Genomic DNA, 111,639 nt, shown 5'->3' with positions numbered 1-111,639 from the left:
GACGGTGCCGATCTGCGTCGCCTACGAGGTCGACGGCGAGCGGGTCGAGCAGATGCCGACCACACAAACCGAATTCCATCACGCGAAGCCCATTTTCGAGCAAATGCCCGGTTGGTGGGAAGACATCTCCGGCGCGCGCACCTTCGAGGAACTGCCCGCCAACGCGCAGGCGTACGTGTTGCGTTTGGAGGAGCTCTCCGGCGCCCGTATTTCCTGCATCGGCGTGGGTCCGGGGCGTGATCAGACCATCGTCCGGCACGACGTACTCGGCTAGAACCTGTTCGTATTCCGCGTGTGCCAGCGAAAATTCGGCAATATCACCGAAAATTCGGCACATCTATCGTGCTCGCTCGGCTTCGATCATGATCGGTGAAGAACTACAGTTAGAGCATGGCTCGGAACTGGCCGATGATCGAGCGCGAGAGCGAATTCGAGGCGATCCGTGCGGCGCTGACCGGTCCGGAGCACGTCGGCGTGGTGCTGACCGGCGACGCGGGGGTCGGTAAGACCACCCTGGCGCGGCATGCCACCTCCGCGATCGGCGGCAACGTCCGCTGGGTGGCGGGCACCGAGTCGGCGCGCAGTATTCCCCTGGGGGTTTTCGCGCACATGGTCGGCGTCTATACGGCGCACGATCCGGTCACCTTCATGTCGGCGGCGCGCGAGGCGTTGCTCGCCGACGGGGACACGGTGATCGGCGTGGACGACGCGCATCTGCTCGACCAGCTCTCCGCCACGCTGCTGCTGCAGCTGGCGATCGATAAAGCCGCGCACATCGTGGTGACCGTGCGCAGCGGAGTCCCGGTGCCGGACGCGGTCACCTCACTGTGGAAAGACGGCCACCTGACCCGGATCGACCTGCGTCCGTTCACCCAGCGCCAGAGTGTGGAGCTGGTGGAGTCCATGCTCGGTGGGCAGCTAGAGGGGTTCACCGCCAATCTGATGTGGGAGTCCTCCGCCGGGAACGCGCTTTTCCTGCGGCATCTGGTCGAGGGCGCATTGGAGGCGGGCACGCTGCGCCAGGTCAACGGCGTGTGGCAGCTGCGCGGGCGCGCGGCGGTGACCTCGGAGCTGGCCGCGCTCCTGGAGGATCGGGTCGAGCAGCTGCCCGAGCCGGTGCTGCGGGTGCTGGAACTGCTGACCTTCTGTGAGCCCATCGATCTCGATGTCCTGGCCGAATTGGCGGGCGAGGACGCGGTGGAAGCCGCCGAAACGCGCGGTGTGATCCGGGTCGTGGAGAATTCCCGGGATCTGATCGTGCGATACAACCACCCGTTGTTCGGTGAGGTGATCCGGCGCAGGCTGGGCATCGCCTCGGCGCGGCGGCTGCGCGGCAGGTTGTATTCGTCGCTGAAGGAGCGTCGGATAAATTCGGCCGCCGACCGCATCCGGCTGGCCGAATTGGCGCTCGACAGCGACAAATCCGCGGATCTGGAATTGTTCGAGGCGGCCGCGGCCGACGCGATCGGATTGGCGAATCTGCCGCTGGGCGAGCGTTTCGCCCGCGCCGCGGTGGAGCGGCGCGGCGGCGTGGAGGCCGCCGACCTGCTGGCGCGCGCGCTGCTGTGGCAGGGGCATCGGATCGAGGCCGAGCGCACCCTGGCCAGCTTCGATCCCGACCAGCTCGACGAGGTGCAGCTGGCGCGCTGGGGCAGCACCCGGGTGGCGAACCTGTTGTGGGCCATGGGTGACGCCGATCGCGCCGACGAGGTCTTGAAGCTGGTGCGCGGGAAGGTGCGGCATCCGAAGATCGCGGCCATCTTCACCGGTCTGGCCTCCGCGAGCCTGGTCAACGAGAACCGGGTCGATGACGCGATCGCCGAGGCGGAAGCGGTGATGTCCGCTGACGGCGCACCGCCGTGGGCGGTGTGGTGGGCGGCGTTCGGCGGCAGCCTGGCGTCGGCGTTGCTGGGCAAGAGCGCGGCGGCCAGGCAGTACGCGGCGCGCGGGCACGAGGTGGAAAGTCACATCGACGGGCTCAACCGCTTCATGTCCACGCACGCCGAGGTGCTCGCCCTGACCTTCGCCGGCGAGCTGGAGGCCGCCCGGCGCTGCGCCGGGGCATTCGTCGGCTACTCCTCGCCGGGCCAGTATCTGGCCTGGGGCATGTCGAAGATCTTGCAGGGCACGGTCGACGTGGCGCAGGGCCGGTTCCTGGACGGCATCGAGAATCTGGAACAGGCGCTGGCCGCACTGGCCGCGGAGGGCGCGGCCGCCTGGATGTTCCCCGCGAGAATCCGCTTGGCGGAAGCGTATTCGGCACTCGGCCGCGCCGCGGAGGCCGCCGAGTCGATCGCGCACGCCACCGCGCGGGGTGGCAGGCACAGCGCGGTGTACGAACCGCAGCTGGAAGTGGCCCGCGCCTGGCTGGCCGCCGCCGAAGGAACCGTGACCCCCGCCATCCGGATCGCGGTCGGCGCCGCCGACGCGGCCGCACGCTCACATCAGCACGCGATCGAGGCCATGGCACTGCACACCGCGGCCCGCTTCGGCGACCACTCCGTCTCGGGGCGACTGGCGGAGCTGGCCGACCGGGTGGAAGGGCGGCTGGTGCAGGCGCAAGCGCGGCACGCGGTGGCGCTCGTCGCCCACGACGGACCCGGGCTGGACGCGGCCGCAGCCGAATTCGAGCGCCTCGGGGTGCTGCTGTCGGCCGCCGACGCCGCGGCGCAGGCCGCGTCGGCACACGAGCGGAGCGGGGATCGGCGCCGCTTGCTGGAGTCCGCCGCCACGGCCAACCGGCTCGCCGCCGCCTGCGGCGGAGCGAGCACCCCGGCGCTGCGGCAGGCCGCGCAACCGCTGCCGTTGACCGCGCGGGAACGCGAGATCGCGAACCTCGTCGCCGCCGGCCTGTCCAACCGGCAGATCGCCGACCGGCTCACGGTCTCGGTGCGCACCGTGGAGGGACACCTCTACCGGGCCTGCATCAAGATGGACGTCACCGATCGCGAGTCGCTCGGAGCGCTGATGCGCGGCGAGACCGGGGGATGACCGTGCGTTCGGCCGCGGTGATCTGCGCGCTGGCAGCCGGAATGGTCCTGGCCGCCGGATGCTCGGACGGGCAGCCGCGACCGGTCACCAGTTCGGCGCGTCCCTCGGCGACCGTCTCGCCGAAGACGGAGACGCCCCAGGAGCGCAACGCCCGGATCCGGCAGAAGCTCATCGAACTCGGCTGCTCGACGAACGCCTGCATCCAGACCTACTTCGGCTGTCAGGACGGTTACATCACCGGGGACGCGTGTGAATTCTTCCGCGCGCACCCCTTGAGCTGAGCCGCGCACTACCGGCGGACTGCTCGGCGCTGGTACGGAATCAACCGGCGAAAGGGGGCGAGCAGCCCGGTATGCGGGTTGAGGCTGAGCCGGGGAACCCCCGAACACGGCGTCGGGACGTACTGCGGCGGTGGCGCGGGCTCGTTCCGGAGTAGCGCGTCGCCCTTGCCGTCGGCGATCACCAAGTGGCGACGCCATCGGACCGTTGGCGTATCCACACTCCAGGACCTGACCTGCACGGTCGGTGATGCTCAGAACAAGGTGGGCTCGCCGAATCCAGGGGTGCGCTCGATGGCCAGCAGGCGCTGCTTGGTGTCGATGCCCCCGGGGGCGGAGAAGCCGTGCAAGGCGTGGTCGGCGGCGAGTACGCGATGGCACGGGATGATCAGCGGGATCGGGTTGCGGCCCAGAGCCTGTCCGACCGCCTGGGCGGCGCCGGGTGCGCCCACTCGGTGGGCGACCGCGCCGTAGCTGAGGGTGTGGCCGGGATCGATGGCACGCGTGACGGTGTAGACGGCGCGGTGGAACTCCGGGATCCCGCTGGTGTCCACGGCGATCCAGCGCAGGTCGTCGAGTTCCCCCGCGAGATGGGCACGGATGCCCGCGATGGCCTCGGCGATGGCGTCGGTGGGTGGCTCCTCGGGGAGTTTCTCGCCCGCGCGAGCGCGCGTGATGCGCGCTCGGGTGGCCGCCGGGCTCGCCTCCGGGAGCTGGAATCGGATCACCCCTGCGCCGCTCCACGCGATTGCGCAGCAGCCGATCGCGGTGTCGAACAGCGTCGCCGCGACCGGGCCGGACAGTGCGGGAGAGCCGGAGACCACGGGATCCGTCACCGGACCGGTGGCCTCGATCGCCGGGCGATCGGCAGCGAGGCTCGTGGCGTCACTCATGAGCCAAGTCTGCACCGGTGGACCGACAAATTCGCAACGGCCAGTCCAGTTTCGCGAAACTGGACTTCGATGGGCGGAGGTGTGAGCCGGTGGCGCAAGGCTTCGCCGTGGTGGACCACCAGAGGTCACCTGGCCGGATTCGGGCGGCCGCCACACTGGCCTGGTTCGGGAGCCGTGGCTTTCCGGAACGGTTTTCCGTGCGTGTACGCGAGTGACTCCGACCTGGCTCCCTGGGTCTTCGCGCTGCCGTGCGAATCCGGGTCCGGCACGTCGCCACGGCTGTGGATCGCGACCAGATCCGAGTATCGCCGCTGGTGATCGTAGTACGACGGCGTCTGGTCGGACATCGGTGTGCCCGGGTGGAAGCGTTCGAGACGGAAGGCGCGCTCGTCGCGTCCGGGCGCGAAGCGGTGGATCAGGTAGCCGAACACGGCGACCAGGAGCAAGGTGGCGAGGGCGGTCATGTCTGCCAGCGTGCGCGTCACTGGCCTTGCCAAGAAATATCCAATCGGTCGATACTGGACCGCATGGCGACAAGAGTGATCGGCGCGGGCAGTCTGGCCCGCGATCTGGGCCATTGGCGGCACGCGCACGACGGTGATCCGGATTCGGCGGGGCGGCGCTCCGCCCGCCCGGCATACCTGGCGCTCGCCGAGGGCATCCGGCTGCTGATTCACGACGGTCGCGCACCGCTGGGCGTCGCCTTGCCCAGCGAGCGTGATCTCGCCGCCACCCTCGGAGTCAGCCGCACCACCATCACCTCCACCTACGCGCTGCTGCGCGAGCACGGCTACCTGATCAGCCGCCAGGGATCGCGCAGCACGGTGGCCCTGCCCCGCGACGTGCAGCACGACGGCGTCAAACCGGCCAGGAGCATCCTGGCGATGATGGGCTCGCCGGAGCTGCCCACCATCGACATGACCTATGCCGCCATGGCCGCCCCACTGGAGATGCAGGACGCGTATTCGGCGGCCCTGGAGGGAATTCCGGCCTACCTCGGCACGCACGGCATGGACCCGGTCGGCGTGCTGGCGCTGCGCGAGGCGATCGCCCGCCGCTACACCGCGCGCGGGCTGCCGACCGAGCCCGATCAGATCCTCGTCACCCTCGGCGCCCAGCACGGCCTGCGGCTGCTGCTGAACGTGCTCACGGCGCCCGCCGCTCGCGTGCTCATCGACCACCCGACCTATCCGAACGCCATCGAGGCGATTCGCGACGTCGGCGCCCGGCCGGTGCCGGTGCCGCTGCGCCCGGAGGACCCGGCGGGCGGCTGGGATCTGGACGGAATCCGCAGCGCCGCCCGGCAGACCGCGGCGAGCTTGGCCTACCTGGTGCCGGACTACAACAACCCGACCGGCCTGCTGCTCGACGCCGACGGCCGAGCCGAACTGGCCGCCATCGCGCGGGACACCAGGATGACCGTCGTGATCGACGAATCCATGGCGGATCTCGGGCTCGACGCGGACCGCACACCGCCGCCGGTCGCGGCCTTCGCCAAGGGCTCCGAGATCGTCACCATCGGCTCGGCCTCGAAATCGTTCTGGGGCGGTCTGCGCGTCGGCTGGATTCGGACCAATCAGGCGCTGATCACCAAGCTGCTCGGCATCCGCTCCACCGTCGACCTGGGCACCCCGGTGATGGACCAGCTGGCCACCGTGCACCTGCTCGAGCACGCCGAGACGATCCTCGACCGCCGCCGGGACCAGTTGCGTTCGCAGCGCGCCGCTCTGCTGGACACGCTCGCCGAAGAACTGCCGGACTGGCGCGTCACCGTCGGCGCGGGCGGCATGTCGGTGTGGGCGCAGCTGCCGACCTCGGTTTCCACGGCGCTGGCCGCCACGGCGCCCAACCACGGCGTATTGCTCGCGGCCGGGCCTCGATTCGGCGTGCAGGGCGCGTTCGAGCGGTTCCTCCGGCTGCCGTTCACCCACCGGGAGCCCGAATTGCGTTTGGCGGTCAAGGCCATCGCGTCCGCCTATGCGGCGCTTACCCCCCGCGCCGCGGATCCGTTGACGCCGTTGACCTGCTACTGAGGCGATCTCGCCGCCGCGCGGGGGCGTTGTGACGTTGGGGAGAGCCTCCGCCGGCGGCACTCCCCTCCGAGCGCCGCCGGGCACGAATGGCCGGTCACCCCTCGGGACTGGCCCACCTCGTGTTCGGGCGGCGGACGAAAGCTCGCACGGCGCCGAGGCCTCCACCTAGAGCGGCGGTCAAGGAGCGGACCGGACGATGTCCGGGTGCATCCGCGATTCTCGAAAGCCGCCTGCTCGCGGACAGTATGGCAGGCCCGGTGCGACACTGTCGAACCGGTTGGTCTGTTGCAACTTTCAATTATCGAGCGCGGCAAGGTATCGATCGAGTGGCGGGGTGCCGCGGCGGGTGCGCCACCCCGCAGGCGCTCAGTCGGCCCAGACCGACTCGATCGGGGTCGCGGTGGTGGGCGGCGGGGTCGGAATCCCGTTCGGAGTCCGGGAGAATCGCGGTGCGGGGGCGTGCTGGGTGATGTCCTCCAGCTTCAGCAACGAACCGCGAGCCGCGATGTGCTCGTTGCGCGTGGCCTCGTCGAACGTGAGCACCGGGGAGACGCACGCGTCGGTGCCGACGAAGATCTCGGCCCATTCGTCCCGCGTCTTGGTCCGGAAACGTTCGGCGAAAAGCTTTTTCAGGGTTTCCTGCCCGGCGGGGTCGAGCTGGAAGGGCAGGCCCTCGGGGTCGATCTCCAGTCCGGCGAGCAATTGCGCGTAGAACTGCGGTTCGATCGCGCCGACCGCCATGTACTTGCCGTCGGAGGTTTCGTAGGTGTCGTAGAACGCCATGCCGGTGTCGAGCAGGTTCACGCCGCGCTCGTCGGACCACGCGCCCGCGCCGCGCATGCCCCAGATCATGTGCGAAAGGGCAAGCGCGCCATCGACCATGGCCGCGTCGATCACCTGGCCTTTGCCGGACTGCTGCCGTTCGACCAGCGCGGCGAGGATGCCGAACACCAGGAACATCGAGCCGCCACCGAAATCGCCCACCATGTTCAGCGGCGGAACCGGGCGTTCGCCCTTGCGGCCGATGGCGTGCAGCACGCCGGTGATGGAGATGTAGTTGATGTCGTGGCCGGCGCGGTCGGCCAGCGGCCCTTCCTGGCCCCAGCCGGTCATCCGTCCGTAGACCAGTCGCGGGTTGCGGGCGAGCGCGTCGTCCGGACCGAGACCCATGCGCTCGGTGACACCGGGGCGGAAGCCTTCGATCAGCACGTCGGCCTTCTCGATCAGGCCCAGCACCTTCTCGATGTCGGCGGGGTCCTTGAGGTTGGCCTCGACGATGGTCCGGCCGCGCAGTTGGGGGCGGTCGAAACCACCCGGCAACTGGCCCGCGCGCTGCACCCGCACCACGTCGGCGCCCAGATCGGCGAGCAGCAGCGCGGCGTGCGGGCCAGGGCCGATGCCGGCCAACTCGATGACCTTGATGCCCGCGAGCGGGCCCTGCTCGGCGGTGGATGGAGTACTCACGCCCTACCTCGGTTCGTCGTTGATCCAGCGCACCGGTGGCCGGTGCGTCCTCCCGGACGGGACCGGGAGGGGTGTATTGACAGTATGACAATAACGCCGCGCCGTTACGGCTCGCCCGGGCCGGTGCCCGCCTCTAGGCTGCACGTGTGGAAGCGCTGTCTGATCAGGGGTGGTACAACCTTCTCGCCGGTCTCGCGATCCTGGTCGGCCTGGTCGGGATCGTGGTGCCGATCCTGCCCGGTGTCATCCTGATCTTCGCGGCCATCGCCGTCTGGGCTTTCCTGACCGGAGGCGCCACGGCCTGGACGGTTTTCGCGATCAGCGCGCTGCTACTGGTGATTTCCGGCGTCGTCAAATACACCTGGCCCGGCCGCAGGATGAAGGACGCGGGGGTGTCGAATCGGTCGCTCTTCCTCGGCGCGGTGCTCGGCGTCGTCGGCTTCTTCGTGATCCCGGTGATCGGCCTGTTCCTGGGGTTCGTTCTCGGCGTCTACCTTTCGGAATTCCAGCGGCTGCGCGCCAACCGGCAGGCGTGGCAGGCGACGGTGCACGCGTTGAAGGGCGTCGGCCTGTCCATGCTGATCGAACTCTTCGGCGCGTTGCTGGCCACCGGCGTCTGGCTCGCCGGTGTCTTCGCGGTCTGAGCGCTACCGATCGATGGCGGGAAACGGAATCGTGTCGCCCGCCTGGCTTTCCGGCAATTCGTCGCGGCGCAGCCGCAGCGTCGGCGGTTCCGGGCGGTACAGCGGCAGCGTGGGGGCCGGATCGTCGCGGACGACGCGCTCGCGGGCGGGCAGCCGGTAGAACGCGCGCGCGTTGTCCTCCAGGACCGCGTGCATGTCGGTGCCCACCACGTCACAGAGCAAATCGACATCCGAGTCCCGGAACGGGCGTCCGGCGCGGGTACCGGGCAGATCGGTGCCGAACATGAGGGCTTCGGGGTTCACCGCGTGGATGCGGCGCAGCGTGTCGGCGACGTTCATCGCGACCCGGCCGAAACCGGTCGCCTTGACCTTGGCTCCGCGGTCGACGAGGTCGAGCAGGAACGGCAACCCTTCCTCCGACATGCCCAGATGGTCGACCGACAGCGCGGGCAGCTTGGAGATGACCGGTTGCAGCGAGGCCAGCATCGTGCCGTCGATGTAGACCTCGACGTGCCAGCCTGCCAGGTCGTACGCGCGCAGCGCCTGCAACGTCATCCCGGTGATGTCGGTGGCCGCCCGCTTGAGGTTGAACCGCAGCGCGCGGACGCCGATGCGGTCGAGTTCGAGGATCTCCTCGTCGGTGGCGTCCAGGTCGAGGCGGGTGACGCCGACCCAGCCCTCACCGAGCTCGGCGAGCGCGGCCTTCAGGTAGCTCTGGTCCGTTCCCTGGAACGACCCGCTGACCACCGCGCCGCCGGCGACGTCGTACCGCGACATGCGCTTGCGGTAATCGGCGATGGTGAACGGGTCGGGCAGGTAGCCCTCGTTCTCGGCCAGCGGAAACCGCGGGTCGAAGATGTGCAGGTGGGCATCGAACACTTGTACAGAATGCCTCAGGGTCGAATTTTCCGCTGCCACAGCGGGGGTGTGGCGATGGCAGCGGAGTGTGGCGCTGCGGTGTGATCAGACCTTGTGCGGTTCGCTCGCGCGCAGCATGTCCTCGCGCTCGACGACCTTGACGCGCTCGCGGCCCTCGGGTTCGCCGAGGGAACGCTCGTGCGCGTCGAGGCGGTACCAGCCGGCCCAGGTGGTGAACGGAATGCCCTTGCTCTCCAGGAACTCGGTGACGGCCTCGGGCTCGGGCCGCTCGGCCGGGGTGAAGTTCGGAGCGTCGTCCAGCAGGCAGGCGATGGTCTCGTTGGCGTCGCCCTTGGTGTGGCCGATCAGGCCGACCGGGCCGCGCTTGATCCAGCCGGTGACGTACGTGGCGGGCAGGTAGCGCGCGGGGCCGTCGGCGTTCTCGTCGGCGAGCACGCGGCCCGCTTCGTTCGGCACGGTGCCCGCCTGGTCGTCGAACGGCAGGTTGGTCAGGTTCTGCGACAGGTAACCGACGGCGCGGTACACCGCCTGCACGTCCCAGTCCTTGAACACGCCGGTGCCCTTGACGTTGCCGGTGCCGTCGAGCTGGGTGCGCTCGGTGCGCAGGCCGACGACCTTGCCGTTCTCGCCCAGCACCTCGGCGGGAGACTCGAAGAAGTGCAGGAACAGCTTGTGCGGCCGGTCGCCGACGTCGCGGATGGCCCACTGCTCGAGGGTGTTGGCGACCATGTCGACCTGCTTGGAATGGCGCCGCGCGGCCTCGGAGCCCTCGTCGTAGTCGATGTCCTCGGGATCGACGATCACCTCGATGGTGGGCGAGTGGTCGAGTTCGCGCAGTTCCAGCGGGGTGAACTTGGCCTGCGCGGGGCCCCGACGGCCGAAGACGTGGACCTCGACCGCCTTGTTGGCCTTCAGGCCCTTGTAGACGTTCGGCGGGATCTCCGTCGGCAGCAGTTCGTCACCGGTCTTGGCAAGCACGCGCGCGACGTCGAGGGCGACGTTGCCCACGCCGAGCACGGCGACCTTCTCCGCGTCCAGCGGCCAGGTGCGGGGGACGTCGGGGTGGCCGTCGTACCAGGAGACGAAGTCGGCGGCGCCGAAGGAACCGTCCAGATCGATGCCGGGGATAGGCAGTGCGCGGTCGGCGTTGGCGCCGGTGGAGAAGATCACCGCGTCGTAGAACGCGCGCAGGTCGTCGAGGGTGATGTCGGTGCCGTAGTCGATGTTGCCGAGCAGGCGAACCTGCGGCTTGTCCAGCACCTTGTGCAGGGCGGTGATGATGCCCTTGATGCGCGGGTGGTCGGGCGCGACGCCGTAGCGGATCAGCCCGAACGGGGCGGGCATGCGCTCGAACAGGTCGATGCTCACCTCGGCGTCCGACTTCATCAACGCGTCGGCGGCGTAGATCCCGGCCGGTCCGGCGCCCACGATCGCGATGCGGAGCGGGCGGGCTGCACTCTGTTCGGTCATCTCTTTACGCGCACCTTTATGGTCGAAACAATTAAGGACGTCAGGCTTAGCTTAGGCTAAGTTGACGCACCGGCTCTCTCGCACCCGTCCGGTGCGGACGCCGGCGATGCCGGCTCGTAGCTGCACGGTGCTCCGTTCGCCGCGGCGAAGAGCTGCCGATTCGCTATGACAGCAGGCCGCCGTCCCGCGATTCTATCGGGATGGTCGATGCCGTCCCGCGTCGGTGCGTGGACTCGGCGAATGCCGTCGAAAGCCACAATCGTCGCTTACCCGCTCGGGTGCGGCCTATCGCGGCCGACGAGATCCGCATGCCGTCCGCCGCGGTTCCAGCCGGGGGCCGAGCGCTGGATACCCGCGCCGACCAGGGATCATCGAGTCATGACCGAACAGCAGCCGGAGGACGAGATCATCCGGGTCGATCAGACCGACAAGCGCTCGGTGGTCCCGTTCGTGGCGGCCGCGGTGGTGGCGGCCATCGTGTTGATCGCGATCGTGCTCGGCGGTGTGCTGTCGCCCGCTGAGAAAAATGTCACAGAGTCCGAGCGCATCGCGGCGGCCGTCCGCAACTTCGTCGACGGTTCGAACCGCAGCGACGTCGTGCCGCCGCCCGGCACCGCGTGCCAGGGTTTCGACGCGAGCCGCTCGCCGCTGGCCGGCCAGGACGGCACCGGAAAGCCGGTCGAGATCACGAAAATCGACAACGCCATGGTGGACGGCGACCGCGGGAAGGCGACGGTGACCACGACGGTGGGCGGCCGGGAGGCGACGTCGACCTGGAATCTCACCAGGTCCGGCGACAAGTGGCTGGTCTGCACCTGAGCCTTCGCGCCGTCCTGGCCGGCGTTTGACAGGGTGACCCGGGTCGGTGCAATCTCAGTCGAAGGTCATGAGAACCAGTGTCAAGCCCCGGCATTGCTGGTCGGCAACCCTCCTCCGCGGTGGGGTGCTCCGGGTGACGACCTGGCGGCGCCTCGGTCCCGGGCGCGGCAAGTGCGGATTCGCAGGAGGTGCACATGAGTTATGCCGGTGACATCACTCCGCAGCAGGCGTGGGAGCTGCTGCGGGACAATCCCGAAGCCGTCCTGGTGGACGTGCGGACGGAAGCGGAATGGAAGTTCGTCGGCGTCCCCGACACGAGCTCGATCGACCGGCCGACCGTGCTGATCGAATGGGTCGACTCCACCGGCGCGCGCAACGAGGCGTTCGTCGAGCAGTTGAAGCAGGCGCTCGACGGTCACGACCCCGACGCTCCCGTCGTCTTCCTCTGTCGCTCCGGTCAGCGTTCGGTTGGCGCGGCGATCACCGCCACCTCGGCGGGTTACCGCACCTCCTACAACGTGCTCGAGGGCTTCGAGGGTCCGCTCGACGAGTTCGGGCATCGCGGCGGCGCGGGCTGGCGTACCCTCGGACTGCCCTGGCGGCAGTCGTGATCACCGGTGGCGCGTTCGACAAGCCGCTGCCCGACGGCGTCGGTCCGGCGACGCTGGGCGTGCGCGGCGGGCTGCGGCGCTCCGGCTTCGAGGAGACCGCCGAGGCGCTCTATCTGACCTCCGGCTTCGTCTACGAGAGCGCCGAGGCCGCCGAGGCGGCGTTCACCGGCGAGGTCGAACACTTCGTCTACTCCCGCTACGGCAACCCGACGGTTGCCATGTTCGAGGAGCGGATGCGCCTGCTCGACGGCGCCGAGGCGTGCTTCGCCACCGCCAGCGGCATGTCCGCGGTGTTCACCGCGCTGGGCGCGTTGCTGGGCGCGGGCGACCGGCTCGTCGCCGCGCGCAGCCTGTTCGGTTCGTGCTTCGTGGTGTGCAACGAGATCCTGCCGCGCTGGGGCGTGGAGACCGTCTTCGTCGACGGCGAGGACCTCGACCAGTGGGAACAGGCGCTGTCGGTGCCCACCCAGGCGGTGTTCTTCGAGACGCCGGCCAATCCGATGCAGACCTTGGTCGACGTGCGCCGGGTGACCGAGCTGGCGCACGCGGCGGGCGCGAAAGTCGTGTTGGACAACGTGTTCGCCACTCCGCTGCTGCAACGCGGCTTCGAGCTCGGCGCCGATGTGGTGGTCTACTCGGGCACCAAGCACATCGACGGACAGGGCCGCGTGCTCGGCGGCGCGATCCTCGGCGCCGCGGACTACATCGACGGCCCGGTGAAAACACTGATGCGCCACACCGGTCCGGCACTGAGCCCGTTCAACGCGTGGACGCTGCTCAAGGGCCTGGAGACGATGCCGCTGCGGGTCCGCCATTCGACCGAGTCCGCCTTGCGCATCGCCCGCTTCCTGGAGAGCAACCCGGCCGTCAGCTGGGTGCGCTACCCGTTCCTGGAATCACATCCGCAGCACGCGCTGGCCACCGGCCAGATGAGCGGGGGCGGCACCGTGGTCACCTTCGAACTGAACGCGCCCGAAGACCAGGCGAAGAAGCGTGCGTTCGAAGTGCTCAACCGGTTGCGCATCATCGACATCTCCAACAACCTCGGTGACGCCAAGTCCCTGATCACGCATCCCGCCACCACGACACACCGCGCCATGGGCCCCGAAGGCCGGGCCACCATCGGCCTGACCGACGGCGTCGTGCGCATCTCGGTGGGCCTCGAAGACGTCGAAGACCTCCTCGGCGACCTCGATCACGCCCTGTCCTGACCGGACCGCCGCGCGATCGCTCAGCGGAGCGGCACGGTGACGCCGGGCGACGACGGGGCGCCGTGCAGGACCAAGTGGCTCGCCGCCTCGTCTTTCTTGTCGTTCTTCTTGTCGTTCTTGTTCTTGCCGGGCAGGTCGAAGGCCAACCGGATCGTGCCTGCGCGGCCGGGAGCGATTCGCGCGAAGTCGTCGCCGGGCGGGTCGAGTCCGGCGGTGCCCGCCGGGTCGGGCGGGATGGAGCGTCCGCTGGTGGTGACCAATCGTTGATCGGCGAGGACCAGCGTTTGTTCGCGGTCGGACACGTTGGTGACGGTCAGCGTCACGATCGTGCGGGAACCCGGTGCGGTAGCCGCGTCGGAGACCACACCGGTCACCCGGAAAGCGAAGTTTCCGTCGCGCACGGCAGGGCCCGGGTCGGCGGGCGGCCCGCCGGCCGAGGGCACTACCGGATCCGACGACGTGGTGGCTTCGCCCGTCGTCGGACCGGCCATGGGTGCGGGCCCGATGTCGATGCCGCCTGCCAGCAGCCACAGCACCGCCACGGCGACGAGCGCCGCCCCGGCGGCAACGGGTACCCATCGGCGCTTCCGCCGACGATCGCGAGGCTCGGCTGACGCGGGTGACCAGGACCCGGGCGTCGGTGGTGCCGAGGTGGCGGCGGGCATGATCCGGGTAGGCGAGCGGCTGTCCGGTGCCGTGGAACGCACGACCGGCGCGCTCGGTCGCGCGGACGCGGACCGGTTCAGGGCTGCCGACGCCGCCGCGGCGAATTCACCCGCGCTGTCGTAGCGTGCGCCCGGCTCTTTCGCCATCCCCCGGGCGATGACGTCGTCGAGCGCGGCCGGTACGCCGCTGACGGCCGGGGAGACGCGCGGCGGTTCGGTCATCAGGTGTGCGCGCATCTGCTGCGCGGGATCGCCCGCACCATAGGGCGGTTGTCCGGTGAGGGTTTCGTAGAGCACGCAGGCCAGCGAGTAGACATCGGACCGCGCATCGACCGTGCCGGTGAATCGTTCCGGCGCCATGTACCCCAGCGTGCCCACCACCAGTCCGGTCGCGGTGAGCGCGGTGCCGTCGGCGGCACGGGCGATGCCGAAGTCGATCAGATACACGAAACCGCTGGGGTGCAGAAGTATGTTGCCCGGTTTCACATCGCGGTGCACGAGTCCGGCCGCATGCGCGGAATCCAGCGCCTCCGCGGCCTGGGCGATGACGTCGACGGCCCGATCCGGCGGCAGTGGCCCGGACTTCAGTCGGGTGCCGAGGTCGGTGCCCTCGATGTAGGCCATCTCCAAGAACAGATGGCCGTCCACCTCGCCGAACGCATGAATCGGCACGATGTGCGGGTTGCGCGCCCGGGCGCCCAACCGAGCCTCCCGCTCGAACCGTCGCCGATAGAGCGCATCGGCGCTGAACGCCGCGGACAGCACCTTCAGGGCGACGGCACGGCCGTCACGGTCGTGTGCCAACCACACCTCACCCATGCCGCCACGTCCCAGCAAGCGTTGGAGGTCATAGCTCCCGAACGTGCCACCGGCGCTGTGCGCGGACATGTCTCGACCGTATCGCCTGGGTCGTGACGCGGGTGTGGGCGGGCGGCCGTCGCTCACCGGAGGTCGGCGGTGCCGCCGGGTGCCGGCCGAGCGTCAGGCATCGGGGGTGCGTTCGATGTCGGCGAGATGGGCGATGTTGGCCTGGTCGTCGGGGGACGAACTCGGGTCGGTGGTGAACCAGGCGTCGAGGATCTCCCGGAGTTCGGCGCTGGAGGTCGACCGCAGGCTCAGCGCGAGGACGTTCGCGTCGTTCCAGGTGCGGGCGCCCGCCGCGGTCGAGGCGTCGGCGCAGAGTGCGGCGCGGACGCCGGCGACCTTGTTGGCCGCGATCGAGGCGCCCGTTCCGGTCCAGCAGCAGACGACGGCCTGGTCGGCGTGTCCGGACGCGACGTCGCGGGCCGCCGCCTCGCTGGCCCACGCCCAGTCGTCGCGCTCCTCGGTGGACAGCGCCCCGTGCAGCACGAGGTCGTGGCCGCGCTTGCCCAGTTCATCGACCAGTTCCGCGGCTATTCCCACCCGCTCGTCCGCCGCCACCGAAATCCGCATGCCCTCAGCGTAGTTGCCGGTCCGGCGAGTCGGCCCGACCGCGAGTTCATTGACAGTATGCTGTCAAATATGACAGCATACTGTCATGGCAATGAAGACAGTGCACATGGCCGTTTACGACACGCTCGCCGATTGGGAGGTGGGCGCGGCCACCGCGCACATCAACAAGCCCAGCTGGCATCGGGAGCCGGGAACGTGGCGGGTGCGGACGGTCGGCCCGACCGCGGAGCCGATCACCACGATGGGTGGCCTGCGCATCGTGCCGGACGTCGCGCTCGCCGACCTCACGCCCGCGGACAGCGCGATGCTGATCCTGCCGGGCGCGGAGACCTGGGAGGGGCCGGAACTGGATCCGTTCACGCGCAAGGCGCGCGAATTCGTCGGCGCGGGCGTTCCGGTCGCCGCGATCTGCGGCGCGACCTTCGGGCTGGCCAAGGCGGGTCTGCTGGATACTCGCAAGCACACGAGCAACGTCGCGGAATTCCTCGCCTACAGCGGATATTCGGGTGCGGACCATTACGTCGAGGCCCCTGCCGTCACCGACGGCGACGTGATCACCGCCAGTGCGAGCGCGCCGTTCGAATTCGCGCGTGAGGTGCTCGGCAGGCTCGGCGTGTACGAGCCGCACGTGCTGGACGGCTGGTACCGATTGTTCGCGCACGCCGATCCGGCCGGCTGGGCGGTGCTCGCGGAGTACGACGCGCAGCACGCGTAAGCGATAATCGCCGGTGATCCGGCCGGATCACCGGCAGCGGGAGGCGGACGCATGACCCCTGAACAGGAACTGTTCGCCGCGGCGGCGATCACCTCGTTCCGTTTGAACGGTCAGTTCCTCGCGGTGGCCGAGGAACTGGCGCGCCCGGCGGGCCTGACCGCCGCTTGGTGGCAGGTGCTGGGTGCGGTGACGCGCGCGCCGCTGCCCGTCGCGGGCATCGCCCGCGAGATGGGCATCACCCGCCAGAGCGTCCAGCGCATCGCGGATCTGCTGGTGGACAAGGGGCTCGCCGAATACCGTCCCAATCCCGCCCACCGGCGCGCGAAACTCGTCGCGATTACCGACGCGGGCCTAGCCGCGGTACGCCGCATCAATCCACAACACGAGGTGCTGGCCGAACGGCTCGTGGACGAGCTCGGCCGGGAGCACCTCGCGCGCGCGGTCGAGGCGCTCACCGCGCTGTCCGCCGCGGTCGATGCGATCACCACGGACGGCGACTAGCCGCGGCAACGGCGAATCGCGTGCAGCGGCAGCGCACATCGCCGGTTCGTGTGGCGCAGCAGGTGGGGGCACGGAAGGCCGTTCGAGCCCGGCTCGCCGTCCGCTCGACAAGGGTTGCCGCGGATTGGCGTCTGTCCGGCTGCGTTGGGCGACTTCCGAGGGGTGTAGTAGGTAACCAGGCGGCGAACTGGCGGATCTCGTCGCGAGCAGTGGTTGGCGGCGTGCGTTTCTCTCGTCGATAGCCGTGTCAGCCGGACGATCCGCTCATGCGGTGAACGGGGACCTGGTCTTCCCGATCAGGTCGGCGACGGAGTCCACCACCATGGTGGGGCGGTAGGGGTAGGCCTCGAACGACGCGCGGGTCGAGATGCCCGAGGTGACCAAGATGGTGCGCATGCCCGCTTCCAAGCCCGAGATGACATCGGTGTCCATCCGGTCGCCGATCATCACCGTCGACTGGGAATGCGCGCCGATGCGGCGCAGCGCGGAGCGCATCATCAGCGGGTTCGGCTTGCCGACGTAGTACGGGTCGCGTCCGGTGGCACGGGTGATCAGCGCGGCCACCGAGCCGGTCGCGGGCAGCGAACCCTCGCGGGACGGCCCGGTCGGGTCCGGGTTGGTCGCGATGAAACGGGCGCCGCGCTCCACCAGCCGGATCGCGGTGGTGATCGCTTCGAAGGAGTACGTGCGGGTCTCGCCGAGGACGACGTAGTCCGGATCGCTGTCGGTCAGCACGTAGCCGATCTCGTGCAGCGCGGTGGTGAGCCCGGATTCGCCCACCACGTAGGCGGTGCCGTTCGGACGCTGTTCGTTGAGGAAGGTGGCGGTGGCCAGGGCCGAGGTCCAGATCGCTTCTTCCGGGATGTCGAGCCCGGTGTGCCGCAGTCGTGCCTGCAGGTCACGCGGGGTTCGGATCGAGTTGTTCGTCAGCACCAGGAACGGCGTCTCGTTGGCGCGCAGTTCGGCGAGGAACTTGTCGGCGCCCGGGATGAGGTGGTCCTCGTGCACCAGCACGCCGTCCATATCGGTCAGGTAGGACAGGATCGGCTCGTCGTCTGCGGTCACGCGGGCCATTATCCGCTATCGCCGCGCCACGGAAACGCCGCCGACCGGTCGCGGCATCCGGCGCAGAAACATTTCGCCCCCGGCGCGGCGTTCTCTCGCTGGGAAGATCATCCGCGTCATGCCGTCGGCGCGGAGGCGGCAGGGTTGACTACTGTCGAGGACGGATCGCGATGGCGGCGAAACAAAACGCGAGGAGCGTGGCAGATGAGCGGACTCAAGCTCGGATACAAGGCATCGGCGGAGCAGTTCGGCCCCCGTGAACTCGTCGAGATCGCGGTGCTGGCCGAAGAACACGGCTTGGACAGCGCCACCGTGAGCGACCATTTCCAGCCCTGGCGGCACAAGGGCGGGCACGCGCCCTTCTCGCTGGCCTGGATGGCCGCGGTGGGCGAGCGAACCCAGCGCATCCAGCTCGGCACCTCGGTGCTCACCCCGACATTCCGCTACAACCCCGCGGTGATCGCGCAGGCGTTCGCCACCATGGGCTGCCTGTACCCGGATCGCGTCATGCTCGGTGTCGGCACCGGTGAGGCGCTCAACGAGATCGCCACCGGATACACCGGCGAGTGGCCGGAATTCAAGGAGCGTTTCGCGCGCCTGCGGGAATCGGTCGACCTGATGCGCGCCCTGTGGACCGGCGACCGCGTCGACTACGACGGCGAGTACTACAAGACCGTCGGCGCCTCCATCTACGACGTGCCCAAGGGCGGCATCCCGATCTACATCGCCGCGGGCGGCCCGCTGGTCGCGCGGTACGCCGGACGCGCGGGCGACGGCTTCATCTGCACCTCGGGCAAGGGCATGGACCTCTACACCGAGAAGTTGCTGCCCGCCGTCGCCGAGGGCGCGGCGAAGGCCGGGCGCAGCGTCGACACCATCGACCGGATGATCGAGATCAAGCTGTCCTACGACACCGATCCGGAGCTGGCCAGGGAGAACACCCGGTTCTGGGCGCCGCTCTCGCTCACCGCGGAGCAGAAGCACAGCATCACCGACCCGATCGAGATGGAGGCCGCCGCCGACGCGCTGCCCATCGAACAGATCGCCAAGCGCTGGATCGTCGCGGGCGACCCCGACCAGGCGGTCGAGCAGATCAAGCCCTACCTCGACGCCGGTCTCAACCACCTCGTGTTCCACGCCCCCGGCCACGACCAGCGCCGTTTCCTCGACCTCTTCCAGCGCGACCTCGCCCCCCGCCTCCGCGCCCTGGCCTGACCTTCACGAGTGGCACACCACGACGAGGTCTTCTCGGCCGATGCCGCAGTGGTGTGCCACTCGTGCGGCTATGCCCGGCGGAGGGCGAAGATGCGGAGGTCGCGGGTGGTGCGGGTGCGGTAGGCGGCGTAGGCGCCGGTGATGTCGACGAAGCGTTGGAAGATGGCGTCTTTGTCGGGGTCTTGGATGGGGGTGGCGGTCACCTGGATGCGTTCGCCCGCGATCGCCACCGTCGCGGTGGGGTTCGCCAGGAGGTTGGCGGTCCAGGCGGGGTGGTGCGCCTGGCCGAAATTGCTGCCGATCACGTAGAGGGTGTCGCCGTCGTGCACGTACAGCAGCGGCTGGGTGCGCGGTCGGCCGGATTTGCGGCCGATGGTGGTGAGCAGGACGACCGGCGCGCCGATCGGGCCGAGCACGGTGTACTTGGCGCCGGTGCGCTCCAGTACCGCGCGGTCCAGCGGGGTGAGGGCGCGGACGAGCCGGGAGCCGGGCTTGGTCGCGGCGAATCTGCTTGCCGCGCGGGCGAACAGATTGGTGCGCGAACCCCACTGCCGATCCGGAAAATGCTCAGCCATGCCCGGACTATAGCGGCGCGGGGAACCGGGGTGACGACCGTCGCGCGGAGCGGCCCGGTTGCCGCTGGTTCACTAAGCTCTCGGGCATGGCCGACAACGCTCTATCCGCCGTGTACATCGCCTCTCCCGAGGGCGACACCGGCAAGTCGACGGTGGCTCTCGGGGTATTGCAGATGCTGTGCGCGACGACCGCGCGGGTCGGGGTGTTCCGGCCGATCACGCGCTCGACCACCGAGCCCGACTACATCCTCGAACTGCTGCTCGAGCACAGCACGGCCGACATCGACTACGCGCAGGCCATCGGCACCACCTACGAGCAGGTGCACGCCGACCCGGACGCGGCCATCAGCGAGATAGTCCTGCGCTTCCACGAGGTCGCCAAGCTGTGTGACGCGGTGGTCGTGGTCGGCAGCGACTACACCGACGTGGCCAGCCCCAGCGAGCTGCGCTTCAACGCCAGGATCGCGGTCAACCTGGGCGCACCGGTGCTGCTGGTGGTCCGCGGCGCGGGACGCACCCCGGAGGAGGTGGAGCAGCTGACCGAGCTGTGCGCGGCCGAGCTGGCCCACGAGCACGCGCAGCTGGTCGCCATCGTCGCCAATCGGTGCGATCCGCGGCGGCTGGACGAGGTCGCGGCGGCGCTGCGCGGCTTCGAGGTCCCCTCCTGGACGCTGCCCGAGGTGCCACTGCTGATCGCGCCCACCATGGCCGAGCTGTGCGCCGCCATCGGCGGCGAAATGTACAGCGGCGACCCGGAATTGCTGCACCGCGAGGCGTTGCGGATCATGGTCGGCGGCATGACGGCCGAGCACATCCTGGAACGGCTGGAAGAGGGCGTCGTGGTGATCGCGCCGGGCGATCGGTCGGACGTGCTGCTCAGCGTCGTCAATGCGCACGAGGCGGAGGGCTTTCCGTCGCTGTCGGGCATCATCATGAACGGCGGCCTGCTGCCGCACCCCGCGGTGGCCCGGCTGATGACCGGCTTGAAGCCGAAGCTGCCGATCCTCACCACCGAGCTCGGCACCTACGACACCGCGGGCGCCGCTTACCGCACCCGCGGCCGCATGTCCGCGGGCAACCCGCGCAAGGTGGACACCGCCTTGGCGCTGATGGAAGAACACGTGGACGCCGTCGAGTTGTTGCGGCGCATCGACGTTCCGCCCAGCCCGGTGGTCACGCCGCAGATGTTCGAATATCAGCTCATCGAACGCGCGCGAGCCGATCGCAAGCGGATCGTGCTGCCGGAAGGCGACGACGACCGCATCTTGCGCGCGGCGGGACGGGTGCTACAGCGCAAGATCGCCGACCTGGTCATCCTGGGCGACGAGACGACGGTGCGAGCCAGGGCCGCCGAACTCGGGGTGGACGTCTCCGCCGCGCAGGTGCTCGACCCACGCACCTCCGGCTACCTGGACGAGTTCGCCGCCGAGTACGCCGAGCTGCGCAAACACAAGGGCATGACGCTGGAGCGGGCCCGCGAGACCGTCGCGGACATCTCGTATTTCGGCACCATGATGGTGTACAAGGGGATCGCCGACGGCATGGTCTCCGGCGCGGCGCACACCACGGCGCACACCATCCGGCCGTCGCTGGAGATCATCAAGACGGTGGAAGGGGTGTCCACGGTCTCCAGCGTGTTCCTGATGTGCTTGGCCGACCGGGTGCTCGCGTACGGCGACTGCGCGGTCGTGCCGGATCCGACGGCGCAACAGCTGGCCGATATCGCGATCTCCTCGGCGGCGACCGCCGGCCGCTTCGGCATCGAGCCCCGCGTGGCGATGCTGTCGTATTCGACCGGTGAATCGGGCAGCGGGGCCGACGTGGACAAAGTGCGGGTGGCGACCAAGCTGGCGCGGGAACGCGCGCCGGAATTGCCGGTGGAGGGGCCGATCCAATACGACGCCGCGATCGAACCGACCGTCGCCGACGCCAAGCTGCCCGATTCCGAGGTGGCGGGCCGCGCGACGGTGTTCGTGTTTCCCGATCTCAATACCGGCAACAACACCTATAAGGCGGTGCAGCGCAGCGCGGGCGCGATCGCGATCGGCCCGGTGCTGCAGGGCCTGCGCAAGCCGGTCAACGACCTGTCGCGGGGTGCGCTGGTGGCCGACATCGTCAACACCGTGGCGATCACCGCCATCCAGGCGCAGGAGAGCTGATGCGCGCGCCCACCGCCGCGGCGCGGAACAAGCGCGTCGTGATCGTGGTTGCCGAGCGAGTGCGGCGGGCCCACGGGATACAGGAGGCGCGATGAGCGAGACGGCCGAGGGCATGGTGCTGGTGATCAACTCCGGTTCCTCGTCGATCAAATACCAGCTCCTGGATCCGGATTCGAGCGTGGTCGCGGCCTCCGGCATGGTGGAGCGGATCGGCGAGGACGAGGGCGGACTCGAGCATCGCGCCGACGGCGAGACCACCGAGCGCAGGGAGCCGATCGCCGACCACGCCGCCGGGCTGCGGCTGGTCTTCGACACGTTCGCCGCGACGGGCCACGACCTGGTGCGCGAGGGCGTGCGCGCGGTCGGGCACCGAGTGGTGCACGGCGGCGAGGTGTTCTACCGGCCCACGCTGATCGATGACGACGTGGTCGCCGCGATCTCCGACCTCGCTGCGCTGGCGCCGCTGCACAATCCGGCCAACGTCGCCGGGATCGAGAGCGCGCGTGTGCTGTTGCCGGGCGTGCCGCAGGTCGCCGTGTTCGACACGGCGTTTTTCCACGGCCTGCCCGCCGCCGCGAAGACCTACGCCATCGACGCCAAGGTGGCCGCCGCGCACGGCATCCGGAAGTACGGCTTCCACGGCACGTCGCACGAGTACGTGTCCGGTTGTGCGGCCGCACTGCTCGGGCGCGACCCGGGCGAGCTGAACCAGATCGTCTTCCATCTGGGCAACGGCGCGTCGGCCTCGGCCATCCGCGGCGGGCAGCCGGTCGACACCAGCATGGGGCTCACCCCGCTGGAAGGCTTGGTGATGGGCACCAGGTCCGGTGATCTCGACCCCGGCATCGTCGCGCATCTGGCCCGGTCCGCGCACTTGGACATCGCCCAGATCGACGTTCTGCTCAATCGCGATTCCGGCATCAAGGGTCTGTCCGGCGTGAACGATTTCCGCGAACTGCGGCGTCTCATCGACAGCGGGGACGAGGCCGCGCGGCTGGCCTACGACGTGTACATCCATCGGCTACGGCGCTATCTGGGGGCCTACCTGATCGAACTCGGCGGGGTCGACGCGATCACCTTCACCGCCGGAGTCGGCGAGAACAGCCCGCAGGTGCGCGCGGACGCGCTGGCCGGCCTCACCGGCTTCGGCATCGAAGTCGATCCCGCGGCCAACACCGCGCGAAACCGTGCCGCGCGGCGCATTTCGCCGCCCGGCGCGCCGGTCGCGGTGCTCGTGGTGCCCACCAACGAGGAACTGGCCATCGCGCGTGCCGCCCGGCAAGTGGTCGAGCGGCTCGGCTAGATCCAGGTCTTCGCGCGGATCATGTTGGCCAGGTCGACGAGCGCGTAGCGGTGCTTGCGATCGGGTGCGCCGCGCGCCAGGGAGCGCAGCCCCGCCTCGGTGCCCGCCCGCAGTTCGCGCTCGGTGAAAGGCGCGCCGAACAGCGTGGCATCGGGACGCTTCGGCCTGTTGCCCGACTGGAGCCACGCCAAGGCCGCGCCGAGCACCAGCACCCGCATCTGCATCGCGCGGCTCTCGCTCGCGGGCAGACTCGACACCCGCGATGCCGAGATGTGCAGGGTGGCTTCGTCGAGGTCGGCTACCGGCGCCGCCGTGAGCAGGAACAGCACGGCGGTCATCCGCGCGGTGGTGAAATGCCGGGACGACGCGGGCACGGCGTCCAGCGCCTGTACGGCCTCCGCCGCCCGGTCGTCCGCGGCCAACTGCCTGGCCAGCCCGAAGGCGGCGCTCACCACGGTGCGGTCGGTGCGCCAGACCGTCTCGTAGGCCTTCTCGGCGTAGGCGCGCCATTGCTCCGGGTCCGGCGAATCCCAGTGCTGGAGCACGAGTTCGGCGGTGGCGGCCAGCGCGAGCTGCGGGGCGAGCTCGCCGGGGAGCACGCGGAATACCTCGTCGAAGTTCGAGAAGGCGCGCTCGTACTCCCGGTCGAGCAGTTCGGCCATGCCGCGATACCAGCTCACCCGCCACTCCCCTTCCGGCAGACGCGCGAGCAGATCCAGCACCGTGGCCGATTCCCGCAGATCGAGCCGCACGCGCGCCTCGGCGAGGGCGAGTTCCAGATCGAGCGTCGCCGGGGCGTTGCCGGGATCGGCGTCGGCTCGCTCGCGTGCGTCGCGCAGCGCCTCCAGCGCGTGGGACGGCTCGGGATGCACCGCGGCCGAGAGCAACGGGGCCGACGGATCGGCCGGATCGAGCAGCGGGATCGGCAGTCCCGCCACCACCTCGAGCGCGTCCAGCAGGCTGCTGCGGGGGCGGCCGTCGGTGTAGGCGTCGGTCTGGCTGATCAGCTCCTCGGTGCCGAAACTGGCTCGCGGCGGCGTGAAGACGGTGGACAGCTGGGGATGCTCGGTGCCGGTCTCCAGCGCGAGGATCTCCCGCAGAACGCCCGACATCTGTGCGGACATCGCACGCGCGGAGGGGAAGCGGCGGCGCGGGTCCAGGTCGGTGGCGCACAGCAGCAGACGATGGAAGGACTCGTAGCGCGCCAGCACCGGCTCGTCGGCAGGAGCGGGGAGCCCGTCGAGATAGCGTCCGTGCTCCGAGGGCAGGTGCAGGGTGAGCACGGCCAGCGTGCGCCCGACGGTGTAGATGTCGGAGGCGACGGTCGGGCCGGTGCGCGCGATCTCCGGCGCCTGGAATCCCCTCGTGCCGTACAGGTTTCCGTATGCGTCGATGGTGGCGACGGCGCCGAGATCGATCAGCTTCACCTGGTCCTCGGTGACCATGATGTTGTCGGGTTTGAGGTCGTTGTAGGTCAAACCGGTCGAGTGCAGGTAGTCCAGCGCGGGCAAAATCTCCAGCAGGTAGGCGATCGCCTCGGTGACCGGCATGCGCTTGGGGCGTTCGTAGGAGTCGAGGATGTCGCGCAGCGAACGGCCGCCCACGTACTCCATGACGATGTAGCCGACGGGTGTGCCGTCCGCACCGGTGTGCTCGACGAAGTTGTAGATCTTGACGATGCTGGGATGCGCCACCTCGGCCAGGAATTGGCGTTCGGCCATGGCCACCGCCTGCGCTTCGCCGTCACCGGCGTGCAGCAGGCCCTTGAGCACCACCCAGCGGTCGCTGACATTGCGGTCGATCGCCAGGTAGATCCAGCCGAGTCCGCCGTGGGCGATGCACCCCTGGATCTCGTACTGCCCCGCCACCATGTCGCCCGCGTGCAGCGTGGGCCGGAAGTCGAACGACGCCTCGCAAGTCGCGCAGGTGCCCGCCGTGGTCGGGGGCCGGGTCGCCGTCGCCCGGCCGACCGGTTTGCCGCAGCGCCAGCAGAATCGCCTGCCCTCGGAGACCACGGCGTCGGCGAGCACGGCGTCGCGGGGATCCGCCGGCGTCACCGTGGGGATCGGCACGAGTCCCGCGCCGAGCCGTCGTACCGCGGGGCGGGTTCGCGCCGTGCGCACGCTGCGTCCGGAGGTGCGCTGCGGGGACGACGTGGGTGACGACGTGGGTTCCGAGGGGCTGCGGCGCGTTTCGTCGTGTCCCGCCGCAGCGGTGCTCGGCTGCTCGCGCGCCTTTTCCGTGCCGGGGACTTCGTGCGCCGCGGGCGGCGGTGGCTTCTCCGGTCCGGAGCCGCGCGTCCATGCGATCGTGCTCGATGGTGTGCCCGGTCGGTTGACCTGCATGCGGGTGGCGTCCGAGTCCGGCTCGTCCGCCGTCTGTGCCGATTCCACGGACGACGCTTCTGGCCCGGCGACCGGGGTGCCGGTCGGCGGTGCGGTGAGCTGTTCGTCGCCGGTGCCGCTCGGTGCTTCGCCGGAGATCGGGGGCGCGGTGTCGCGAGCGCCCCGTGGCTCCCGCGCCGCATCCGGCGGGTCCGTGTCCTCGGCGCGGTCCCAGGCGACCGTGCCGAGCGAGGGAGCCGTACGGTCGGCCGACGTAAGTGCCGTGTGTTGAAGGCCCTCGGCGGCCGCCGATTCCGGATTGATCGAGCTCGACCGTCGCCCTGCTGCTGGAGAGTGACCGTCCGCGTGCTGTGCCCCCGCGTGATCAGCGCGCGGCGGTTTCGCGCCCGGGCGACGCGCGGCCGATCCGGTGCATCCGCCCTCGAACACCTCGGCCGGGCCGGGCCGTCCCGGGGCGGTTTCGTCCGGGTCGGGCTCGGGGGCGGGCCGTGTGCTCATCGGCCGGTCAATCCTGATAGGTGGGGGCGGGCGGGGCGGGAACGGGACCGAGGATGGTGAGGTATTTCTGGTACAGCCCGACCCACGTGCCGTCGTTGCGGATGCGTTCCAGCGTGCCGTTGACGAATCGCACGAGATCGTCGTTGCCTTTGGTCATGCCGATGCCGTACGGCTCTTCGCTGATGCTGCTACCGACCAACTCGGTGTACGGGTCCTGCGCGGCCAGACCGGCGAGGACGGCGTCGTCGGTGCTGACCGCGTCGACCTGGCGCTGTTGCAGGACGACCAGGCAATCGGCCCAGCTCGGCACGGTGAGGATGGTCGCGGCGGGCTGGTCGCGCCGCATGTGTTCCAGCGACGTGGTGCCGCTGACGATGCACACCCGGCGGCCCGCCAGATCGGCCAGGCTCCGGATCCCGGAGTTCTTCACCGCGAGCACCCGCTGATTCGCGTGCAGGTAGACGGTGGAGAACGCGACCTTCTCGCGCCGTTCGCAATTGATCGTCATCGTCTTGGCGACCAGGTCCACGGTGCGGTTCTGCAACGCCGTCTCGCGCTCGGCGGAGCCGAGGCTGCGGAACTCGATCAGATCCGGGCTGCCGAGCAGGTCGCGGGCCACCTCCCTGGCGATGTCGGCGTCGAAACCGACGATGGCGCCGGAGACCGGGTCGCGGTAGCTGAACAGATTGCTGCCGGTGTCCAGGCCGACCAGCAACCGCCCGCGCGCCCGGATCGCATCGATGGTCGGTCCGCGCGCGCCCGCCCCCGCGCCGGTCGGGCGCAAGCTGGCGGTCGGATCGCCGCATCGCGGTGTGCCCGGCGGAGGCGGAACCGGCGAATCGGTGAGCACCGGAACCGCTCTGGCGGGAAACGGGGGGTCGGTGTACTTCGGCGTCTTGGTCGACACCGGCGCGCTGGAATCGCTCGCACAACCGCTCGTCAGCGCTACCACGAGGAGGGCGGCCACCAGAATGCCGCGCGCGGATCTCATCGGTACTCCCGAAGCCGGGGCCATATGCCCAGTCCGACATAGCCTGCCGCCAGAATGCCGAGCACCATCGCTCCCGCGCCCAGGAAGTCCAAGACGCGTGCGGCCTGGGAGATCTTGCCGCGCAGGGTGTCCCTGGTCTCGGCGATGCCTTGCTCGAGCGAACGATCCAGCGCCTCCACCTGCACGGTGGCGTCCGCCGAGCCGGGCCCGGTCGCCACCACGGCCGCGCTGTTGAAATCGCCCTTGGCCAGCGCGTCGTTCATGCGCTGATGCGCCACCCGCCAGCGCGCCAGCGCCGGAACGGCGTTGCGCACCTCGTCCGCCGCCGGCGCGGAGGAGGGGTAGTTGCCGATCAGATCGGCCAGCCGTTCGATGTCCGCGTCGTAGGTGCGGTCGTAATCGCCGGTCGCGTCCCGGCGCACCAGTTTCAACGTCTCCGCGGCGCGCGCCTGCTGCGCGAGGATCCGGCTCTCGGTCAGGCGCGAGGAGGGCACCGCGCCGTCGTCGCGGGCGCTGATCATCGACGTCGCCGACACCGAACCCGCGATCACCGTCCACGCCAGCAGGATCAGCATGGACACCGACGCGAGCAGCAGGCCCGGATTGAGCACGCGCCGCCAGCGTTGCGCCAGATCCCGCTGCACCCAGACCAGCACGCCGAGGGTGAGGATCAGCAGTCCGATCGCGGCCCAGGGCGGGCGCACGTGATTGCGCTGCGCGTCGGTCACCGCCGCCGAGCGATGATTGTGCAGCTCTTCGGCCATCGGTAGCAGCGTCGTCTGCATCTGGTTGGACGCTTCGCTCAAATACGCCGCGCCGACCGGATATCCGCTGCGATTGTTCGTCCGTGCGGTTTCCACCAGACCGGAGTACACCGGCAGGCCGGTGACTATGCCCGTGCGCAGCCGGGCATCCGGGTCCGCGTTCGGCCCGACGGGACTGTCGGATCGGGTCACCAATTCCGCGGCCGCCTCGCCCAGCGCCTGTGTGTAGCGGTCCCGCACCGCCTGCGGCTCCAGCCCGCCCGCGATGAACGCGGTGCTGGCGGCGGCGTCGGCGATCGACAGCGAGGTGTAGAGCCGGTGGGCGGAATGCGCGTCCGGTTCGGTGTCGTAGAGCAAGACGTCCAGGCTCTGCTGCCGGTCACCGACGGTCGCGGCGGTCACCGAGCCCGCGGCCAGGCACAATCCGATCAGCAGCAGCCCGAGCGCGATCAGCCGTCCTGGTGAGGAATTGGCGAACGACCGCAGATTGGCCAGGTCGAGACGTTCGCGCACCACCGCGACGCTCAGCCCGCCCGGTTCGTCCCGGCCGGCGGCTTCGGGCGCGGACGATGGCCGGAGTTCGGCCGTCGTCGGCTCGGAGCTAGCCATGTCCACCTCCCCAGTTTGGGCCGCGTACGCGGATTTCTCGACGGTTGGACCGAATATCCGATCGACCCGTGCGTGTTGGTGCGGAGTTTATTGTGGTCGTACGGGCGCCGCGGCGTGTGAAACACCCCCGGTTGGGAGGAAACGGCGGTGGGGTGCTCCCGTAGCTGAACAGGATGGTACGAGATGCGTGGTGACGGTGACGGTTGGTCGCGCGGCCCGGACGGACTGCGGCACTGGGGTCGCTTCGGCGCCGCCGGACTGCTCCTGCGCGCTCCGCTGGCCGCAGGCGGTTCGGCGGTGCTGCTGCAACACCGCGCTCCGTGGAGTCACCAAGGCGGGACCTGGGCCTTGCCCGGCGGGGCGCGCGACAGTCACGAGACGCCCGTGCACGCGGCGGTCCGCGAGGCGTGGGAGGAGGCGGGCATCGATCCCGCCGACGTCCGGGTGCGCGGCGAGCGGGTGACGGCCTCGGCCTCGAGCGGCTGGACCTACACCACGGTCGTCGCCGACGCGGTGATGACCCTCCCGACCACCGGCAACCGCGAGAGCGTCGAGTTGGTCTGGGTCCCCGAGGACGAGGTCGAGGCCCGTCCGCTGCATCCGGGCTTCGCCGCGTCCTGGCCTGCCCTGCGCGCCGCCCCCGCACGGGTGCTGCTGGCCGAGATCGGTGACGACCACGCCGTCGCCGCCGCGCTGCCGCGCACACTCGACCTCGCCGATCTCGGTTTCGTCTGGCTGCATTCGGATCCGGCGGGGCCGGGTGATTACGCCAGGATCGTCGACGAGCCGGGCGCGCAGGTCGCGGAGCCCGCGCCGAGCGGGAACACGGCGGTGGAGACCGCGCTGTCGTTCACCCGCGGGCAGGTGCTGTCCTGACCACGGTCCTCACGCGTTCGCGAGCAGTGCCGTTTTCAGCTCTCGCGCCGCGGCTTCCGGATCGCGCGCCTCGGTGATCGCGCGCACCACGACGACCCGCTTCGCTCCGGCTTCCAGCACCTGCGCGAGGTTGTCGGCGTTGATCCCGCCGATCGCGAACCAGGGCCGGGTGGGATGGGCGTCCGCGGTGGAGCGGATCAATTCGGGGCCCGCCGCCTGCCTGCCGGGTTTGGTCGGGGTCGCCCAGATGGGGCCTGTGCAGAAGTAATCGATGTGCTCATCGATCGCGGCGAGCCCGGCTTGGGCGCGATTGTGCGTGGATCGTCCGATCACCACGTCGGGTCCGAGGATCCGGCGCGCGTACCAGGGCGGCAGGTCGCCTTGCCCGAGGTGCAGCACGTCGGCGGTCGCGGCCAGCGCGATGTCGGCGCGGTCGTTGACCGCGACCAGCCCGCCGTGCCTGCGCGCGGCGGCCTTGAGTTCGGCGAGCGCGCCGAGTTCGGCCCTGGCCTCCAGCGGGCCGAACTTGGCCTCGCCCGGTGACCCTTTGTCTCTGAGCTGGATGATGTCGACTCCGCCTGCGAACGCGGCCTCGGCGAACTTGGCCAGATCGCCCTTCTCCCGGCGGGCGTCGGTGCACAGATACAGCCGCGCGTTCGCCAGACGTTCCCGCGGCGAGGCGGGTCGATTCGGGTGGGAGGGTTGCACGCCTTCGACCGTAGCCGCGCTACCGTGGGGATGCGAAACAGGAGGCAGGTGGATCGGGATGCGGACTCTGGCCGTCGTCGGTGGCGGGGCCATCGGGCTGGCCGTGGCCTGGCGCGCCGCCGAGACCGGTTGGTCGGTCACGCTCCTCGATCCCGCCGTGGCTTCGGGCGCGTCGTGGGTGGCCGGGGGCATGCTCGCGCCGCTGTCGGAGGGCTGGCCCGGCGAGGACCGGGTGCTCGAGTTCGGGGCGGCGTCGCTGGCCCGCTGGCCGGAGTTCGCCGCCCGGGTGGCGGCCGCGACCGGTGTCTCGGTCTTCGTGGCCGACGAGACCATGACCGTCGCGCTGGACGCGGCCGACGCGGCCGACCTGCGCACCGTGGCCGACTGGGTCGGCGGACGCGGGCACGAACTGCACCTGCTCGACCGCGCCGCGGTGCGCGAGCGGGAACCTGGCCTGGCCAGGACGGTGCGCGCCGCGCTGCTGGCGCCCGCCGAACCGGCGATCGACAATCGCAAGCTGGTCGCCGCGTTGCGGCAGGCCGCCGAGGCGGCGGGCGTCGTGGTGCGCGCCGAATCCGTAGACTCGCTGACGGAACTTCCGCACGATCAGATCGTTCTCGCCGCGGGGGCCGCCTCGGCCGCGTTGTGGCCGGAACTGCCGGTCCGCCCGGTCAAGGGCGAGATCCTGCGCCTGCGGCGTCGCCCCGGCGTCGCCCCCGCGCCGCGCCGGGTCATCCGGGCCCGGGTGCACGGGCGTGCGGTCTACCTGGTGCCGCGCGCCGACGGGACCGTCGTGGGCGCCACCCAGTACGAGGCGGGTTTCGACACCGCGGTCACGGTCGCGGGCGTCCGCGACCTGATCGCCGACGCGGAGGCGGTGTTCCCCGGCATCGGCGAATACGAGCTCGCCGAGGCGAGCGCGGGTTCGCGGCCGGGCAGCCCGGACAACCTGCCGTTGATCGGCCGGCTCACCGACCGGATCGTCGCGGCCACCGGGCACGGCCGCAACGGCATGCTGACCGTGCCGCTCACCGTGGACGCGGTACTCGAACTGCTCGGCGGGGCAGTGCTGCCCGAAGCGGAAGCCGCCGACCCGCAACGGTTTTCGACGACTGTAGGAGGAGTCAGATGACGCTGTCATCCGTCCCCGTCGGTGTCACGGTGAACGGCGACGAGCACGAGTTCGCCGAGCCGCTGACCGTGCGCGAGCTGCTGGAACGCCTCGGGCTGCCGTGCCGGGGCGTCGCGCTCGCGGTGGACGGCGCGGTGTTCCCCAAGTCGCGCTGGGACGAACCGGTCGGGCGCGGCTGGGAGATCGAGGTGCTGACGGCGGTTCAAGGTGGCTGAGGCGATGACGGCATCCGGACCCGCCGACGCCCCGCTGCGAATCGCCGACCGGGAGTTCGGCTCTCGCCTGATCATGGGCACCGGCGGCGCGGAGAACCTGGCCGTGCTGGAGGAGGCGCTGATCGCCTCCGGCACCGAGTTGACCACGGTGGCGATGCGGCGCGTCGACGCCGCGGGCGGCACCGGCGTGCTCGATCTGTTGAAACGGCTGGACATCGCGCCGTTGCCGAACACGGCGGGCTGTCGGACCGCGGCCGAAGCGGTGCTCACCGCACAGCTGGCGCGTGAGGCGCTGGACACCGATTGGGTGAAGCTCGAGGTGGTCGCCGACGAGCGCACCCTGCTGCCCGATCCGATCGAACTGCTCACCGCCGCCGAACAACTCGTCGACGACGGGTTCGTCGTGCTGCCCTACACCAACGACGACCCGGTGCTGGCCCGTCGTCTGGAGGACGCGGGTTGCGTGGCGGTGATGCCGCTGGGCGCGCCCATCGGCACCGGGCTCGGTATCGGCAATCCGCACAACATCGAGATGATCGTCGCCGACGCGAAGGTTCCCGTCATCCTGGACGCGGGCATCGGGACGGCCAGCGACGCCGCTCTCGCCATGGAACTCGGCTGCTCGGCGGTGCTGCTGGCCACGGCCGTGACCAGGGCGCGCCGCCCCGAACTGATGGCCGCGGCGATGGCGGACGCCGTCCGCGCCGGTTATGCGGCGCGGCTGGCCGGGCGCATCCCCAAACGCTTCTGGGCCCAGGCGTCGTCCCCGGCGCTGTGAGGGGCGGAGCTCGCGTCCGGTAGTTCGGCGACCGCTCTCGGAATCCTCGAACGGTTCGGGCACGAGGCGTGTGACGACACCCCACAAGGGCGAGTCCGGGGCATGGAATGCGGGGCCGCCCCGGACTCGGCCGTTGACGACGTGAGGCTTGCACGTCATGGCGGGGGAGGTCACCGCTCGGCGGGTGAGTCCGGGGCGGTGGGCCGTGCGGGCTCAGCCGTTGACGAAGGTGAGGTTCGTCGCGTCGTAGCGGGTGCCCGCGACCTGCTCGGGCGGGGCGGCGGCCTCGATGGCGGCGAGCTCGTCGGCGGACAGTTCGATGGTCAGCGCGGCGAGGTTCTCCTCCAGGTAGCGCTGCCGCCGGGTGCCGGGGATCGGGACCACATCGTCGCCGCGGTGCTGCACCCAGGCCAAGGCGAGCTGACCCGCTGTGACACCCTTCGCCGCGGCCAGCTCGTTCAGCTTCGCGACGATGGCGAGGTTGCGTTCGAGGTTGCCCTCGGCGAAACGCGGCTGGCTGCGCCGCACGTCGTTATCCGCCAGACCCTCGACCGAGCTGTACTTGCCGGTCAGGAATCCGCGCCCGAGCGGGGAGAACGGCACCAGGCCGATGCCGAGTTCACGGCAGACCGGAAGGATCTCCGCCTCCAGGTCGCGGGTCCACAGCGACCACTCGCTTTGCAACGCGGCGATCGGATGCACCGCGTGCGCGCGCCGGACGGTGTCCGCGCTCGCTTCCGAAAGCCCCAGGTGGCGGACCTTTCCCGCCCGTACCAGTTCGACCATCGCGCCGACGGTCTCCTCGATCGGCACCTGCGGGTCGACCCGGTGCAGGTAGTAGAGGTCGATGTGGTCGACCCCGAGCCTGCGCAGCGAAGCCTCGCACGCTTCGCGCACATAGGCGGCGTCACCGCGGATGCGGGTCGGCTCGCCCAGCCGGTTGGCGAAGCCGAACTTCGTCGCCAGCACCACGTCATCACGCCGCCCCGCGACGGCGCGCCCGATCAGCTCCTCGTTGTGCCCGGCGCCGTAGAAGTCGGCTGTGTCCAGCAAAGTGATTCCGAGGTCGAGAGCGTGGTGCAGCGTCGCGATCGACTGCTCGTCGTCCGCGGCGCCGTATCCGTGACTCATGCCCATGCACCCCAGGCCCTGCGCGGAAACCGCCAGTTCACCGAGCTGCCGGGTGGGAATGTCGGTCATGCTGCTACCTCCTGCACTCGAATCCGTCGGTCCCGACGCTAGGTGCTGGAGTGCGCTCCATGTCAACAGTCCGGAAACCGTTTCCGCGAGTGGCACATGGTGGATGGAGGGACTTCCCGCGTTTCGCCGCGACCATGTGCCACTCGCGGTCCGCTAAGGACGAGTTGGGCGGCGTTCGCGGCGGGCGCGGGCGAGTTGGTAGGCGGTGTGGAGGAGGGTGCGGGTGGGGTCGGCGGTTCGGGGGCCTGGGTTGATGATCGATAGCCAACCTGCGGATGCGTAGACCGGGTGGGCGATCACCGTGTCCGCCGCGCTCGGATCGTCGGGAGGGGATGATTCGCGGGGGGTGTGGCCGGTCCAGTAGGTGAAGGCTTCTTTTCCGGCGGCGATGTTGACTCGGAACGTGTCAGGCCGGTCCAGGCGGGAACTTTCGTCGCCGGGATAATTCTTCGTCACGATCGTCGCGAAGGGCTGGGTCGCCTTCGGCACGACGCCGTCCGGCGAGTAGTAGAAGAACGTGTCGCCCCAACTGATTTCGGGTGAGCCGTCCCCGGGGCCGGGGCGCAGCGTCAGGACTCCGTCGAGGGCCGAGACGAAGTCGATGATCTCGTCGATGGTCATGCTTCCAGCGTTTCATTAAGGTGCTTGTGGAGACTTTGGGCGAGATATGCTGGGAGTAAGGGTGACAACTCGCAACTCCACATTGCGCACCGTCGAGGTGGCGCGGCGGGCGGGGTACTCCGTGCAGCAGATTCGCAACCTCGAAAGCGACGGCGTTCTGCCGACAGCGATCCGCACCGCGACGGGCTATCGCCGATACGGCGAGGTGCACGTGCGTTCCGCGCTCGCCTATCGAGCGCTGGCGGCAGGCGTCGGCCCCGTCGAGGCCAAGCGCATCGTTCGCGCCGTCCACGCGGGACCGTTTTCGCAGGTGCTCGCCCTGCTCGATGCGGCACACGCCGGGCTGGACCGAGAGCGCGCCGACTTGGCGCTCGCCAAGCGGGCGGCGGAGGTGATCGCCGCCGAGCCGATCGCCGACGCGCGGCCATCGGATGCGATGAGCGTCGCCGAACTGGCCGCCGCGCTGGGCGTGCGCCCGTCGACCCTGCGGCATTGGGACGCCGAGGGACTCGTCGTCCCGGATCGCGCGACCGCGCAGGGCACGCGACGGTACTCGCCCGCCCAGGTCCGCGACGCCCGGATCGTCCATCAACTCCGCAGGGCCGGATACCGCGTCGACACGCTGAAAACCTTGATGCCCCACCTGCCGCGCGGCCACCGATCCGAGGACGTCGAGGCGGCGCTGGCGGCCCGGGACGCGAGCATCACCACTCGCTCCCACGCCCTGCTGGACGCGGCCGCCGCGCTCGCCGCCGTGCTCGCGGACGGCGCCGAGCCGCTGGGCCGCTGAGGCTTCGGCGGGACTGCGCTGACCTCGCAGCTCCGCAGAGTCGGCCCAGTTCTGGCCTCCTGGCGGCGAATGACGCGGTAGCACCTGGTCGTCCAGTTCTACGCCTGGCTGGTCGTACTATCCGGTCCGTCTATGTCGCGCTCCTGGAGCCACCGCTCGGCGGACAGCTTGCGCGGGCACGGTGGCGTACATGTGGCATGGAGTTTCAGCAAGCCTTGCGCGTGCTTCTCATCGACGGGCCAGTTGCTGTCCTCGCAGTAGTCCTGGATCCAACTGCCCCGCGTCGTCATCGCTGTTCCTCGCGTTCGATGCGGTCCATGACCTCGCGGAACGGCACCCGCTCGTCGGGATCGCCGCCGAGCTCGAGTAGCCAAGGCAGGACCCAGAACACGATGATCAGCAGTCCGCCGACAGCGGCCATAACGGTAAGGGTGACTGCGAGTTCGGTCACTCCGAAACCCCCTTGCATTGTGGTGTAGTTGGGTGGCGTCCGGCGCCGAGGATTCGGGGATTCACCCGACGCCGGGGCCTGCCAAAACGTTCGCGGACGGCAAGGCCACCGAGGGACAGTGCGGGGACAGCCGGCCGCGATCGATCTACCGTTGGGGCATGAGCGACAGCGTGGGGCAGCGGATCGCATCGGAACGCAAGATCGCCGGGCTCAGTCAACGGGCGCTCGCGTCCCGTGCGGCCTACAGCCTGAGCATGGTCAAGGCGGTCGAGCAGGGACGAGAGCCAGCCTCTCCCGGCTTCATCTCGGCGGTAGCGCGGGCACTACGGGTCACCCCGGAGCAGTTGACCGGCGCACCCTACGACGACGGAAAGCCGTTGTCCGACGCGGTGAATGAACTATCGGTGCTGCTGACCGAGGGCCGATACGCCCGAGCGGTCGACCCCGGGCCGCTGGCGCAGCTGGATGCGGACCTGTCCGCCGCGCAACTGCTGTATCGCCGCGACCGGACGCGGCAGACCATCGAGGTATTGCCGGGTATCATCCGCCGATTGCACGGTGCGGTGCGGGAGTTGTCCGGCGACGAGCAGGCACGCGCCTACACGCTGCTGACGGCCGCGTACGTGCTCGCCGAGTGGTCTGCCCGGCGAACCGGCCACCTGTCGCTCACGCTGCCAGCGCTCGACCTCGCCGACACGTATGCGCCTCTGGCCGATGATCGCAACTGGGGTGCGTTCTCCGTCCTGGCACGGGCGCGGGTACTCACCCATTTCGGAGAGTCGGAGGTGGCTGGTCAACTCATCGAGTCGGCGATATCGACCGCCGACGAAACCCGATCCGGGCTGATCCTGGGCGGCTACTCGCACCTTGCCGGGGCGGTGAACGAAGCGCGGAAGCTGAACCACGCCGGCGCGGTCGACCACATCGCCGCAGCACGTGAAATCGCGGCACGGACCGGTGAGACGGACATGTACATGGTCGACTTCGGACCGCTGAACACCGAGATCCATTCGCACGCGATCGAGCTGGAATCCGGCGACCCGACCCGGGCCGCGATCGAAGGCGCCGAGCTGGTCTACTCCGCCGGAGCGCCACCTACCCGCATCGGGCATCACTGGCAGGACAACGCACGCGCCTGGTTGATGTCCGGCAAGCCGGACAAGGCCCTGGTTGCGTTGAACAAGGCACGGGCAGCGGCACCGCAGCAGACCCGTTTGCACCCGGGAGTGCGGGAGACGGTGCACGGCATCGCAGCGGCGCAGCGACGCCAGAGTGAGGGTCTGGTCGGGTTCGCATCCTGGCTGGGTACGTCGCTGTGACTTCCTGACCCCCTGGCAGGGCCACGAAGGCCCGCGACCGATTCGACAGGTCGCGGGTCTTCTGTGTGCTGGTGAGCGTGTCAATCCGTCTCTATCCAAGGCGACATTTAGGCGTCAAAGGACTAGCGTGGCGACATGGCTTCGGCACCTAACACGGCTCTCCGCGCGGCCAGGAACGCGCGTCTGATGAGCCAGGACGATCTAGCACGGGCACTCCGGGAAGCGGGATGCGCCAGCGCCACGAAACGTCTTGTGCAGCGCTGGGAATCCGGACTCACCACCAACCCGCGGCCCTCACACGCGCGAGCATTGGAGAAAGTCATGCGACTACCTATCGAGTCTCTCGGTTTCGGTGCCGTGATGGCGGGCCGCAGCCTCTCCGGAGGCGAGGACGGAACCGTGGTGGACTCGGCTATCGGCGAAGTCGCGCCCGAGCAGTTCGCCGCCGCGCGGCGGCCGAGGACACCAGGCAACTACTCGGGTATTTGGCTGTCGCGGTACGAGTACTACTCGTCCGGACGGGATGCGACGTTCACGGCCGTGCACCATGTCGTCGTCTTGCAGCACGACAACCGGCTGACGGTGCGCAGCCTGCCGAACTCCGCGCAGTCCTCCATGGAGATGGACCTCACGGTGGACGGGCACGTGGCTACGGGCACATGGCGCGAACACACCGCGCAAGACGGTTACTACCGCGGTGCCTACTACCACGGCGCGATCCAACTGCTGATCGAGCTGACCGGCGCGCGGATGGCAGGCAAGTGGGTCGGGTTCGGCAAGAGCTTCGAGATCAACTCCGGACCGTGGGAGCTGGTGCTACAGGACGCATCGACGTCCAAGGCCGCGATCGACGCCTACGACCGACCGCCGGACACCGCGTGAGCTGTTCGCTGGACGCCCCGTACGGGCTTGCACCCACCCGGACACCTCGCCCCTCATCCTCGAGGATGATCCAACTCGGCACCATTTACCGACGCGCGCGGCCGTGATTTGCGGAATGCTGGGCGCATGATCGAGCTGAGAGGCCTGACCAAGCACTACGGGCAGACCGTAGCGGTGCAGGATCTGACCTTCACCGTTCGACCGGGGCAGGTGACGGGGTTCCTCGGACCGAACGGCGCGGGCAAGTCGACCACCATGCGGATGATCCTCGGATTGGACCGGCCCACCGCTGGGACCGCCCTGATCAAGGGCAAGTCCTATCACGAGCTGGACCATCCGCTGCGCACCGTCGGCGCGCTGCTGGACGCCAAGTGGGTGCATCCGAACCGGTCGGCGCGCGCCCATCTGGAGTGGATGGCCGCGTCCAACGACATCGCCAAGTCCCGGGTGGAGGAGGTGCTGCGGCTGGTCGGCCTGTCCGAGGTGGCGGGCAAGACCGCGGGCGGCTTTTCACTGGGCATGTCGCAGCGGCTCGGCCTGGCCGGCGCGCTGCTGGGCGACCCGGAGGTGCTGCTGTTCGACGAGCCGGTGAACGGCCTCGACCCGGAGGGCATCCTGTGGATCCGGCGGTTCATGCAGCGGCTGGCCGCCGAAGGCCGCACGGTGCTGGTCTCCAGCCATCTGCTGTCGGAGATGGCCCAGACCGCCGAGCACCTGGTGGTGATCGGGCGCGGCAAGCTCATCTCGGACTCGACGACCCAGGAATTCATCGAACGCGCCTCCGAGCAGTCGGTGCGGGTGCGCAGCCCGCAGCTCGACCAGCTGCGCAGCGTGCTCACCTCGAACGGCATGACAGTCCGCGAGGACGGGGCCGGAGCCGACGGCCCTGCGCTGGTGGTGGCGGGCGTGTCCAGTGACGCGGTCGGCAAGCTGGCCGGCGAGCACAGCATCACGCTGTTCGAGCTGGCCCCCCAGCGCGCGTCGCTGGAAGAGGCGTTCATGCGGATGACCGGCGGCGCCGTGCAGTACCACGGCGAAGGCTTCGATCAAGTTATGGGAGGTGCGCTCTGATGGGCGTGCTGGCAGCGGAACGAATCAAGCTCACCTCCACCAGGTCGCCCTGGTGGTGCTCGGCAATCGTCATCGCCCTCGCGCTGGGCATGGCCGCGCTGCTCGCCTCGGTGGCGCGCGCGTCCTACGGCAAGGACGGCGCGATCGACCTGACCGTCTCCACCGCGGTGGCCGGCATCAGCGGCTTCGGCGTGATGGTCTTGATGATCATGGCCACCTTGACGGTGACCAGCGAATATCGCTTCGGCATCATCCGGACCACGTACCAGGCGACGCCGCATCGGGCCAAGGTGATCGTGACCAAGGCCGGGCTGGTCGGCGTGTACGGCGCGGTGCTGACCCTCGTTCTGGTGTTCCTGGCCTACGCGGTGGCCAAGGCCATCAGCGGCCCGGACGCGGGCGCGGCCCTCACGCTGTCCGGCGCGGAGGACTGGCGCGAGGTCTACGGCATCCCGATCTACGCGTTCCTGTGCGTGCTGCTGGCGATCGGCGTCGGCGTGCTGGTGCGGCAGTCCGCCGCGGCCATCTCCCTGATCGTGCTGTGGCCGCTGCTCATCGAGGGGCTGCTCGGCGCGTTCGGCAGCTTCGGCCGCAACGTCACGCCGTTCCTGCCGTTCGCGAACGCGAACCATTTCTTCAGCGCCTCCGTGTCCACGGCCAACTGGCACTGGGGGCCGTGGGGCAGCCTGCTGTACTTCACCGTCTTCGTCGCGATCGTCTTCGGCGCGGCCTTGGTCGTGGTGAACCAGCGCGACGCTTAGCGCGAAGCCACCCGAGTCGCCATCCCTCGCCACTCGGGTTGTGGGGCGCCGACCTTGTCGGGAGGTCCGGCGCTTCGCCCACCGTCGCCACTGCCCGGCGGACGGTGCCGCGATCGGCCCGGTGCGATTCCTCGCGCCGGGCCGATCGTGCGTGTGAACATCGAGGAAACTATGCCGCTTGCCGGTTCCGAGACCTGCGCTGTGCCGAGTAGCCTCGGTTCAGCAACCAGCTCGTTATCCAACGCGGAGCCCGCCGACGTGCTCGCTGTGTTCGTCGCGGAGGTGAGAGATGGCGATGATCGGTAATCTGCCGACGGCAGATCGGCTGAGATACCCTCGGGGCGTGAACGAAAGACCTTCCGGCGGTACGGAGCCGGAGTCGGGGCGCGAGGCCGCCGGTGGCGAACCGCCCGAGGTGGTCATTCCGTTGGAGCCGTCCGACGGGTTCGATTCTTCCCGCCGTTCCGGCGGATCGCGCCGCAGCCAGCTGTCCGCGCTGATGAACGCCGCGAACCAGCGTGCGGATCTCATCGGTGTGCTGCGCAGAGCCCGCGAACAGCTCCCCGGTGACCCTGCCTTCGGCGACCCGCTGTCGGTGTCCGGGCCCGGTGGCGCGCGAGCGGTCGCGCGGGCGGCGGACAAGCTGGTCGGCGATGCTCCCAGCGCCGCGCGCGAGATCGGTTTCGGCGCCTTGCAGGTCTGGCAGGCCGCCTTGGAGCGGATGGGCCGTGGCAAAGGTAGCCAAGAAGTAACCGTCATGTTCACCGACCTGGTGGCCTTCTCGCGCTGGTCGCTCTCGGCCGGTGACGAGGCCACCCTCGAACTGCTGCGCAAGGTGGCCAAGGCCATCGAGCCGCCGATCGCCGAACGCGGCGGGCAGGTGGTCAAGCGCATGGGTGACGGCGTGATGGCGGTGTTCCCCTCGGCGGACCGGGCGGTGCGCGCGGCCGTCACCGCCAAGCGCAATCTGGCCGATGTGCAGGTGCGCGGCTACACGCCGCATATGCGCATCGGTTTGCACACCGGTTCCCCGCGTGAGATCGGCGGCGATTGGCTCGGCGTGGACGTCACGATCGCGGCGCGGGTCATGGAGGCGGGCGGCAACGGCCACACCATGCTGTCGGAGGTGACGCTGCAGGGGTTGCGGCCGGAGACGCTGACGGAACTGGGCTTGGCGGCCAAGCCATATCGCCGCGGCCTCTTCGCCGCTCCGCTCAGCGGCGTCCCCGATGACCTGCGGATCTTCCGTTTGTCGAAGGGTTAGCCGAGCCACCAGGCCAGCGCGCCGCCCGCCGCCAGAACGGCGCAGACGGCCAGCGCGATCGACAGCGGCCGCGCCGTCTTCCATGTGGTGTAGGCGCCGCCGAGCAGGAACCCTGCCAAGGCGAACAGAACGATCACGGTGACGTCGCTGGACACCGTGCCCATCATGCTCCAGGCCGCCCGGCGGCCGACGGGTGGGTGGGTCGCCTCCCGCAAGTAACAAGCACGCATGCTTGCTTTTTTCTGGCCCTGGTGTGATGCTGGTCGCGGAACGCGGACTTCACGGGTGCGGCATGCGGCTCATCCTGACGGTTCGCCGCACAGGAGGCATTCCCGCTGATGAGTATGCTGGCCGCCGACCCGCATGTGCTCCGGATCGGCAACTGTTCCGGCTTCTACGGTGATCGGCTCGGCGCCATGCGCGAGATGCTGGAAGGGGGACAGCTCGACGTCCTCACCGGCGACTATCTCGCCGAACTCACCATGCTGATCCTCGGCCGGGACCGCATGAAGGACCCGGACCTCGGCTACGCCAAGACCTTCGTCAAGCAGATCGAGGACTGCCTCGGGCTGGCGCTGGAACGCAACGTGCGGATCGTGGCCAACGCGGGCGGCCTCAATCCGGCCGGCCTGGCGGGGAAACTGCGCAAGGTGGCCGCCGATCTCGGACTGGACGCGAAGATCGCGCACGTGGAGGGCGACGACCTGCTCGCGCGCGCCGGTGAACTCGGCTTCGGCGCGCCGCTGACCGCCAACGCCTACCTCGGCGCGTGGGGCATCGTCGAATGCCTGAACGCGGGCGCGGACATCGTGGTCACCGGCCGGGTCACCGACGCGTCGGTGATCGTCGGCCCGGCCGCCGCGCACTTCGGCTGGGACCGCGAGGATTACGACCGGCTGGCCGGTGCGGTGGTGGCGGGGCACGTGATCGAATGCGGCACCCAGGCCACCGGCGGCAACTACGCCTTCTTCACCGAGCTCGCCGATCTGGGCAGGCCGGGCTTCCCGATCGCGGAGATCCGCGCCGACGGCAGCAGCGTCATCACCAAGCACGCGGGCACCGGCGGCGCGGTCACCGTCGACACGGTCGAGGCCCAGCTGATGTACGAGATCCAGGGTCCCCGCTACGCGGGCCCCGACGTGACGACCCGCCTGGACACCATCCGGCTCGACCAGGACGGTCCCGATCGGGTGCGGATCAGCGGCGTCACCGGTGAGGCCCCGCCGCCTCGGCTCAAGGTCTCGCTGAACACGCTCGGCGGCTTCCGCAACGAGATGGAATTCGTGCTCACCGGCCTGGACATCGAGGCCAAAGCCGCACTCGCGCAACGCCAGCTGGAGTCCTGGCTGCCGACCCGTCCCGCCGAGCTGAGCTGGACGCTGGCCCGTCTGGATCGGCCGGACGCGGCGACCGAGGAGCAGGCCAGCGCGCTGCTGCGCTGCGTGGTCCGCGACCCGGACCCGAACAAGGTCGGGCGCGCGTTCTCCAACGTCGCCGTGGAGCTGGCGCTGGCCAGCTATCCGGGATGCAGTTTCACGACGCTCCCCGGCAACGGATCTCCCTACGGCGTGTTCACGCCCGGTTTCGTCGACGCCGCGGAGGTTCCGCACACAGCGGTGCTGCCCGACGGCACTCGCGTCGACGTCGCGCCGGCCACGGAGACGACCGAACTCGCCGACGTCGCGGAGCCGCCCGCCCCGGAGCCCCTGCCGGCCGGGGACACGCGCCGCGTCCCGTTGGGGACGATCGCGCTGGCCCGCAGCGGTGACAAAGGCGGTGACGCGAACATCGGCGTGTGGGTGCGCACCGACGAGCAATGGCGCTGGCTGGCGCACACGCTCACCGTGGCCCGCGTCAAAGAACTACTGCCGGAAGCGGCTTCGCTGACCGTCACCCGGCACGTCCTGCCCAATCTGCGGGCGCTGAACTTCATCATCGAAGGCCTGCTCGGTCAGGGCGTGGCCTACCAGGCCCGCTTCGATCCGCAGGCCAAGGGACTCGGCGAATGGCTGCGGTCTCGTCACCTCGACATTCCAGTGGAGCTGCTCGCATGACCGGTCAGGCCCGGAGGCGGCAGCTCGCGTCACCACGCAGGGCCACCGGTCATGCGAGAAAGGACACCGCATGACCGGTCAGGCCCGGAGGCGGCAGCTCGCGTCACCACGCAGGGCCACCGGTCATGCGAGAAAGGACACCGTATGACGAAACTCTGGGAGACGCCGGAACGACGCGAATTGCGTTCCACGGTGCGCGGATTCGTGGAACGCGAGATCCTGCCGTACCTGGACGGCTGGGAGCGCGCCGGGGAGATCCCGCGCGAACTGCACAAGAAGGCGGGCGCGCTCGGTCTGCTGGGCGTGCAGTTCCCGGAATCCGCGGGCGGCTCCGGCGGCGACGGCGTGGACGCGATGATCGTCTGCGAGGAGATGCACCAGGCCGGTGCGTCCGGCGGGCTGTTCGCCTCCCTGTTCACCTGCGGCATCTCGGTGCCGCACATCATCGCCTCGGGTAACGCCGAGCAGATCGAGCGCTGGGTGAAGCCGACGCTGGCCGGGGAGAAGATCGGCTCGCTCGCGATCACCGAGCCCGGCGGCGGCTCCGACGTCGGGCACCTCACCACGACGGCGCGCCGCGACGGCGACCACTACATCGTCAACGGGGCCAAGACCTACATCACCTCCGGCGTCCGCGCCGACTTCGTGGTCACCGCGGTGCGCACCGGTGGCCCCGGCTCCGGCGGCATCTCGCTGCTCATCGTCGACAAGGACACGCCCGGTTTCACGGTCAGCCGCAAGCTGGACAAGATGGGCTGGCTGGCCTCCGACACCGCCGAGTTGTCCTACGTCGACGTGCGGGTGCCGGTGGAGAACCTGGTGGGCCCGGAGAACTCCGGCTTCTTCCAGATCGCGGGCGCGTTCGTCAGCGAGCGCGTCGGCCTCGCGGTGCAGGCGTACTCCAGCGCGCAGCGCTGCCTGGACCTGACCCTGGAGTGGGTGCGCAACCGCGAGACCTTCGGCCGCCCGCTGATCAGCAGGCAGGCGGTGCAGAACACGGTCACCGAGATGGCGCGGCGCATCGACGTCGCCCGCGTCTACACCCGCGACGTGGTGCAGCGCAGCGCCGAAGGCGAGACCGACCTGATCGCCGAAGTGTGCTTCGCCAAGAACACCGCCGTCGAAGCGGGCGAGTGGGTGGCCAACCAGGCCGTGCAGCTGTTCGGCGGTCTCGGCTACATGCGCGAATCCGAGATCGAACGCCAGTACCGCGATATGCGCATCCTCGGCATCGGCGGCGGCACGACCGAGATCCTGACCGGACTGGCGGCGAAGCGATTGGGGTACCAGTCATGACCATCCTGCGCAGCACCTTGGACACCGCCGCGCCCGAGTACGAGGCGGCCGCGGAGGCCATGACCGCCAAGCTCACCGAGGTCGAGGCGGAGTTCGCCAAGGCCATCGCGGGCGGCGGACCCGACAAACTGGCCCGGCATCGCAAGCGCGGCAAGCTGACCGCGCGCGAGCGCATCGAACTGCTCGTCGACGAGGACTCGCCGTTCCTGGAACTGTGCCCGCTGGCGGGCTGGGGCAGCGAATTCCACGTCGGCGGTAGCACCATCGCCGGGATCGGCATCGTGGAGGGCGTCGAGTGCATGATCGTCGCGCCCGACCCGACCGTGCGCGGCGGCACCTCCAACCCGTGGACGCTGCGCAAGACGTTGCGCATCAACGACATCGTGCGGGAGAACCGGCTGCCGGTGATCTCGCTGGTGGAATCCGGCGGCGCGGATCTGCCCACGCAGAAGGAGGTGTTCGTCCCCGGCGGCCGGATGTTCCGCGATCTCACCCAGGCGTCGGCGGCGGGCATCCCGACGATCGCGCTGGTGTTCGGCAACTCGACCGCGGGCGGCGCGTACATCCCCGGCATGTCCGACCACGTGGTGATGATCAAGGAGCGCTCCAAGGTGTTCCTCGGCGGTCCGCCGCTGGTCAAGATGGCCACCGGCGAGGAGTCCGACGACGAGTCGCTCGGCGGGGCGGACATGCACGCGCGGGTCTCCGGCCTCGCGGACTACTACGCGATCGACGAGCAGGACGCGATCCGCATCGGCCGTTCCATCGTCCGGCGGCTGAACTGGCGCAAGCAGGGCCCGGCTCCGCGAGCGGAGGTGATCGAGCCGCTGTACGACCCGGAGGACCTGCTCGGCATCGTGCCGTCGGACCTGAAGATCCCGTTCGATCCGCGCGAGGTGATCGCACGCATCGTGGACGGCTCGGATTTCGACGAGTTCAAGCCGCTCTACGGCAGCAGCCTCGTCACCGGATGGGCCGAGCTGCACGGATATCCGGTCGGCATCCTGGCCAACGCGCGGGGTGTGCTGTTCTCCGAGGAGTCGCAGAAGGCCACCCAGTTCATCCAGCTGGCCAACAAGACGAACACGCCACTGCTGTTCCTGCACAACACCACCGGCTACATGGTGGGCAAGGAGTACGAGCAGAAGGGCATCATCAAGCACGGCGCGATGATGATCAACGCGGTGTCCAACTCGAAGGTGCCGCACATCTCGCTGCTGATGGGCTCGTCTTACGGCGCGGGCCACTACGGCATGTGCGGCCGGGCCTACGACCCGCGTTTCGTGTTCGCTTGGCCCAGCGCGAAATCCGCCGTGATGGGCGGCGCGCAGCTGGCGGGCGTCATCTCGATCGTCGGCCGCGCCGCCGCCGAGGCGAAGGGCCTGCCGTTCGACGAGGAGGCCGACGCCGGGATGCGCGCCATGGTGGAGGCGCAGATCGAGGCCGAATCGCTGGCGATGTTCATGTCCGGGCGGCTCTACGACGACGGCGTCATCGATCCGCGCGACACCCGCACCGTGTTGGGAATGTCCCTGTCGGCCATTCACAACGCCCCGATCAAAGGCGCCGACGGCTTCGGCGTCTTCCGAATGTGAGGCCGATGATGACTGCATCGCAAAGCGATTCGATGAGGGGTGGCGGCCGGGTGACGGGTGGGCTTACGAATGTCCTCGTCGCCAACCGTGGCGAGATCGCGCGGCGGGTGTTCGCCACCTGCCGCCGAATGGGTCTGGGCAGCGTCGCGGTGTACTCCGACGCGGATGCCGCCGCGCCGCACGTCACCGAGGCGGACGCCGCGGTGCGCCTGCCCGGCAACACGCCGGCGGAAACCTATCTGCGTGGTGAGTTGATCATCGAGGCAGCGCTCGCCGCCGGTGCCGACGCCATCCATCCCGGATACGGGTTCCTCTCCGAGAACGCCGAATTCGCCAAGGCGGTGCTCGACGCCGGGCTGGTCTGGATCGGACCGCCCGTCGAAGCGATCGAGCAGATGGGCTCGAAGGTCGCCTCGAAGAAGATGATGGACGCCGCGGGCGTGCCGGTGCTCGCCGAACTGGACCCGGCCGAGGTCACCGAGGCGCACCTGCCGGTCCTGATCAAGGCATCCGCCGGTGGCGGCGGGCGCGGCATGCGGGTGGTCCGCGAGCTGGCGGACCTGACCCCGCAGATCGAGGCCGCCCGGCGCGAGGCGGAATCCGCGTTCGGCGACCCGACGGTTTTCTGTGAGCGTTACCTGGAGACCGGCAGGCACATCGAAGTCCAGGTGATGGCCGATACGCACGGCGTCATCTGGGCGGTCGGCGAGCGCGAGTGCTCCATCCAGCGCCGCCACCAGAAGGTGCTGGAGGAGGCCCCGTCTCCGCTGGTGGAACGCACCGAAGGGATGCGGGCGCGCCTGTTCGAGGCGGCGCGGCTGGCGGCGGGCGCGATCGGCTACACCGGCGCGGGCACCGTCGAGTTCCTCGCCGACGAGCAGGGCGAGTTCTTCTTCCTGGAGATGAACACCCGCCTGCAAGTGGAGCACCCGGTGACCGAGTGCACCACCGGTCTGGACCTGGTCCGGCTGCAACTCGACGTCGCCGCGGGCGGCGCGCTGCCCGCCGAACCGCCCGCGATGCGCGGACATTCGATCGAGGTGCGGCTCTACGCCGAGGATCCGGCACAGGACTGGCAGCCGCAGAGCGGAACCGTGCACCGGATCGAGATCCCGTCGGTCCGCACCGAATTCGACCTGCTCGACGGGCCGGGCGTGCGCTTGGACACGGGCGTGGTGAACGGCTCGGTCGTCGGCGTGCACTACGACCCCATGCTGGCCAAGGTCATCTCCTACGCCGAGACGCGTACCGAGGCGGCGCGATTGCTCGCTGCGGCACTGCATCGCGCGAAGATCCACGGGCTGGTCACCAACCGGGATCTGCTGGTGCGCGTGCTGCGTCATCCGGCGTTCCTGTCCGGTGACACCGACACGGCGTTCTTCGCCACGCACGGGTTGGACGTGCTCGCCGCGCCGCTGGTGTCGGAGTCCGACGAGGCGCTGTCCATCGTGGCCGCTGCACTCGCCGACGCCGCCGCCAACCGTGGCCGCGCGCGGGTGGGCGGCGGACTGCCAAGCGGGTGGCGGAACCTGCCGTCGCAGTCGCAGCGCAAGTCCTACGAGAGCCGCGCCACCGGGAGGCACGAGGTGGGTTACCGCTTCGGCCGCACCGGTGTCGCCGTGGACGGGCACGACGGTCTCGATCTCGTCGAAGCGGCTCCCGATCGTGTCGTGCTGTCGGTTCCGGGCGAACGCGGTCCGGTGCGCAGGCAGTTCGAGGTCGCCCGCTACGGCGACCAGGTCTACGTCGACTCGCCGCTCGGCCCGGTTGCCCTGCGCAGGCTGCCGCGTTTCAGCGACCCGGCCGACCAAGTGGCCACCGGCTCCCTGCTGGCGCCCATGCCGGGCAGCGTGATCCGGCTCGGCGCCGAAGTCGGCAGCCGGGTCGAACAGGGCCAGCCGATCCTGTGGCTGGAGGCGATGAAGATGGAGCACACCATCGCCGCGCCCGCCGCGGGCGTGCTCAGCGCCGTCAACGTCACCGTCGGCCAGCAGGTCGACGTCGGCGCCGTGCTCGCGGTCGTCGACCCCGCCGCCGACAACACCGAAACCCAGGAGAACTGATGTCGTTCATCGAAACCGACGAGCAGAAGGCGCTGCGGGCCGCCGTCGCCGCGCTGGCCGCGAAGTACAACTACCGCGACTACGTGCTGCCGAAGGCGCGCAAGAACGAGCCGCTGGACGAATTGTGGCAGGAGGCGGGCAAACTCGGTTTCCTCGGCGTGAACCTGCCCGAGGAGTTCGGGGGCGGCGGCGCGGGCATGTACGAGCTGTCGCTGGTGATGGAGGAGTTGTCCGCGCAGGGCGCGGGCCTGTTGCTGATGGTCGTCTCCCCGGCCATCTGCGGCACCATCATCACCAAGTACGGCACCGACGAGCAGAAGCGGCAATGGCTGCCCAAGCTCGCCGACGGCTCCGGCAAGATGGTGTTCGGCATCACCGAGCCGGACGCGGGCTCCAACTCCCACCAGATCACCACGACCGCGCGCCGCGACGGCGACGACTGGATCCTCAACGGCCGCAAGATCTTCATCTCCGGCGTGGACCAGGCCGAGGCCGTGCTGATCGTGGCCAGGACCTCCGACCACAAGACCGGCAAGCTCAAGCCCGCCCTGTTCATCGTGCCGACCGACGCCGAAGGCTTCACCAAGACGGCGCAGGAGATGGACATCATCGAGCCCGACCACCAGTACAACCTGTTCCTCGACGACGTCCGGCTGCCGTCCACCGCGCTGGTCGGCAAGGAGGACGCGGCGCTGATGCAGCTGTTCGCGGGCCTGAACCCGGAGCGGATCATGGGCGCGGCCATGGCCGTCGGCATGGGCCGCTACGCCATCGAACGCGCCGTGGAATACGCCAAGGAGCGCACGGTGTGGAAGACCCCGATCGGTGCGCATCAAGGCATTTCGCATCCGCTGGCCCAGGTGAAGGTCGAACTGGAGCTGGCGAAGCTGATGATGCAGAAGGCCGCCGCCCTCTACGACGCGGGCGACGAGATGGGCGCCGCCGAGGCGGCCAACATGGCGAAGTACGCCGGGGCGGAAGCCAGCATCAAGGCCCTCGACCAGGCCATCCAGACCCACGGCGGTTCCGGTCTGACCAGGGACGTCGGGTTGGCCGCCATGCTCGCCGCCGCGCGCATCGGCCGCATCGCGCCGGTGAGCCGGGAGATGGTCCTGAACTTCGTCGCCCAGTACTCGCTGGGCCTGCCGAAGTCGTACTGAGAGGACGCGCATGACCGAGACGGGCCCGTTCGTCCGCTACGAGGTGAGCGGCGGCGTCGCGACGCTCACGTTCGATTCGCCGCACAACCGCAACGCGCTGTCGTCCAAGCTGGTCGCCGAACTGCTGCGCGGGCTCGACGACGCGGCCGCCGACGAGAAGGTGCGCGTCATCGTGCTCGCGCACACCGGCAACACCTTCTGCGCGGGCGCGGATCTGAGCGAGGCGAGCGACGCCGATCCGGCCGTGGCCGCCGATGAGCGCACCCGGGTCATGATCGGCGTGCTGCGCAGGCTGGTGGAGATCCCGAAGCCGGTGATCGCGCGGATCGACGGCAATGTGCGGGCCGGCGGCATGGGCATCGTGGCGGGCTGCGACATCGTCGTGGCCGGTCCGGGCAGTAGTTTCGCGCTCACCGAGGTGCGCATCGGGCTGGCGCCGTTCATGATCTCGCTGACCCTGCTGCCCAGGCTCGCCCCGCGCGCGGCCAGCCGGTACTACCTCACGGGCGAGAAGTTCGATGCGACCGTGGCTCGGGAGATCGGCTTGGTCACGGTGACCGCCGACGATCCGGCCGCCGAAGTGGAACGGCTGTGCGGGGAGGTGCGCAAGGGCTCCCCGCAGGGTCTGGCCGAGGCCAAGCGGTTGGTCAACGCGGGCATCCTCGCCGAGTTCGACGCCTCCGCCGAAGAACTCGCGCGGCGTTCGGCGAGCTTCTTCGGCACCCCCGAAGTGCACGAGGGCATGCTGGCCTTTTTGCAGCGCCGTCCGCCGGGCTGGGCAGAATAACGACCATGGCGACACCCCACGAACCCAAGCAGGACCGCAGCCGCGCCACCCGGCAGCGCCTGCTCGAGGCGACCATCGACTGCCTGGCCGAGATGGGCTGGGCGGCAGCGACGGTCGCCGTGGTCGCCGAACGGGCCGGGGTGTCGCGTGGCGCGGCGCAGCATCACTTTCCCACCAGGGAGGACCTGATCACCGCCGCGCTGGAGTACATGTTCGACACGCGCAGCGGGCAGGCGGTGCAGGAGGCGGCGACGCTGACGGAACTGGGTGACGGCATCGCCCGCACCGAGGCGGTGGTGGCGGGGCTGGTCGAGTCCTACACCAGCCCGTTGTTCAAAGCGGCGTTGCAGGTGTGGACCCATGCCGCCGCGGACCCGGCGCTGCGCGAACGCATCGTCCCGCTGGAGGCCCGCTTCGGGCGCGCCTCCCATCGCCGCGCGGTCGAGGCCCTGGGCGTCGACGACTCGGACCCGGTCGCCCATCACCTGGTCCAGGCGACCCTGGACATGGCGCGTGGTCTGGGCCTCGCCGATGTCCTCACCGACGATTCGGCCCGTCGCAAGCGAATAGTCGAACAATGGGCGGCCACGCTGCACGCCGCCTTGCACGCACCCCGCTGAACCGGAGCTCGGCATCGGGGCGAAGCTGTGGCATAGCGAGGCTCGCTGAGCGTGCGAGCGCGGCGAATTCAGCGCCACCTGACTGTAACCTGTACCACTACTTACGTAGTATCGAAATGTGTCCACCAAACGCGAACTCGTGTTGGACGCGGCGATCGACCTGCTGGGATCCCGCGGCACCCGCGCGCTCACCCACCGCGCGGTCGACGAGGCCGCGGGGATGCCCGCCGGTTCGGCCTCCAACTACTTCCGCACCCGGGAAGCGCTGCTGATCGGCATCACCGAGCGCCTCGAGGCACGTGACCACGCGAATTGGGAGGCGCTCCTGCGGCGACCAGCGCCCGGATCGATCGACGAACTCGTCGACGGCATGGCCGCTTTCGCGGTGCGCGCGGTGGGCGCCGACCGGGTGCGCACGCTGGCCCGCTACGCCCTGTTCTTGGAAGGACAGTCCATTCCCGCGCTGCGCGAGAGCGTCCGGCGCGGACACCTGCGCCTGACCGAATGGGCCGCGACGCTGCTGGCGTGGGTCGGCGCCGATCGGACCGCGGCGCGGCCCCTGGTCGACCAGCTCGACGGGATCATCCTGCATCAGCTGGTGAACCCGGAAGCGGACTTCGATCCACGCCCCGCGCTGGACCGATTGGTGCGCGCGCTGACCGCCGCGAGCGAGTGACGGCGGTCAGCGCCTACGGGGCTCGGCGTGCCGTCACGCCGTGGCGCTCAGCACAGACCTTGCTGTTCGAGCCGTCCCGAATCGATGGCGTAGGAGGAGGCTCCGATGGCGGCGCCGATCAGGCCGACGATGATCGCGCCGGGGATCGCGCCGACGAAGAAGACGGGCAGGCCGACGAGCGCGCCGATCGCGGCCCCGATCGCCGCGCCGATTCCGGTGCGCAGTTCGATCGTGTCGCCGGGCGGCAGGCACGCTTTGATGTAGGTCACCTGCGGGGGCTCACCGGTCGCGGCGGCGAGCGGTTCGGCGCGGTCGGCGGGCGCGGCCGACGCGGTGGCGGCGAATCCGACGGTGAGCGCGGTTGCGACCAGTGCGCTGACCACCGTCACGGCCAGCTTCATGAAAGCGTTCAACTGTTTCCCTGCATGTTTCGCGTGGACACGGGACCTGATGGCCCGGCTCCCGGCCGGGAGCCGTCATAGGTCCGATCATCATCGCTGGAGTTTTGCGGGATGCCAAGAGCGGGAAGCCGAACCGGCCGCACGCCGGTGGCGGATCCGGTGCGCGAACGCGATCCGCACCGGCGCCGAGGTATGGCGCCGGTGCGGATGCGGTGTTCAGCGGACGCAGGGGGAAGCGCTGAACACGGGAGGCGATGCGGTCCGGGGGAATGCAGGGCGACCGGACCGCATCGCGTGGTATCAGCGGGTGGCGGTCAGGTCGTACAAGGTGACCCCGTCCACCTGAATGGCGGTGAAGTTCTCCTGGACCCACTGCGTGATCCGCGCGCTGGGGGAGGACTCGGACGAACCGGGTCCGCCACGTCCGCCGCCGACGAAGTAGTGGATCTTCCCTTCGGCGACATACCGCTGAAACTGTTCCAGCGTCGGCGAGGGGTCACTGCCGTTGAAGCCGCCGATCGGCATCACCGGAAGTTCGGTGGCCAGTTGCAGCCCCGCGGCGCTGTTCGAGCCGATGGCCGCGGCGACCCAGGTGTAGTCGCCGCCGTTCTGCTCGAGCAGGGCCACGATTTGCGCGCTCGGTTCGCTCGCCCCGAGGAAGCCGCCCATTCCGCCGCCATTGGGGCCGTCGTCTCCGGGCATGCCCTGCCCCTGCGGGGCCATCGCGCCGTCCGGTGCCTGCCCGCCGGGCGCGTTGCCTTGCGGCGCGTTGCCGGGAGGGAAGCCCGGCGAAGTGCCCGCGCCGTCGGGGGTCTGCCCGTCGGGCGTCGTGCCCTGGCGTCCGTCGCTCGGTGTCCGGCCGCCGGGCGCGTTGCCCTGCGGCCGGGTGCCTGGGAGTTGGCTGCCCGGCTGCGGGATCCGGCCGTCCGGTGTCGTGCCCTGCGGACCCGTTCCCGGCGCACCGCCGTCCGGTGGCGTACCGCCCGGGGCTTGCGCGGTGCCGTCGCGGCCGGTGGTTCCGGTTCCGTCCTGCATGCGACGGCCCATTCCCGGCATGCCCTCGCCCCACGGCGGCCGATTGCGCATCGCGACGTTCGGTCCGGCGGAGGGGATGGACCCGGCGTGCGGCGTCGCGATGGTGTCGACGGCGTAGGCGACCGGTCCGGCCAGGAAGGTGAACGCGACCGCCAGCGCCGACACCACGGCCAGTTTGCGCGGCGCGGGGACGAGCACGGCGAGCGTCGCGAGCACGCCGACGACCAGCACCGTCCAGCGCAGCCACGACTGCCATTCCGGGCTGCGGGACAACAGCATCCACGCGGTCGCCGTGGTCAGGCCCACTGCCAGCGCCGAGGCCAGCCGCACCCACAGCCGCTGCCGCTGCCGCCACGCCTGCACCGTGCCCGCGCCGACGAGCGCGGCAACGGCCGGAGCCAGGGCCACGGTGTAGTACTGGTGGAAGATGCCGGCCATGTAGCTGAACACCAGCCCGGTCACCAGCAGCCAGCCGCCCCAGAGGACGAGGGAAGCACGCTGTCGATCGGTGCGAGCCGCTTTGCCGCGCAGCAGGATTCCGGCCACGAGCGCGACCAGCGCCGCGGGGATCAACCACGCGATCTGACCGCCCTGCGCCGGTTCGAACATCCGGGTGATGCCGGTGGATCCCCACATGCCGTTGCCGCCCGGCGGAAGGTCGCCGCCCGGCCCGACGCTGCCGCGCTCGTTGCCGTTGAGCCGGCCGAGCCCGTTGTAACCGAGGGTGAGTTCCAGGATCGAGTTGTCGTGCGAGCCGCCGATCCACGGCCGCGACGAGGCCGGCCACAGCTCCACCGCCAGCAGCCACCAGCCCGCGGCCGCCACCATCGCGGCCGCGGCCGCGAAGAGTTGCAGAATGCGCTTGCCGAGTTTCGGCGGACCAGCGAGCAAGTAGGTCAGCGCGAGCGCCGGAACCACCAGCAGCACCTGCAATTGCTTGGTGAGGAAACCGAATCCGATCAGCGCGCCGGTGAGGATCAGCCACCGCCAGCGGCCGTCCTCCACCGCGCGGGTCATCGCCCATGCGGCGGCGATCATCAAGAACACCAGCAGCGCTTCGGGATTGTTGAACCGGAACATCAGCGCCGCGACGGGCGTCACCGCCAGCGCCAGCCCGGCGAGCAATCCGGCCGCGGGCCCGAACGGCCTGCGCACCGTCGCCCACAGGACTGCCACACTCGCCACGCCGAGCAGCACCTCCGGCACCAGGATGCTCCAACTGTTGAGCCCGAAAGCCCGCACCGACAGCTCCATCAGCCACAGCGAGGCGGGCGGCTTGTCCACGGTGATCGAGTTCGCCGCGTCGGAGGACCCGAAGAAGAACGCCTTCCACGAGACCGAACCCGCCTGTACGGCGGCCGAGTAGAACGAATTCGCCCATCCGTTGGCACTCAGGTTGCACAGATATGCCACGGCCGTGCCGAACAGTAGCGCAGCCAGCGCCGGATACTCCCAGTTCCGGCGGCCTTTCGGCGGCGGTTCGGCCGCGACCGGCGGTGCGGTCGTAGTCGCCGTCATCAACGGTCTCCCTCGGCGGAGCGTCCGACGGCGGCGGGAGCCGGTGCGCTCGGCGCGCGATCACCGCCGCTGTCGCGGAACACCCAGCGCAGCCCGACGAACCGCAACAGCGTAGCCACCAGATTGGCCACCACCAGGACGAACAGCTCCAGATGCACCGAGGCGTCCGGCGCCCACCGATGCAGCGCGAACAGCGACCCGCTGGTGAGCGCCAACCCGATCCCGAAGATCACCAGTCCTTGGAACTGGTGCGACACCGCGCCGTTCGAGCCGCGCACGCCGAAGGTGAAAGCCCGGTTGGCCGCGGTATTGCCCACCGCCGTGATCAGCAGCGCCGCGAAGTTCGCCACCTGCGCTCCGATCAGCGGCTGCAACACCACGTAGAGCAGCAGATAGGCCAGCGTGCTCAGCACGCCGACGATCGCGAACCGCACCAGTTGTCCCACCATGCCCAGCGGCACCCCGGGCACCAACGGTTCCCGGCCCACCGAGCGCCGCAACTCGTCGAGCGGCAGCGCCCCGGTGGCCAGCGCCCGCCCGAGCCGCCAGATGCCGAGCAGGTCCTTGCGCGCGGTGTCGATGATGTCGACGCGGCTGTCCGGGTCATCGATCCAGTCCACCGGAACCTCGTGGATGCGCAGACCGGCCCGCTCGGCGAGCACCAGCAATTCGGTGTCGAAGAACCACTCCCCGTCGTGCACCAGCGGCAGCAGACGGCGCGCCACGTCGGCGCGCATCGCCTTGAAGCCGCATTGGGCGTCGGAGAAGTGCGCGCGCAGCGATGCCCTCAGCAGCAAGTTGTAGCAGCGCGAGATGATCTCGCGCTTGGGCCCGCGCACCACGCGGGACGCGGCGTCGAGCCGGGTGCCGATGGCCAGGTCGGAATGCCCGGTGATCAGCGGTGCGACCAGGGGCAGCAGTGCGTTCAGGTCGGTGGACAGGTCGACGTCCATGTAGGCGACCACCTGCGCGTCGGAGCGTTCCCACACCGCCCGCAGCGCCCGCCCGCGCCCCTTCGCGGACAGGTGCACCACGCGCACGTCGTCCAGTTCTTCGGCGAGCAGCTGTGCGACCTGCAGCGTGTCGTCGGTGCTCGCGTTGTCGGCGACCGTGATGCGCGCCGGGAAGGGGAATCCGTCGCGCAGGTAGGCGTGCAGTCTGCGGACGCACACGCCGAGGTCGGTCTCTTCGTTGTAGACGGGTATCACCACGTCCAGCACGGGCGCGCCCGTGGTCTCGGTCCGTTCCGTCGCCGCGACGGTCGAAGTCTCGGTCATGCGAACCAGAGTCGAGGGCCACGCTGCCACGGTGCTGGGGCTCAGCTGTGAGGTTCCTGGGGGTGCCGCCCGAGGAGTTTCGCGTCCCCGGCAGCCGCCGTAGCGTACGGTCGATGCCAGCGGGACCATTCAGGTTCTCCGAGCAAAGGACCACGTTTGTCCGACAAATCTCCGCGCAGTTCGATGTCCAAGAAATCCGGGAAGACCCTCAAGGAAAAGCGAGCGGAGAAGAAGGCCAAGGCCGCGGGCGACGGCGGCGCCGGTTCCGGCAAACACTGACCGGGGGACGAGACCCGGCGCACGGCCGGGTCTCGGTACCCGGGCTAGCAGGTAGCATCCGGATTCGTGATGCTGCGCGGCCGGACGGAAGACGACCAGCCGCCGAAACGTGTGGACGCGCGCACCGAGCGCTGGCGTGAGCATCGCCGGAAGGTGCGCGAGGAGTTCGTGGACGCGGCGTTCCGCGCGCTCGACAAATTCGGTCCCGCCGTCAGCATGGGCGACATCGCCAAGGAAGCGGGCGCGGCCAAGCCGAAGCTGTATCGCCATTTCGAGGACAAGAGCGACCTCTACAACGCGATCGTCGACCGGGTGCGCGACATGCTCTGGGAGCAGGTCATGACCAGCTTCGACCTGACCGGCGACTCGGCCGGTGACCTGGTGCGCCGCGCCGCGACCGAATACGCGCTGGTGGTGTCGCGGCAGCCGAACGTCTTCCGGTTCATGCTGCACAGCCACTTCACGCAGCGGTCCGGCGACGCCGACCGCGCCCTGCAGTCGGCCAGGCAGTCCGCCGAACGCGCCGCCGAGCTGTTCGCCGGTGCGGTGAACGACGAGTCGGTGCAGGTCGCGAGCGTGGAGCTGGTGATCTATTCGATCTTCGGCGCGGTGGCCTCGGCCACCGATTGGTGGCTGGGGGTGAAACAGCCCGAGCCACCGGCCATGCCGGTCGAGCAGTTCGCCGACTATCTGAGCGAGGTCATCTTCGCGCTGGTGGCCGCGAGCGCTCGACTGCACGGCATCGCGATGGCGGCGGATCAACCGCTGCACCTCGCTTTTTCCGCTATGTGACCGGAGCGCCCCCCGGGCCGGGCGCCGAGGTCTCCGCCGCGTTCACGCCGAACTTCGTTGTTCCGATCGCCTCGCCGTTGAAGCCATCCGTGTCGGCGACGTTCTCAGTATCGCAGCCACCACCGACAAGAAATGGCGTGTGCCGGGCGGTCGCCGCTCAGCTGCGATGCAAGCGCCACAGCGGGGACACCGGCCCGTGGCCCGCGCCGAGATCGTAGGACGCGGCCAGGCAGCGATAGGTCCACTCCTTGGCGAACTCGACCGCTTCGGGCACCGAATAGCCGTGCGCCAATGCGCAGGCGATGGCGGCGGCCAGGGTGTCGCCGCCACCGTGATCGTTGCCGGTGGCGATGCGCGGTGCGGTGAACTCGAGGAACTGCTCGCCGTCGAAAAGCAGATCGGTGCTGTACTCGGAGGAACGCAGGTGCCCGCCCTTTACGATCGCCCACCGCGGCCCCAGCTTGTGCAGCGCCTCGGCGGCGCGGCGCGCCGAATCGTCGTCCTCGACGTCGATCCCGGTGAGCAACCGGACCTCGTCCAGGTTCGGCGTCACCACCGTCGCGAGCGGGATCAGGGTGGAGCGCAGCGCGTCGAGCGCCTCGGCGTGCAGCAGCGGATCGCCGTGCATAGAGGCCGCGACCGGATCGACGACCAGCGGGACTTCGCCGTCACGGCCGATGCCGACCTCCCGGCACACCGCCGCCACCGCCTCGATGATCGCGGTGGAGGCCAGCATGCCGGTCTTCGCGGCGCCGACCCCGATGTCCCCGGCGACCGAGCGCACCTGAGCGGCCACGACCTGCGGTGGAATCTCGTGAAATCCGCTGACGCCCACCGTGTTCTGCACGGTCACCGCCGCGACGGCCACCAGCGCGTGCACGCCGCACAGGGCCATGGTGCGGGTATCGGCTTGGATTCCGGCGCCTCCGCCGGAATCGGTACCGGCAATGGTGAGCGCCCGGACGGGGGTCTGCCCCTCGGCGGGCAATGGCAGCAATTTCACGACACAAACCCTACGGCGATCCGGTTCGCGCGATTCGGGCAACCGGACCCGCCCGCGATCAGCAAATGAAAATCGTTATCATTAATGCATGGACTCCGATCTGCTTCCCGTCACCGTGCTGTCCGGCTTCCTCGGTGCGGGCAAGACGACGCTGCTCAACCACATCCTCGCCAACCGGGAGGGCCGCCGGGTGGCGGTCATCGTCAACGACATGAGCGAGGTCAACATCGACGCCGCGCTGGTCGCGGGACAGGGCCACCTGGATCGCACCGAGGAGAAGCTGGTCGAGCTGACCAACGGCTGCATCTGCTGCACGCTGCGCGAGGACCTGATCGAAGCCGTGGCGCGGCTGGCGCGCGAGGGGCGGTTCGATCAGCTGGTGATCGAATCGACCGGCATCTCCGAGCCGATGCCGGTGGCCGCGACGTTCGACTGGGAGTTCGAGGACGGCTTCCGGCTCGGCGATGTCGCGCGGCTGGACACCATGGTGACCGTGGTCGACGCCTCTACCTTCCTCGCCGAGGTGGCGCGCGGGCAGGCGCTGGCCGAGCGGAATCTGCAAGCGGGTGAGGGCGACGCGCGCACCATCGCCGACTTGCTGGTGGATCAGGTCGAGTTCGCCGACGTCCTGCTGGTCAACAAGACCGACTTGGTCGGCGCGGCCGCGGCGGGGGCGGTGGAGGCGACGGTGCGCAGGCTCAATCCACGCGCTCACGTGCTGCGCACCAGCAACGGTGTGGTCGACCTGTGCGAGGTGCTCGACACCGGCCGCTACAACCCGCTGGTCGCCGCCGAGGCCGAGGGCTGGGCGGAGGAACTCGCGGGCGGACATACGCCGGAGACCGAGGAGTACGGCATTCGCAGTCTCACCTACACCGCGGATCGGCCGTTCCATCCGCTGCGTCTGTCCGCCGCGCTGGAACAGTTGCGCGGGCTGCTGCGCAGCAAAGGTTTCTGCTGGATCGCGAGCCGCTCGACGCTGGCCGCGGTGTGGTCGCAAGCGGGGCCGAACCTGGTCTTCGAACCCGCCGCCTGGTGGTCGTCACTGGAGGTGCCGCCGGGGCAGGAGATCGTGTTCATCGGAATAAAACTGGATTGCGACAACGTGCGCGCGTTGCTGGACGGCGCGCTGCTCACCGACGCGGAGTTCGCCGAGGGGCCGGGCGCGTGGGCGGAGTATCCCGATCCCTTCCCGGCCTGGGGCGACCTGCACGAGCACGCCTGAGACCACTTCCCGGCCGCCGCACGGTGCGCTCAGTTCGAGATGCCAGGCGCCTGGCGGAGGTAAGTGGTGTCGGTCAGTTGCTCGACCATGAAGTCGGCGATGTCGGCACGGGCGATCTTCAAGGTGAGACCGCGCTCGCCCGCCGGGAATCCGCGCCGGTAGCTGCCGGTGGCCGGTCCGTCGGTGAAGGCGCTCGGCCGCACGATCGTCCAGTCCAGATCGCTGGCCTCGACGTACTTCTCCTGCTGGACGTGGTCGGCGTAGGCCGGCCGCAGCAGCAGCCCGAACATCACGTACTTCCACAGGAAGTTCAGGTTGCCCCGGCTGTCGCCCACGCCGAGCGTCGTCTGGCAGATCAGCCGCTCGACACCCGTGCGGTTCATCGCGGCGATGATCGCCTTGGTGCCTTCCGCGCGGACCACGCCCTTACGGCCGTTGCCGAGCGAGATCAGCACCGCGTCCTGCCCCTCCACCGCGCGCTGCACGGAATGCGTGTCCAGCACATCGCCTTCCACGACCCGCAGCCGCTCGTGCCGCTGCGCGACGCCCGCGGCGCTGCGGGTGAAGGCCGTCACCTCGTGCCCCTCCCGCAGCGCCCGCTCGACGACGAGACGACCGACCGTACCGGTGGCTCCGAAGACCGCGATCTTCATGGTTTCTCCTCTGGTTCGAAAGCTGTTGTTCTTGTGGATTCAGTACATCAGCGGAGAACGAGACGAACCATGGCCGTGAGTCTCGATGCCATAAGAGACTGTCTCAGCGCAGCGGGTCGAAGAACTTCGTGATCTCCTCCGCCATGAGCGCGGGCGCCACGTGGTGCAGGTAGTGGGTGAACACGTCGTGCGTGCGCCACGACACGATGTTGTGGTCGCGCTCGGCGAAGCGGCGGATGCCGTGGAAATCGCCGGTGGAGCCGCACAGCGCGAGCGGAACCGTGGACGGCGTGGCAGGGTGCTCGGCCTTGTCCTTCTCGAAGTAGTGCCGGATCGCCGAACCCGCGGTGCCGGTGAGCCAGTGGATCGCGATGTTGGTCAGCACGAAGTCGTCGTCCAGATCCGGACCCAGCAGCTGGCCGTTCCAGCCGACCAGCCCGGCGGGCGAATCGGTGATCGCGTGCGCCAGCGTCTGCGGCTGCTGCGATTGCAGCACGTTGAAGCCCATCTTGTTCTTCACGAACCAGTCCAGGGTGGCCAGCGACCGCTGCTCGTCCTCGTCGAGGTCGGCCAGCTCCGCCGGATCGCCGGAGGGGAAGGAGTACACCTGCGTCACGTGCACGCCGACCACCTGCTCCGGCGCCACGCGCCCGAGTTCCGGCGAGATCTGCGCCCCTCCGTCGTTGCCCACCGCCCCGTAGCGGGTGTAGCCGAGCCGCCGCATCAGCTCCGCCCAGGCGCGGGCGATCCGCGCGTCGTTCCAGCCCGCCTCGGTGGTGGGGCCGGAGAACCCGTACCCGGGCACGGAGGGGATCACCAGATCGAACCCGGCCGCGGTGAGCGGCTCGATGACGCCGACGAATTCGACGAAAGTGCCCGGCCAGCCGTGCGTGAGGATCAGCGGGAACGCGTTGTCCCGAGCGGATTTCACGTGCAGGAAGTGGATGTTCTGGCCGTCGATCTCGGTGGTGAACTGCGGGTACGCGTTCAGTGCCCGCTCGACCGCGCGCCAGTCGAACCCGTCGCGCCAGTAGCCGACCAGGTGGCGCACCCGATCGACGCTCACCCCGTAGGTGTCGCCCGAGCCGGGGATCTGCTCCGCCCAGCGGGTGCGGGCCAGGCGATCACGCAGGTCGTCCAGGTCGGCCTGGTCGATGTCGATGCGGAAGGGGGTGATGGCGGTCATGTGCTCGCTCCTTTGAAACGGAATGCTCTGTTCTGTTTGAACAGTAACAGAACGGATCATTCCGTTCAAGTGCTATCCTCGGAGCATGCCGAAGACATCCGATGCCCCAGTTCAGAAGGGCCTGCCCGGCCGCAAGGCGCAGGCCGCCCGCAACGACGGCTTGATCCTGGAGGCGGCCCGCGCGGTGTTCCTCGCCGACGCCACGGCCCCGATCTCCGCCGTCGCCGAACGCGCCGGCGTCGGGATCAGCGCGCTCTACCGGCGCTATCCCAGCAAGGAAGTGCTGCTACGCACGCTCTGTCACGACGGTCTGCGCCGGTACAACGCGGAAGCCGAAGCGGCGCTGGAGGACCCGGACGGCTGGCGCGCCCTGGTCGGCTTCCTGGAGCGTGTGGTCGACGCCGACGTGCACTCGCTCACCGTGCATCTCGCCGGCACCTTCACCCCTGACGAATCGATGCTGCCCGACGTCACCCGCTCCGGCGAAGCGACCGCGGAGATCGTGCGCCGCGCGCACGCCTCCGGCAAGCTGCGCCCGGACGTCACACCGCAGGACCTCGGCCTGATCTTGGAATCCTGCGCGGCCATCACGCTGCCCAGCCCGGAGCGCACCGCCCAGCTGCGCCGCCGGGTACTCGCCATGCTGCTGGCCGGAATGAGCGCGGACGGTGAACTCCCGGGACCTCCGCCCGCGCCGGACGAGTTCGCCTGGCGCTGGGTGCGGCGCTAGGGCGCCGATGAATTTCCCGGCCGTAACCGGTCCGCACTGGTACGAACACCGCAGACTGTCGAAAGGAAGCACCGTGAACTGGACGCTCGAGGTCGTGATCGTGCCCGTGTCGGATATCGACCGCGCGAAGCGGTTCTACGCCGAGAAGCTGGGCTTCGCCGTAGACCACGACACCAAGATCGACGACAACGTCCGCATCGTGCAACTCACTCCGCCGGGCTCCGGCTGCTCGATCGTGATCGGCGAGGGCGCGATACCCGACATGACCCCCGGCTCCCAGCAGGGCCTGCAACTCGTGGTCAACGATCTGCGCAAGGCCCATGAGGAACTGACCTCCCGCGGCGTCGAAGTCACCGAAATCCAGGTCCTCGGCGAAAACCCGACCCCCATGCCCGACCCCCTGGACAACGTCGGTTTCTTCTTCTTCACCGACCCCGACGGCAACGGCTGGGGCGTCCAGCAGATCTCGACCCGTCCTTGAGCGAGGTGCGCGCCACCGGACATGAGCCGCTGCGCAGGCAGCGTCGTCAGGATCCGACGCGATGCAGGCAGAACGACACCGGCGGCTGCTTGTGCACGATGTCGGCGGTCTGGCCGTATTTGCTGTTCGTAGCTTTGCAGACGCCGTAATCGTCGCCCTCGACGCGGGTATTCACCTGGTACGCCTCGGGCGTCGAGCACGGCACTTTCCGCAAACGGACGAGGTGCGAATACTGGTTCTTCGGGTTGTTGAAGCAGTCCCCGACCTGGGCATTCAAGTGGGTGCAGACGTTGAGCTTCTGGCTCCCCCGGCCGGACCAGCTGAACGAAAGGTCAGCACAATCAACCGTCGAGGCACCTCGCACGACGACCAGCGCAGCCTCGGGGTCGGTGCAACTGCGCCGCTGTACCTCCCACGCACGGTTCGCTTGGCCCGGCGTGAAAAAGCCGCACTCGCCGACTTTCATGTCCACCGCACCCGGTTCGTTGCAGCCGGACGTTACGAGGGCGAGGGCGAGCAGAGCAACGGTTGCCGCCCCACACGGCCGAATCGCAAAGCGCTTGCGGATGTTTCGCAGTCGACGTGACATGGTGCCCACACTGCCATGCACTCAGCGGGCCGATCTGTGGACGACTGGAGCGGTCAGTCGATCTCCACCCGTCCGTGAGCGCGTCGGCGACGAACGCCGAGTGGGTCTGCCTCGGTTATCGGGTGCCGAGGAAGAGGGTTTGCGTGCTGCGGCCCAGGGGGCCCTTTTCGTCGTAGAGCGCCGATTCGGCCATACCTATGCCATGGGGTTGGGGGTAGGTGACGGCGTCGAGGCAGACCCATTCGCCCGCGGGCTGGCGGTGCAGGGTGACCGTCAGGTCGGTGTTGATGAACAGGTACTTCGACCAGTCCAGGATCGCGCTGACGCCGTTGCCGGAATCCGCGGCCGCGAGGGTGCGCTCCAGCGGGCTCGGTTCGGTGCCCGCGACGATCGGGTGCTTGATCCGGATCCAGCAGATCGCCGGGCCGGGTTCGGCGAAGGACCCGCTGACGAAGCGGTAATCGATGGCGGTGTGGAAGCCGATCGGCTGGGTGGACGGGAACGGCTCGGGGGCCTCCACCTGCTCCGGACCGGGGCGGGTGCCGGTCGGCAAGAAGCGTTCCGGCAGCGGCAATTCCGGCTCGGACAGCTTGAACCGCCAGGCGTTCGCCCGCATCACCGGCCCGCGCTCGGTGGACAGCGTCGCCTCGATGAGCTCGACGCTGCGTCCGGGACGGACGACGCGCGCCGCCGCCGTCAGCGGCGCCAGCGGCACCGGACCGAGAATCTCGACCGCCACCCGGCCGACCTGGAACCCAGGACGCGGCTCGCACCGCTCGATCACGTGCCCGAGCAGCGCCGAGGGCGGACCCGCGTGCTGGGCGTCCGGCGACCATGGGCCGCGGGTCAGCTCGGTGGAAAGAAAGCGATCCGGCTGGGCGGGGTCGGGGAGATAGAAGGCGTCACTCACGACTGTTCCCTGCCCACCCTCGTGCGCGACCGCACGCGGTGTCCTCGGTTGTCTCGCTCGCTCACGTCGATGTCCCTCAGGCCGAGTGGTCGGATGTCCCACGACGTTAGCTCGGCCGGTGCGGTCCTCCGCCGTCAGACCCGGCCGAACGCCAGCGCGACGTTGTGCCCGCCGAAGCCGAACGAATTGTTCAGCGCGAAGTCGATGCGCTGAGTACGCGGCGCGCCGGCGACGATGTCCAGGTCGATCGAGGGATCAGGGTTGTCCAGATTCAGGGTGGGCGGGACAACCTGATCGCGCAGGGTGAGCATGGTGACCAGCGATTCCAGCGCGCCGACCGCCCCGATCGAATGCCCCAGCGCGGATTTCGGCGCGTAGACCGATGCGTCGGGCACGACGGAGGCGATCGCGTTGGCCTCCGAGGCGTCGCCGATGGACGTCGACGTGGCGTGCGCGTTCACATGCTGGATATCGGAAGCCCGCAGACCCGCGGTCTCGATGGCCTTGCGCATCGCGCGGGCCGCCCCGATCCCTTCCGGTTCGGAGGCGACGATGTGGTACGCGTCGGAGGTGATCCCCGCGCCGAGCACCCGCCCGTGCACGGTGGCGCCCCGCCCGCGTGCGTGCCGCTCGGATTCCAGCACCAGCAGCGCGCCCGCCTCGCCGAAGACGAACCCGTCGCGGTCCCGGTCGAACGGGCGCGACGCGCGTTCCGGGTCGTCGTTGCGGGTGCTCATGGCGCGCATCATGGCGAAGCTCGCGATGGGCACGGCGTCGATGTGTCCCTCGACGCCACCGGCCACCACCACGTCCGCTTCGCCGGTGGTGATCAGCCGCCAGGCGTGCGCGATCGCCTCCGAACCCGAGGAGCACGCCGATACCGGCGCGAAAACGCCTGCTCTAGCCCCGATTTCGAGTCCCACGGTGGCGGCGGGACCGTTCGGCATCACCATCGGCACCGACATCGGCGACACCTTGCGGTAGCCGCCGGCGCGCATCGCGTCGACCGCCTCGATCAGCGCGTCACCGCCGCCCAGCCCGGTGCCGATGGCCACCGCCAGCCGGTCGCCGTCCACCTCGGGCGCGCCCGCCGAACGCCAGACCCGGCGGCCGAGCACCAGCGCCATCTGCTCGACGTAGGAGTGCCTGCGCTGTTCGACCCGGGTCAGCTCGGCGCTCGGCTGTGACTTCAGCTTGCCGCCGATGCGGACCGGCAGGTCGTACTCGGCCACGAAATCGTCGGAGAGCGCGCCGATGCCGCTGTGCCCCGCCAGCAATCGGGACCAGGTGGTGTCCATGTCGTCGGCCAGCGACGTGGTCGCCGCGTATCCGGTGACCACGACCGAATCCCGAGTTTCTGGAGCGATTGTTACAGTCACGATGTCATGAATACCTGTACCAATCGCTACAGTAAACTCATGGCCCGCCCCCTCGACCACGCCAAACGCGCCGAACTGCTCGCCGCCGTCGTGCGCTACATCGCCGAGCACGGCCTCGCGGACCTGTCGCTGCGCCCGCTGGCCGCCGAGCTCGGCACCAGCTCGCGCATGCTGATCTACTACTTCTCGACCAAAGAGGAACTGCTCGTCCAAGCGCTGGCGACGCAGCGCCCCGATATCGCGGCCGTATTCGCCGACATCGATGACGCGTCCGAACTGCGCGACCGGCTGTGGAGCTTCTGGACCGCCAACGCCTCGGGCGACGGCCGCACGAGCGTCCGGGTGATGCTCCAAGTCCTCGGCGCGGCCTGCGCGCCACGGAGTCCATACAGTGACTACGCCACCTCGGCCATCGCCGTCTTCGTGTCGGCGCTGGCCGACGGGCTGCGCAACCTCCGAACCATCGATGACCCGGAAGTCGTTGCCACTCTTCTCATCTCGGGCCTGCGCGGCATCCTGCAAGACCGGTTGATCACCGGCGACGTCGAGCGGACCGATCGCGCGGCCCGCCGCCTGATCGAGCAGACGGTGCGCTGACCGTGTTTCCAAGTCCCCTGGGGAACACCGGGGTGTGATGGTGGCGCATCTCCCATGTCAAGCGGCAGCGGGTCGGCATGCGCCTCGCTCGACAGGGCGCTCATCCCGCAGGCACGCGACTCCGACGCCGAGTGCAACCAGTCCCACGACGTCGAATGCAGCGACGCGCATCAATCCAGGGCCGACCGGCCCTCCGGCGATCACCAGGACGAGAAAGCCGCCGAAGCTGATCACATTGGCGCACACCGCGATCGGGCGCAGCGCGGGACGAAGGATCGCCAGCAGCAAACCGATACCGACGACCGCGAACAGCACGGCCCGATGCCGCAGCACCACCTCGAGATCGCGGTCTGCCGCAGCTATGCCGTAGGCCGCGTACATTCCCTGTGGCGCGACCGCGCCGATCGCAGGCGCGGTATTGAGCAGCCCCGCGGCGGCCAGCAAGGCCCGCCCCACATGTCGTCGCATGATTCTCCTCGGATCGATGTCCTGCGATCATCACGCTCGGCGTAACCCAGCGCTTCCGAAAACCCGCTACAGCGGTCCAAAGATCGCCCCCATCGCGGGAGTCAGGCCCCGCCAATTGATTTCTGGCGCGTTCCTCCGCCTGCACGATGGGGATCAACAGGTACCGTCGCAAGTGGTAGCCATCGGCGGAGGAGTACGCCATGAACGACATTCCACCGAACGAAGTCGGGCGCAGGCTGCGGGAGATCCGCGCGTGGCGCGGGTTAAGCCTCCAGGTCGTGGCGGGCCTGGCTGGTCTCAGCTTTGGATACCTCGGTCGCCTGGAACGCGGAGAACAGGCGCTGACCAACCGTCACACCCTCGAGGCGCTGGCGCGGGCACTGCGCGTGGCACCTTCGGAATTCAACGGCCGACCATGGGAGATGACAGACGGACCCTCGTCGGAATCTCACGCGACTCTGGTCGCGTTCGAGAACGCATTAGAGGTATGTGAACTCGGCGAGGACTCCGGGGTGCCGGTACGGCCGTGGCCGGAAGTCGCTGCCGACCTCCAGCGCGTGTTCGAGCACCGACAGGCAGCAGACTACGCGGCGCAGGGCAATCTGACGCCGAGACTTCTTGCCGAATTGCACGCGGCCTACGTCCGTCATCCCGAACTTCGGCAGCAGATCCTGGTCGGACTGATCACCTGCTACGACGCGATGGCGTGGGCGACGAAACGACTCGCCGGGCGCGGGCTGCCGTTGCTGGCTGCCAAAGCGGTGCGCCAGTGCGCGGAAGAACTCGAATCACCGGCCTGGATAGGGTTCGGAGTGTGGCTGCGCGGCAGCGTCGCCGGGGAGGTGTCCCGCACCCAGCAGTACGACCGATCGGTGGATATGGCGGATCGACTGCTGAAGCATCTGGACGATTCAGAGGTTGTGCAGGTATACGGGATGCTGCATCTTAATGCGGCGCTTGCTGCTGCCGTACAAGCGGATCGAGAGACCGCCAAAACACATCTGGACGAAGCCGCAGCAGTGGCGAAGCGTATGGACCAGCCGGTAGGCGGCTTTGGCGGGTTCTTTTTCGGCAGAGTCAATGTCGATATCTGGCGTTCCTCGATCGGGCTGGAGCTCGGCGACGGGGCACGGGCGGTTGACAGCGCTGTCGATGTCCCGGTTCATGCGATCCCGAGCTCGGTACGGCAGGCCAACTACTACGCAGAGGCGGGCCGGGCGCTATTGATCGAACGGAAGTATCGCGACCGTGGATTAGCGCTGTTGTTGAAGGCGGAAAAGCTGGCCCCACAGAGGGTTCGAAGTGATTTCTTCGTTCGTGAGGCTGTGGCGAACCAGTTACGGGCTGCGCGTCGAGATGCGGGCGGCCGGGAGTTACGCGGCCTGGCCTGGCGGTTGGGCATTGCTCCCGAACCGGGACCGAATGAATGATCGAACTCGTGTTTGTCCTTTGAGGGCAAATCCGTTGTGCCCCTGCTCATAACGTCGTCCCCGGCCCCGACGCCGGGGTGAGCCGGTCGATTCCTCATCTCGGCCGCGCCAGCACAGCTATGGCCGCTGGCTGGTGTCGATGCCCTCGGCGTCGGGTGCCTTCCATTCGAATCGCAGGGAGGCGCAGGGGTATGGATGCGAGCAGCGAGCGGGGATTGTATTCGGCGGGAGTGGCCGAGCTGGAACGGATGGCGGCGTATCTGAGAGACCAGTCCATGCCGCTACACGGCTCACCTGCGGAACCGCCCGGCGCGTCGGCGATCGGGTTGCGGTGCGCATCCGTCGCGGGTGCGGAGGCGGCGAGTGATCAAGCCACCATCGAGGCGCGGTGTCCCACGTCCGCGCGCTCATCGTTCGGCGACCACCTCGACACGGGGGTGCGGAGGTGAGCGCGGCAGGCGCGGAGGGTTTCGATCTGGCGACCCCGCACGGGCGATGCGCGTTCTACAAACTGGTGTGCCAGCTCCCGGCCGAGGTGGAACCGGAAGCCCTCGACCGCATCGTGGTGCGGGCGGGGTCGATGGTGTGGGGTGTGTCGGTGCCCGAACCGCTGGGCCACGCGGTGGCGGAGCGGTTGCGCAGCGGTGGCAACAGTCTCGGCCCGATCATCTCGCACCCGTCCTCGCGGACCTGGACGTTCCTTGTCCGCCCTGATCTGCCCGACGACCCGCACACGTTCGCGGGGTTGTTCCGCGACCGAGTGAAGGTGATCCGCGACGGCGCGTTGATCGCGCTTCCGTCCCCGGCCGACAGCACCAACGGATACCGGGCATGGATGGAAGCGCCGCGGGACACCTACCGGCCTTCGGGCCGGGTGGTGGTCGATGCGGTGCGCGCGTGCCTGCTCGCGCGAGCGGTTCGGGCGGGTCGATGAGCCGGCACGCGGTGTGGCGGGTGGTGCCGTGACCGGCCCGGGAGGGTCTCCACACCCGGAGGAACCCGACGTCCACCTGTCGGTGTACCTGCACGATCAGCGGATGGACTTCGCCGCCTGCCTGACCGCCGCCCTGGTGTTCGTGCGGGAATGGAACGCCCACCACCGCCCCGGCGCGGCGACTCTGCTGCCCGGCGACACGACCGGGCTCCCACGCTTGCCCTGCGAACGGCTCTACCTCGAACGCTGACCAATGTTGATCCGGCGTCCCGCCGCCCGCCCCGGTGGCGGGCGGCGGGTGGTCGTTACGAGACGACGGGCAGATAGACGGCGTTGCCGCGACTGGCGAACTCGGCGGACTTCTCCGCCATGCCCGCCTCCAGCGCCTCGACTTCGTTCAGACCCTGACGCTCCGCGTACTCGCGCACGTCCGCCGAGATCCGCATCGAGCAGAACTTGGGTCCGCACATGGAGCAGAAGTGCGCGGTCTTGGCGGGCTCGGCGGGCAGCGTCTCGTCGTGGTATTCGCGCGCGGTGTCCGGGTCCAGCGACAATGCGAACTGGTCACGCCAGCGGAACTCGAAACGGGCTTTCGACAGCGCGTCGTCCCGCTGTTGCGCGTGCGGATGGCCCTTGGCGAGGTCGGCGGCGTGCGCGGCGATCTTGTAGGTGATCACGCCGACTTTCACGTCGTCGCGGTTGGGCAGGCCGAGGTGTTCCTTCGGCGTGACGTAACACAGCATGGCGGTGCCCGCCTGCGCGATGATGGCGGCGCCGATCGCGGAGGTGATGTGGTCGTAGGCGGGCGCGATGTCGGTGGCGAGCGGGCCGAGAGTGTAGAACGGCGCCTCCTCGCACAGCTCCTCCTCGAGCCGCACGTTCTCCACGATCTTGTGCATCGGCACGTGGCCGGGACCTTCGATCATGACCTGCACGCCATGCGATTTCGCGATCTTGGTCAGCTCGCCGAGGGTGCGCAGCTCGGCGAACTGCGCCTCGTCGTTGGCGTCGGCGATGGAGCCGGGACGCAGGCCGTCGCCCAGGGAGAAGGTGACGTCGTAGCGCGCCAGGATCTCGCAGAGTTCCTCGAAGTGCGTGTAGAGGAACGATTCCCGGTGGTGCGCCAGGCACCAAGCGGCCATGATCGACCCGCCGCGCGAGACGATGCCGGTCACCCGCTTGGCGGTCAGCGGGACATAGCGCAGCAGCACGCCCGCGTGCACGGTCATGTAGTCCACGCCCTGCTCGCACTGCTCGATCACGGTGTCGCGGTAGATCTCCCAGGTGAGCGCGGTGGGGTCGCCGTTCACCTTCTCCAGCGCCTGGTAGATCGGCACGGTGCCGACGGGGACGGGGGAGTTGCGCAGAATCCACTCGCGGGTCTCGTGGATGTTCTTGCCGGTGGACAGGTCCATGATGGTGTCCGCGCCCCAGCGGGTGGCCCACACCATCTTCTCCACCTCTTCGGCGATCGAGGAGGAGACGGCCGAGTTCCCGATGTTCGCGTTGATCTTGACCAGGAATTTCTTGCCGATGATGGTCGGCTCGAGCTCCGGATGCTTGTGGTTGGCCGGGATGACCGCGCGCCCCGCGGCCACCTCCTCGCGCACCGATTCCGGCGAGACGCCTTCGCGCGCGGCGATGAACCGCATCTCGGGCGTGACGATGCCTTCACGGGCCCAGGCGAGCTGGGTGCGCGGGCCCTTCCCCTCCGGTCTGGTCCAGGTGTCGCGCAGCTTCGGTAGACCGCCTTCGAGATCGATCGTCGCCGTCTCGTCGGTGTACGGGCCGGACGTGTCGTAGACGTCGAAATGCTCCCCGTTGGTCAGATTGATCCGGCGCACCGGAATGCGCAGGTCCTCGACCTCGAGATAGTGCTTGACGCTGCCCTCGATGGGGCCGGTGGTGACGCTGTCGACAGGTGCGGAGACGCCGTCGGGTGCCATTCTTTCCTCCCTACGCCGGCATTACCCGGTCAGGTTCATACGGTCGACGGCCCTGACGCCTTGCGGCTAGCCGTCCTCTCAGCCCGCTGGTGCGAGCCCCCGTTGGTTGTGGAATTTTCCCGCCCGACCATACCCGGCCGTCCCGGACCCGCGCCCGGTGATTCGCGCAGCGGGAGCGAATGGCCAGGCAGCGGCATCGGCGCTTGTCCGGTCAGGAGTCTTCCGCTGTCTCCGGCGTGGCCGAATGGCCCGGTGCGCCATGAGTACGGCGGGCTTCTTTCATCTCGGCTTCGTAGAGGTGGCGGCGTCCGCCGAGCAGTTCCTCCCGGGCGGCCCGCTCGACGTCGCGGAACAGGCCGTAGTAGCCGTCGTCGTATTCCTCGACGACCTGGAATGTCCAACGCCCGGCCAGGACGTTGCGGCCGATCAACTCGGTGGAGATCCGCTCGGCGATGTGCGCGTGCCCGGCCTCGCGGAACAGCTCCACGGCCTCGTCGAGCGCCAGATCGGCCCCGCCGGTCAGCTGGTGGAAGGCGTACAGATGGCCGCGTGCGCGTTCGATGGTCTCCAGGGCTTCGGAGAGTTTGCCGGTGGCGGCCACGGTGACATCGTCGACGCCATCGGGGCGGCGGTGCGCTGCGTGCGGGCGATCGGTCATGACCTCGCTCCTTGTCAGGCGGATGGGGCCGTAGCGGCGGCGTACCCGGATGCCGGCGCGCTCAAGCGCCAGCCGGTTGCTGCTGCGGCGCGGCTATCGTCGTTGCTCCTGGGCGCCGCGACCGGGCGAGTGTGCCGGAACGATGCGCCCGGTGACCTCGCCCAATCCGATCCGGGCCGGACCCGGCCCGGGAGCCGAGGCCGTGATCGTCACTTCGTCGCCGTCCTCCAGGAAGGTACGTTTCCGGTCGTTCACCAGGACGGGCTCGCTGCCGCCCCAGGACAACTCTATGAAGGAGCCGCGCTGGTCCGGTTCGGGGCCGGAGACGGTGCCTGAGGCGTACAGATCCCCGGGTCGCGTGGCGGCGCCGTTCGAGGTGAGATGGGCGAGCATCTGCGCCGGTGACCAGTACATCCGGCGGTAGGGCGGGTACGCGACCGGCTGTCCGTTCCACGCCACGGTCAGTTCGATGTCCAGGCCCCAATGCTCCGTCCCGCGCAGGTAGGGCAGCGGCGCGGGCGACTGCTCGGGCAGCGGTACCCGCGCGGACTCGAGCGCGGCCAGCGGGGTGATCCACGGCGACATGGAGGTCGCGAACGACTTGCCGAGGAACGGGCCGAGCGGCTGGTACTCCCACGCCTGGATGTCGCGGGCGGACCAATCGTTGACCAGCGCGACGCCGAACACCCGGTCGGCGAACTCGTCGATGCCGACCGGCGCGCCGAGCCGCGAGCCGACGCCGATCACGAAGCCGAGCTCCGCCTCGATGTCCAGCCGCCGCGACGGGCCGAAATCCGGCGCGCCGGATTCCGATCGGCGCTGCCCGCACGGCCGCGCCACGTCGGTGCCGGACACCACCACGGTCCCCGCCCGCCCGTGATAGCCCACCGGCAGGTGCCGCCAGTTCGGCAGCAGCGGGTCACCATCCGGCCGGAACAGGCGGCCGAGATTCGTCGCGTGATCGATGCTCGCGTAGAAGTCCACGTAGTCGCCGATCCGCACCGGCAGCCGCAGTGCCACGTCGGACAGGGGGTGTACCGCGGCGCTGTCCACCTCCCCCTCGACCGCCTCTCGGATTCGGTCGCGCACCGCGCGCCAGCGTGCGGGACCCTGCGCGAGGAAGGCGTTCAGGCTCGGTTGGGCGAACAGCGGATCATCCAGGAGCGCAGCCACATCGATGACGTGTTCGCCGAGCCGCACGCCGACCCGGGGACTGCCGCCGGTCGGCGCGAACACGCCGTACGGCAGGTTGTCCGGACCGAACAGGGACTCCGGGGATACCTCGACTCTCGTCCTCACTCGGGGCCCCGCCCGGACCAGGTCCACGCGTAGGTGGTGTCTTCGCAGGCCAGCGCACCCTCGCCGAGTTCCAGCGGGCGGAAGGTGTCCACCATGACGGCCAGCTCATCGAAGTACTCGATGCCGATGCTGTTCTCGTAGGCGCCGGGTTGCGGGCCGTGCGCGTAGCCGCCGGGATGCACCGACACCGAACCCTGGGCGATCCCGGAGCCCTTGCGCGCCTCGTAGTTCCCGCCGCAATAGAACATCACTTCGTCGGAGTCGACGTTGGAGTGGTAGTACGGCACGGGGATCGACAGCGGGTGATAGTCCACCTTGCGCGGCACGAAATTGCAGACGACGAAGTTGCCGCCCTCGAATGCCTGATGGACGGGCGGCGGCTGATGGATGCGGCCGGTGATCGGCTCGAAGTCGGCGATATTGAAGGTCAACGGGTACAGGCAGCCGTCCCAGCCGACCACGTCGAACGGATGGCCGGCATAGACCATCCGGGTGCCGACGACCTGTCCGCCGGGCCGGTGCTTGACCAGCACCTCCACGTCGGCGCCGGTCGCGGTGAGCGGCTCGGTCGGTCCGTGCAGGTCGCGCTCGCAATACGGGGCGTGCTCGAGCAGCTGGCCGAACTTCGACAGGTAGCGCTTCGGCGGCGTGATGTGCCCGGTCGCCTCGATCACATACGCGCGCAGGGCATCCGGTCCGGTGGGCCGCCAGCGGTGCGTGGTCGCACGCGGAATGAGGACCTGATCACCCTGACGCGCGGGCAGCGCGCCGAACACGGTCTCCACCACCGCCGCGCCGGACTCCACGTACACCAGTTCGTCGCCGATCGCGTTGCGGTACAACGGCGAGCCGCCCTTGGCGACGACGTAGGAGATGCGCACATCCGCGTTGCCGAGCAGCAGGCGCCGCCCGGTGACCGGATCGGTCTCGGCCGGGGTGTCGCCGGGGAACAGGGCGTGCAGCCGCAGATGGCGGTGGCGCAGTGGATGATTCGGCGTGGTCCGCTGGTCGGGCAACTCCCAGACCGTCGAATCGACCAGCGCGGGCGGCAGGCCGCGGTGATAGAGCAGCGAGGAGTCGCCGGAGAAGCCCTCCTCGCCCATCAGCTCCTCGTAGTAGAGCCGGCCTTGCTCGTCACGATGCTGGGTGTGCCGCTTCGGCGGTACCGCACCCACTTGCCGATAGAACGCCATGACCGTTCCTCCGCCAGCCCGTGGTCGGATAGTTGATCACCATCGTAGTGCGGCCGGATCGTCTATCAGGCGTTTCGCAGGGCGCGGTAGACCGCGGCCCCGACGAACGCGCCGAGATCCGCCGGTGTCCAGCCGTCCTGGTCCGCGAGCAGCGCGCGCACGGCGCCCTCGCCCGCGGACACCCACTGCTCCACCAGCACCGGCAGCTTGCGCTCGGCGTCGGCGGTGCCCCAGGCGCGCAACGTCGGGCGTAGGAGCTTGGCACAGCGCTCGACCACGAGCGCGCGGCCGCGCCCGAACGACTTCGCCACGGCGGGGTCGGGGTTCCCGTAGACCAGCCGCCAGGCGTCGGGCCTGCTCGCGGCCTTCGTCAGCAGCGCGCGGAATCCCTCGACGAACACGGTCTCGTCCGCGTCCACGTCCCGCGGCGTCACCACCTCCAGCACGCCGCTGACCAGGTAGCCTTCCTCGCGCTGGATCAGCGCCTCGATCAGCTCGACCCGATCGGCGAAGCAGGCGTAGACCACCGGCCTGGTCACGTTCATCCGCTCCGCGATCGCGGCCATGGTGACCGCGGCGATGCCGTGCTCCACGGCGATGGCGAGCGCGGCGTCGAGCACCTGCGGGCGGCGGCGCTCCGGGCCGAGATGCTGCGCCCGCTGCCGTTGTCCCGCGTCGCCGTTCACGCCGAGCCGGGCGCCGGCCGGCCGGTTTCCGCTGCTGCGGCGCGGGAAAGGCGGCTGTGCCGGGCGCGTCACGAGCGCCCGGGTTCGTCGGCGAATTCGGCGATCACCGGAGCGTGGTCGCTGGCGCCCTTGCCCTTTCGCGCCTCACGATCGACCATGGCGTCCGTCACGGTGGCGGCGAGCGCGGGGGAAGCGAGGATGAAATCGATGCGCATCCCCTCTTTACGCGGGAAGCGCAGCTGGGTGTAATCCCAATAGGTGTAAACGCCCGGTCCCGGCGCGAACGGACGCATGACATCCGCGTATCCGGCGTCCACGACGGCCTGGAAGGCCGCGCGTTCCGGCTGCGACGTGTGCGTCTTGTCGGCGAAGTACTCCACGGACCACACATCGTCGTCGGTCGGGGCGATGTTCCAGTCGCCCACCAGCGCGATCTTGGCCTGCGGGTCCTCGGCCAGCCAGCGCGCGCCGTTGTCCCGCAGCGCGGCCAGCCATTCCAGCTTGTAGGCGTAGTGCGGGTCGCCCAGGGTGCGGCCGTTGGGCACGTACAGGCTCCACACCCGCACGCCACCGCAGGTGGCGCCGATCGCGCGGGACTCGACGACCGGCGTGCTGATCAGCGACTCGCCCGCGTCCTTGTCGAAACCGGGCTGGTCCGGGAAGGCGAACTCGACATCGGCGAGACCGACCCGGGAGACGATCGCCACCCCGTTCCACTGGTTGATCCCCAGATGGGCGACCTCGTAGCCCAGCTCGTCGAAGCGCTCGAACGGGAACTGGTCGTCACGGCACTTGGTCTCCTGGATGGCCAGCACGTCGATGTCCTGGCGATCGAGCCAGTCCGCGACACGGTCGAGCCGGGAGCGGATCGAGTTGACATTCCAGGTGGCGAGACGCACTGCGGCCTTCCTTCGCGGGTGACAGGTCTGTTCTACCGCAGTCCGCCGGGCCCGGCGAGGGGTTCGGGCGCGGCGTAGCGGTAGGCGTGGTGATCGACGAAACCCAGTTCGCGGTACATCGCGACGGCCGCCTCGTTGGCCGCCTCCACCTGGAGATACGCGTGCGTCGCGCCGCGGTCGTGACCCCAGCGCACCAGCTCGGCGCAAACCAGCGAACCGAGCCCGTGCCTGCGGTGCGCGGCGGCGACGGCCACGCAGGTGAGGCCGATCCAGCGTCGTCCGTCCGGGGCGGTGGTGAGCGCGCCGCGGCCGATCGCGATGGGGCGCGGCAGGCCGAGCGAGGCGAAGCCCAGTTCACCGTCCAGGACCGCGGTCAGCACCTCGGGATCCGGCGCGGGAACGGAAATCGGGCGAGCGGCAGGATCTTCGCCGCCGTAGCGGTGCATCCCCAGCCAGTCGTGGTCCGGCGCGGGCGCGATCCGCACCATCGAAGGGCCCTGCGGCAGAACGAAATTGTCGATATCGATGGCCAGCATCAGCGTCTCCCGCCAGCTGTGCCAGCCGGGCGGCACGGGGGCCAGCCGATCGGGCAGCGCGAGCTGCACGGGCAGGCCGTGCGCGGTGTACCACTCGCCGATCCGGCGCAGCGTCTCCGCGGAGACGGCGGCGGGCCCGTCCGAGCTGCCGAGCGGCACAGCCGAATTCGCGCGCCCCGTGTATCCGTGACCCGCGCGTGCCAGCCAGCCGTCGATCCACGCGTGCTCGACGCCCGGCCAGCCATAGGCGGCCGCGGCCTCCAGCGCGCGGATCTCCTTCGGGCGAATCGGCCTGGGGCCCAGGGCCTTCAGCGCGACCACGCGCTCCGGCGCCACCGAGACGACCGTGCCGTCGGCGCCGCGCACGGTCGGCGGGTCCAAGGAGACGAGCTCGCCGATCACGTCGGTCAGCGGTTGGGGATAACCCGCGGGCAGCTGATAGCGCAGCACCACGCGGCGGCCGAGCGGGATATCGGGCAGACCGGCGGCGGGGTCAGTCGTCATGCCCGAACGGATCGGGATCGGTGCCCGGCAGCCAGGTCAGGCCCGGTGTGCCCCAGCCGTTGCGTTTGATCGCCTTCTTGGCGGCGCGCGCGTTGCGGCCGATCAGTACGTCCACGTAAAGGAACCCGTCCAGGTGCCCGACCTCGTGCTGCAGCATGCGCGCGAAGAAGCCCTTGCCCTCCACCTCGATCGGCTCGCCGCGCTCGTCGGTGCCGGTCACCTTCGCCCACTCGGCGCGGCCGGTGGGGAACTGCTCGCCGGGAACCGACAGACAACCCTCCTCGTCGTCGTCCGGGTCGGGCATGGTCTCCGGGAGCTCCGAGGTCTCCAGCACCGGGTTGACCACCACCCCGCGGCGGCGGGTGGCGGCGCCGTCCGCGCCCAGGTCGGGGCAGTCGTAGACGAACAGGCGCAGCGGAACGCCGACTTGGTTGGCCGCGAGGCCCACGCCGTGCGCCGCCTCGAGCGTCTCGTACATGTCCGCGATGAGCGGAGCCAATTCCTCCGGCGATTGCGTGACCCGCTCGGTCGGGTTGTGCAGAACCGGGTCGCCGACGATCACGATCGGGAGGATTGCCATGCGCCAATTATTGCCGTGCGCGCCACGTCACCCCGCCCCGGGTGCCGGGAACTACCGGCAGGTAGGGAACACGCCGCGCCGCGGCCCGGGCGATTCCCGGCGCGCGTGGTTGAATGTTCCGCGACGTACAAGCACCATTTTCGTCTGGTGGTCACTCGGCGAGGGAGCGAGATGGACGGCGCAGCGGCACGGAATCTTTCCGAGAGCCAGGACGGCCTTTCCGCGAGCGAAGAGGTCACGACGGGGCACGCCGCGGCCGGACAGGCCGACGACGCCGGACTGAGCCGCCGCGAACTCGACATCCTGGCCTTCGAGCGCCAGTGGTGGAAGTACGCGGGCGCGAAGGAAGAGGCGATCCGCGAGCTGTTCGCCATGTCACCGACGCGGTACTACCAGGTGCTGAACGCGGTGGTCGACCGGCCCGAGGCGCTGGCCGCCGATCCGATGCTGGTGAAGCGGCTGCGCAGGCTGCGCGCGAGCAGGCAGAAGGCGCGTGCGGCGCGCCGGCTGGGATTCCAGGTCTGACCCGGCGATGCGGACCCGGACCCGCTCGGTGCGACTAGGCTCGCGAGGGTGAGCTACCCGAATCCCACCTCCGGTGGGCCACCGTTGCGCGCCCTGGCGATGGTGCTGATCGCGTTGGCCATCGTCTTCGCCGGTCTCGGCGCGATGTCGCTGTCGAGTTCCGACGCCGACACCGACGCCTCGGGAACCAGCGATTCGCCGACCTCCAGCGCGACCGCCGCGCCGCAGGTCCCGGCGAGCACCACCGCGCCCAAGGCGCCGACCTCGGCCGCGGCCTCGTCCGCCGCGGTGACGCCGACCACCACGGCCGCGCCGACCACGTCCGCGGCGGCCCGTTCGGTCCCGGTTCGCGTGCTCAACAACAGTATGGTGGCCGGGCTCGCGGCCAAGACGGCCGGTCAGCTCGCGGCGGACGGGTGGACCATCGCGGAAACGGGCAACTACCCCGGCTCGAATATCGCGAAAACCACTGTCTACTACGGCAATTCGGCTGGCGACAAGGAAGCGGCGCAGGCCATCGCGGACGATCTCGGCGCGGCGGTGGCGCCCAAATCGGACGCAATCGGGGACACCGGTCCGGGTGTAACGGTGATCGTCACGGGTAACTGACCCGTGTGGTCGCTGTTCGCACGCTCGGACCGGCGAACGTGAGGTGAGGGCACGCCGCCCTGTCGGGGGCGCGGCAGCGCGGCGTGGCATCATCTTGTCCGGTAACGAACGTGTCCACCCAGCTTTACTCGTAAACTCGGTACTCGTAAAGGAGTTCCCCGATGGCCCCGTCCACAACTCGACGCCCGTCCTGGCGGACTGTGACCCCGGTGCTCGCGGTCGCGGTGTTCGGCCTCGCCGCCTGCTCGAACAGCCAGGAGTCGAGTGACGTCCAGGGAACCACCCCGCCGGTGTGGACCGGGTCCCCCGCCCCGGCCGGTCGGTCGAGCACCGAGCACGGCACCCCGCACACCGAGGAGGGGGTGAACGTGCAGTTGAAGGACCCCTCGGGCGCGTCGGTCGGCACCGCGAACTTCGCCAAGGACGGCAACCACCTGCAGATCACCGTCGAGGCGCACGGGCTGCGTCCCGGCTTCCACGGCCTGCACGTGCACCAGGTAGGCAAGTGCGAGCCGAACTCCGTCGCGCCGACCGGCGGCCCGGCGGGCGACTTCTTGTCCGCCGGTGGCCATCTGCAGGTCGGCAGCGCCAACGCGCATCCGGCCAGCGGCGATCTGACCTCGCTGGAGGTGCGCGGCGACGGCGTGGCCAAGCTGGTCACCACCACCGACGCGGTGACGCTGGACGACGTCAAGGGCAAGGCCCTGATCATCCACGCCGACGCCGACAACTTCGGCAACATCCCCAACCGTTATTCCCGCGCCGACGGCGTCGCGGGTCCCGATGAGTCGACCCTAGCGACGGGCGACGCGGGTGGCCGTGTCGCCTGTGGCGTGATCCAGTAGCGCGGGTGGCATATGGCCGGGGCAGGAATCGAGCACGTTCCCTTCGAAGGTTCGCCCCGGCCCACCATCGGGGTCGAATGGGAGATCGCCTTGGTGGACAAGGTGACCCGCGACCTGTCGAATACCGCTGCGGCGGTGTTCGATTCCCTCGGTGAGCTGCGCGCCCACGACGGCACGCCGCAGGTCACCAAGGAGTTGCTGCGTAATACCGTCGAACTCGTCACCGGTGTGCACGAGACGGTCGGCGCGGCGGTGGAGGACCTGACCGGCACCATGAACACGGTGCGGCGCGCGGCCGACCCCTTGGGCGTCGACTTGTTCTGCGCGGGAACCCATCCGTTCGCGCAGTGGTCGGCCCAGCAACTGACCCGGTCGGAGCACTACGACGAGTTGATCGAGCGCACGCAGTGGTGGGGCCGCCAGATGATGATCTGGGGTGTGCACGTGCACGTCGGGGTCTCCCACCGCGACAAGGTGTTTCCGATCCTCAACTCCTTGCTGCTGTCGTATCCGCATCTGCTCGCGCTGTCGGCGGGTTCGCCGATGTGGTCCGGGTCGGATACCGGGTATGCCAGCAACCGGACGCTGATGTTCCAGCAGCTGCCGACCGCGGGCCTGCCGTTCCAGTTCGAGAACTGGACCCAGTTCGAGCATTTCGTGCACGACGAGGTCAAGACGGGCGTGTTCACGCAGCTGGGCGGCATGCACTGGGACATCCGCCCGGCGCCCAAGTGGGGCACCATCGAGGTGCGGGTCTGCGACGGCATCTCCACGCGCACCGAACTGGCGGCGCTGGCCGCCCTCATCCATTGCCTGATCGTCGACCTCGATCACCGCGTCGAGAACGGCGAGGACCTGCCCACCCTGCCGCCGTGGCACGTGCAGGAGAACAAGTGGCGCGCCGCCCGTTACGGGCTGGACGCGATCATCATCACCGACGCCGACAGCAACGAGCGTTTGGTCACCGACGACCTGGACGATCTGCTGAACCGGTTGGAGCCGACGGCGGCGCGCCTGGGCTGCGCGGACGAACTCGCGCTGGTCGCCGAGATCCCCAAGCGCGGGGCGTCCTATCAGCGGCAGCGCCGCGTCGCGGCGGCGTCGCAGGGCGATCTGGTCGCGGTGGTGGACGCGCTGGTCGAGGAGCTGAAGCAGTAGCGTCCGGCCGGATAGCGGTCGGCTGCTGTTCAGCTGGTCAGGGGGACGGCGTTCACCCCCCGTTTACTATGGTCGGATGCTTGTCGAATACCCGGGTTCCGAAGTAGGAAGTGCGGTATCGCGCCGTCGCGTGCCGCGAACTCGGGTAGGGGTCGTCGCCGCGGTGGCCGCGGTGCCGGTTCTGCTGATCGTGCTGCAGGGCGTCGCCCTCTGGCAGGGATTCGAAGGCCCCCTGGAGAGTTTGGGGCGGGACTACATCGGCACACCCAAATCGATGTCGGTGCCCTGGGCGGGGCTCGTCCTCGCGCTGGTGGGCATCTCGACCCGCCGCAGGCTGGTCGTGGTGGGTGTCGCGGCGGCCATCGACGTAGTGTGGGCGGGCGTCCGCCTAGTGGCGGGAGCGCCGTTCGCGATCGGGAACGGCCCGGTGATCGTGCTGACCGGACTGGCGCTGGTGGCCTGTCTGCGCTGGTCCGGCGCCGAACGGCGCGACGCGCTGCACGCGGCCGCGCTCGGCGCGCTGCTGGTGCTGGCCACCAAGGTCGGCGACGTCTGGCTGCACGTCACCGTGATCGGCAGGCCGACCGTGCTCGACGAGTACGTGATCCTGGCCGATCACGCGCTGGGCGATCCGTCGTGGGTGCTCGGCCGGGCGGTCGACGCGATGGGACCGGTGGTCTACGCGGTGCTGCACTGGGTCTACATCGAGCTGCCCGTGGCGGCGATCGTCGTCGCGGTGTGGCAGCTGCGCCGAGTGACGTCGTCGGGCCGGTGGCCGTCGCACTACCTGGTGCGGACCTTCCTGGTGCTCGGCTTGATCGGTCCCTTGGTGTACGTGCTCTTTCCGGTGGTGGGGCCGATGTTCGCGTTCGGGCCGGACGGCAACGGGCTGCAACTGGGCAACTACTGGCCCGGGGTGGTGCCGCCGATCGACCGGAACCCGATGCCGCTGCCGTTCGACGCGGCGGTTCCGCGCAACTGCATGCCCTCGATGCACACCGCGTGGGCGCTGTCGGTGTTCCTGCACACCCGCCGCGACAGCGACGGCGAACCCGCCCCGGGCTGGCTGCGCTGGGGCGGCGCGTTCTGGCTGCTGGCCACGCTCGCCGCCACGCTCGGCTTCGGCTACCACTACGGCGTCGACTTGGTGGCGGGCGCGGTGCTGTGCCTCACCGTCGAATCGGCGTTGCGCGAACCGGAGCGCGGCTGGGGATGGTTCCGGATCCGGTTGGTCGGCTCCGGGGCGGTCGTGCTGGCGGCGTTGCTGCTGTCCTACCGCTACCTCGCCGTGCCGATGGCCGAGTACCCGGTACTCGCTGGCACCGTCGTGCTAGGGCTGCTGGCCGGACTGGCGGCGGCGTTCCACGCGACCTGGTTCGCGGCCGCGCGGCCGCCGCTGCGGGCCGAACGGGAGGTCGAGCCCGCCGCGCGCTGAGTCCGGCACGCGGCTAGTCGACGTCGTCGTCGCGCATCTCGTTGACGCGCAACAGGCCGTCCCGGTGGCGCTGCTCGCGGTAGGCGGTGCGGCCGATGAGGTGGGCGATCACCGGGGCGGTGAGCAGGGTGAACAGCCCCACCAGCGCCAGCGCCCAGACACCGCCGTGCCCGCGCAGCTGGATCGCGGCACCGGCGAGCACCAGGATCAACCCGGTGACCTGCGGTTTGGTGGCCGCGTGCATCCGGGTCAGCGTGTCCGGGAAGCGGACGATGCCGAGCGCGGCGGTCAGCGCCAGCGCAGAGCCGAGCAGGATCAGGGAGCCGGCGAGCACGTGCCAAAGGTTCATTTGTCGTCCCGTACCCGGAATCGGGACACGGCGGCCGAACCGAGGAATCCGACCAGCGCCAGCGCGACGATCGCGGGCACCACGGTGGTGTCGGCGCTGTAGGCCGCCCACACGGCCAGTCCCGAAGCCGCGATTGCCATCAGCGAGTCGAGGGCGACGACCCGGTCCAACGTGCTCGGCCCCAGGACGACGCGATAGGTGGTCAGCAGCCCGGCCGCCGTCAGGACGACGGCGGCGAGCACGGCGACGACGGTCACTCCGCCACCTCCGGGGGTGCGGGCGGCCGGGAGTACGGCCATCCGGTCGGGCGTTCGAAGGCTTCGATCAGCAGGCGTTCCAGCCGCCGGGTGATCCGGAAGAACTTGTCCACGGCCGCGTCGCTGCCCACGTCCAGGACGTGGACGTAGATGACGCAGCGCCTGCGGTCGATCTCCAGCACCATCGTGCCGGGGATCAGGTTGAGCACATCGGTCCAGAGCACCAGCACCAGATCCGACCGCGTGCGGGCGTACACCCGCAGCACTCCGGACACCGGGGTGGGAGCGGGCCGGATCGCGAACCAGGCGACCTGGAGGCTCGACTCCAGCGCGTAATAGGCGCTCACCACGACCAGTTCGAGCAGCGGCAGCGGGTTCAGCCGACCCGACACCGGAACGCGTGGCAGCGGCAACGCCACCATGATCAGGGCGGCGACCACCAGCCCGCCCAGCAGGTTCGCGACGCTCAGATCGCCCCACAGGGCGAGCCAGACCACGGTGAGCCACACGAGGACGCCGACCCGGACGACCGCCTCGTGTCCGCGGCCGCGCCCGGTCTGCTCGACGCTCATCGCGAACCACCCAGCACCGCACCGATGTACACGCCGGGGTCGCGCAGGTCGGCCGCGGCTCGGTCGGCGATCGTCAGGATCGGACCGGCCAGCACCGTCAGGCACAGCCCGACCGCCACGAGCGCCGCGGTGGACAACACCATCAGCGGCGGCATCCGGCCGGGATCGGTGCGCTCGTCGTAGTGCACGTCGGTCGCCTCCTCGATCAGCGTCGGCGGCTTCGCCGCGGTGAGATGACCCTCGGGGGCGTCCGCGCGGGGCCGCCAGAACGCCTTGCTCCATACCCGGGCGACCGCGTAGAGGGTGAGCAGGCTGGTGAGCACCGCGCCCCCGACCAGCACCCAGGCCAGCACGCTGCCGCGTTCGGCGCCCGCCTGCAAGAGCGCGACCTTGCCGATGAACCCGGAGAACGGGGGTATCCCGCCGAGATTCAGCGCGGGAATGAGGAACAGCACCGCCAGCAGCGGACTGGCCGCGGCGAGCCCGCCCAGCCTGCGCAGCGAGGTCGAGCCGGCCTGCCGCTCGATCAGCCCCGCCACCAGGAACAGCGCGGTCTGCACCAGGATGTGGTGCGCCACGTAGAAGACCGCGCCCGCCAGCCCCGACGCGGTGGCCAAGCCCACCCCGAACACCATGTAACCGATGTGGCTGACCAGGGTGAACGACAGCAGGCGGCGGATGTCGCTCTGCGCGATGGCGCCGAGGATGCCCACGAGCATGGTCAGCAGCCCGCACGTCAGCAGGATCGCGTCGAAGCCGCCCGTGGGGAACAGCAGCGAGTGCGTGCGGATGATCGCGTACACACCGACTTTGGTGAGCAGGCCGGCGAACACGGCGGTGACCGGGGCCGGGGCGGTCGGATAGGAGTCGGGCAGCCAGTTCGACAGCGGGAAGACGGCGGCCTTGATGCCGAACGCCACCAGCAGCACTCCGAAGATCGCCGTGCGGGTGCCCTCCGGCACCGCGCCGAACCGCGCCGCGAGCTGGGCGAGATTCAGCGTTCCGGTGGCCGCGTAGGTGAGCCCGATGCCGGTGAGGAAGATCAGCGAGGAGACCATCGACACCATCACGTAGGCCACGCCCGCGCGGATGCGTTCGGTGGTCGCGCCCACCGTGAGGAGCACGAACGACGCGGCGAGCAGGATCTCGAAACCCACGAACAGGTTGAACAGGTCACCGGCCAGGAAAGCGGCCGAAACACCCGCGGTCAGCACCAGATACGTCGGCCGGTAGATGGAGGTGGGCTGCCGCTCGTCGCCGTCGCGAATGTTCTGGCCCGCGCCGTAGAGGGCGACCGACAGCAGCACGATGGACGAGACGAGCAGCATCGCCGCCGAGAGCCGGTCCACCACCAGCGTGATGCCGATCGGCGCCGCCCAATCGCCGACCTGCAACGCGGTGGTGCCGTCCCGGTCGGCCAGGAACAGCAGCAGCCCGCAGATCACCACCACACCGGTGAGCGCCCCGACGATGACCACGCTCTGGATGCGGGGCCTGCGGCCGAAGACGAGCGTGGCCGCGGCGCCGAGCAGCGGAACGAGCACCGGCAGCGGCGCGAGGACCGGCAGCAGGCCGGGGGACAGGCTCACGTCTCCGGGTCCTCTCCGGCCCGCCGCCGGGCGACCTCCGCGTCCTCTTCGTCGTTGGCGACGTCGTCGCTGGTGGTGAGCATGTAGGCGCGGTAGGCCAGCGCGAGCACGAAGGCCGCGATGCCCATGGTGATCACGATGGCGGTGAGCACCATCGCCTGAGCGAGCGGGTCGGCCATCTCCGTGGTGGCGGCCGCCCCCCGGATGGGCGCCGCGCCGTCGCCGCCGCCCGCGGTGAGGATCAGCAGGTTCACCGCGTTGCCGAACAGGATCAACCCGAGCAGCATCTTCGACACGGCGCGTTCCAGGATCAGATACACCCCGCACGCGACCAGGACGCCGATCACGATCAGCAGGGTCAGATTCGCGGTCATGCGCGGGAACCGCCTTTCCTCGCCGGGGGCTCGGCGTCGGCCAGCTCGCTGTCCAGCCGCGCGCCGAGACTGCGCAGCACGTCCAGCACCAGGCCGACCACGATCAGATAGACGCCGAGATCGAACAGCAGCGCGGTGACCACCTTGACGTGGCCGACCACCGGCAGCGAAACCTCGATGATCGCCGAGGACAGCGGCGGCGCGCCCAGCAGCAGCGAGGAGACCGCGGTGCCCGCTGCCAAGGTGAGGCCCGCACCGAGGACATGCCCCGCGTCGACGGGCAGCGCCTCGCCCAGTTCGTAGCGCCCGCCCGCGAGATACCGCAGGGTCAGCGCGAGCCCCGCGGTGAGCCCGCCCGCGAACCCGCCGCCCGGCGCGTTGTGCCCGGAGAAGAAGAAGTAGACCGACAGCAGCATGATGGTCGGGAACACCAGCCGGGTGGTGATCTGCAGGACCATCGACCGTTCGGCCCGGTCGACCAACCGGCCCGCGGGCAGCCAGCTCACCAGTTCCGGGTCGTAGTCGGGGGAGTCCGCCGCGCGCGGCGCGCTGCCGAAACGCCTGCTGCGGAACACCAAGGACGCGACGCCGGTGGCGGCGACGACGAGCACCGAGATCTCACCGAGGGTGTCCCAGGCCCGTAGGTCGACCAGCAGGACGTTCACGGCGTTCTTCCCGCCGCCGAATTCGTAAGCCGCGTCGGGAATCCGGGGCCAGATGGGTTCGGCGGTGCGGGCGGCGACGGCGAAACCGGCCAGAACCGCGACCACCGCTCCGGTCCCCGCGGCCAGCATCGCCCTGCGGAACTTGAACGCGGTCGCGCGGCTGGCCTCGATCCGCGCGGGAAAGGCGCGCAGGACCAGAACGAAGATCACCAGCGTCAGCGTCTCCACCAGGAATTGGGTCAGCGCGAGGTCGGGCGCGCCGTGCAGCGCGAAGATCACGCCACTGCCGTAACCGGTCACGCCGACGACCAGCACGCTCGCCAATCGGTTGCGCAGCACCGTCGCGGCGAGCGCGGTCACCACCATGATCGCGCCGATGGCCGCTTGCAGGGGCGAATCCCACCACCGCAGCGTCACGCCGGTGCGGGTGCCGACGGCGAGCAGGGCGGTCGGCAGGACGATCAGCGTGACCAGGATCGCGGCCTGACTCAGCGGCAGCGACCCGCGCTGTACGGCGCCGGTCATTCGCAGCGAGAGGGTGTCCATCGCGCGCAGCGTGGCGTCGTAGGCGCGGTCGGCGTTGCCCAGGCGCGGGTGCGCCGATTCGACGAAGCGGGTGCGCAGCCGGTACAGCGCGACACCTACGGCGACGATCAGCAGCGTCGTCGCCAATGCGGGGGTGAATCCGTGCCACAGCGCCAGATGCTCGGGCGCGGGGCCGGTCAGCGTTCCGGCGTAGGGACGCAACCGGGCGTCCAGCCACGACGGCGCGAGACCGGCGACGAGACTCGCGACGGCGAGGAGCGCCGGTGACGCCAGGAACAGCGCGCCCGGCGGGTGCCAGCGGCAATGGTCCGCGCCTTCCGGCTGGTCCTCGGCGACCGGTACTTCGCTCGGGTGGTGAGCGACGGTGGTGGTGCCGGGGGCCGGCTCCGGCGCACCGCGCTTGTCGGCGAAGGCGCCCCAGACGAATCGGATGCTGTAGCCGACGGTCAGCATCGAACCGAGCACCACGCCGGCGAATACCGCGCTGCGTGCGGGGGCGGTGAGCACGTCGGCGTCCAGCACGGCGCTCAGCGCGCTCTCCTTGCCGACGAAGCCGAGCAGCGGCGGGATCCCCGCCATGCTGAGCGCGGCGAGCACCGCGGTGGCGCACAGCACGGGAGCCCGGCGGCCGAGACCGGACAACCGGCGTAGATCCCGCGTGCCCGCACCGTGATCGATGATCCCGACCACCAGGAACAGGCACGCCTTGAACAGCGCGTGCGCGACGATCAACGACACCCCGGCCAGCGCGGCGCCGGGAGTGCCGATGCCGACGAGCACGATCAGGAACCCCAGCTGGCTCACCGTGCCGAAGGCCAGCACCAGCTTCAGGTCCACGACCTGTAGCGCCCGCAGCCCGGCCAGCAGCATCGAAGCCAGGCCGAGGGTGAGCACGAGCGGGTGCCACACCGGATTCTGCGCGAACACCGGCGCCAGGCGGGCGACCAAGTACACACCCGCCTTCACCATCGCCGCCGCGTGCAGGTACGCGCTCACCGGCGTCGGCGCGGCCATCGCGCCGGGCAGCCAGAAATGCAAAGGCACCACGGCTGACTTGGTGAGCGCGCCGACCAGTAACAGCGCCACCGCGACGTCGATCGCGAGCCCGTTCGGTGGATGCGCCCCGGACAGCAGATCCGAGAGCAGATAGCTGCCGCTCGCGGTGCCGAGCACGACGATGCCGGCCAGCATCGCCAATCCGCCCGCCCCGGTCACCAGCAGGGCTTGAATCGCGGACCTTCGACTGGCCGCCTGCTCGGCGTTGTGCCCGATGAGCAGGAACGACAGCACTGTCGTCGCTTCCCAGAACACATAGAGCAGCACCATGTTGTCGCTGGTGACCAGCCCGAACATGGCCCCGGCGAAGCCGACCAGCTCGGCGGCGAACACCCCGAGCCGTGGCTCGTCGTTGTCGAAATACCTGCCGCAGTAGACCAGAACCAGCGCTCCGATGCCGAGCACGAGCGCGCACAGGACGGCCGCGAGCGTGTCGAAACGCAGTTCGATATTCAGTGCGATGCTCGGCGCCCAGGCCAGCCGGACACGCTGTGGCTCGGACCAATTCGCGAGGACCCACCCCAGGCCGCCGAGCGGGATCGCGGCCAGCAGGTAGAAAGCGTTGCGCCCCAGTGCCCGCACACACAGCGGAGCCAGCAAGGCGGCCGCGGCATGGACGAGCAGGATTACGAGCAAACTTCACTCCGTCGAGTAGGGGCGGCGGGGTGTTCGGGACAAGCCTACGGAAAGGGTGCCTTTCTCGCGGAAGGGGCGCGTATGGCGTACGCCATCCGCGCGGACCCCTGCTATATGTCCGCTAATGATTCGCTTTCCGGCTGCCCATTCGGTTGCGCCTTGCTGCGCGGCCGCAATTTACGCAACATGACGAGCCCGAGAGCGCTCCCGACGACGATGGCCAGCGCGGTCCGGCCGGGCGTCGCGTCGTGCACCTCCACCTCTTCGCGCCAGTCCTTGACCCTGTCCGGCATCACCGACACCGCCGAGGGAAGGTAGAGCGCGGCGAGCGCGAGCACACCGCTGGGCGCGTAGTGCGGTCGCACCGTGCCGCAGCAGTAGCCCGCGGTCAACGCGATGACCCCACTGATCACGGCGAAGGCGACGGTGCTCGCCGACGTCGAGGTGACGAGGGCGAAGACCGAGATGCCCGCGAGGAGCAGGATGGCCAGCGCGGTCGACGGCATGCGGGCGCCGACGGCCAGTCCGGCCGCGGTCAGCGCGATGAGCACCGCGGCGGTCCAGCCGGGCCGGACCGCGTAACCCACGGCGTCGACCGCCGCGGTGAGGCTCACGGCCAGGTACACGCCGGTGCCGTCGCGGCCGGGTAGCAGCATGGCCGCCGCGGTCGCGCTGACGAGCGTTGCCGCGACGACGATGGCGATCTCGACCCCGTGACTCTCGGCGGGCAGTTTGCTGTACTGGCGGCCCAGCCATTCGGTGCCGGCCAGCACCACCAGCGCGAGCACCATGGCGGCGAGGATCGGCGTCACCGGCAGCGCGATCGCCATCCCCGGCGTCTTCGGCTCGTCGGTGCGCCTCCAGTTGTGCAAGGTGCTGATCACCAGCAGCGTCAGGGCCGCGCCGATCATCCAGCGCGTCGGCGTCTCCAGGACCGCGTACGGATCCGCGTTGATATTCAGCAGGCCCGCGAGATCGCCGAAGCCGAAGAACCCCACGCCGCCTATCGCGAACGCCGCGCCGGGCAGCGGGCGGCGCAGCGCCACCGCGCCCAGCCCGCCGAGCAACACCGCGGCACAGATGGAGTCGATGTAGTTCTGCGTGGTCAGCATCTCCGCCGTGGGCCCACGGCGGCCGGCGAAGTGGTTGAGCAACTGTGCGAGGGCCGCGGCCGTCGCCGTCGCCCAGCCGGTCAACGGCCGCTTGGTGGTCGCCACCAGCACGGCGATCGCGACGGCGACGATCACGCCGAGCGCGGCGCTGCGCGGCACGCTGTTGAGCAGCCCGGCAATCCGGTACGAGGTGGACTGGCCCTTGGTGCTGACGCTGACCGGCAGGAACAGCGTGACGCCCGCGACCGCGGCTCCCGTGAAGGCCGTGATCGCGTCGACAATGTCGCCGACCCTGCGCACGGTTGTCGAACATACCCGGGGCGCGGGCGCGATCTTGTGATTGCCGACGATTCGCCCGAAAATGTCTCGGGTGCGAAATATGCGGCATAAGCCAATTTGCCGCACATTGGCTGAGTGAGGCCGTCTACCCGCGGCTTTCCGCGTACCGGCGCAGCGTGTCGATCTGAGCCGGGTCCAGCGACGGCCGTACCACCGCTTGGGCGGCCAGCACGTCGGCCCCGGTGACATCGGCGGCGTGCATGTCCCGCCGCATCGCCGCGAGGGCGGACTCGCGCAGCAGCGCCGCGCAGTCGGCGGCGGAATAGCCCTCCAGGTCGTCCGCGAGCGCGTCGAGGTCGACGTCGTCGGCCAGCGGCACCGCGCGGCCCGCGGTGCGCAGGATCTCCCGCCGGGCGGCGGCGTCCGGCGGCGGCACGAAGACGAGCCGTTCGAGCCTGCCCGGGCGCAGCAGCGCCGGATCGATCAGCTCCGGACGGTTGGTCGCGCCCAGCACCACCACATCGCGCAGCGGCTCCACACCGTCGAGTTCGGTGAGCAGCGCCGCGACCACTCGGTCGCCGACACCCGCGTCGGCGCTCTGCCCGCGGCGCGGCGCCAAGGCGTCCACCTCGTCCAGGAAGACCAGCGACGGCGCGGAATCGCGGGCGCGCTGGAACAATTCGCGTACTGCGCGCTCCGACGAGCCGACCCACCGGTCCAGCAGCTCCGCGCCCTTGACCGCGTGCACGCTGAGCTGACCGCTGCCGGCCAGCGCCCGCACCAGGAACGTCTTGCCGCAGCCGGGCGGGCCGTAGAGCAGCACCCCGCGCGGCGGCTCGATGCCGAGGCGGGCGAAGGAGTCGGGGTGACGCAACGGCCACAGCACCGCCTCGGTGAGCGCCTGTTTGGTGTCCGCCATGTCGCCGACGTCGTCGAGACTCAGGCTGCCGATGGCGAGTTCCTCCATGCCCGACCGCGACAGCGGCCGGATGACCTCGAGCGCGCCGAGCAGGTCGGGCTGGGTGAGCTGTGGCTCACCGTTCTCCCTGGCCCGCGATGCCGCGCGCAGCGCAGCCTCGCGGCACAGCGCCGCCAGGTCGGAGACCACGAACCCGGGGGTGCGCGCCGCGATCTCGTCGAGTTTCAGCTCCGCGGTCGGCACCCGGCGCAGCAGCTGTTCCAGCAGGGCCTTGCGGACGGCGGCGGTGGGCAGCGGCAGCGCGAGTTCGCGGTCGCACAGGTCCGGCGCCCGCAGGCGCTGGTCGATCCCGGCGGGGTGCGCCGTGGTCGCCAGGAACGCGACGCAGGGTTCGGCGATCGCGGCGCGCAACTGGTCCAGGATGAGCGTGGCGACCGGCTCGGCGTCGGCGGGCAGCAGCGCGTCGATGTCGGTGATCAGCAGGACGCCGCCCTTGCCGCAGCCGATGTCGGCCACCGCCTCGGCGACCTCGCGCAGTCGCGCACCGCTCTCGGCCGCCCCGATGGTGGGGCCGTCCAGTTCCACCACGCGGCGCGGCGCGGCGACCGCGCGGGCCAGCGCTGCCTTGCCGACGCCGGCCGGGCCGGTGATCAGCACACCGAGGTGCGGTCGTGCACCCAGCGTGCGCAGCAATTCGGGTTCGTCGAGGGCGAGGCTGAGCCATTCGGTGAGCTTCGCGGCCTGGCTGCGCGCACCCGCCAGGTCTTCGACCGAGATGCTCGGTGTCTCGCCGGGCGGCGTGGTGCGGGTCGCCGCGACGCCGAGGGGCGCCTCGCCCGCCGCGAGCGACGCCACCGCCGAGGCCGGGGCGTCTTGCGCGGCGACCGCGCCCGCGCCCCACGCCACGGCGGTGTTCGGCTGCACGCTCACCGGGCCGCGCGGATCGGTGCCGGTGACGGTGAGCAACTCCGTGGTCCAGGCGATGCCGAAGGTGCGCGACAGTGCCTGGGTGGCGGCCGTGGAACTGATGTCGGGGCCGAGGTCGCGCGGCAGCAGGGAGACCGCGTCACCGACCGTGACGACCTTCCCGAGCAGCGCCTGCCGCAGCGTCGCGGCCGGAATCGTCCGGGTGGCGTGCACCGAGCCGCTCACCGTGATCTGCTTCGCGCCGTAGACGACCGCGGGAGAGATCACCACGGTCGCATCCTCGCGCAGCCCGGCGTTGGACAGCGTGACGTCGTCGAGCAGGGCGACTCCGGCGGGCGTGTCCGGACGGGCTACACCGACGACCGCGGCCGTGCGCCGGGAGCCGACCAGCATGATCCCGTCCCATTCGCGCAACCCCAGCGCGGTCAGCGCTTCCGGATGCAGCCGGACCACCCCGCGCCGGGCGTCGGCGGCCGAAGGATTCAGGCGGGCGGTGAGTGCCAGTTCTGCCACTGTGCCATTCTGCCGCGCGGGCCCGCCCTCGGTCACGGTTCGTCGTCCCGGAAGCAGCCGAGGACGACGAACCGCCGGTTATTTCTTCGTGATTCCGGTCGCGACCGCGACCGAGGTGTCGGCGACGCTCGGCGACAGGCACACCAGCTTGGCCGTGCCCAGCGCGACGTTCGGGCTGCCGTCGAACCGGCCACCCGGGTTCTCCGCCAGGATCTGCTCGATCAGCGCTTTCTCCTGGTCGCTGTCGAGCTTCCGGAACTCGCCGCAGGTGGTGCTGGACGCGGGACCGAGTGCGGAGTCGCGTTGTTTCGTCGTGGCCGGGGCGTCGGGGTCCGCCGGGGTGCTCGGCGCCGCGGTGCCGGGAGCGGTCGTGGTGCGCTCGGCCGAGGCGGACGTGGTCACGCCGGTCGAACCCTTGCGCAATCCGTTCGCGTCGGTGGACTCGTCCCCTCCGCCGCAGCCTGCCAGCAGGAAACCCACCGTCCCGGCGATCAGGACGATGGCGGATGTTCGTTTCATACCGTGCTTTCCCCGGGTGGATCGTGGTGCCGGAGGCCCGGCGTCCGCAGCAGCGTACCGGTTCTCCCGGGTTCAGTGGATGTGTGCCTGCCAATCCGCAGGCACCCGTTCACGCGGGCCGGGCACGCCTTGGTCCACCGGGTGACTGCGCGGTGGCGCCAATTCCGGTCCGCCGCTGTACATCTCTCCGGTCTCGAAGTTGTAGAACCAGTCCTCGCCCGGTTCGAAGCTCTGGATGAACGGATGACCGGTGCTCTCGGCGTGCGCGGTGGCGTGCTGCGCGGGCGAGGTGTCGCAGCAGCCGACGTGCCCGCACTGGGCGCAGCGGCGCAGATGCACCCACCAGCCGGCGTTCTGCTCGCACTCCTGGCAACCGGGGCCGCTCGGTGGTACCGCGGGGTCGATGCCCGCGAGTTGCTCGGTCATGACAACCCTTCCGTGTCGGTGGCGGCGACAGGCTCCTGGTCGGGGCGGTGCAGCGGCAGCCAGACGGTGAACTTGGTGTCGCCCGGCTCGGAGTCCACCCGGATGTCGCCGCTGTGTTTGTTGACCACGATGCGGAACGAGATGTCCAGCCCGAGGCCGGTGCCCTCGCCCATCGGCTTGGTGGTGAAGAACGGTTCGAAGATCCGGTTACGGGCCTCCGGTGCGATGCCCGGCCCGGTGTCGCCGATCTCCACGACCGCGCAGTCGTTCTCGTGCCTGGTGCGGATGGTCAGCGTACCCTCGCCGCTCATCGCGTACACCGCGTTGTCGATCAGGTTGGTCCACACCTGGTTGAGTTCGGCCGCGAAGCACGGCACCTGCGGCAGCGTACGGTCGTACTCCTTGACCACGCGCACGCCGTCGCCGATCTTGCGGCTGAGCATCACCAGCGTGCTGTCCAGCAGTTCGTGGATGTCGACCACCTGGAACGGCGCACGGTCCATCTGCGAGTACTGCTTCGCCGCCCCGACCAGCGAGGAGATGCGGGTCGTCGAGTCGGCGATCTCGTTCATCAGCAGCTCGGTCTCGATGGTGTAGTTCAGCCAGCGGATGGCCCCTTGGAACACCTGTTCCGGCGAGCCCTCCAGGGTGGCGGCCACCCGTTCCAGCCAGTCGGTGTCGAATCCGGCCTGCACGAAGTTCGGCGCGAGGTTCCATCCGTCGCCGATCCCGTGCTCCTCGAGCCATTCCCCGAGCAGATCCTCGCGGTCGGCGGCCTCCAGCGGCGTGAGTTCCGGCGCTTTCGCGACCTGGGCGGCCGCCTCCTCCTGCAGGCGCACCAAGGCGCCCAACGACGACGGATCGAACTTGCCTTCCGCCATCATGGCGAGCTTGTGCCGCATGCCCGCGACCCGCTCGCGCAGGCCCGAGGTGGCGCGCACCGCGGCGGCGGCCGGGTTGTTCAACTCGTGGGTGAGGCCCGCCGACAGCGAACCGAGCGCCAGCAGCCGTTCCCGCTCGCCGATGCGCGCGTTGGTGTTGCGATTGCCGAAGAACACGCCTTCGAGCAGGTGCACGGCCATCGGGAACCACTCGCGCATCATCCGGGCGAAGACGTCGGCGTCCAGCACGTAGAACCGCGACGGACGTGTCACCTGCATCGTCCCGTTGTAGGTCTGCTCGACTTTGTCGCCGATGTAGGACATCCAGGCGCCCGCGTAGGCGCCGCGATGCTCGGTGCGCACCAGTTCGATCTCCGTGCCGCCGGACTGCTTGGTGAGCACCACCTCGCCGTCCATCAGCACGTAGAAGCAGGTGGCCGGATCGCCCTCGCGGAAGACCACGCCCGGTTCGATGGTCTCGATCCGCCCGTCGGCGCACAGCCACTCCAGCTGCTCGTCGTTCAGCTTCTCGAACAGGAACAGGCTGCGCAGTTCGGCGGGATCGCACACCGACCGGCTGCTGCGGTCCGCGGTCTGGTTGGAAGTCATCTGCGGTCTCCTGGTTACGCGAGGTAGCGGTGCACGAGCATGACGGCCATGGCGCCCTCGCCCACGGCGGAGGCGACGCGCTTGGCGGATTCGGCGTGCACGTCGCCCGCCACGAACACCCCGGGCACGCTGGTCTCGAGATGATGCGGTGGCCGGGACAGTTCCCAGCCGGAGGGGCGCGCGCCGTCGACCATCAGGTCCGGCCCGGCGAGCACGTAGCCGGCGCTGTCCCGGGTGACCACGCCGTCGAGCCAATCGGTCTGCGGCGCCGCGCCGATGAACAGGAACAGCCGCTCCGCGTCGGCCTTCTCCTCGGCGCCCGTCCGGTTGTCGCGCAGCACGATCTGTTGCAGGTGGTCGTCACCGTCGACGGCGACCACCTCGGTGTTGGTGTGCACCTCGATGTTCGGGATCTGCCCGATCTGCTGGATGAGGTAATGCGACATCGACTGTTCCAGCGAATCCGCCCGGACCACCAAGTGCACGGTGCGCGCGTTGCGGGACAGGAACACCGCGGCCTGGCCCGCGGAGTTCGCGCCGCCCACGATGTAGACCTCGTGATCGGCGCACTCCGACGCCTCGGTCATGGCCGAACCGTAGTAGACGCCGCGCCCGGTGAAGTCGTCGACGCCCGGCGCCGGGTGGCGGCGGTAGTCGACGCCGGTCGCGATGATCACGGTGTGCGCGCACAGGCGGCCGCCGTCGGCGAACCGCACGGTGCGCGCGGACCCGTTGACTTCCAGCCCGACCACCTCGCGCGTGGTGATCACCTCGGCGCCGAACTTCGCCGCCTGCCGCCGGGCCCGGTCGGCCAGCTGCGCGCCGGACAGGCCGTCGGGAAAACCGAGATAGTTCTCGATGCGCGAACTCTGTCCCGCCTGCCCGCCGGTGGCCGTCCGCTCGACCAGCACGGTGCGCAGCCCCTCGGACGCGCCGTAGACCGCCGCGCCCAGACCGGCGGGACCGCCGCCGACCACGATCAGGTCGTAGAACTCGCCCGCCGGATCGACGGTCAGGCCCACGTTCTGGGCCAGTTCGCTGTCGGAGGGCTGCACGAGCGCCTCGCCCGCGGAGGTGATCACCACCGGACAGCGGTCGGGGTCGGCCCCCGCCGCCTCCAGCAACCGCGCGCCCTCGGGCTCGTCGGCCAGGTACCACCGGTAAGGCAGCTGGTTGCGCGCGAGGAATTCGCGCAGCTGCGAGGACCGCGGCGACCACCGATTGCCGATCACCTTGGTCTCGGTGACGGGCCGATGCTCGCTGCTGCGCCAGGCGTCCAGCAGCCCGTCCAGCACCGGGTAGAGCTTCTCCTCCGGCGGGTCCCACGGTTTGAGCAGGTAGTGGTCCAGGTCGACGACGTTGATCGCGTCGATCGCGGCGTTGGTGTCGGCGTAGGCGGTCAGCAGCACGCGGCGTGCGTAGGGATGCAGGTCCATCGCCTGCTCCAGGAATTCGATGCCGTCCATGCCCGGCATCCGGTAGTCGGCGATCAAGACCGCGACGGGTTGCCCGCGCAGCTTCATCTCGCGCAACGCGTCGAGCGCCTGGGCTCCCGATTCCGCGCGCAGAATCCGGTAGTCGGCGCCGTAACGGCGCCGCAGGTCGCGCACGACCGCCCGGGAGACTCCCGGGTCGTCGTCGACGCTCAGGATGGCCGGTTTCGTAGCAGCGGGTGAAGTCACCTGACGAGTATGGAGCCTCGCGGGGCCGTCTGTCGTGGGCGTTCGCGCAGGGCTCAGAGCCGATGACGCAGGACGAGATCCAGCTCACTCGGGGTGAGCAGACGCTCCAGGCGTTCTTCCTGCGCGGCCGAACGGGCGTGCCGCGGGAATACCGACGTGCCGCGCGTTATTCGCCCGTCCTCGGGCTCGATGGCGGGAAGTAGCGGAACTCGGTCCGCCGGTCGCCGATGTAGCAGGGAGCGCAGTCTCACGGCCGATCACCTCACGTTGGGACGCCGAAATGTTGGAGGCAGTGTCTGTGCTTGATCTATCTGTTATTGTGCGCCGATCATTACAGCGGCCGGTGTACGAGTAGCGGAAATGTGACGCAACTGTCTTCCCGTCTAAGATGTGCGCGACTCGTTCCACCGCGCGGTCGGACGGATGACCGTCGGTCCGTCGCTCGATCTCGGAGGCAGCGTTGCCGAAAAATCTCGAAGCCAGCATCGACATCTCCGCACCTCCGGAGCGGGTCTGGGCGGTGGTCTCCGATCTGCGGCGGATGCCGGAGTTCAGCCCGCAGTGCGTGCGCATGGTGGCGCTCGGCTCGCTGAAGGCGGGTACCTGGACGCTCAATCTCAATCGTGACGGCAAGAAGTTCTGGCCGACCACCGCCCGTATCGTGCGGTTCGAGCCGAACCGGGCGTTCGCCTTCCGGGTCAACGAGAACCGGACGGTGTGGAGCTACACCTTGGAGCCCACCGAGTCCGGCACCCGGCTCATCGAACGGCGGGACGTGCCCAACGGCACGACCTGGTTCTCCCGCCGGGCGATCGATGCCGCGCTCGGCGGCGAGCTGCCGTTCGAGGAGGCGCTGGTGCGGGGCATGAACGAGACGCTCGGCAACATCAAGACGGCAGTCGAAGCGGGCGGCTGAGCCCGGTTCGCGGCACGCGCGTTCGACGCGGTGGTGGCACGGGAAGTCGTGCTCAGCACCGCGGCGAACGACCGCGCGCAACGGTGTTCTCCGGGCGGATTACTTCCAGTTGGGCAGGTTCACGACCTGAGCCGCGTAGGACAGGCCCGCGCCGAACGCGATGAGCAACGCCGTGTCGCCCGGCTTCGACTCGCCCTTGCGCAGCAGCGCCTCCATGGCCAGCGGGATCGAGGCGGCCGAGGTGTTGCCCGCTTCCTCGATGTCGTTGGCGAGCGCGCAGTGCTCGGGCAGCTTCAGCACCCGCGCCATGATCTCGATGATCCGGCCGTTGGCCTGGTGCGGGATCATCGCGTCCAGGTCTTCGGGGGACAGGCCCGCGCGGTCGATGGCGTCGCGGCACACCTTCTCCAGCGAGTGCGCGGCCCACCGGAATACGGCGGTGCCCTCCATGGCCAGGTAGGGCCGCACCGCGTCCAAGCCCTTCTCGTCGATCTCGTGGAAGTACTCCATCCAGTCCTTGTCCTGGCGGATGGCGTGGTGCTGGGTGCCGTCGGAGCCCCAGACGGTGGGTCCGATGCCCGGCTCGTCGGAGGGGCCGACGATCACCGCGCCTGCGCCGTCGGCGAAGAGGAAGGCGGTGGAGCGATCGGTCGGGTTGACCGTGTTGGTCAGTTTCTCCACGCCGATCACGAGGACATGGTGGGCGGTACCGGCCCGGACCAGGTCCGACGCCAGCGCGATCGAGTGGCAGAAGCCCGCGCAGCCGGCCGAGACGTCGAACGCGGCGGAGCCGTTCATGCCCAGTTCGGTGGCGATGCGCGGCGCGGCGGCCGGCGTCAGCAACAGATGGGTGGATGTAGCAACGATCACGCAATCGACTTGGTCGACGGCGATGCCGGACGATTCCAGCGCGCCACGCGCGGCGGCGACACTCATGCTCTGAATCGTTTCGGAATCGTCGGCGAACCGCCGGGTCTTGATGCCCGACCTGGTCCTGATCCACTCGTCACTCGAGTTGATCGGACCCGCCACCTCGTCGTTGGTGACCACGCGAGCAGGGCGGTAAACGCCGAGCCCGAGGATCGCCGTGTGCTCAGCTCCGGTGGTCTGGGCGATTCGAGCAGCCATCTGCGTCTCCTATGTACCTGCGGCGGCGCCGCCGGGTTTCCCCGAAGCATCGAAATCGGTCCCTCATCAGCCACTGCCCATCAGCGGATAGACATGAGGCTTCCTCATATTAGCTTGAAAGTCGCTCATCTGCCGCGCGTATTCCGACAATCGGTGGGTATCACGTCCACGCACGCCACTGCTGTACGAGGCGTGGCCCAACTAGGATGCGAGGACACAATGCTCGGTCTCGGGATTATCGGATGGATCATCATCGGCGGTCTTGCCGGATGGATCGCCAGCAAGATCATGAAGACGGACGCCCAACAGGGCATCCTGCTCAATATCGTCGTCGGCATAGTCGGCGGTCTGCTCGGTGGGTTCCTGCTGAAGCTGCTCGGCGTCGACGTCGAGGGCGGCGGCCTCTGGTTCAGCTTCTTCACCTGCCTCGGCGGCGCGGTGATCCTGCTGTTCCTGGTTCGACTGGTCACGGGGGCCCGAGTCAGGTCGTGACCTCGCGTGCCACGGGCTCCTTTCCCGTAAGGTGTGAACGCTTGCGCCCGTCCTATCGTTGAAGAGGCGCGAACCGTTTGCATCGAGCACGAAAGAGGAGCCTGTGGCCCGCCGTCCCACCCCGCCCGGCACGCCTGAACGCACCGGAGTCGGCCACGTCGTCGACCTGGTCCGCAACGCGATCCCTCCGTTGCATCCCGCCGGGCTCCCGTTCGTCGCCGCGCCCTTGGCGGTCGCCGTCGTAGGCGGCAAGCGCAAATGGGTGCGGCGCACGGGATTGTTCGCCGCGGCGGCCTGCGCGACCTTCTTCCGCCACCCGCATCGCGTGCCGCCCAACCGGCCCGGCGTCGTCGTCGCCCCGGCCGACGGCGAGATCGCCTTGGTCGATTCCGCCGCTCCCCCCGCCGAACTGGGTCTCGGTGACGCGCCGCTGCCGCGGGTCAGCATCTTCCTGTCCGTCCTGGACGTCCACGTACAGCGCACGCCGGTTTCCGGCATCGTGCGCGCGGTGCAGCACCAGCCCGGCCAATTCCGTTCCGCGGACCTGCCGGAGGCGAGTTCGGTCAACGAGCGCAACAGCATGCTGCTGGAGACCCCGGACGGCAGCCAGGTCGTGGTGGTGCAGATCGCCGGGCTGCTCGCGCGCCGGATCGTCTGCGACGCCCAGGTCGGCGACGTGCTGACCATCGCCGACACCTACGGCCTGATCCGCTTCGGCTCGCGGGTCGACACCTATTTCCCGGCGGGCACCGAACTGCTCGTACAGCCGGGCCAGCGCACCATCGGCGGCGAGACCGTGCTCGCCGTGCTCGGCTCACCCGCTGACGCCTGATGGAAGCGGCGGTACCCACCCAACGGCGCAGGCGGCGGAGCATCCGGCTGCTGCCCAGCATCGTGACCATCCTGGCGCTGTGCTCCGGGCTGTCGGCGGTGAAATTCGGCCTCGACGGCCAACTCGGCATCGCGCTGGCCATGATCGGCGCGGCGGCCGTGCTGGACACCCTCGACGGCAGACTGGCCAGGATGCTCGACGCCACCACGAAGATGGGCGCCGAACTGGACTCGCTGTCGGATGCCATCTCCTTCGGCGTCGCCCCGGCGCTGGTCCTGTACGTGACCCTGCTCAGCAGCAACAGCGTGGGCTGGATCGTCGCCCTGTTGTTCGCGGTCAGCCTCGTGCTACGGCTGGCCAGGTTCAACACCCTGATGGACGACGACACCCGACCGGACTGGGCGCGGGAGTACTTCGTGGGTGTGCCCGCCCCGGCCGCCGCCCTCATCGCGATGGTGCCGGTGGCGTTGTTCGTGCAGTTCGGCGACGGCTGGTGGGTCGGCTTCTACGAGGTGGCGGCGTGGACGGTGTTCGCGGCCGCGCTGGCCGTCAGCACCATTCCGACGCTGGCGATGAAATCGGTGTCGGTCGCGCCGCAGGCGGCGGCCGGGCTGCTGGTGCTGGTCGCGCTGGCCGCGGCCGCGCTGGTCACCTATCCGATCGTGCTGCTGCTGGTGCTGGTCGCGCTGTACCTGGGCCACATCCCGTTCGCCTGGCATTCCCAGCGCTGGGTGGCCGCGCGTCCGGAGACTTGGACACACAAACCCGCCGAGCGGCGTGCGCAGCGACGTGCGGACCGGCGGCTGCCCGCCATCCGCCGTCCGGCCATCCGCCGTCCGGCCCTTCCGCGTCCGGCGATTCGTGGCTCCGCGCGTCTGCGGCTGCGCCGACCTGGGGCGAAGCAACGCCAGAACGGTGGTCACCCGCCGAGCGCGGAGCTCTAGCGCGAAGCTCTCGCGGCGGCTTCCGGACCGGCGGCTGCCGCGCCGTGTCGTCGGGTCGGGTCGTCGGATCGGCGCACCGGCGCCCTCGCGCCCTCCGCTGCGAGCGGTACGGTCATATCCGTCGGGCGGGTGGAGGAAGGGTGCGTATGGAGCCGGACGCATTGCGGGAATTCGAGGGGCATCGACCGCGGTTGTTCGCGCTCGCCTATCGAATGCTCGGCTCGGCCGGTGAGGCCGAGGACGCGGTGCAGGAGACGTATTTGCGGTGGGACGGGGCCGACCGCGGCAGTATCCGCTCCGCCGAGGCGTGGTTGACCACCGCGCTGGTGAATCTATGCCGCACCTGGCTGGTTTCGGCGCGGGCCAGGCGGGAGAGCTACGTCGGGCCGTGGCTGCCCGAGCCGGTGCCGACCGCGCGTGGCGAGCTCGGCCCGCTGGAGACCGTCGAAGAGCGCGAACAGGTCTCCCTCGCGCTGCTGACCGCGCTGGAGCGGCTGGCCCCGGTCGAGCGCGCGGTCTTCGTGCTGCGCGAGGCATTCGGATACGCCCACCGCGAGATCGCCGACATGCTCTTCGTCACCGAGGCGAACTCGCAGCAGATCTTCCGCCGGGCGAGCAGGCGCGTGCGAGAAGGCCGGGCCCGCTTCGGTATTCCGCCCGACCATGCCCGCGAACTGATCGAACGATTCCTGAAGGCGGCGCGCGACGGCGACATCGCGGCCCTGGAGCGGATGCTCGCCGCCGACGTGACCGCGACGGCCGACGGCGGCGGCAAGATCAACGCGGCGCGGCGGCCGATACACGGCGCGAATCACGTGGCGCGGTACCTGGCGGGCCTCATGCGCTGGGAGGTGCCGGGGATGCGGCTGCTCGTGGAAGAGGTCAACGGCGCGCCCGCCGCGGTCGCGCGGGTGGACGGCGCGCCGCTGCTCGTGGTGGGGATCGATGCGGCCGACGGCGTGGTCACCGCGCTGCGGCTGATCGTCAACCCGGACAAGCTGACCTATCTCGCAGCCGCGGGCGGGTCGGATGGCGTGGTGGGCGCAGCGGCGGACCGTCGCCGTCCGCTGTGACCGGCTTCACGGCCCCGGTCTGTCAGGAATCGGGGGCCTGTCCGGTCTGAAGGGTGTTGGCCGATCGAAAGGAGCCACATCATGACCGGACAGCATCGGATCGTCGTTCTCGGCGCCGGATACGCGGGGCTGGCGGCGGCCCGCCGACTGGCTCGCACGGCGCGGGACGCGCAGGTCACCGTGGTGGACGCCCACGCGACGTTCGTCGAGCGCGTGCGACTGCACCAGCGGGCGGCCGGACAGGCGACTCCCACGTGGGATCTGCGGGATGTTCTGGAAAGCAAAGGGATTCGCTTCGTCCGCGCCCTGGCGACGGAGATCGACACGGTCGCGAAGTGCGTGGTGCTCGACGTGGCGCCCGCCCTCGACTACGACACGCTGATCTACGCCCTCGGCAGCGTCGCCGACGTCGAGAGCGTGCCCGGCGTCGCCGAATACGCCTATCGCGTTGCGACGCAAGAAGATCTGGCCGACCTGTCCGCTCCGGGCGGCCCGGTGGCGATCGTCGGCGCGGGGGCGACCGGCATCGAACTCGCGGCGGAACTCGCCGAATCGCAGCCGGGGACCCGGGTGCTGCTGCTCGGGTCGGAGGAGCCGGGCGCGTGGCTGTCGGCGCGGGCGCAGGCGCACATCGAGCGGACGCTGGAGCGTCTCGGGGTCGAGATCCGGTCCGGAGCCAAGGTGCTCGAGGTGACGCCCGAAGGCCCGCGCCTGGCCGACGGTTCCCTGGTCGAGGCCGCGGCGACAGTGTGGACCACCGGTTTCCGGGTGCCCGACCTCGCCGCGCGCTCCGGTCTGGCGGTGGATTCCGACGGCAGGGTGCTCACCGACGCCACGCTGCGATCGGCCTCGCACCCCGACATCTTCGCCGCGGGCGACGCCGCCGTCGTGGCGGGGCCGGGTGGACGCGATCTGCGTATGGCATGTGCCACAGCGCTGCCCACCGGCAAGCACGCGGCCGATGCCGCCGTCGCCCGGATGCGTGGTCGCGTGCCGGGGGATCTCCGCTTCCGCTATGTGCTCCAGTGCCTGAGCCTGGGCCGCCGGGACGGCGTCGTGCAGGTCGTGCACGCCGATGACGCGCCGGCGCGGACGGTGCTCACCGGGCGGACGGCGGCGTGGGTCAAGGAGCGCATCGTGCGCGGCGCGGCCTGGTCGGCACGCCCGTGAAGGATACGTCAACCAACGGTTGACGATACGTCATCGTCAACCTATGGTTGACGCATGACTTCACAATTCCGCCTCGACGACCTGATCGATGGCATCAAGAAGGCCCGTCCCGACAACGTGCTCGACCAGCTGTCCGACGCCGTCGTCGTGGCCAATCACCTCGGCGAGGTGGCCGATCACCTGATCGGCCACTTCGTGGACCAGGCCCGCCGCTCCGGCGCCTCCTGGACCGACATCGGCGCCAGCATGGGCGTCACCAAGCAGGCCGCGCAGAAGCGGTTCGTGCCCAAAGTGCCCGAACCGGGCGCCGCGGCGGCCATGGACCCGAACGCGGGCTTCGCCCGTTTCACCCAGCGGGCGCGCGCGGTCGTGATGGCGGCGCAGGAGGCGGCGCGCAACGCGGGCAACCGCGAGATCTCGATCGGCCACGTGGTGCTGGGCCTGCTCACCGAACCGGAGGGGCTCGCCGTGCACGAACTCGTCCACCAGGGCGTGGCCGTCGACGTCATCTCCGCCGCGGCCGCCGCGTCCCTGCCGCCGAGCGAGGGGGACGTCCCCGCGCTCGTTCCGTTCGGCGCGGAGGCCAAGAAGGTCTTGGAACTCACCTTCCGTGAGGCGCTTCGGCTGGGGCACAACTACATCGGCACCGAGCACATCCTGCTCGCCCTGCTGGAGCAGGAGAACGGCGCCGGTCTGCTCAGCGACCTCGGCGTCGACAAGGCAAGCGTCGAAACGCACCTGGGCGAACTGCTCGCGTCCATCACGGCCGAGAAACCCTGATTCGGCATGGGCAGCGGGAAGTCTCGTGCGCGGATCGCACTCGCGGTGCCCTTGCTGCTGATCGGCGCGGTCCGGCGAACGAGTGCCGGTCACCGGATCCGCAACGTCGTCAACGGGGTTCGTGGGGCGCACGCCGCGCGGGCGCGTCACCGCCGGGCGTTGCGCACCCGGGGAGCCGGTGTCCGCGGGCCGCGCCGGATCACGCCGCTCGAACAGCGCTCGACCCGAGCGGCCTGATCACCCTCGCCCGGCCAGGCCGCCACCCCACCGCGGCCAGCGGGCCTGTGGCTTCGGCTCGGAGACCAGCGATTCACGCCGAATGTCGGTGATGTACAGGGGTAGTCGCGGTTCCAGCTCGGCGAGCAGCGCGAGCGCGCGCCCGCCCTGCGCCGCGCGGTACTCCGGCATGGTCAGCCCGACGATCTGCAGGAACAGCACGCGGCCGTGCTTGCTGTCGACGGCGCCCAGTTCCGGGTCGGTGGTGAAGCAGACGGCGTGACTGGTGCAGTCCGCGTGGTCGGCCGCGATCGGCCCGTTCGTCTTGATGGTGTGTCCCGGTTCGAACCACTTGCCGGACTGGAAGACGTAACGGCCGAGGTTCTGCATGAAGTTCGCCGGCCAGGCGGGTGGTTCGGTGTCGGTGAGCCCGCGCGCCAGCCGGAAGGTGAATTCGAAGCCCCAGCCGGACTCGGCCGGGTTGTCCCACTCCTTCTCGTACAGCTCGGTCATCCCGTAGCTGACGTAATGCCAGTGCGGCACCGGGTCGGTGCGGGAGTAGGCGCTGATTCCGTCGAGAGGGTCGGAGCCGCCCAGCGACCACGGGTGGTCGGACGCCCAATGGAAGGGCTCGATATCGCCGTACAGCGGCCGCAACGCCTCGTCGATCGCATCCCAGCCGGATTTCTCACTCACGCAGCCACCATAAGCAGCGCGTCCCCGGCCGTTTCAGGGGCGTCGGACGCTTCGGCGGTCAGGCATCCGGCACGTTGGCGGCGAGCTCCTCCAGCCAGGCTGCCGCGGACGCGTCGCTGGGCGCGCGCCAGTCGCCGCGCGGGGAGAGCGAACCGCCGGAGCCGACCTTGGGCGCGTTCGGCAGCGTCGAGCGCTTGAACTGGCTGGTCTGCACGAAGCGGAGCAGGAACTCGCCCAGCCAATGCTTGATCGTGGCGAGGTCGTAGGCGTTGCGCTGGTCGGCGGGGACGAGGTCCGGCCAGCGGCCGGTCGCGGCATCCGACCAGGCATGCCGGGCCAGGTAGGCGACGCGGCTGGGCCGGTAGCCGAAACGCAACAGGTAGTAGAGGTGGAAGTCCTGCAGTTCGTACGGGCCCACCGTGGCCTCCGAACTCTGGGCGGGCGCGGAGGAGTCCTCGTGCGGGATCAGCTCCGGAGAGATCTCGGTGCGCAGGATCGACGACAGCACCTCGTTCGCCTCGGGGCCGAACTGCTCGGTGTCCACCGCCCAGGCGATCAGGTATTTGATCAGCGTCTTGGGCACCGACGCGTTCACGCTGTAGTGCGCCATATGGTCGCCGACGCCGAACGTGCACCACCCCAGCGCGAGTTCGCTGAGATCGCCGGTGCCCACCACGAGCGCGCGATGCATGTTGGCCAGCCGGAACAGGTGCGAGGTGCGCTCACCCGCCTGCACGTTCTCGTAGGTGATGTCGTAGACCGGCGCCCCGTCGGCGGCCGGGTGGCCGAGGTCGCGCAGCATCTGCGTCGCCGAGGCGCTGATGTCGATCTCGCGCGCGGTGACGCCGAGGGCGGCCATCAGCCGATGCGCGTCGGTCCTGGTCCTGGTGCTGGTCGCGAAGCCGGGCATGGTGTACGCCAGCACGTTCGAGCGGGGCAGGCCGAGCCGGTCCATCGTCTTGGCGGCCACGATCAGCGCCTGGGTGGAGTCCAAGCCGCCGGACACCCCGATCACCACGTGCTGCGTGCCGGTGGCGCGCAAGCGCGTGCTCAGGCCCTCGACCTGGATGTGGTGCACCTCGGCGCAGCGCTCGTTGCGCACGGCCGGGTCGGCCGGGACGTAGGGAAAGCGCTCGATCTCGCGCTCCAGCGCGACCGGCTCCTCCGGAACCGGCAGCCGCACGTCGATGTGCCGCATCGCGGCCAGCCGGTCCCGGTGGTCGTGCACGTTGTCGGCGAAGCTGGTGGTGCGCAGCCGGTCGGCGACGAGACGGCGCAGGTCCAGGTCGGCGGTGATCACCTGGGGATCGTCGCGGAACCGCTCGCCCTCCGCGAGCAGGTCGCCGTTCTCGCAGATCAGCGCCTGGCCGTCCCAGGCGAGATCGGTGGTCGACTCGCCGGTTCCCGCGGCGGAGTACAGATAGGCCGCGAGATAGCGCGCCGAATGCGAGGTGCACAGCGACCGCCGGTAGTCCGCCTTGCCGATCACGATATTGCTGGCGGACAGGTTGACCAGCACGGTCGCTCCCGCCAGCGCGGCGAAACCGCTGGGCGGCAACGGCACCCACCCGTCCTCGCAGATCTCCAGGTGGAAGACGAAGTCGTCCAGGTTGCTCGCGCGGAACAGCAGGTCGGATCCGAACGGCGCCCGGTGCCCGGCGATGGTGACGTGGTCCTCCAGCGCCTCCCGCGCCGCCGCGAACTGGCGCTTCTCGTAGAACTCCCGGTAGTTCGGCAGGTAGCTCTTCGGCGCCACGCCGAGCACGAGGCCACGGCAGATCGCGATCGCGCAGTTGAACAGCCGGTGCTGGGCCCGCACGGGGGCGCCCACGACGAGCACCGTGTCGATGTCGGTGCTCGCCGCGACGAGCCGGGCCAGCGCCGCCTCGACCGCGGCGTCCAGCGCGTCCTGGTGGAACAGGTCGTCCGCGGTGTAAGCGGACAGTCCCAGCTCGGGGAACACCGTCAGCACGGCGCCCGCGGCCGCGGCCTGCGCGGCCAGCTCCACGGTCTGCTCCACGTTGTAGGCGGGGTCGGCCACCCGTACCCGGGGGACCGCGACCGCCACCCGCGCGAAGCCGTGCCGGTAGAGCGATTCGAACGGCAGGTCGGCCACCCGCGTCCCCTTCCGGGCTGAGGTTGATCATGGTCCACTCGGAATCTACGCCGCCGCGGACGGGCGGGCGCGGCGGCGAGGTGCGGGCGGGAGCGGCGGCGGCGTCGTGAACTGGGCTTTTACTGTGCGAACCGGGTGGCGCGGATCGTACGGCCGGAGATGTGAACCGCTGGCGGCTAAGCTATAGCAATGGCGGATGAAATGGATTCCGACCTAATAGCGGGGGAACGGCGCGCAGATCTGCTGCGCGCGCTTTCGTATGTGTCCACCGAGTCCCAACCGGACGGCAGTTACGTGGTGAACGGCGACCTACCGCCGGACGTCGCCCCGCCGTTCATTCGCGCCATCATGCGGGTGGAGGCGGAGCTGCTGCTGCACGACGCCGAGCTCGTCACCGTGGAGGGCGGCGAGCCGCGCACGCCGGAGGAACGCCGCACCGACGCGTTCGTGGCGCTGGTGCTTCGCGTCGACGACCGGGCCTGACCCGGTGCGGACCTTGCACTCGCCACCCCTGAGTGCTAAAAATGCTTTTGGCACTCTCGACCTGTGAGTGCCAGGTCGGGACGGTGAGACCGGGTTCCGTAGACACCCTCGGTCGTCCGTCGCGGGCACCGAACCTGGCCAGCGTAACTGGGACGACCCAACCGGCGGTCGTCCTGTGTGTCAGCCATCCACATGGAGGATCTCAACAACGCCATGGCCAAGACAATTGCGTATGACGAAGAGGCCCGCCGCGGCCTCGAGCGGGGTCTGAACAGCCTCGCCGACGCGGTCAAGGTGACGCTGGGCCCCAAGGGTCGCAACGTTGTCCTGGAGAAGAAGTGGGGCGCTCCCACGATCACCAACGATGGTGTGTCCATCGCCAAGGAGATCGAGCTGGAGGACCCGTACGAGAAGATCGGCGCCGAGCTGGTCAAGGAAGTCGCCAAGAAGACCGACGACGTCGCGGGCGACGGCACCACCACCGCGACCGTGCTCGCCCAGGCGCTGGTGCGCGAGGGCCTGCGTAACGTCGCGGCCGGTGCGAACCCGCTGGGCCTGAAGCGCGGCATCGAGAAGGCCGTCGAGGCCGTCACCGCGAAGCTGCTCGACACCGCCAAGGAGGTCGAGACCAAGGAGCAGATCGCCGCCACCGCCGGTATCTCGGCCGGCGACGCGTCCATCGGTGAGCTGATCGCCGAGGCCATGGACAAGGTCGGCAAGGAAGGCGTCATCACCGTCGAGGAGAGCAACACCTTCGGTCTCCAGCTGGAGCTCACCGAGGGCATGCGCTTCGACAAGGGCTACATCTCGGGTTACTTCGTCACCGACCCGGAGCGTCAGGAAGCGGTCCTCGAGGATCCGTACATCCTGCTGGTCGGTTCGAAGGTCTCGACTGTCAAGGACCTGCTGCCGCTGCTGGAGAAGGTCATCCAGGCGGGCAAGCCGCTGCTGATCATCGCCGAGGACGTCGAGGGCGAGGCCCTGTCCACCCTGGTGGTCAACAAGATCCGCGGCACCTTCAAGTCCGTCGCCGTCAAGGCGCCCGGCTTCGGTGACCGCCGCAAGGCTCAGCTGGCCGACATCGGCATCCTGACCGGTGGCGAGGTCATCACCGAAGAGGTCGGCCTCTCGCTGGAGAGCGCGGGCATCGAGCTGCTCGGTCAGGCGCGCAAGGTCGTCGTCACCAAGGACGAGACCACGATCGTCGAGGGTGCGGGCGACCCGGAGGCCATCAAGGGCCGGGTGCAGCAGATCCGTTCCGAGATCGAGAACTCCGACTCGGACTACGACCGGGAGAAGCTGCAGGAGCGTCTGGCCAAGCTGGCCGGCGGTGTCGCGGTGATCAAGGCGGGCGCGGCCACCGAGGTGGAGCTCAAGGAGCGCAAGCACCGCATCGAGGACGCCGTGCGCAACGCGAAGGCGGCTGTCGAGGAGGGCATCGTCGCCGGTGGTGGCGTGGCTCTGCTGCAGTCGGCGCCTGCGCTGGAGGAGCTGAAGCTGGCCGGTGACGAGGCCACCGGCGCGAACATCGTGAAGGTCGCGCTGTCGGCTCCGCTGAAGCAGATCGCGTTCAACGCGGGCCTCGAGCCCGGCGTGGTCGCCGAGAAGGTCGCCAACCTGCCCGCGGGCCACGGCCTGAACGCCGACTCGGGCGAGTACGAGGACCTGCTGGCCGCCGGCGTCGCCGACCCGGTCAAGGTCACCCGTTCGGCGCTGCAGAACGCGGCCTCGATCGCGGCCCTGTTCCTGACCACGGAGGCCGTTGTCGCCGACAAGCCGGAGAAGACCGCCGCTCCCGCCGGCGACCCGACCGGTGGCATGGGCGGCATGGACTTCTGAGTCCGGCCACCGGGCACCTTATTTCGACCCGGAAGCCGGTCCACCGCGAGGTGGGCCGGCTTCCGGCGTTTCCGGCGTCAGATGCCGTCGAGGGTGACGACCGTCGGCCGGAGATGCCGCCAGCGCCCTCGCACAGCGGTGACTCGCCGACTCACCTTGGCACAGGCCAGAAACCAGTCTCGCCGATCGTGATCACGCAGGGCTGATCCAGGACCCCGGCCTTGTAGACGGCTTCATCGAGGTGGGTCGCCATCAAGAGCATCCATGTCTTCCACGGAGAGTCCGCGCCCACCGGTTTTCCGGTATTCGCCGCGAGCCGTAGGTAGTAGTCGTGGAGTTCCTGGTCGGTTACCGCGAAGGTCAGGGGGGGTTCCACAGGCGATTCATCGATTGCCGTGATCTGCAACCGACCAGTGTCATCGCGGCTGATCTGGTATCCGGACTCGGTCCCGGCACGAATAACAGACTCGGTGAGTTCTTCCACACTGGGCTCATGCTTTTCCACGACATCCTCCTCCAGGGAAGGCGGTGATCACTATCCCGCCCTCACTCACGATCACGGTGGGCTGGACGGTCTTGGCTATCGCTCCGGTAACGCGGTTGACCAGGTAGATCTGCCCCGTGTAACAATACCGGCCGCCGCTCTGCGGGCCGTGCCAGTCGGGTGCGTCGTGAGCCTTGGCGATTGCCATATCGGCAATGTCGCGCCAGTTGCGCCCCTCGATTGCGGCGAGCCCTTCCCATTCGCTCATGTGACCGGCCTGAATATGCCGATACCCGTAGTCTTTATTACCGCACAGCAGCTTCCATTCGCCGAAGGTTGTGACTACCTTTTCCTCGGCCGAGCTGATTCCACAAGCCCCCCACGGGAACGAGGCGTGAGCCACCGGACTCGGCATCAGGCCCATGACCGACGCCACTGCTGCCGCTGTAGCTATTACAAGTGCCGATATCTTCAACTCGACCCCCATCTTGTGCACTAATTGGCGCTTCTACCTATAACTTTGCTGCGTGCGCCAATGAGGGCTTCATCGTCAGCCAGGCGCACCCCCGAGCCTCCCGAGCAAGATGGAGGGCGCAACCCACGACAACCGACCTCATTGCCTTACACCTGAATTCGACGCGTGCGGTGCGCTCCCGGTTCCATACCAACGGAGATCTTCTCCTCCATCGGGAAGCCGGTCCGCCGAGAGGCGGGTCCGGCTTCCGGCGCTTCTGGTCAGATTCCGGCGACGGTGACGACCGCCGGCCGAAGATGCCACCAGCGCCGCTCCGGTATCACCGCTGACAAGGTAGCTGTCGAGTGCCGCCGGGTTCATTGGTGCAGTCGTTCGAATCGCGCGCATGGTCGATCGCACGTTCCCCGAGGCGGTCGGCGTATTCCTCGAACGTGTAGGAGTGCCCGTCGTCGCCGACGAGGTAGACGTGCCCGTCGAGGAAGGACTCCCGGTAGCCGATTGCGTCCGGTCCCGCCCATTCGCGGATGGCTTCGGCGAACATCGCCACCGTTTCCTGCGGCGGACCGGGATAGTCTTCCGATGGCCCGACGAACGGGACTCGCACCGGCAGTTCCGGGTTCGGGGTTTTGTCACTCGCCATGATCGGCCCCGTCTACCGATCCGCAGATGTAGGCGGATGCCGACAGGTATCGCAGACACGTAGGACCGTGACCGGATTGGATGTTGCTGATCAACCGCGCTTGATCGACCGATCGAAATTCTCTCTTGGAGAGGTGGTTTCGATGCAGGTGCCGCCACATCTCGGCGTCGCCGAGGGGGTCATCGGATGACCCGAGCGTCGGGGACTATCTTGCCGGAGTCGACCAGCGCCCAGTATGCGGCGGCCTTGGCCGGGCAGAGTGCCATGACGCATTCGGCGTGGTCCTGCCACACCTGATGTGCGTATTCGGCGCCGGACATGTGGACAGCGCTGTGGAGTGACACTGGCTCGTCCAGGCTGGGCAGTAGATAGACGACGATCGCGAGAGCGCCGAGCGCGGCGACGACCATCAAGACGATGACTGCGGGCATCCGATGTGACCCCCTGTGCTTGTTCGGTTGTTGCGTGGTACGCACCCGCCGTCGGGGAGTTCGGAACTCGACCCGACGCCGGGTGCTGGTGATAGCCTGCGCCGTATCTCTGGAAGCGATAAGGCAGCGACCCGGAATTGTTCCGGCAATGTGTTTCAACCCAGCGATGGTCGGGCTAGCCTCAGACCACCGTTACCCAAAACGCTGCGGAGTTACTGATGAAAGGTCTCCACTGGACGGGAATTGAGGTCGCGTGCCTGCGTGAGGCGATGCTCCTCAGTGTCGATGAGTTCGGCCACACGATCGGATGCTCTCCGCGGTCGGTTCGACTGTGGGAATCCAAAGGTTCTCGAGCGCAGCTCAATCCAAGCAGTAAACGCCTGTTGGAAAGCAAGTACGCGAGCCTCAATGATCCTGCGCGGCAACGTTTTGAAGCTGCGCTCGAACAGGTCGGCCGGTTACCTCCGGCCACGACGGAACCTACAAGCCGGATTCATACTTCGGTTTCACCTCAACAAGGTGACCTGCTGGCAACGTTCGACGGTCTCCGGTTGGTGGTCGACCAAACGCTGTCGAGGTGCACCGTGACTCCGGCGCGCGTTGAACTGATCGAAGAACGTGTCGCGGATCGAATCCGGACATACACCACGACGCCGCCGGCGGTGGCCCTGGCAGAGATCGCTCCGGATCTGCTGGAGCTACAGGCCATCTCTGCGGAGCGGCAGCCAGCGGCCATCCAAGCGCGCCTGTCAGGGTCCTCGGCAGTGCTCGGCTTGCTGACCGCTGATGCTTTGATGAAGCTCGGTGAGATCGGCCGCGCAAACACGTGGTTTGGCACCGCTCGGATGGCGGCTGACGATAGTTCGAACCGACAGCTGCAGGCCGCCGCCCGTGCGCAACACGCAATGCTGCCGTACTACTATGGCGATCTCGAGAAAGCGATCTCGCTGGCCCGGTCGGCGCAGGAAATCCTATCGGATACCGCCTGCGACGCCACCGCACTTGCCGCCGCGGCCGAGGCTCGCGCGCTCGCCAGACTCGGCGACCGAGAGGGCGCCGAACAGGCGATGAACAAGGCCCAGCGTCTGACCGAAGCATTGCCCAACACTGCCAGCGACGAAGCGTTTCGATTCAGCGCAAGACGGCTTCTGTTGTACATGTCTGGAACACTGACCTACATGCGACGCGTTACCAGGGCCCGCCGGATCCAAGACGAGGCGTTGCAGCTCTACCAGGAGACTGCGGTGGTAATTGATCCAGCACTGATCCAATTCGACACCGCGCTGGGGTACGCGATGAGTGGATCGGCTGACGACGGCTGCCGACTTGCGGAACATGTGCTCGAGAGTCTGCCTGACGAACATCGGACTCAGATCGTGGCCACACGAGCCGGCGATGTTCTGGACGCCTTGCCGACCGGGCATCGCCTGCTTCCCTCGGCCACCTCCTTGCGGCAACTCCTCAGCGCCGAGACAGTGGTGCGATGATGCGCCAGGACACCGAACCTGCGCGGCTGACGGAATCGACCTTTACCCCCGAGCGGACCCGAGCCATCCTCGATGCCGCCTGTCTCGTAGCCGGGTTCGATTCGACGGGTGCCGAACTACTGCGCCACCACACCAACGCCGTATACGCGCTGACGAGCAAACCGGTCGTAGTGAAGATCGGTCGACCGAACCATGTCGGCCACATCGATGTCGTAGCCCTCGTCCGGTGGCTGGAGGAACAGGCTGTACCAACGGTTCCGCTCGTCGATACCGAACAACCACTGAACCTGGGCGGTTGCCCGGTCACCTTCTGGAGGTACATCGACCAGGAACGGGGAATAACAACCGCGGCCGAACTCGCAGAGCCACTCGCTGATTTACACGCCTGCTCTTCCAATCCGCCGATCGCACTGCCGGACAAGCAGATTCACGACACCATCACGTCGATCGCCCATGCTATCGATACCAGCAGAATCCTCATGCCCGAAGACCGCGCTTTGCTGCGAGCGCGCCTTGATGAACTCGCGGCTCGAGAACATGGCATCCAGTACACGCTCATGCGAGGTGTGATTCATGGCGACGCGCAACACCGAAATGCGTTGTGGAACAATCGCACTCGGCAGGCCGTTCTGTGCGACTGGGAGAACGCGGCAATTGGGCAACCAGAATGGGACTTGGTAACCATCGAGATCCATTGCCGTCGATTCGGGCACCCGCCGCATGAATACGAGGCATTCAGCCGCGTGTACGGGTTCGATGTGCGCGATTGGGCTGGCTATGAGTGGCTTCGCGACCTGCGCGAGTTGCGGATGATCACCACGAACGCACGCAAGTGCGGGCCGGGATCAGCGACCGCCGCCGAGGTTTTGCGGCGGGTGGAGGCACTTCGGGATGACGCGCCGATCACCTGGAACATCCTGTAGCACCCGCTAATGGTGCTCCGGCCAGCAGCATACGACCCGGAGCGTCAGGAAGCGGTCCTCGAGGACCCGTACATCCTGCTGGTCGGCTCGAAGGTCTCGACCGTCAAGGACCTGCTGCCGCTGCTGGAGAAGGTCATCCAGGCGGGCAAGCCGCTGCTGATCACCACCGAAGAGGTCGGCCTGTCGCTGGGGAGCGCGGGTATCGAGCTGCTCGGTCAGGCGCGCAAGGTCGTCGTCACCAAGGACGAGACCACGATCGTCGAGGGCGCGGGCGACCCGGAGGCCGTCAAGGGCCGGGTGCACCTTATTTCGAACCGGAAGCCGGCCCACCGCGAGGTGGGGCGGCGTCCGGCGGTTACGGCGGGAGATACCGGCGAGGGTGGCGCGGGCGC

112 protein-coding genes, 1 pseudogene and 2 riboswitches (1 of these 115 only partly in view) are annotated in these 111,639 nt (G+C 69.4%); of the genes and pseudogenes, 58 read left to right on the top strand and 55 right to left on the bottom strand.

The features are described from left to right. From ABZ552_RS00565 to ABZ552_RS00555, 3 genes are all read left to right on the top strand, one after another. A protein-coding gene (locus ABZ552_RS00565; RefSeq protein ID WP_159849425.1) for an adenylosuccinate synthase crosses the window boundary here: on the top strand, positions 1-274 show its 3' end. Its footprint begins 1,016 nt before the window's first position; the window shows 274 of its 1,290 coding nt (coding positions 1,017-1,290); its start codon lies beyond the left edge, outside the window; it ends in the stop codon at positions 272-274. Between the two features lie 116 nt (positions 275-390). Continuing rightward, on the top strand, positions 391-2,991 hold the full coding sequence (locus tag ABZ552_RS00560) for a LuxR family transcriptional regulator (RefSeq protein ID WP_281876111.1): 2,601 nt from the start codon (positions 391-393) through the stop codon (positions 2,989-2,991). After that, positions 2,988-3,272 (top strand): hypothetical protein, encoded by a 285-nt coding sequence (locus ABZ552_RS00555; RefSeq protein ID WP_281876110.1) that lies wholly within the window; start codon positions 2,988-2,990, stop codon positions 3,270-3,272. Before ABZ552_RS00560 ends, ABZ552_RS00555 begins: the two co-directional genes overlap by 4 nt. Before the next feature lie 251 nt (positions 3,273-3,523). On the opposite strand, the gene ABZ552_RS00550 is transcribed toward ABZ552_RS00555, so the two are convergent. Beyond that, positions 3,524-4,162 (bottom strand): methylated-DNA--[protein]-cysteine S-methyltransferase, encoded by a 639-nt coding sequence (locus ABZ552_RS00550; RefSeq protein ID WP_281876109.1) that lies wholly within the window; start codon positions 4,160-4,162, stop codon positions 3,524-3,526. A 125-nt stretch (positions 4,163-4,287) separates the two neighbouring features. Then, on the bottom strand, positions 4,288-4,626 hold the full coding sequence (locus ABZ552_RS00545) for a hypothetical protein (RefSeq protein WP_357435055.1): 339 nt from the start codon (positions 4,624-4,626) through the stop codon (positions 4,288-4,290). A 63-nt stretch (positions 4,627-4,689) separates the two neighbouring features. On the opposite strand from ABZ552_RS00545, the gene ABZ552_RS00540 reads away from it, so the two are divergent. Next, the gene (locus ABZ552_RS00540) at positions 4,690-6,195 is read left to right on the top strand and encodes a PLP-dependent aminotransferase family protein (protein WP_281916377.1); all 1,506 of its coding nucleotides are present in this window, start codon (positions 4,690-4,692) and stop codon (positions 6,193-6,195) included. A gap of 366 nt (positions 6,196-6,561) precedes the next feature. On the opposite strand, the gene ABZ552_RS00535 is transcribed toward ABZ552_RS00540, so the two are convergent. Further along, positions 6,562-7,659, bottom strand: coding sequence for a CaiB/BaiF CoA-transferase family protein (locus ABZ552_RS00535; RefSeq protein WP_281876105.1), 1,098 nt, complete (start codon positions 7,657-7,659; stop codon positions 6,562-6,564). Positions 7,660-7,805: 146 nt separating this feature from the next. On the opposite strand from ABZ552_RS00535, the gene ABZ552_RS00530 reads away from it, so the two are divergent. Next, positions 7,806-8,303 (top strand): DUF456 domain-containing protein, encoded by a 498-nt coding sequence (locus ABZ552_RS00530; RefSeq protein ID WP_281876104.1) that lies wholly within the window; start codon positions 7,806-7,808, stop codon positions 8,301-8,303. Between the two features lie 3 nt (positions 8,304-8,306). Here the strand turns inward: ABZ552_RS00530 and ABZ552_RS00525 are convergent, their stop codons facing one another. Continuing rightward, positions 8,307-9,182 carry an amidohydrolase family protein gene (locus tag ABZ552_RS00525; protein WP_281876103.1) on the bottom strand — a complete coding sequence of 292 codons (876 nt, stop codon included), beginning with the start codon at positions 9,180-9,182 and terminating at the stop codon, positions 8,307-8,309. Between the two features lie 84 nt (positions 9,183-9,266). Beyond that, entirely contained in the window at positions 9,267-10,652 is a 1,386-nt protein-coding gene (locus tag ABZ552_RS00520; protein ID WP_281876102.1) for an FAD-dependent oxidoreductase, read from the bottom strand. A 378-nt stretch (positions 10,653-11,030) separates the two neighbouring features. Between ABZ552_RS00520 and ABZ552_RS00515 the strand changes: the two genes are divergently transcribed. From ABZ552_RS00515 to ABZ552_RS00505, 3 genes are all read left to right on the top strand, one after another. Continuing rightward, on the top strand, positions 11,031-11,471 hold the full coding sequence (locus ABZ552_RS00515; protein ID WP_281916378.1) for a hypothetical protein: 441 nt from the start codon (positions 11,031-11,033) through the stop codon (positions 11,469-11,471). A gap of 63 nt (positions 11,472-11,534) precedes the next feature. Continuing rightward, a riboswitch (SAM riboswitch) is annotated at positions 11,535-11,651 on the top strand. 14 nt (positions 11,652-11,665) lie between these two features. Beyond that, on the top strand, positions 11,666-12,082 hold the full coding sequence (locus tag ABZ552_RS00510; RefSeq protein WP_357435052.1) for a rhodanese-like domain-containing protein: 417 nt from the start codon (positions 11,666-11,668) through the stop codon (positions 12,080-12,082). Further along, positions 12,079-13,293, top strand: a complete 1,215-nt coding sequence (locus ABZ552_RS00505; protein WP_357435050.1) for an O-succinylhomoserine sulfhydrylase — start codon at positions 12,079-12,081, stop codon at positions 13,291-13,293. Before ABZ552_RS00510 ends, ABZ552_RS00505 begins: the two co-directional genes overlap by 4 nt. Positions 13,294-13,313: 20 nt before the next feature. On the opposite strand, the gene ABZ552_RS00500 is transcribed toward ABZ552_RS00505, so the two are convergent. Together ABZ552_RS00500 and ABZ552_RS00495 are read right to left on the bottom strand one after the other, a co-directional pair. Further along, the gene (locus ABZ552_RS00500; protein WP_357435048.1) at positions 13,314-14,846 is read right to left on the bottom strand and encodes a protein kinase; all 1,533 of its coding nucleotides are present in this window, start codon (positions 14,844-14,846) and stop codon (positions 13,314-13,316) included. 93 nt (positions 14,847-14,939) lie between these two features. Further along, positions 14,940-15,392 carry an RpiB/LacA/LacB family sugar-phosphate isomerase gene (locus ABZ552_RS00495; protein ID WP_357435046.1) on the bottom strand — a complete coding sequence of 151 codons (453 nt, stop codon included), beginning with the start codon at positions 15,390-15,392 and terminating at the stop codon, positions 14,940-14,942. A gap of 91 nt (positions 15,393-15,483) precedes the next feature. Between ABZ552_RS00495 and ABZ552_RS00490 the strand changes: the two genes are divergently transcribed. After that, a complete protein-coding gene (locus ABZ552_RS00490) occupies positions 15,484-16,107 on the top strand; it encodes a type 1 glutamine amidotransferase family protein (RefSeq protein WP_281881188.1) in 624 nt (207 codons plus the stop codon). Between the two features lie 51 nt (positions 16,108-16,158). Further along, positions 16,159-16,608, top strand: a complete 450-nt coding sequence (locus ABZ552_RS00485) for a MarR family transcriptional regulator (RefSeq protein ID WP_357435044.1) — start codon at positions 16,159-16,161, stop codon at positions 16,606-16,608. Between the two features lie 264 nt (positions 16,609-16,872). Here ABZ552_RS00485 and ABZ552_RS00480 read toward each other — a convergent pair whose 3' ends face one another. Beyond that, positions 16,873-17,673, bottom strand: coding sequence for an HAD-IIA family hydrolase (locus ABZ552_RS00480; protein ID WP_357435043.1), 801 nt, complete (start codon positions 17,671-17,673; stop codon positions 16,873-16,875). A gap of 204 nt (positions 17,674-17,877) precedes the next feature. Between ABZ552_RS00480 and fgd the strand changes: the two genes are divergently transcribed. Next, positions 17,878-18,888 (top strand): glucose-6-phosphate dehydrogenase (coenzyme-F420), encoded by a 1,011-nt coding sequence (gene fgd / locus ABZ552_RS00475; protein ID WP_281876095.1) that lies wholly within the window; start codon positions 17,878-17,880, stop codon positions 18,886-18,888. Positions 18,889-18,956: 68 nt separating this feature from the next. Here fgd and ABZ552_RS00470 read toward each other — a convergent pair whose 3' ends face one another. Beyond that, a complete protein-coding gene (locus ABZ552_RS00470) occupies positions 18,957-19,463 on the bottom strand; it encodes a nitroreductase/quinone reductase family protein (protein ID WP_281876093.1) in 507 nt (168 codons plus the stop codon). 86 nt (positions 19,464-19,549) lie between these two features. On the opposite strand from ABZ552_RS00470, the gene pta reads away from it, so the two are divergent. Both pta and ABZ552_RS00460 read left to right on the top strand, forming a co-directional pair. Then, a complete protein-coding gene (pta, locus tag ABZ552_RS00465; protein WP_357435041.1) occupies positions 19,550-21,622 on the top strand; it encodes a phosphate acetyltransferase in 2,073 nt (690 codons plus the stop codon). Positions 21,623-21,713: 91 nt separating this feature from the next. Then, entirely contained in the window at positions 21,714-22,925 is a 1,212-nt protein-coding gene (locus tag ABZ552_RS00460) for an acetate kinase (protein ID WP_357435039.1), read from the top strand. Here the strand turns inward: ABZ552_RS00460 and ABZ552_RS00455 are convergent. The 3 genes from ABZ552_RS00455 to ABZ552_RS00445 are packed head-to-tail and all read right to left on the bottom strand — an operon-like array spanning position 22,922 to position 28,132. Next, positions 22,922-25,768: a tetratricopeptide repeat protein gene (locus tag ABZ552_RS00455; protein ID WP_357435037.1), complete on the bottom strand. Its 2,847-nt coding sequence runs from the start codon at positions 25,766-25,768 to the stop codon at positions 22,922-22,924. The genes ABZ552_RS00460 and ABZ552_RS00455 overlap by 4 nt on opposite strands. A 7-nt stretch (positions 25,769-25,775) precedes the next feature. Then, positions 25,776-26,759: a glutamate ABC transporter substrate-binding protein gene (locus ABZ552_RS00450; protein ID WP_281876087.1), complete on the bottom strand. Its 984-nt coding sequence runs from the start codon at positions 26,757-26,759 to the stop codon at positions 25,776-25,778. After that, positions 26,756-28,132: a hypothetical protein gene (locus ABZ552_RS00445; RefSeq protein WP_281876086.1), complete on the bottom strand. Its 1,377-nt coding sequence runs from the start codon at positions 28,130-28,132 to the stop codon at positions 26,756-26,758. The genes ABZ552_RS00450 and ABZ552_RS00445 overlap by 4 nt, the downstream gene beginning before the upstream one ends. A 183-nt stretch (positions 28,133-28,315) precedes the next feature. Here ABZ552_RS00445 and ABZ552_RS00440 point away from each other — a divergent pair, with 183 nt between their 5' ends. Continuing rightward, positions 28,316-29,008, top strand: coding sequence for an NUDIX hydrolase (locus tag ABZ552_RS00440; RefSeq protein WP_281876085.1), 693 nt, complete (start codon positions 28,316-28,318; stop codon positions 29,006-29,008). Positions 29,009-29,017: 9 nt separating this feature from the next. On the opposite strand, the gene thiE is transcribed toward ABZ552_RS00440, so the two are convergent. After that, complete coding sequence (thiE, locus tag ABZ552_RS00435) at positions 29,018-29,716, bottom strand: thiamine phosphate synthase (protein WP_281876084.1); 699 nt, start codon at positions 29,714-29,716, stop codon at positions 29,018-29,020. A 58-nt stretch (positions 29,717-29,774) separates the two neighbouring features. On the opposite strand from thiE, the gene thiO reads away from it, so the two are divergent. From thiO to ABZ552_RS00420, 3 genes are read left to right on the top strand one after another with little or no spacing between them, the layout of a single operon-like run. Continuing rightward, entirely contained in the window at positions 29,775-30,848 is a 1,074-nt protein-coding gene (gene thiO / locus ABZ552_RS00430) for a glycine oxidase ThiO (RefSeq protein WP_357435034.1), read from the top strand. After that, the gene (gene thiS, locus ABZ552_RS00425) at positions 30,845-31,063 is read left to right on the top strand and encodes a sulfur carrier protein ThiS (protein WP_159849376.1); all 219 of its coding nucleotides are present in this window, start codon (positions 30,845-30,847) and stop codon (positions 31,061-31,063) included. Before thiO ends, thiS begins: the two co-directional genes overlap by 4 nt. Before the next feature lie 4 nt (positions 31,064-31,067). After that, entirely contained in the window at positions 31,068-31,841 is a 774-nt protein-coding gene (locus ABZ552_RS00420) for a thiazole synthase (protein WP_281876081.1), read from the top strand. A gap of 213 nt (positions 31,842-32,054) precedes the next feature. On the opposite strand, the gene ABZ552_RS00415 is transcribed toward ABZ552_RS00420, so the two are convergent. Further along, a complete protein-coding gene (locus ABZ552_RS00415; RefSeq protein ID WP_357435031.1) occupies positions 32,055-33,041 on the bottom strand; it encodes an aldo/keto reductase in 987 nt (328 codons plus the stop codon). Positions 33,042-33,194: 153 nt separating this feature from the next. Beyond that, the gene (locus ABZ552_RS00410; protein ID WP_357435029.1) at positions 33,195-33,662 is read right to left on the bottom strand and encodes a DUF6194 family protein; all 468 of its coding nucleotides are present in this window, start codon (positions 33,660-33,662) and stop codon (positions 33,195-33,197) included. 61 nt (positions 33,663-33,723) lie between these two features. On the opposite strand from ABZ552_RS00410, the gene ABZ552_RS00405 reads away from it, so the two are divergent. Then, positions 33,724-34,452, top strand: coding sequence for a MerR family transcriptional regulator (locus tag ABZ552_RS00405; RefSeq protein ID WP_357435027.1), 729 nt, complete (start codon positions 33,724-33,726; stop codon positions 34,450-34,452). 286 nt (positions 34,453-34,738) lie between these two features. Here ABZ552_RS00405 and ABZ552_RS00400 read toward each other — a convergent pair whose 3' ends face one another. Beyond that, positions 34,739-34,903, bottom strand: coding sequence for a hypothetical protein (locus ABZ552_RS00400; protein WP_281876077.1), 165 nt, complete (start codon positions 34,901-34,903; stop codon positions 34,739-34,741). Positions 34,904-35,061: 158 nt separating this feature from the next. Here ABZ552_RS00400 and ABZ552_RS00395 point away from each other — a divergent pair, with 158 nt between their 5' ends. The 5 genes from ABZ552_RS00395 to ABZ552_RS00375 all read left to right on the top strand — a co-directional run bounded on the left by ABZ552_RS00395 (position 35,062) and on the right by ABZ552_RS00375 (position 40,200). Continuing rightward, complete coding sequence (locus ABZ552_RS00395) at positions 35,062-36,222, top strand: helix-turn-helix transcriptional regulator (RefSeq protein WP_281876075.1); 1,161 nt, start codon at positions 35,062-35,064, stop codon at positions 36,220-36,222. 135 nt (positions 36,223-36,357) lie between these two features. Then, complete coding sequence (locus ABZ552_RS00390; protein ID WP_357435025.1) at positions 36,358-37,104, top strand: helix-turn-helix transcriptional regulator; 747 nt, start codon at positions 36,358-36,360, stop codon at positions 37,102-37,104. Between the two features lie 126 nt (positions 37,105-37,230). Beyond that, positions 37,231-38,175: an ATP-binding cassette domain-containing protein gene (locus ABZ552_RS00385; RefSeq protein ID WP_159849369.1), complete on the top strand. Its 945-nt coding sequence runs from the start codon at positions 37,231-37,233 to the stop codon at positions 38,173-38,175. After that, positions 38,175-38,936 (top strand): ABC transporter permease, encoded by a 762-nt coding sequence (locus tag ABZ552_RS00380; protein WP_281916391.1) that lies wholly within the window; start codon positions 38,175-38,177, stop codon positions 38,934-38,936. The genes ABZ552_RS00385 and ABZ552_RS00380 overlap by 1 nt, the downstream gene beginning before the upstream one ends. Positions 38,937-39,435: 499 nt before the next feature. Beyond that, a complete protein-coding gene (locus tag ABZ552_RS00375; protein ID WP_281881187.1) occupies positions 39,436-40,200 on the top strand; it encodes an adenylate/guanylate cyclase domain-containing protein in 765 nt (254 codons plus the stop codon). On the opposite strand, the gene ABZ552_RS00370 is transcribed toward ABZ552_RS00375, so the two are convergent. After that, positions 40,197-40,430: a hypothetical protein gene (locus ABZ552_RS00370; protein ID WP_281876070.1), complete on the bottom strand. Its 234-nt coding sequence runs from the start codon at positions 40,428-40,430 to the stop codon at positions 40,197-40,199. The genes ABZ552_RS00375 and ABZ552_RS00370 overlap by 4 nt on opposite strands. 108 nt (positions 40,431-40,538) lie before the next feature. Here ABZ552_RS00370 and ABZ552_RS00365 point away from each other — a divergent pair, with 108 nt between their 5' ends. From ABZ552_RS00365 to ABZ552_RS00330, 8 genes are all read left to right on the top strand, one after another. Further along, entirely contained in the window at positions 40,539-42,254 is a 1,716-nt protein-coding gene (locus ABZ552_RS00365; RefSeq protein WP_281876069.1) for an acyclic terpene utilization AtuA family protein, read from the top strand. A 144-nt stretch (positions 42,255-42,398) separates the two neighbouring features. After that, the gene (locus ABZ552_RS00360) at positions 42,399-43,550 is read left to right on the top strand and encodes an acyl-CoA dehydrogenase family protein (protein ID WP_063016331.1); all 1,152 of its coding nucleotides are present in this window, start codon (positions 42,399-42,401) and stop codon (positions 43,548-43,550) included. Continuing rightward, positions 43,547-45,145: a carboxyl transferase domain-containing protein gene (locus ABZ552_RS00355; protein ID WP_281876068.1), complete on the top strand. Its 1,599-nt coding sequence runs from the start codon at positions 43,547-43,549 to the stop codon at positions 45,143-45,145. The genes ABZ552_RS00360 and ABZ552_RS00355 overlap by 4 nt, the downstream gene beginning before the upstream one ends. A 50-nt stretch (positions 45,146-45,195) precedes the next feature. Further along, positions 45,196-47,208: a biotin carboxylase N-terminal domain-containing protein gene (locus tag ABZ552_RS00350; RefSeq protein WP_281876067.1), complete on the top strand. Its 2,013-nt coding sequence runs from the start codon at positions 45,196-45,198 to the stop codon at positions 47,206-47,208. Next, positions 47,208-48,368: an acyl-CoA dehydrogenase family protein gene (locus ABZ552_RS00345; protein WP_281876066.1), complete on the top strand. Its 1,161-nt coding sequence runs from the start codon at positions 47,208-47,210 to the stop codon at positions 48,366-48,368. Before ABZ552_RS00350 ends, ABZ552_RS00345 begins: the two co-directional genes overlap by 1 nt. A 10-nt stretch (positions 48,369-48,378) precedes the next feature. Then, positions 48,379-49,155: an enoyl-CoA hydratase family protein gene (locus ABZ552_RS00340; RefSeq protein WP_357435021.1), complete on the top strand. Its 777-nt coding sequence runs from the start codon at positions 48,379-48,381 to the stop codon at positions 49,153-49,155. Positions 49,156-49,160: 5 nt separating this feature from the next. Next, positions 49,161-49,775 carry a TetR/AcrR family transcriptional regulator gene (locus ABZ552_RS00335; protein ID WP_281876063.1) on the top strand — a complete coding sequence of 205 codons (615 nt, stop codon included), beginning with the start codon at positions 49,161-49,163 and terminating at the stop codon, positions 49,773-49,775. A gap of 118 nt (positions 49,776-49,893) precedes the next feature. Then, a complete protein-coding gene (locus tag ABZ552_RS00330; protein ID WP_281876062.1) occupies positions 49,894-50,451 on the top strand; it encodes a TetR family transcriptional regulator in 558 nt (185 codons plus the stop codon). A 47-nt stretch (positions 50,452-50,498) separates the two neighbouring features. Here the strand turns inward: ABZ552_RS00330 and ABZ552_RS00325 are convergent, their stop codons facing one another. The 3 genes from ABZ552_RS00325 to ABZ552_RS00315 form a co-directional block, all read right to left on the bottom strand. Then, positions 50,499-50,864: a hypothetical protein gene (locus ABZ552_RS00325; RefSeq protein WP_281876060.1), complete on the bottom strand. Its 366-nt coding sequence runs from the start codon at positions 50,862-50,864 to the stop codon at positions 50,499-50,501. Between the two features lie 288 nt (positions 50,865-51,152). Next, complete coding sequence (locus ABZ552_RS00320; protein WP_281916392.1) at positions 51,153-53,405, bottom strand: glycosyltransferase family 39 protein; 2,253 nt, start codon at positions 53,403-53,405, stop codon at positions 51,153-51,155. Continuing rightward, positions 53,405-54,682: a bifunctional glycosyltransferase family 2/GtrA family protein gene (locus ABZ552_RS00315; protein WP_281916393.1), complete on the bottom strand. Its 1,278-nt coding sequence runs from the start codon at positions 54,680-54,682 to the stop codon at positions 53,405-53,407. The genes ABZ552_RS00320 and ABZ552_RS00315 overlap by 1 nt, the downstream gene beginning before the upstream one ends. A gap of 156 nt (positions 54,683-54,838) precedes the next feature. Between ABZ552_RS00315 and ABZ552_RS00310 the strand changes: the two genes are divergently transcribed. Next, complete coding sequence (locus tag ABZ552_RS00310; RefSeq protein ID WP_267470263.1) at positions 54,839-54,961, top strand: hypothetical protein; 123 nt, start codon at positions 54,839-54,841, stop codon at positions 54,959-54,961. A gap of 69 nt (positions 54,962-55,030) precedes the next feature. Beyond that, positions 55,031-55,753, top strand: coding sequence for a TetR/AcrR family transcriptional regulator (locus tag ABZ552_RS00305; protein WP_281919441.1), 723 nt, complete (start codon positions 55,031-55,033; stop codon positions 55,751-55,753). Between the two features lie 157 nt (positions 55,754-55,910). Here the strand turns inward: ABZ552_RS00305 and thiD are convergent, their stop codons facing one another. Beyond that, positions 55,911-56,756, bottom strand: coding sequence for a bifunctional hydroxymethylpyrimidine kinase/phosphomethylpyrimidine kinase (thiD, locus tag ABZ552_RS00300; protein WP_281876055.1), 846 nt, complete (start codon positions 56,754-56,756; stop codon positions 55,911-55,913). 88 nt (positions 56,757-56,844) lie between these two features. Here thiD and ABZ552_RS00295 point away from each other — a divergent pair, with 88 nt between their 5' ends. After that, the gene (locus tag ABZ552_RS00295) at positions 56,845-57,981 is read left to right on the top strand and encodes a GTP-binding protein (RefSeq protein ID WP_357435017.1); all 1,137 of its coding nucleotides are present in this window, start codon (positions 56,845-56,847) and stop codon (positions 57,979-57,981) included. A gap of 29 nt (positions 57,982-58,010) precedes the next feature. Here ABZ552_RS00295 and ABZ552_RS00290 read toward each other — a convergent pair whose 3' ends face one another. Both ABZ552_RS00290 and ABZ552_RS00285 read right to left on the bottom strand, forming a co-directional pair. Continuing rightward, the gene (locus ABZ552_RS00290) at positions 58,011-58,634 is read right to left on the bottom strand and encodes an SDR family oxidoreductase (protein ID WP_281876053.1); all 624 of its coding nucleotides are present in this window, start codon (positions 58,632-58,634) and stop codon (positions 58,011-58,013) included. 103 nt (positions 58,635-58,737) lie between these two features. After that, on the bottom strand, positions 58,738-59,820 hold the full coding sequence (locus ABZ552_RS00285; RefSeq protein WP_281916395.1) for an epoxide hydrolase family protein: 1,083 nt from the start codon (positions 59,818-59,820) through the stop codon (positions 58,738-58,740). Between the two features lie 85 nt (positions 59,821-59,905). On the opposite strand from ABZ552_RS00285, the gene ABZ552_RS00280 reads away from it, so the two are divergent. Both ABZ552_RS00280 and ABZ552_RS00275 read left to right on the top strand, forming a co-directional pair. After that, on the top strand, positions 59,906-60,550 hold the full coding sequence (locus ABZ552_RS00280) for a TetR/AcrR family transcriptional regulator (RefSeq protein WP_281916396.1): 645 nt from the start codon (positions 59,906-59,908) through the stop codon (positions 60,548-60,550). A 73-nt stretch (positions 60,551-60,623) separates the two neighbouring features. Then, a complete protein-coding gene (locus tag ABZ552_RS00275; RefSeq protein ID WP_357435014.1) occupies positions 60,624-61,031 on the top strand; it encodes a glyoxalase superfamily protein in 408 nt (135 codons plus the stop codon). 46 nt (positions 61,032-61,077) lie between these two features. On the opposite strand, the gene ABZ552_RS00270 is transcribed toward ABZ552_RS00275, so the two are convergent. The 3 genes from ABZ552_RS00270 to ABZ552_RS00260 form a co-directional block, all read right to left on the bottom strand. Then, complete coding sequence (locus tag ABZ552_RS00270; RefSeq protein WP_281876046.1) at positions 61,078-61,620, bottom strand: hypothetical protein; 543 nt, start codon at positions 61,618-61,620, stop codon at positions 61,078-61,080. 115 nt (positions 61,621-61,735) lie between these two features. Beyond that, positions 61,736-62,530, bottom strand: a complete 795-nt coding sequence (locus ABZ552_RS00265) for a thioesterase family protein (protein ID WP_357435012.1) — start codon at positions 62,528-62,530, stop codon at positions 61,736-61,738. 134 nt (positions 62,531-62,664) lie between these two features. Further along, positions 62,665-63,909, bottom strand: coding sequence for a KasA/KasB family beta-ketoacyl-ACP synthase (locus ABZ552_RS00260; RefSeq protein ID WP_357435010.1), 1,245 nt, complete (start codon positions 63,907-63,909; stop codon positions 62,665-62,667). A 39-nt stretch (positions 63,910-63,948) separates the two neighbouring features. On the opposite strand from ABZ552_RS00260, the gene ABZ552_RS00255 reads away from it, so the two are divergent. Beyond that, on the top strand, positions 63,949-64,506 hold the full coding sequence (locus tag ABZ552_RS00255; RefSeq protein WP_281916402.1) for a TetR/AcrR family transcriptional regulator: 558 nt from the start codon (positions 63,949-63,951) through the stop codon (positions 64,504-64,506). Positions 64,507-64,563: 57 nt separating this feature from the next. On the opposite strand, the gene ABZ552_RS00250 is transcribed toward ABZ552_RS00255, so the two are convergent. Then, positions 64,564-64,950, bottom strand: a complete 387-nt coding sequence (locus tag ABZ552_RS00250; protein WP_357435008.1) for a hypothetical protein — start codon at positions 64,948-64,950, stop codon at positions 64,564-64,566. 224 nt (positions 64,951-65,174) lie between these two features. Between ABZ552_RS00250 and ABZ552_RS00245 the strand changes: the two genes are divergently transcribed. The 3 genes from ABZ552_RS00245 to ABZ552_RS00235 all read left to right on the top strand — a co-directional run bounded on the left by ABZ552_RS00245 (position 65,175) and on the right by ABZ552_RS00235 (position 67,588). Beyond that, entirely contained in the window at positions 65,175-66,404 is a 1,230-nt protein-coding gene (locus ABZ552_RS00245) for a helix-turn-helix transcriptional regulator (RefSeq protein ID WP_357435006.1), read from the top strand. Positions 66,405-66,849: 445 nt separating this feature from the next. Beyond that, positions 66,850-67,338, top strand: coding sequence for a DNA-directed RNA polymerase subunit beta (locus ABZ552_RS00240; RefSeq protein ID WP_357435004.1), 489 nt, complete (start codon positions 66,850-66,852; stop codon positions 67,336-67,338). A 28-nt stretch (positions 67,339-67,366) separates the two neighbouring features. Further along, positions 67,367-67,588, top strand: coding sequence for a hypothetical protein (locus tag ABZ552_RS00235; RefSeq protein WP_357435002.1), 222 nt, complete (start codon positions 67,367-67,369; stop codon positions 67,586-67,588). 55 nt (positions 67,589-67,643) lie between these two features. Here the strand turns inward: ABZ552_RS00235 and thiC are convergent, their stop codons facing one another. The 8 genes from thiC to ABZ552_RS00195 form a co-directional block, all read right to left on the bottom strand. Further along, a complete protein-coding gene (gene thiC / locus ABZ552_RS00230; protein ID WP_281876036.1) occupies positions 67,644-69,284 on the bottom strand; it encodes a phosphomethylpyrimidine synthase ThiC in 1,641 nt (546 codons plus the stop codon). Then, positions 69,275-69,397, bottom strand: a riboswitch (TPP riboswitch). (Overlaps the previous gene by 10 nt.) 98 nt (positions 69,398-69,495) lie before the next feature. Next, a complete protein-coding gene (locus ABZ552_RS00225; RefSeq protein ID WP_281916405.1) occupies positions 69,496-69,942 on the bottom strand; it encodes a hypothetical protein in 447 nt (148 codons plus the stop codon). 93 nt (positions 69,943-70,035) lie between these two features. Then, entirely contained in the window at positions 70,036-71,241 is a 1,206-nt protein-coding gene (fahA, locus tag ABZ552_RS00220; protein WP_281916406.1) for a fumarylacetoacetase, read from the bottom strand. Continuing rightward, positions 71,238-72,434, bottom strand: a complete 1,197-nt coding sequence (locus tag ABZ552_RS00215; protein WP_357434999.1) for a homogentisate 1,2-dioxygenase domain-containing protein — start codon at positions 72,432-72,434, stop codon at positions 71,238-71,240. Before ABZ552_RS00215 ends, fahA begins: the two co-directional genes overlap by 4 nt. Positions 72,435-72,499: 65 nt before the next feature. Beyond that, a complete protein-coding gene (locus ABZ552_RS00210; protein WP_281881184.1) occupies positions 72,500-73,054 on the bottom strand; it encodes a TetR/AcrR family transcriptional regulator in 555 nt (184 codons plus the stop codon). Positions 73,055-73,188: 134 nt separating this feature from the next. Beyond that, complete coding sequence (locus tag ABZ552_RS00205) at positions 73,189-74,019, bottom strand: exodeoxyribonuclease III (protein WP_281876029.1); 831 nt, start codon at positions 74,017-74,019, stop codon at positions 73,189-73,191. A 32-nt stretch (positions 74,020-74,051) separates the two neighbouring features. After that, positions 74,052-75,059: a GNAT family N-acetyltransferase gene (locus tag ABZ552_RS00200; protein ID WP_357434997.1), complete on the bottom strand. Its 1,008-nt coding sequence runs from the start codon at positions 75,057-75,059 to the stop codon at positions 74,052-74,054. Continuing rightward, entirely contained in the window at positions 75,049-75,639 is a 591-nt protein-coding gene (locus ABZ552_RS00195; RefSeq protein WP_281876026.1) for a peptide deformylase, read from the bottom strand. Before ABZ552_RS00195 ends, ABZ552_RS00200 begins: the two co-directional genes overlap by 11 nt. A gap of 171 nt (positions 75,640-75,810) precedes the next feature. Between ABZ552_RS00195 and ABZ552_RS00190 the strand changes: the two genes are divergently transcribed. The 5 genes from ABZ552_RS00190 (at position 75,811) to ABZ552_RS00170 (ending at position 80,211) form a co-directional block, all read left to right on the top strand. Next, a complete protein-coding gene (locus ABZ552_RS00190) occupies positions 75,811-76,164 on the top strand; it encodes a DUF3263 domain-containing protein (protein ID WP_281876024.1) in 354 nt (117 codons plus the stop codon). Positions 76,165-76,212: 48 nt separating this feature from the next. Continuing rightward, the gene (locus tag ABZ552_RS00185; protein WP_281876023.1) at positions 76,213-76,773 is read left to right on the top strand and encodes a LytR C-terminal domain-containing protein; all 561 of its coding nucleotides are present in this window, start codon (positions 76,213-76,215) and stop codon (positions 76,771-76,773) included. A 161-nt stretch (positions 76,774-76,934) separates the two neighbouring features. Next, a complete protein-coding gene (locus ABZ552_RS00180) occupies positions 76,935-77,618 on the top strand; it encodes a superoxide dismutase family protein (RefSeq protein ID WP_281876021.1) in 684 nt (227 codons plus the stop codon). A 12-nt stretch (positions 77,619-77,630) separates the two neighbouring features. After that, positions 77,631-78,776, top strand: a complete 1,146-nt coding sequence (locus ABZ552_RS00175; protein WP_281876019.1) for a glutamate--cysteine ligase — start codon at positions 77,631-77,633, stop codon at positions 78,774-78,776. A 76-nt stretch (positions 78,777-78,852) separates the two neighbouring features. Further along, positions 78,853-80,211, top strand: coding sequence for a DUF5933 domain-containing protein (locus ABZ552_RS00170; protein ID WP_357434994.1), 1,359 nt, complete (start codon positions 78,853-78,855; stop codon positions 80,209-80,211). Between the two features lie 13 nt (positions 80,212-80,224). Here ABZ552_RS00170 and mnhG read toward each other — a convergent pair whose 3' ends face one another. The 13 genes from mnhG to ABZ552_RS00105 form a co-directional block, all read right to left on the bottom strand. Beyond that, positions 80,225-80,560: a monovalent cation/H(+) antiporter subunit G gene (mnhG, locus tag ABZ552_RS00165; protein WP_281876015.1), complete on the bottom strand. Its 336-nt coding sequence runs from the start codon at positions 80,558-80,560 to the stop codon at positions 80,225-80,227. Next, entirely contained in the window at positions 80,557-80,817 is a 261-nt protein-coding gene (locus ABZ552_RS00160) for a monovalent cation/H+ antiporter complex subunit F (protein WP_281876013.1), read from the bottom strand. The genes mnhG and ABZ552_RS00160 overlap by 4 nt, the downstream gene beginning before the upstream one ends. Next, positions 80,814-81,389 (bottom strand): Na+/H+ antiporter subunit E, encoded by a 576-nt coding sequence (locus tag ABZ552_RS00155; protein ID WP_357434992.1) that lies wholly within the window; start codon positions 81,387-81,389, stop codon positions 80,814-80,816. Before ABZ552_RS00155 ends, ABZ552_RS00160 begins: the two co-directional genes overlap by 4 nt. Further along, the gene (locus ABZ552_RS00150; RefSeq protein WP_357434990.1) at positions 81,386-82,978 is read right to left on the bottom strand and encodes a Na+/H+ antiporter subunit D; all 1,593 of its coding nucleotides are present in this window, start codon (positions 82,976-82,978) and stop codon (positions 81,386-81,388) included. The genes ABZ552_RS00155 and ABZ552_RS00150 overlap by 4 nt, the downstream gene beginning before the upstream one ends. Continuing rightward, positions 82,975-83,352 carry a Na(+)/H(+) antiporter subunit C gene (locus tag ABZ552_RS00145; protein WP_357434988.1) on the bottom strand — a complete coding sequence of 126 codons (378 nt, stop codon included), beginning with the start codon at positions 83,350-83,352 and terminating at the stop codon, positions 82,975-82,977. The genes ABZ552_RS00150 and ABZ552_RS00145 overlap by 4 nt, the downstream gene beginning before the upstream one ends. Next, complete coding sequence (locus ABZ552_RS00140; protein ID WP_357434987.1) at positions 83,349-86,255, bottom strand: Na+/H+ antiporter subunit A; 2,907 nt, start codon at positions 86,253-86,255, stop codon at positions 83,349-83,351. The genes ABZ552_RS00145 and ABZ552_RS00140 overlap by 4 nt, the downstream gene beginning before the upstream one ends. A 110-nt stretch (positions 86,256-86,365) precedes the next feature. Beyond that, the gene (locus ABZ552_RS00135) at positions 86,366-87,667 is read right to left on the bottom strand and encodes a hypothetical protein (RefSeq protein ID WP_357434985.1); all 1,302 of its coding nucleotides are present in this window, start codon (positions 87,665-87,667) and stop codon (positions 86,366-86,368) included. A 124-nt stretch (positions 87,668-87,791) separates the two neighbouring features. Next, positions 87,792-90,005, bottom strand: a complete 2,214-nt coding sequence (locus tag ABZ552_RS00130; protein ID WP_357434983.1) for an AAA family ATPase — start codon at positions 90,003-90,005, stop codon at positions 87,792-87,794. A gap of 78 nt (positions 90,006-90,083) precedes the next feature. Continuing rightward, positions 90,084-90,524 carry a hypothetical protein gene (locus ABZ552_RS00125; protein WP_281876006.1) on the bottom strand — a complete coding sequence of 147 codons (441 nt, stop codon included), beginning with the start codon at positions 90,522-90,524 and terminating at the stop codon, positions 90,084-90,086. A gap of 72 nt (positions 90,525-90,596) precedes the next feature. Continuing rightward, positions 90,597-90,950 (bottom strand): UBP-type zinc finger domain-containing protein, encoded by a 354-nt coding sequence (locus ABZ552_RS00120; RefSeq protein ID WP_281876005.1) that lies wholly within the window; start codon positions 90,948-90,950, stop codon positions 90,597-90,599. Continuing rightward, a complete protein-coding gene (locus ABZ552_RS00115) occupies positions 90,947-92,440 on the bottom strand; it encodes an ATP-binding protein (RefSeq protein ID WP_281876004.1) in 1,494 nt (497 codons plus the stop codon). The genes ABZ552_RS00120 and ABZ552_RS00115 overlap by 4 nt, the downstream gene beginning before the upstream one ends. 14 nt (positions 92,441-92,454) lie before the next feature. Next, positions 92,455-94,122, bottom strand: a complete 1,668-nt coding sequence (locus ABZ552_RS00110; RefSeq protein ID WP_281876003.1) for an FAD-dependent oxidoreductase — start codon at positions 94,120-94,122, stop codon at positions 92,455-92,457. 53 nt (positions 94,123-94,175) lie between these two features. Further along, positions 94,176-94,373 (bottom strand): hypothetical protein, encoded by a 198-nt coding sequence (locus ABZ552_RS00105; RefSeq protein ID WP_357434980.1) that lies wholly within the window; start codon positions 94,371-94,373, stop codon positions 94,176-94,178. 209 nt (positions 94,374-94,582) lie between these two features. On the opposite strand from ABZ552_RS00105, the gene ABZ552_RS00100 reads away from it, so the two are divergent. Beyond that, positions 94,583-95,038: an SRPBCC family protein gene (locus ABZ552_RS00100; protein WP_357434978.1), complete on the top strand. Its 456-nt coding sequence runs from the start codon at positions 94,583-94,585 to the stop codon at positions 95,036-95,038. 99 nt (positions 95,039-95,137) lie between these two features. On the opposite strand, the gene ABZ552_RS00095 is transcribed toward ABZ552_RS00100, so the two are convergent. Beyond that, positions 95,138-96,166 (bottom strand): beta-ketoacyl-ACP synthase III, encoded by a 1,029-nt coding sequence (locus ABZ552_RS00095; protein WP_281875999.1) that lies wholly within the window; start codon positions 96,164-96,166, stop codon positions 95,138-95,140. 219 nt (positions 96,167-96,385) lie between these two features. Here ABZ552_RS00095 and ABZ552_RS00090 point away from each other — a divergent pair, with 219 nt between their 5' ends. The 7 genes from ABZ552_RS00090 to ABZ552_RS00060 all read left to right on the top strand — a co-directional run bounded on the left by ABZ552_RS00090 (position 96,386) and on the right by ABZ552_RS00060 (position 101,694). After that, positions 96,386-96,658: a GlsB/YeaQ/YmgE family stress response membrane protein gene (locus ABZ552_RS00090; protein ID WP_063016203.1), complete on the top strand. Its 273-nt coding sequence runs from the start codon at positions 96,386-96,388 to the stop codon at positions 96,656-96,658. Positions 96,659-96,761: 103 nt separating this feature from the next. Next, complete coding sequence (locus ABZ552_RS00085) at positions 96,762-97,490, top strand: phosphatidylserine decarboxylase (RefSeq protein ID WP_281875998.1); 729 nt, start codon at positions 96,762-96,764, stop codon at positions 97,488-97,490. Further along, entirely contained in the window at positions 97,490-98,434 is a 945-nt protein-coding gene (locus ABZ552_RS00080) for a phosphatidylcholine/phosphatidylserine synthase (protein WP_281875997.1), read from the top strand. The genes ABZ552_RS00085 and ABZ552_RS00080 overlap by 1 nt, the downstream gene beginning before the upstream one ends. A 146-nt stretch (positions 98,435-98,580) precedes the next feature. Beyond that, on the top strand, positions 98,581-99,507 hold the full coding sequence (locus ABZ552_RS00075) for an RNA polymerase sigma-70 factor (RefSeq protein WP_357434975.1): 927 nt from the start codon (positions 98,581-98,583) through the stop codon (positions 99,505-99,507). Between the two features lie 81 nt (positions 99,508-99,588). Further along, a complete protein-coding gene (locus tag ABZ552_RS00070) occupies positions 99,589-100,677 on the top strand; it encodes an FAD-dependent oxidoreductase (RefSeq protein WP_357434973.1) in 1,089 nt (362 codons plus the stop codon). Between the two features lie 54 nt (positions 100,678-100,731). Beyond that, a complete protein-coding gene (locus tag ABZ552_RS00065; RefSeq protein WP_357434971.1) occupies positions 100,732-101,457 on the top strand; it encodes a Clp protease N-terminal domain-containing protein in 726 nt (241 codons plus the stop codon). Positions 101,458-101,463: 6 nt separating this feature from the next. Further along, on the top strand, positions 101,464-101,694 hold the full coding sequence (locus ABZ552_RS00060; protein ID WP_281875993.1) for a hypothetical protein: 231 nt from the start codon (positions 101,464-101,466) through the stop codon (positions 101,692-101,694). Here ABZ552_RS00060 and ABZ552_RS00055 read toward each other — a convergent pair whose 3' ends face one another. Together ABZ552_RS00055 and ABZ552_RS00050 are read right to left on the bottom strand one after the other, a co-directional pair. Beyond that, entirely contained in the window at positions 101,695-102,369 is a 675-nt protein-coding gene (locus tag ABZ552_RS00055) for a suppressor of fused domain protein (protein WP_357434969.1), read from the bottom strand. A 58-nt stretch (positions 102,370-102,427) separates the two neighbouring features. Then, positions 102,428-104,485, bottom strand: coding sequence for an NAD(+) synthase (locus ABZ552_RS00050; protein WP_281875990.1), 2,058 nt, complete (start codon positions 104,483-104,485; stop codon positions 102,428-102,430). Between the two features lie 189 nt (positions 104,486-104,674). On the opposite strand from ABZ552_RS00050, the gene ABZ552_RS00045 reads away from it, so the two are divergent. Together ABZ552_RS00045 and groL are read left to right on the top strand one after the other, a co-directional pair. Continuing rightward, complete coding sequence (locus ABZ552_RS00045) at positions 104,675-104,968, top strand: hypothetical protein (RefSeq protein WP_281875988.1); 294 nt, start codon at positions 104,675-104,677, stop codon at positions 104,966-104,968. A 213-nt stretch (positions 104,969-105,181) separates the two neighbouring features. Beyond that, positions 105,182-106,807, top strand: a complete 1,626-nt coding sequence (gene groL / locus ABZ552_RS00040) for a chaperonin GroEL (protein WP_281875987.1) — start codon at positions 105,182-105,184, stop codon at positions 106,805-106,807. Between the two features lie 151 nt (positions 106,808-106,958). On the opposite strand, the gene ABZ552_RS00035 is transcribed toward groL, so the two are convergent. The 4 genes from ABZ552_RS00035 to ABZ552_RS00020 all read right to left on the bottom strand — a co-directional run bounded on the left by ABZ552_RS00035 (position 106,959) and on the right by ABZ552_RS00020 (position 108,837). After that, a complete protein-coding gene (locus ABZ552_RS00035) occupies positions 106,959-107,312 on the bottom strand; it encodes a hypothetical protein (protein WP_281875986.1) in 354 nt (117 codons plus the stop codon). Continuing rightward, positions 107,299-107,727 carry a hypothetical protein gene (locus tag ABZ552_RS00030; RefSeq protein WP_281875985.1) on the bottom strand — a complete coding sequence of 143 codons (429 nt, stop codon included), beginning with the start codon at positions 107,725-107,727 and terminating at the stop codon, positions 107,299-107,301. Before ABZ552_RS00030 ends, ABZ552_RS00035 begins: the two co-directional genes overlap by 14 nt. Positions 107,728-108,085: 358 nt before the next feature. Then, on the bottom strand, positions 108,086-108,406 hold the full coding sequence (locus ABZ552_RS00025; protein WP_281875983.1) for a hypothetical protein: 321 nt from the start codon (positions 108,404-108,406) through the stop codon (positions 108,086-108,088). A gap of 179 nt (positions 108,407-108,585) precedes the next feature. Then, entirely contained in the window at positions 108,586-108,837 is a 252-nt protein-coding gene (locus ABZ552_RS00020; protein WP_281875982.1) for a hypothetical protein, read from the bottom strand. Positions 108,838-109,055: 218 nt separating this feature from the next. On the opposite strand from ABZ552_RS00020, the gene ABZ552_RS00015 reads away from it, so the two are divergent. From ABZ552_RS00015 to groEL, 3 genes and pseudogenes are all read left to right on the top strand, one after another. Beyond that, positions 109,056-110,324 (top strand): hypothetical protein, encoded by a 1,269-nt coding sequence (locus ABZ552_RS00015; protein WP_281875980.1) that lies wholly within the window; start codon positions 109,056-109,058, stop codon positions 110,322-110,324. Further along, positions 110,321-111,247, top strand: a complete 927-nt coding sequence (locus ABZ552_RS00010; protein WP_281875979.1) for an aminoglycoside phosphotransferase family protein — start codon at positions 110,321-110,323, stop codon at positions 111,245-111,247. Before ABZ552_RS00015 ends, ABZ552_RS00010 begins: the two co-directional genes overlap by 4 nt. A 33-nt stretch (positions 111,248-111,280) precedes the next feature. Further along, positions 111,281-111,547: pseudogene (groEL, locus tag ABZ552_RS00005) on the top strand (chaperonin GroEL); the annotation flags it as partial. Positions 111,548-111,639 lie beyond the last annotated feature (92 nt).

It is taken from the genome of Nocardia sp. NPDC019219 (assembly GCF_040632645.1).
Taxonomy (GTDB): Bacteria; Actinomycetota; Actinomycetes; order Mycobacteriales; family Mycobacteriaceae; genus Nocardia; species Nocardia sputorum.
The sequence above is the reverse complement of the archived record's forward strand: the minus strand, read 5'-3'. Positions and strand labels throughout refer to the sequence as shown.

Bases quoted from the DNA above. Each gene is read 5' to 3' on its own strand.
- ABZ552_RS00560 (WP_281876111.1), top strand. From the start codon at position 391: ATGGCTCGGAACTGGCCGATGATCGAGCGCGAGAGCGAATTCGAGGCG.
- ABZ552_RS00555 (WP_281876110.1), top strand. From the start codon at position 2,988: ATGACCGTGCGTTCGGCCGCGGTGATCTGCGCGCTGGCAGCCGGAATG.
- ABZ552_RS00550 (WP_281876109.1), bottom strand. From the start codon at position 4,162: ATGAGTGACGCCACGAGCCTCGCTGCCGATCGCCCGGCGATCGAGGCC.
- ABZ552_RS00545 (WP_357435055.1), bottom strand. From the start codon at position 4,626: ATGACCGCCCTCGCCACCTTGCTCCTGGTCGCCGTGTTCGGCTACCTG.
- ABZ552_RS00540 (WP_281916377.1), top strand. From the start codon at position 4,690: ATGGCGACAAGAGTGATCGGCGCGGGCAGTCTGGCCCGCGATCTGGGC.
- ABZ552_RS00520 (WP_281876102.1), bottom strand. From the start codon at position 10,652: ATGACCGAACAGAGTGCAGCCCGCCCGCTCCGCATCGCGATCGTGGGC.
- ABZ552_RS00515 (WP_281916378.1), top strand. From the start codon at position 11,031: ATGACCGAACAGCAGCCGGAGGACGAGATCATCCGGGTCGATCAGACC.
- ABZ552_RS00510 (WP_357435052.1), top strand. From the start codon at position 11,666: ATGAGTTATGCCGGTGACATCACTCCGCAGCAGGCGTGGGAGCTGCTG.
- ABZ552_RS00500 (WP_357435048.1), bottom strand. From the start codon at position 14,846: ATGTCCGCGCACAGCGCCGGTGGCACGTTCGGGAGCTATGACCTCCAA.
- ABZ552_RS00495 (WP_357435046.1), bottom strand. From the start codon at position 15,392: ATGCGGATTTCGGTGGCGGCGGACGAGCGGGTGGGAATAGCCGCGGAA.
- ABZ552_RS00490 (WP_281881188.1), top strand. From the start codon at position 15,484: ATGAAGACAGTGCACATGGCCGTTTACGACACGCTCGCCGATTGGGAG.
- ABZ552_RS00485 (WP_357435044.1), top strand. From the start codon at position 16,159: ATGACCCCTGAACAGGAACTGTTCGCCGCGGCGGCGATCACCTCGTTC.
- fgd (WP_281876095.1), top strand. From the start codon at position 17,878: ATGAGCGGACTCAAGCTCGGATACAAGGCATCGGCGGAGCAGTTCGGC.
- ABZ552_RS00470 (WP_281876093.1), bottom strand. From the start codon at position 19,463: ATGGCTGAGCATTTTCCGGATCGGCAGTGGGGTTCGCGCACCAATCTG.
- pta (WP_357435041.1), top strand. From the start codon at position 19,550: ATGGCCGACAACGCTCTATCCGCCGTGTACATCGCCTCTCCCGAGGGC.
- ABZ552_RS00460 (WP_357435039.1), top strand. From the start codon at position 21,714: ATGAGCGAGACGGCCGAGGGCATGGTGCTGGTGATCAACTCCGGTTCC.
- ABZ552_RS00455 (WP_357435037.1), bottom strand. From the start codon at position 25,768: ATGAGCACACGGCCCGCCCCCGAGCCCGACCCGGACGAAACCGCCCCG.
- ABZ552_RS00450 (WP_281876087.1), bottom strand. From the start codon at position 26,759: ATGAGATCCGCGCGCGGCATTCTGGTGGCCGCCCTCCTCGTGGTAGCG.
- ABZ552_RS00445 (WP_281876086.1), bottom strand. From the start codon at position 28,132: ATGGCTAGCTCCGAGCCGACGACGGCCGAACTCCGGCCATCGTCCGCG.
- ABZ552_RS00440 (WP_281876085.1), top strand. From the start codon at position 28,316: ATGCGTGGTGACGGTGACGGTTGGTCGCGCGGCCCGGACGGACTGCGG.
- thiO (WP_357435034.1), top strand. From the start codon at position 29,775: ATGCGGACTCTGGCCGTCGTCGGTGGCGGGGCCATCGGGCTGGCCGTG.
- thiS (WP_159849376.1), top strand. From the start codon at position 30,845: ATGACGCTGTCATCCGTCCCCGTCGGTGTCACGGTGAACGGCGACGAG.
- ABZ552_RS00420 (WP_281876081.1), top strand. From the start codon at position 31,068: ATGACGGCATCCGGACCCGCCGACGCCCCGCTGCGAATCGCCGACCGG.
- ABZ552_RS00415 (WP_357435031.1), bottom strand. From the start codon at position 33,041: ATGACCGACATTCCCACCCGGCAGCTCGGTGAACTGGCGGTTTCCGCG.
- ABZ552_RS00410 (WP_357435029.1), bottom strand. From the start codon at position 33,662: ATGACCATCGACGAGATCATCGACTTCGTCTCGGCCCTCGACGGAGTC.
- ABZ552_RS00395 (WP_281876075.1), top strand. From the start codon at position 35,062: ATGAGCGACAGCGTGGGGCAGCGGATCGCATCGGAACGCAAGATCGCC.
- ABZ552_RS00390 (WP_357435025.1), top strand. From the start codon at position 36,358: ATGGCTTCGGCACCTAACACGGCTCTCCGCGCGGCCAGGAACGCGCGT.
- ABZ552_RS00385 (WP_159849369.1), top strand. From the start codon at position 37,231: ATGATCGAGCTGAGAGGCCTGACCAAGCACTACGGGCAGACCGTAGCG.
- ABZ552_RS00380 (WP_281916391.1), top strand. From the start codon at position 38,175: ATGGGCGTGCTGGCAGCGGAACGAATCAAGCTCACCTCCACCAGGTCG.
- ABZ552_RS00375 (WP_281881187.1), top strand. From the start codon at position 39,436: ATGAACGCCGCGAACCAGCGTGCGGATCTCATCGGTGTGCTGCGCAGA.
- ABZ552_RS00370 (WP_281876070.1), bottom strand. From the start codon at position 40,430: ATGCGTGCTTGTTACTTGCGGGAGGCGACCCACCCACCCGTCGGCCGC.
- ABZ552_RS00365 (WP_281876069.1), top strand. From the start codon at position 40,539: ATGAGTATGCTGGCCGCCGACCCGCATGTGCTCCGGATCGGCAACTGT.
- ABZ552_RS00360 (WP_063016331.1), top strand. From the start codon at position 42,399: ATGACGAAACTCTGGGAGACGCCGGAACGACGCGAATTGCGTTCCACG.
- ABZ552_RS00355 (WP_281876068.1), top strand. From the start codon at position 43,547: ATGACCATCCTGCGCAGCACCTTGGACACCGCCGCGCCCGAGTACGAG.
- ABZ552_RS00345 (WP_281876066.1), top strand. From the start codon at position 47,208: ATGTCGTTCATCGAAACCGACGAGCAGAAGGCGCTGCGGGCCGCCGTC.
- ABZ552_RS00340 (WP_357435021.1), top strand. From the start codon at position 48,379: ATGACCGAGACGGGCCCGTTCGTCCGCTACGAGGTGAGCGGCGGCGTC.
- ABZ552_RS00335 (WP_281876063.1), top strand. From the start codon at position 49,161: ATGGCGACACCCCACGAACCCAAGCAGGACCGCAGCCGCGCCACCCGG.
- ABZ552_RS00320 (WP_281916392.1), bottom strand. From the start codon at position 53,405: ATGACGGCGACTACGACCGCACCGCCGGTCGCGGCCGAACCGCCGCCG.
- ABZ552_RS00315 (WP_281916393.1), bottom strand. From the start codon at position 54,682: ATGACCGAGACTTCGACCGTCGCGGCGACGGAACGGACCGAGACCACG.
- ABZ552_RS00305 (WP_281919441.1), top strand. From the start codon at position 55,031: ATGCTGCGCGGCCGGACGGAAGACGACCAGCCGCCGAAACGTGTGGAC.
- ABZ552_RS00295 (WP_357435017.1), top strand. From the start codon at position 56,845: ATGGACTCCGATCTGCTTCCCGTCACCGTGCTGTCCGGCTTCCTCGGT.
- ABZ552_RS00290 (WP_281876053.1), bottom strand. From the start codon at position 58,634: ATGAAGATCGCGGTCTTCGGAGCCACCGGTACGGTCGGTCGTCTCGTC.
- ABZ552_RS00285 (WP_281916395.1), bottom strand. From the start codon at position 59,820: ATGACCGCCATCACCCCCTTCCGCATCGACATCGACCAGGCCGACCTG.
- ABZ552_RS00280 (WP_281916396.1), top strand. From the start codon at position 59,906: ATGCCGAAGACATCCGATGCCCCAGTTCAGAAGGGCCTGCCCGGCCGC.
- ABZ552_RS00270 (WP_281876046.1), bottom strand. From the start codon at position 61,620: ATGTCACGTCGACTGCGAAACATCCGCAAGCGCTTTGCGATTCGGCCG.
- ABZ552_RS00255 (WP_281916402.1), top strand. From the start codon at position 63,949: ATGGCCCGCCCCCTCGACCACGCCAAACGCGCCGAACTGCTCGCCGCC.
- ABZ552_RS00245 (WP_357435006.1), top strand. From the start codon at position 65,175: ATGAACGACATTCCACCGAACGAAGTCGGGCGCAGGCTGCGGGAGATC.
- thiC (WP_281876036.1), bottom strand. From the start codon at position 69,284: ATGGCACCCGACGGCGTCTCCGCACCTGTCGACAGCGTCACCACCGGC.
- ABZ552_RS00225 (WP_281916405.1), bottom strand. From the start codon at position 69,942: ATGACCGATCGCCCGCACGCAGCGCACCGCCGCCCCGATGGCGTCGAC.
- ABZ552_RS00215 (WP_357434999.1), bottom strand. From the start codon at position 72,434: ATGGCGTTCTATCGGCAAGTGGGTGCGGTACCGCCGAAGCGGCACACC.
- ABZ552_RS00200 (WP_357434997.1), bottom strand. From the start codon at position 75,059: ATGACGACTGACCCCGCCGCCGGTCTGCCCGATATCCCGCTCGGCCGC.
- ABZ552_RS00195 (WP_281876026.1), bottom strand. From the start codon at position 75,639: ATGGCAATCCTCCCGATCGTGATCGTCGGCGACCCGGTTCTGCACAAC.
- ABZ552_RS00190 (WP_281876024.1), top strand. From the start codon at position 75,811: ATGGACGGCGCAGCGGCACGGAATCTTTCCGAGAGCCAGGACGGCCTT.
- ABZ552_RS00180 (WP_281876021.1), top strand. From the start codon at position 76,935: ATGGCCCCGTCCACAACTCGACGCCCGTCCTGGCGGACTGTGACCCCG.
- ABZ552_RS00175 (WP_281876019.1), top strand. From the start codon at position 77,631: ATGGCCGGGGCAGGAATCGAGCACGTTCCCTTCGAAGGTTCGCCCCGG.
- ABZ552_RS00170 (WP_357434994.1), top strand. From the start codon at position 78,853: ATGCTTGTCGAATACCCGGGTTCCGAAGTAGGAAGTGCGGTATCGCGC.
- mnhG (WP_281876015.1), bottom strand. From the start codon at position 80,560: ATGAACCTTTGGCACGTGCTCGCCGGCTCCCTGATCCTGCTCGGCTCT.
- ABZ552_RS00155 (WP_357434992.1), bottom strand. From the start codon at position 81,389: ATGAGCGTCGAGCAGACCGGGCGCGGCCGCGGACACGAGGCGGTCGTC.
- ABZ552_RS00145 (WP_357434988.1), bottom strand. From the start codon at position 83,352: ATGACCGCGAATCTGACCCTGCTGATCGTGATCGGCGTCCTGGTCGCG.
- ABZ552_RS00125 (WP_281876006.1), bottom strand. From the start codon at position 90,524: ATGAAACGAACATCCGCCATCGTCCTGATCGCCGGGACGGTGGGTTTC.
- ABZ552_RS00120 (WP_281876005.1), bottom strand. From the start codon at position 90,950: ATGACCGAGCAACTCGCGGGCATCGACCCCGCGGTACCACCGAGCGGC.
- ABZ552_RS00115 (WP_281876004.1), bottom strand. From the start codon at position 92,440: ATGACTTCCAACCAGACCGCGGACCGCAGCAGCCGGTCGGTGTGCGAT.
- ABZ552_RS00095 (WP_281875999.1), bottom strand. From the start codon at position 96,166: ATGGCTGCTCGAATCGCCCAGACCACCGGAGCTGAGCACACGGCGATC.
- ABZ552_RS00090 (WP_063016203.1), top strand. From the start codon at position 96,386: ATGCTCGGTCTCGGGATTATCGGATGGATCATCATCGGCGGTCTTGCC.
- ABZ552_RS00080 (WP_281875997.1), top strand. From the start codon at position 97,490: ATGGAAGCGGCGGTACCCACCCAACGGCGCAGGCGGCGGAGCATCCGG.
- ABZ552_RS00075 (WP_357434975.1), top strand. From the start codon at position 98,581: ATGGAGCCGGACGCATTGCGGGAATTCGAGGGGCATCGACCGCGGTTG.
- ABZ552_RS00070 (WP_357434973.1), top strand. From the start codon at position 99,589: ATGACCGGACAGCATCGGATCGTCGTTCTCGGCGCCGGATACGCGGGG.
- ABZ552_RS00065 (WP_357434971.1), top strand. From the start codon at position 100,732: ATGACTTCACAATTCCGCCTCGACGACCTGATCGATGGCATCAAGAAG.
- ABZ552_RS00060 (WP_281875993.1), top strand. From the start codon at position 101,464: ATGGGCAGCGGGAAGTCTCGTGCGCGGATCGCACTCGCGGTGCCCTTG.
- ABZ552_RS00045 (WP_281875988.1), top strand. From the start codon at position 104,675: ATGGCGGATGAAATGGATTCCGACCTAATAGCGGGGGAACGGCGCGCA.
- groL (WP_281875987.1), top strand. From the start codon at position 105,182: ATGGCCAAGACAATTGCGTATGACGAAGAGGCCCGCCGCGGCCTCGAG.
- ABZ552_RS00025 (WP_281875983.1), bottom strand. From the start codon at position 108,406: ATGGCGAGTGACAAAACCCCGAACCCGGAACTGCCGGTGCGAGTCCCG.
- ABZ552_RS00020 (WP_281875982.1), bottom strand. From the start codon at position 108,837: ATGCCCGCAGTCATCGTCTTGATGGTCGTCGCCGCGCTCGGCGCTCTC.
- ABZ552_RS00015 (WP_281875980.1), top strand. From the start codon at position 109,056: ATGAAAGGTCTCCACTGGACGGGAATTGAGGTCGCGTGCCTGCGTGAG.
- ABZ552_RS00010 (WP_281875979.1), top strand. From the start codon at position 110,321: ATGATGCGCCAGGACACCGAACCTGCGCGGCTGACGGAATCGACCTTT.